The 112,381-nt window shown below is 72.8% G+C and carries 100 protein-coding genes and 3 pseudogenes (1 of these 103 running past the window's edge); 39 read left to right on the forward strand and 64 right to left on the reverse strand.

All coding sequences use genetic code 11. The features are described from left to right. Window positions 1-145: 145 nt before the first annotated feature. Together IE207_RS15805 and IE207_RS15810 are read right to left on the reverse strand one after the other, a co-directional pair. The gene (locus IE207_RS15805) at window positions 146-871 is read right to left on the reverse strand and encodes a hypothetical protein (protein ID WP_190184843.1); all 726 of its coding nucleotides are present in this window, start codon (window positions 869-871) and stop codon (window positions 146-148) included. Window positions 872-1,177: 306 nt separating this feature from the next. Further along, the gene (locus IE207_RS15810; protein WP_190184844.1) at window positions 1,178-2,143 is read right to left on the reverse strand and encodes a pirin family protein; all 966 of its coding nucleotides are present in this window, start codon (window positions 2,141-2,143) and stop codon (window positions 1,178-1,180) included. 107 nt (window positions 2,144-2,250) lie between these two features. On the opposite strand from IE207_RS15810, the gene IE207_RS15815 reads away from it, so the two are divergent. The 7 genes from IE207_RS15815 (at window position 2,251) to IE207_RS15845 (ending at window position 7,458) form a co-directional block, all read left to right on the forward strand. Then, window positions 2,251-2,652 carry a tetratricopeptide repeat protein gene (locus tag IE207_RS15815; protein ID WP_190184845.1) on the forward strand — a complete coding sequence of 134 codons (402 nt, stop codon included), beginning with the start codon at window positions 2,251-2,253 and terminating at the stop codon, window positions 2,650-2,652. 249 nt (window positions 2,653-2,901) lie between these two features. Beyond that, the gene (locus IE207_RS15820) at window positions 2,902-4,134 is read left to right on the forward strand and encodes a methyltransferase (RefSeq protein ID WP_190184846.1); all 1,233 of its coding nucleotides are present in this window, start codon (window positions 2,902-2,904) and stop codon (window positions 4,132-4,134) included. Between the two features lie 39 nt (window positions 4,135-4,173). After that, the gene (locus tag IE207_RS15825; RefSeq protein ID WP_229873762.1) at window positions 4,174-4,995 is read left to right on the forward strand and encodes a MerR family transcriptional regulator; all 822 of its coding nucleotides are present in this window, start codon (window positions 4,174-4,176) and stop codon (window positions 4,993-4,995) included. 108 nt (window positions 4,996-5,103) lie between these two features. After that, a complete protein-coding gene (locus IE207_RS15830) occupies window positions 5,104-5,766 on the forward strand; it encodes a DUF6230 family protein (RefSeq protein ID WP_229873763.1) in 663 nt (220 codons plus the stop codon). Next, window positions 5,757-6,284: a DUF6114 domain-containing protein gene (locus IE207_RS15835; protein WP_229873764.1), complete on the forward strand. Its 528-nt coding sequence runs from the start codon at window positions 5,757-5,759 to the stop codon at window positions 6,282-6,284. The genes IE207_RS15830 and IE207_RS15835 overlap by 10 nt, the downstream gene beginning before the upstream one ends. Beyond that, entirely contained in the window at window positions 6,281-6,931 is a 651-nt protein-coding gene (locus IE207_RS15840) for a hypothetical protein (RefSeq protein ID WP_190184847.1), read from the forward strand. The genes IE207_RS15835 and IE207_RS15840 overlap by 4 nt, the downstream gene beginning before the upstream one ends. A gap of 200 nt (window positions 6,932-7,131) precedes the next feature. Continuing rightward, complete coding sequence (locus IE207_RS15845; protein WP_190184848.1) at window positions 7,132-7,458, forward strand: DUF2087 domain-containing protein; 327 nt, start codon at window positions 7,132-7,134, stop codon at window positions 7,456-7,458. On the opposite strand, the gene IE207_RS15850 is transcribed toward IE207_RS15845, so the two are convergent. The 7 genes from IE207_RS15850 to IE207_RS15880 all read right to left on the reverse strand — a co-directional run bounded on the left by IE207_RS15850 (window position 7,431) and on the right by IE207_RS15880 (window position 14,883). Further along, window positions 7,431-8,192, reverse strand: a complete 762-nt coding sequence (locus tag IE207_RS15850; protein WP_229873765.1) for a metallophosphoesterase — start codon at window positions 8,190-8,192, stop codon at window positions 7,431-7,433. The genes IE207_RS15845 and IE207_RS15850 overlap by 28 nt on opposite strands. A gap of 106 nt (window positions 8,193-8,298) precedes the next feature. Continuing rightward, window positions 8,299-9,729, reverse strand: coding sequence for a dihydrolipoyl dehydrogenase family protein (locus IE207_RS15855; protein WP_190184850.1), 1,431 nt, complete (start codon window positions 9,727-9,729; stop codon window positions 8,299-8,301). 42 nt (window positions 9,730-9,771) lie between these two features. Further along, the gene (locus IE207_RS15860; protein ID WP_190184851.1) at window positions 9,772-10,182 is read right to left on the reverse strand and encodes a thioredoxin family protein; all 411 of its coding nucleotides are present in this window, start codon (window positions 10,180-10,182) and stop codon (window positions 9,772-9,774) included. A gap of 81 nt (window positions 10,183-10,263) precedes the next feature. Continuing rightward, complete coding sequence (locus tag IE207_RS15865; protein ID WP_190185110.1) at window positions 10,264-11,703, reverse strand: aldehyde dehydrogenase family protein; 1,440 nt, start codon at window positions 11,701-11,703, stop codon at window positions 10,264-10,266. 136 nt (window positions 11,704-11,839) lie between these two features. Then, window positions 11,840-13,039 carry a thiolase family protein gene (locus tag IE207_RS15870; RefSeq protein ID WP_190184852.1) on the reverse strand — a complete coding sequence of 400 codons (1,200 nt, stop codon included), beginning with the start codon at window positions 13,037-13,039 and terminating at the stop codon, window positions 11,840-11,842. Window positions 13,040-13,200: 161 nt separating this feature from the next. Beyond that, window positions 13,201-14,223, reverse strand: a complete 1,023-nt coding sequence (locus IE207_RS15875; protein WP_190184853.1) for a LacI family DNA-binding transcriptional regulator — start codon at window positions 14,221-14,223, stop codon at window positions 13,201-13,203. A 72-nt stretch (window positions 14,224-14,295) separates the two neighbouring features. After that, on the reverse strand, window positions 14,296-14,883 hold the full coding sequence (locus tag IE207_RS15880) for a PadR family transcriptional regulator (RefSeq protein ID WP_190184854.1): 588 nt from the start codon (window positions 14,881-14,883) through the stop codon (window positions 14,296-14,298). Window positions 14,884-14,971: 88 nt separating this feature from the next. Here IE207_RS15880 and IE207_RS15885 point away from each other — a divergent pair, with 88 nt between their 5' ends. Both IE207_RS15885 and IE207_RS15890 read left to right on the forward strand, forming a co-directional pair. Beyond that, a complete protein-coding gene (locus IE207_RS15885; protein WP_190184855.1) occupies window positions 14,972-15,409 on the forward strand; it encodes a nuclear transport factor 2 family protein in 438 nt (145 codons plus the stop codon). A 33-nt stretch (window positions 15,410-15,442) separates the two neighbouring features. After that, window positions 15,443-15,907 (forward strand): type II toxin-antitoxin system PemK/MazF family toxin, encoded by a 465-nt coding sequence (locus IE207_RS15890; protein ID WP_190184856.1) that lies wholly within the window; start codon window positions 15,443-15,445, stop codon window positions 15,905-15,907. A gap of 99 nt (window positions 15,908-16,006) precedes the next feature. Here the strand turns inward: IE207_RS15890 and IE207_RS15895 are convergent, their stop codons facing one another. After that, window positions 16,007-17,161, reverse strand: coding sequence for a hypothetical protein (locus IE207_RS15895; protein WP_190184857.1), 1,155 nt, complete (start codon window positions 17,159-17,161; stop codon window positions 16,007-16,009). Window positions 17,162-17,366: 205 nt separating this feature from the next. After that, a complete protein-coding gene (locus IE207_RS15900) occupies window positions 17,367-18,227 on the reverse strand; it encodes a TIGR02452 family protein (RefSeq protein ID WP_190184858.1) in 861 nt (286 codons plus the stop codon). A 125-nt stretch (window positions 18,228-18,352) separates the two neighbouring features. Between IE207_RS15900 and egtA the strand changes: the two genes are divergently transcribed. Genes egtA through egtD form a run of 4 tightly spaced genes read left to right on the forward strand, consistent with a single transcriptional unit; the run spans window position 18,353 to window position 22,687 of the window. Beyond that, the gene (gene egtA / locus IE207_RS15905) at window positions 18,353-19,645 is read left to right on the forward strand and encodes an ergothioneine biosynthesis glutamate--cysteine ligase EgtA (RefSeq protein WP_190184859.1); all 1,293 of its coding nucleotides are present in this window, start codon (window positions 18,353-18,355) and stop codon (window positions 19,643-19,645) included. Beyond that, window positions 19,642-20,958 carry an ergothioneine biosynthesis protein EgtB gene (gene egtB, locus IE207_RS15910; protein WP_190184860.1) on the forward strand — a complete coding sequence of 439 codons (1,317 nt, stop codon included), beginning with the start codon at window positions 19,642-19,644 and terminating at the stop codon, window positions 20,956-20,958. Before egtA ends, egtB begins: the two co-directional genes overlap by 4 nt. Continuing rightward, entirely contained in the window at window positions 20,958-21,716 is a 759-nt protein-coding gene (gene egtC / locus IE207_RS15915; protein WP_190184861.1) for an ergothioneine biosynthesis protein EgtC, read from the forward strand. Before egtB ends, egtC begins: the two co-directional genes overlap by 1 nt. Beyond that, window positions 21,713-22,687 (forward strand): L-histidine N(alpha)-methyltransferase, encoded by a 975-nt coding sequence (gene egtD, locus IE207_RS15920; protein WP_190184862.1) that lies wholly within the window; start codon window positions 21,713-21,715, stop codon window positions 22,685-22,687. Before egtC ends, egtD begins: the two co-directional genes overlap by 4 nt. Here the strand turns inward: egtD and IE207_RS15925 are convergent. Beyond that, window positions 22,570-23,514 (reverse strand): lysophospholipid acyltransferase family protein, encoded by a 945-nt coding sequence (locus IE207_RS15925; protein WP_190184863.1) that lies wholly within the window; start codon window positions 23,512-23,514, stop codon window positions 22,570-22,572. The two genes, egtD and IE207_RS15925, sit on opposite strands and share 118 nt — an antisense overlap. After that, window positions 23,511-24,314: a GNAT family N-acetyltransferase gene (locus IE207_RS15930; RefSeq protein ID WP_190184864.1), complete on the reverse strand. Its 804-nt coding sequence runs from the start codon at window positions 24,312-24,314 to the stop codon at window positions 23,511-23,513. The genes IE207_RS15925 and IE207_RS15930 overlap by 4 nt, the downstream gene beginning before the upstream one ends. 270 nt (window positions 24,315-24,584) lie before the next feature. Here IE207_RS15930 and IE207_RS15935 point away from each other — a divergent pair, with 270 nt between their 5' ends. Next, window positions 24,585-24,800 (forward strand): dodecin, encoded by a 216-nt coding sequence (locus tag IE207_RS15935; RefSeq protein WP_190184865.1) that lies wholly within the window; start codon window positions 24,585-24,587, stop codon window positions 24,798-24,800. Window positions 24,801-24,836: 36 nt separating this feature from the next. On the opposite strand, the gene IE207_RS15940 is transcribed toward IE207_RS15935, so the two are convergent. Further along, window positions 24,837-25,331, reverse strand: coding sequence for a phosphatase domain-containing protein (locus IE207_RS15940; RefSeq protein WP_190184866.1), 495 nt, complete (start codon window positions 25,329-25,331; stop codon window positions 24,837-24,839). A gap of 65 nt (window positions 25,332-25,396) precedes the next feature. Between IE207_RS15940 and IE207_RS15945 the strand changes: the two are divergent. Both IE207_RS15945 and IE207_RS15950 read left to right on the forward strand, forming a co-directional pair. Beyond that, a pseudogene (locus IE207_RS15945) lies at window positions 25,397-26,388 on the forward strand (LLM class flavin-dependent oxidoreductase). A gap of 10 nt (window positions 26,389-26,398) precedes the next feature. Continuing rightward, window positions 26,399-28,795 carry an excinuclease ABC subunit UvrA gene (locus IE207_RS15950; RefSeq protein WP_190184867.1) on the forward strand — a complete coding sequence of 799 codons (2,397 nt, stop codon included), beginning with the start codon at window positions 26,399-26,401 and terminating at the stop codon, window positions 28,793-28,795. Window positions 28,796-28,804: 9 nt separating this feature from the next. Here the strand turns inward: IE207_RS15950 and IE207_RS15955 are convergent, their stop codons facing one another. The 5 genes from IE207_RS15955 to IE207_RS15975 form a co-directional block, all read right to left on the reverse strand. Beyond that, a complete protein-coding gene (locus IE207_RS15955; protein WP_190184868.1) occupies window positions 28,805-31,102 on the reverse strand; it encodes a family 20 glycosylhydrolase in 2,298 nt (765 codons plus the stop codon). A 125-nt stretch (window positions 31,103-31,227) separates the two neighbouring features. Then, on the reverse strand, window positions 31,228-31,869 hold the full coding sequence (locus tag IE207_RS15960; protein ID WP_229873766.1) for a hypothetical protein: 642 nt from the start codon (window positions 31,867-31,869) through the stop codon (window positions 31,228-31,230). A 123-nt stretch (window positions 31,870-31,992) separates the two neighbouring features. Next, a complete protein-coding gene (locus IE207_RS15965; RefSeq protein ID WP_190184869.1) occupies window positions 31,993-32,733 on the reverse strand; it encodes a succinate dehydrogenase/fumarate reductase iron-sulfur subunit in 741 nt (246 codons plus the stop codon). After that, a complete protein-coding gene (locus tag IE207_RS15970) occupies window positions 32,730-34,703 on the reverse strand; it encodes a fumarate reductase/succinate dehydrogenase flavoprotein subunit (protein ID WP_190184870.1) in 1,974 nt (657 codons plus the stop codon). Before IE207_RS15970 ends, IE207_RS15965 begins: the two co-directional genes overlap by 4 nt. 1 nt (window position 34,704) lies before the next feature. Further along, a complete protein-coding gene (locus tag IE207_RS15975; protein ID WP_190184871.1) occupies window positions 34,705-35,409 on the reverse strand; it encodes a succinate dehydrogenase cytochrome b subunit in 705 nt (234 codons plus the stop codon). A 94-nt stretch (window positions 35,410-35,503) separates the two neighbouring features. Here IE207_RS15975 and IE207_RS15980 point away from each other — a divergent pair, with 94 nt between their 5' ends. Then, window positions 35,504-36,382 carry a LysR family transcriptional regulator gene (locus tag IE207_RS15980; RefSeq protein WP_190184872.1) on the forward strand — a complete coding sequence of 293 codons (879 nt, stop codon included), beginning with the start codon at window positions 35,504-35,506 and terminating at the stop codon, window positions 36,380-36,382. Between the two features lie 154 nt (window positions 36,383-36,536). On the opposite strand, the gene IE207_RS15985 is transcribed toward IE207_RS15980, so the two are convergent. Further along, window positions 36,537-37,199 (reverse strand): TetR/AcrR family transcriptional regulator, encoded by a 663-nt coding sequence (locus IE207_RS15985; protein WP_190184873.1) that lies wholly within the window; start codon window positions 37,197-37,199, stop codon window positions 36,537-36,539. Between the two features lie 104 nt (window positions 37,200-37,303). Between IE207_RS15985 and IE207_RS15990 the strand changes: the two genes are divergently transcribed. Further along, window positions 37,304-38,371: an FAD-dependent monooxygenase gene (locus tag IE207_RS15990; RefSeq protein ID WP_190184874.1), complete on the forward strand. Its 1,068-nt coding sequence runs from the start codon at window positions 37,304-37,306 to the stop codon at window positions 38,369-38,371. A 70-nt stretch (window positions 38,372-38,441) separates the two neighbouring features. On the opposite strand, the gene IE207_RS15995 is transcribed toward IE207_RS15990, so the two are convergent. Both IE207_RS15995 and IE207_RS16000 read right to left on the reverse strand, forming a co-directional pair. Beyond that, window positions 38,442-40,595: a putative bifunctional diguanylate cyclase/phosphodiesterase gene (locus IE207_RS15995; protein WP_190185112.1), complete on the reverse strand. Its 2,154-nt coding sequence runs from the start codon at window positions 40,593-40,595 to the stop codon at window positions 38,442-38,444. Between the two features lie 128 nt (window positions 40,596-40,723). Continuing rightward, window positions 40,724-41,554, reverse strand: a complete 831-nt coding sequence (locus tag IE207_RS16000; protein WP_190184875.1) for an SAM-dependent methyltransferase — start codon at window positions 41,552-41,554, stop codon at window positions 40,724-40,726. 1,076 nt (window positions 41,555-42,630) lie between these two features. Between IE207_RS16000 and IE207_RS16005 the strand changes: the two genes are divergently transcribed. Both IE207_RS16005 and IE207_RS16010 read left to right on the forward strand, forming a co-directional pair. Then, complete coding sequence (locus tag IE207_RS16005) at window positions 42,631-43,401, forward strand: bestrophin-like domain (RefSeq protein ID WP_190184876.1); 771 nt, start codon at window positions 42,631-42,633, stop codon at window positions 43,399-43,401. 213 nt (window positions 43,402-43,614) lie between these two features. After that, entirely contained in the window at window positions 43,615-44,211 is a 597-nt protein-coding gene (locus tag IE207_RS16010; protein WP_190184877.1) for a hypothetical protein, read from the forward strand. 107 nt (window positions 44,212-44,318) lie between these two features. Here IE207_RS16010 and IE207_RS16015 read toward each other — a convergent pair whose 3' ends face one another. Next, on the reverse strand, window positions 44,319-44,831 hold the full coding sequence (locus tag IE207_RS16015) for a hypothetical protein (RefSeq protein WP_190184878.1): 513 nt from the start codon (window positions 44,829-44,831) through the stop codon (window positions 44,319-44,321). A gap of 352 nt (window positions 44,832-45,183) precedes the next feature. Between IE207_RS16015 and IE207_RS16020 the strand changes: the two genes are divergently transcribed. After that, the gene (locus IE207_RS16020; protein ID WP_190184879.1) at window positions 45,184-45,849 is read left to right on the forward strand and encodes a class F sortase; all 666 of its coding nucleotides are present in this window, start codon (window positions 45,184-45,186) and stop codon (window positions 45,847-45,849) included. 31 nt (window positions 45,850-45,880) lie between these two features. On the opposite strand, the gene IE207_RS16025 is transcribed toward IE207_RS16020, so the two are convergent. Together IE207_RS16025 and lysX are read right to left on the reverse strand one after the other, a co-directional pair. After that, window positions 45,881-46,786, reverse strand: a complete 906-nt coding sequence (locus IE207_RS16025; protein WP_190184880.1) for a polysaccharide deacetylase family protein — start codon at window positions 46,784-46,786, stop codon at window positions 45,881-45,883. Window positions 46,787-46,901: 115 nt separating this feature from the next. Next, window positions 46,902-50,204: a bifunctional lysylphosphatidylglycerol synthetase/lysine--tRNA ligase LysX gene (gene lysX / locus IE207_RS16030; RefSeq protein WP_190184881.1), complete on the reverse strand. Its 3,303-nt coding sequence runs from the start codon at window positions 50,202-50,204 to the stop codon at window positions 46,902-46,904. Window positions 50,205-50,262: 58 nt separating this feature from the next. Between lysX and IE207_RS16035 the strand changes: the two genes are divergently transcribed. Next, the gene (locus IE207_RS16035) at window positions 50,263-50,724 is read left to right on the forward strand and encodes a universal stress protein (RefSeq protein WP_190184882.1); all 462 of its coding nucleotides are present in this window, start codon (window positions 50,263-50,265) and stop codon (window positions 50,722-50,724) included. A gap of 72 nt (window positions 50,725-50,796) precedes the next feature. Here the strand turns inward: IE207_RS16035 and IE207_RS16040 are convergent, their stop codons facing one another. Next, entirely contained in the window at window positions 50,797-52,002 is a 1,206-nt protein-coding gene (locus tag IE207_RS16040) for a CapA family protein (RefSeq protein ID WP_190184883.1), read from the reverse strand. 347 nt (window positions 52,003-52,349) lie between these two features. Between IE207_RS16040 and IE207_RS16045 the strand changes: the two genes are divergently transcribed. Beyond that, window positions 52,350-52,883 carry a sigma-70 family RNA polymerase sigma factor gene (locus IE207_RS16045; RefSeq protein ID WP_190184884.1) on the forward strand — a complete coding sequence of 178 codons (534 nt, stop codon included), beginning with the start codon at window positions 52,350-52,352 and terminating at the stop codon, window positions 52,881-52,883. A 208-nt stretch (window positions 52,884-53,091) separates the two neighbouring features. Further along, window positions 53,092-53,616, forward strand: a complete 525-nt coding sequence (locus tag IE207_RS16050) for a hypothetical protein (RefSeq protein WP_373304713.1) — start codon at window positions 53,092-53,094, stop codon at window positions 53,614-53,616. 9 nt (window positions 53,617-53,625) lie between these two features. Here the strand turns inward: IE207_RS16050 and IE207_RS16055 are convergent, their stop codons facing one another. From IE207_RS16055 to IE207_RS16070, 4 genes are all read right to left on the reverse strand, one after another. Next, window positions 53,626-54,030 (reverse strand): hypothetical protein, encoded by a 405-nt coding sequence (locus tag IE207_RS16055; protein WP_190184885.1) that lies wholly within the window; start codon window positions 54,028-54,030, stop codon window positions 53,626-53,628. A 112-nt stretch (window positions 54,031-54,142) separates the two neighbouring features. Continuing rightward, window positions 54,143-55,003 (reverse strand): Fpg/Nei family DNA glycosylase, encoded by an 861-nt coding sequence (locus IE207_RS16060; protein ID WP_190184886.1) that lies wholly within the window; start codon window positions 55,001-55,003, stop codon window positions 54,143-54,145. Window positions 55,004-55,061: 58 nt separating this feature from the next. Further along, window positions 55,062-57,125 carry a SpoIIE family protein phosphatase gene (locus IE207_RS16065; protein ID WP_190184887.1) on the reverse strand — a complete coding sequence of 688 codons (2,064 nt, stop codon included), beginning with the start codon at window positions 57,123-57,125 and terminating at the stop codon, window positions 55,062-55,064. 7 nt (window positions 57,126-57,132) lie between these two features. After that, on the reverse strand, window positions 57,133-58,431 hold the full coding sequence (locus IE207_RS16070) for a DUF6777 domain-containing protein (protein ID WP_190184888.1): 1,299 nt from the start codon (window positions 58,429-58,431) through the stop codon (window positions 57,133-57,135). A 169-nt stretch (window positions 58,432-58,600) separates the two neighbouring features. On the opposite strand from IE207_RS16070, the gene IE207_RS16075 reads away from it, so the two are divergent. Genes IE207_RS16075 through IE207_RS16085 form a run of 3 tightly spaced genes read left to right on the forward strand, consistent with a single transcriptional unit; the run spans window position 58,601 to window position 61,493 of the window. Then, the gene (locus tag IE207_RS16075; protein WP_190184889.1) at window positions 58,601-59,503 is read left to right on the forward strand and encodes a YndJ family protein; all 903 of its coding nucleotides are present in this window, start codon (window positions 58,601-58,603) and stop codon (window positions 59,501-59,503) included. Next, window positions 59,500-60,042: a DUF1990 domain-containing protein gene (locus tag IE207_RS16080; RefSeq protein ID WP_190184890.1), complete on the forward strand. Its 543-nt coding sequence runs from the start codon at window positions 59,500-59,502 to the stop codon at window positions 60,040-60,042. Before IE207_RS16075 ends, IE207_RS16080 begins: the two co-directional genes overlap by 4 nt. An 11-nt stretch (window positions 60,043-60,053) precedes the next feature. Further along, entirely contained in the window at window positions 60,054-61,493 is a 1,440-nt protein-coding gene (locus IE207_RS16085; RefSeq protein WP_190184891.1) for a lipase maturation factor family protein, read from the forward strand. On the opposite strand, the gene IE207_RS16090 is transcribed toward IE207_RS16085, so the two are convergent. Continuing rightward, entirely contained in the window at window positions 61,479-62,462 is a 984-nt protein-coding gene (locus IE207_RS16090; protein WP_190184892.1) for an NAD-dependent epimerase/dehydratase family protein, read from the reverse strand. The genes IE207_RS16085 and IE207_RS16090 overlap by 15 nt on opposite strands. A gap of 156 nt (window positions 62,463-62,618) precedes the next feature. Beyond that, entirely contained in the window at window positions 62,619-62,792 is a 174-nt protein-coding gene (locus IE207_RS16095; RefSeq protein WP_190185143.1) for a hypothetical protein, read from the reverse strand. Window positions 62,793-63,129: 337 nt separating this feature from the next. Here IE207_RS16095 and IE207_RS16100 point away from each other — a divergent pair, with 337 nt between their 5' ends. Then, on the forward strand, window positions 63,130-63,672 hold the full coding sequence (locus IE207_RS16100) for an inositol oxygenase family protein (RefSeq protein WP_190185114.1): 543 nt from the start codon (window positions 63,130-63,132) through the stop codon (window positions 63,670-63,672). A gap of 56 nt (window positions 63,673-63,728) precedes the next feature. Here the strand turns inward: IE207_RS16100 and IE207_RS16105 are convergent, their stop codons facing one another. Further along, window positions 63,729-65,210 carry an SDR family oxidoreductase gene (locus IE207_RS16105; protein WP_190184893.1) on the reverse strand — a complete coding sequence of 494 codons (1,482 nt, stop codon included), beginning with the start codon at window positions 65,208-65,210 and terminating at the stop codon, window positions 63,729-63,731. Window positions 65,211-65,424: 214 nt separating this feature from the next. Here IE207_RS16105 and IE207_RS16110 point away from each other — a divergent pair. Continuing rightward, a pseudogene (locus IE207_RS16110) lies at window positions 65,425-66,240 on the forward strand (DMT family transporter); the annotation flags it as partial. A 21-nt stretch (window positions 66,241-66,261) separates the two neighbouring features. Here IE207_RS16110 and IE207_RS16115 read toward each other — a convergent pair. From IE207_RS16115 to IE207_RS16170, 12 genes are all read right to left on the reverse strand, one after another. Further along, window positions 66,262-67,527, reverse strand: coding sequence for a transglycosylase family protein (locus tag IE207_RS16115; protein WP_190184894.1), 1,266 nt, complete (start codon window positions 67,525-67,527; stop codon window positions 66,262-66,264). Between the two features lie 402 nt (window positions 67,528-67,929). Beyond that, on the reverse strand, window positions 67,930-68,550 hold the full coding sequence (locus IE207_RS16120; RefSeq protein WP_373304714.1) for an aspartate/glutamate racemase family protein: 621 nt from the start codon (window positions 68,548-68,550) through the stop codon (window positions 67,930-67,932). Continuing rightward, on the reverse strand, window positions 68,547-68,900 hold the full coding sequence (locus IE207_RS16125; protein ID WP_190184895.1) for a GNAT family N-acetyltransferase: 354 nt from the start codon (window positions 68,898-68,900) through the stop codon (window positions 68,547-68,549). Before IE207_RS16125 ends, IE207_RS16120 begins: the two co-directional genes overlap by 4 nt. A gap of 15 nt (window positions 68,901-68,915) precedes the next feature. Next, window positions 68,916-69,335: an aspartate 1-decarboxylase gene (gene panD, locus IE207_RS16130; protein ID WP_190184896.1), complete on the reverse strand. Its 420-nt coding sequence runs from the start codon at window positions 69,333-69,335 to the stop codon at window positions 68,916-68,918. Window positions 69,336-69,543: 208 nt separating this feature from the next. Then, on the reverse strand, window positions 69,544-69,945 hold the full coding sequence (locus tag IE207_RS16135; RefSeq protein WP_190184897.1) for a nuclear transport factor 2 family protein: 402 nt from the start codon (window positions 69,943-69,945) through the stop codon (window positions 69,544-69,546). Between the two features lie 69 nt (window positions 69,946-70,014). Then, complete coding sequence (locus IE207_RS16140) at window positions 70,015-70,362, reverse strand: hypothetical protein (protein ID WP_190184898.1); 348 nt, start codon at window positions 70,360-70,362, stop codon at window positions 70,015-70,017. A 15-nt stretch (window positions 70,363-70,377) separates the two neighbouring features. Then, window positions 70,378-72,114, reverse strand: coding sequence for an aa3-type cytochrome oxidase subunit I (ctaD, locus tag IE207_RS16145; RefSeq protein ID WP_190184899.1), 1,737 nt, complete (start codon window positions 72,112-72,114; stop codon window positions 70,378-70,380). Window positions 72,115-72,268: 154 nt separating this feature from the next. Then, complete coding sequence (locus tag IE207_RS16150; RefSeq protein ID WP_190184900.1) at window positions 72,269-73,399, reverse strand: site-2 protease family protein; 1,131 nt, start codon at window positions 73,397-73,399, stop codon at window positions 72,269-72,271. Between the two features lie 113 nt (window positions 73,400-73,512). Beyond that, the gene (locus IE207_RS16155; protein ID WP_190184901.1) at window positions 73,513-74,142 is read right to left on the reverse strand and encodes a hypothetical protein; all 630 of its coding nucleotides are present in this window, start codon (window positions 74,140-74,142) and stop codon (window positions 73,513-73,515) included. A 40-nt stretch (window positions 74,143-74,182) separates the two neighbouring features. Continuing rightward, window positions 74,183-75,271, reverse strand: coding sequence for an SCO0930 family lipoprotein (locus tag IE207_RS16160; protein WP_229873767.1), 1,089 nt, complete (start codon window positions 75,269-75,271; stop codon window positions 74,183-74,185). A 150-nt stretch (window positions 75,272-75,421) separates the two neighbouring features. Further along, complete coding sequence (locus tag IE207_RS16165; RefSeq protein WP_308433606.1) at window positions 75,422-76,861, reverse strand: NADH-ubiquinone oxidoreductase-F iron-sulfur binding region domain-containing protein; 1,440 nt, start codon at window positions 76,859-76,861, stop codon at window positions 75,422-75,424. A 5-nt stretch (window positions 76,862-76,866) separates the two neighbouring features. Then, window positions 76,867-78,009 carry a hypothetical protein gene (locus IE207_RS16170; protein WP_190184902.1) on the reverse strand — a complete coding sequence of 381 codons (1,143 nt, stop codon included), beginning with the start codon at window positions 78,007-78,009 and terminating at the stop codon, window positions 76,867-76,869. 460 nt (window positions 78,010-78,469) lie between these two features. Here IE207_RS16170 and IE207_RS16175 point away from each other — a divergent pair, with 460 nt between their 5' ends. Beyond that, complete coding sequence (locus tag IE207_RS16175; protein ID WP_190184903.1) at window positions 78,470-79,609, forward strand: PucR family transcriptional regulator; 1,140 nt, start codon at window positions 78,470-78,472, stop codon at window positions 79,607-79,609. A gap of 31 nt (window positions 79,610-79,640) precedes the next feature. Here IE207_RS16175 and IE207_RS16180 read toward each other — a convergent pair whose 3' ends face one another. From IE207_RS16180 to IE207_RS16190, 3 genes are all read right to left on the reverse strand, one after another. Further along, window positions 79,641-80,498: an RNA polymerase sigma factor gene (locus IE207_RS16180; RefSeq protein ID WP_190184904.1), complete on the reverse strand. Its 858-nt coding sequence runs from the start codon at window positions 80,496-80,498 to the stop codon at window positions 79,641-79,643. A gap of 136 nt (window positions 80,499-80,634) precedes the next feature. Then, window positions 80,635-82,041, reverse strand: a complete 1,407-nt coding sequence (locus IE207_RS16185) for a DUF1996 domain-containing protein (RefSeq protein WP_190184905.1) — start codon at window positions 82,039-82,041, stop codon at window positions 80,635-80,637. 9 nt (window positions 82,042-82,050) lie between these two features. After that, a complete protein-coding gene (locus IE207_RS16190; protein ID WP_190184906.1) occupies window positions 82,051-82,716 on the reverse strand; it encodes a DUF4142 domain-containing protein in 666 nt (221 codons plus the stop codon). 396 nt (window positions 82,717-83,112) lie between these two features. Between IE207_RS16190 and IE207_RS16195 the strand changes: the two genes are divergently transcribed. After that, window positions 83,113-84,651 (forward strand): alpha/beta hydrolase, encoded by a 1,539-nt coding sequence (locus IE207_RS16195; RefSeq protein ID WP_190184907.1) that lies wholly within the window; start codon window positions 83,113-83,115, stop codon window positions 84,649-84,651. Window positions 84,652-84,739: 88 nt separating this feature from the next. Here the strand turns inward: IE207_RS16195 and IE207_RS16200 are convergent, their stop codons facing one another. Continuing rightward, on the reverse strand, window positions 84,740-85,429 hold the full coding sequence (locus IE207_RS16200; RefSeq protein WP_190185118.1) for a TetR/AcrR family transcriptional regulator: 690 nt from the start codon (window positions 85,427-85,429) through the stop codon (window positions 84,740-84,742). Between the two features lie 117 nt (window positions 85,430-85,546). Between IE207_RS16200 and IE207_RS16205 the strand changes: the two genes are divergently transcribed. After that, window positions 85,547-86,485: an SDR family oxidoreductase gene (locus IE207_RS16205; RefSeq protein WP_190184908.1), complete on the forward strand. Its 939-nt coding sequence runs from the start codon at window positions 85,547-85,549 to the stop codon at window positions 86,483-86,485. On the opposite strand, the gene IE207_RS16210 is transcribed toward IE207_RS16205, so the two are convergent. The 9 genes from IE207_RS16210 to IE207_RS16250 form a co-directional block, all read right to left on the reverse strand. Continuing rightward, complete coding sequence (locus IE207_RS16210) at window positions 86,445-87,728, reverse strand: MFS transporter (protein WP_190184909.1); 1,284 nt, start codon at window positions 87,726-87,728, stop codon at window positions 86,445-86,447. The genes IE207_RS16205 and IE207_RS16210 overlap by 41 nt on opposite strands. Continuing rightward, window positions 87,725-88,138 (reverse strand): PaaI family thioesterase, encoded by a 414-nt coding sequence (locus IE207_RS16215; RefSeq protein ID WP_190184910.1) that lies wholly within the window; start codon window positions 88,136-88,138, stop codon window positions 87,725-87,727. The genes IE207_RS16210 and IE207_RS16215 overlap by 4 nt, the downstream gene beginning before the upstream one ends. 54 nt (window positions 88,139-88,192) lie before the next feature. Further along, window positions 88,193-90,208: an NADPH-dependent 2,4-dienoyl-CoA reductase gene (locus IE207_RS16220; protein WP_190184911.1), complete on the reverse strand. Its 2,016-nt coding sequence runs from the start codon at window positions 90,206-90,208 to the stop codon at window positions 88,193-88,195. Window positions 90,209-90,353: 145 nt separating this feature from the next. Next, window positions 90,354-93,410: an alpha-mannosidase gene (locus IE207_RS16225; protein WP_190184912.1), complete on the reverse strand. Its 3,057-nt coding sequence runs from the start codon at window positions 93,408-93,410 to the stop codon at window positions 90,354-90,356. 44 nt (window positions 93,411-93,454) lie between these two features. Next, window positions 93,455-94,213: a carbohydrate ABC transporter permease gene (locus IE207_RS16230; RefSeq protein ID WP_373304719.1), complete on the reverse strand. Its 759-nt coding sequence runs from the start codon at window positions 94,211-94,213 to the stop codon at window positions 93,455-93,457. A gap of 56 nt (window positions 94,214-94,269) precedes the next feature. After that, window positions 94,270-95,190 (reverse strand): carbohydrate ABC transporter permease, encoded by a 921-nt coding sequence (locus IE207_RS16235; protein WP_190184914.1) that lies wholly within the window; start codon window positions 95,188-95,190, stop codon window positions 94,270-94,272. Beyond that, a complete protein-coding gene (locus IE207_RS16240; protein ID WP_229873769.1) occupies window positions 95,187-96,521 on the reverse strand; it encodes an ABC transporter substrate-binding protein in 1,335 nt (444 codons plus the stop codon). The genes IE207_RS16235 and IE207_RS16240 overlap by 4 nt, the downstream gene beginning before the upstream one ends. A gap of 306 nt (window positions 96,522-96,827) precedes the next feature. After that, on the reverse strand, window positions 96,828-97,763 hold the full coding sequence (locus tag IE207_RS16245) for a serine/threonine dehydratase (protein WP_190184915.1): 936 nt from the start codon (window positions 97,761-97,763) through the stop codon (window positions 96,828-96,830). A 15-nt stretch (window positions 97,764-97,778) separates the two neighbouring features. After that, the gene (locus tag IE207_RS16250; RefSeq protein WP_190184916.1) at window positions 97,779-98,423 is read right to left on the reverse strand and encodes a TetR/AcrR family transcriptional regulator; all 645 of its coding nucleotides are present in this window, start codon (window positions 98,421-98,423) and stop codon (window positions 97,779-97,781) included. A 191-nt stretch (window positions 98,424-98,614) separates the two neighbouring features. Here IE207_RS16250 and IE207_RS16255 point away from each other — a divergent pair, with 191 nt between their 5' ends. The 7 genes from IE207_RS16255 (at window position 98,615) to IE207_RS16285 (ending at window position 107,296) form a co-directional block, all read left to right on the forward strand. Further along, window positions 98,615-100,294 carry an alpha-galactosidase gene (locus IE207_RS16255; RefSeq protein ID WP_229873770.1) on the forward strand — a complete coding sequence of 560 codons (1,680 nt, stop codon included), beginning with the start codon at window positions 98,615-98,617 and terminating at the stop codon, window positions 100,292-100,294. Between the two features lie 64 nt (window positions 100,295-100,358). After that, the gene (locus IE207_RS16260) at window positions 100,359-102,635 is read left to right on the forward strand and encodes an alpha-N-acetylglucosaminidase (protein ID WP_190184917.1); all 2,277 of its coding nucleotides are present in this window, start codon (window positions 100,359-100,361) and stop codon (window positions 102,633-102,635) included. Between the two features lie 205 nt (window positions 102,636-102,840). Continuing rightward, on the forward strand, window positions 102,841-103,032 hold the full coding sequence (locus IE207_RS16265) for a hypothetical protein (protein WP_190184918.1): 192 nt from the start codon (window positions 102,841-102,843) through the stop codon (window positions 103,030-103,032). 142 nt (window positions 103,033-103,174) lie between these two features. After that, a complete protein-coding gene (locus IE207_RS16270) occupies window positions 103,175-104,812 on the forward strand; it encodes a molybdopterin-dependent oxidoreductase (protein ID WP_190184919.1) in 1,638 nt (545 codons plus the stop codon). A gap of 4 nt (window positions 104,813-104,816) precedes the next feature. Continuing rightward, complete coding sequence (locus tag IE207_RS16275; protein ID WP_190184920.1) at window positions 104,817-105,887, forward strand: alpha/beta hydrolase; 1,071 nt, start codon at window positions 104,817-104,819, stop codon at window positions 105,885-105,887. Between the two features lie 330 nt (window positions 105,888-106,217). Next, window positions 106,218-106,661: a MarR family winged helix-turn-helix transcriptional regulator gene (locus IE207_RS16280; protein ID WP_190184921.1), complete on the forward strand. Its 444-nt coding sequence runs from the start codon at window positions 106,218-106,220 to the stop codon at window positions 106,659-106,661. Window positions 106,662-106,687: 26 nt separating this feature from the next. Next, window positions 106,688-107,296 (forward strand): hydrolase, encoded by a 609-nt coding sequence (locus IE207_RS16285; protein WP_190184922.1) that lies wholly within the window; start codon window positions 106,688-106,690, stop codon window positions 107,294-107,296. Here IE207_RS16285 and IE207_RS16290 read toward each other — a convergent pair. The 6 genes and pseudogenes from IE207_RS16290 to IE207_RS16315 all read right to left on the reverse strand — a co-directional run. After that, window positions 107,283-107,681 (reverse strand): ATP-binding protein, encoded by a 399-nt coding sequence (locus IE207_RS16290; RefSeq protein ID WP_190184923.1) that lies wholly within the window; start codon window positions 107,679-107,681, stop codon window positions 107,283-107,285. The two genes, IE207_RS16285 and IE207_RS16290, sit on opposite strands and share 14 nt — an antisense overlap. 53 nt (window positions 107,682-107,734) lie before the next feature. Further along, the gene (locus IE207_RS16295; RefSeq protein WP_190184924.1) at window positions 107,735-108,097 is read right to left on the reverse strand and encodes an STAS domain-containing protein; all 363 of its coding nucleotides are present in this window, start codon (window positions 108,095-108,097) and stop codon (window positions 107,735-107,737) included. Between the two features lie 1,026 nt (window positions 108,098-109,123). After that, a pseudogene (locus tag IE207_RS16300) lies at window positions 109,124-109,459 on the reverse strand (acetyl-coenzyme A synthetase N-terminal domain-containing protein); the annotation flags it as partial. Beyond that, complete coding sequence (mhpA, locus tag IE207_RS16305) at window positions 109,456-111,072, reverse strand: bifunctional 3-(3-hydroxy-phenyl)propionate/3-hydroxycinnamic acid hydroxylase MhpA (RefSeq protein ID WP_229873771.1); 1,617 nt, start codon at window positions 111,070-111,072, stop codon at window positions 109,456-109,458. The gene mhpA and the pseudogene IE207_RS16300, both read right to left, overlap by 4 nt. After that, window positions 111,069-112,058, reverse strand: a complete 990-nt coding sequence (locus IE207_RS16310) for a fumarylacetoacetate hydrolase family protein (protein ID WP_190184925.1) — start codon at window positions 112,056-112,058, stop codon at window positions 111,069-111,071. Before IE207_RS16310 ends, mhpA begins: the two co-directional genes overlap by 4 nt. A 37-nt stretch (window positions 112,059-112,095) precedes the next feature. After that, window positions 112,096-112,381, reverse strand: partial view of a VOC family protein gene (locus tag IE207_RS16315; RefSeq protein WP_190184926.1) — the 3' portion only. 866 nt of this gene lie beyond the right edge of the window; 286 of the gene's 1,152 nt are visible here — the last part of the coding sequence; the start codon falls outside the window, past its right edge — the gene reads right to left on this strand; it ends in the stop codon at window positions 112,096-112,098.

The raw sequence follows: 112,381 nt of genomic DNA on the forward strand, positions 1-112,381 counted from the left end.
ACCAGCCTTCCGATGGTGTCCGGACACGGCTGTCCACGCCGGCGAAACGGCGCCTCTTTCCGACCCTACGCACCGTTCCCCGCCCCGTGCGCCACCACGAGATCATGCCAGTGGGACGCGGTGTATCCGACGGCACGACACACCCTCAGTCCGCCGCCGTCTCCCCCGTCGCCACCGCCGTCGCGTCCGCGGCCTCGCGGGTCTCCCGCGCCCGGTCCGCACGGGCCCGGCGGGCGATCGATTCGATGAGGTCCACGATCGGCTTGGCCGTCTCGTCGGGCACGTCGGCCAGGCATCGGGCCGCGCTCCCGACGAGCCCCGGCTCGCACATCTTGTCAATGGCCGGTCCGGCTGTCCTGGACCTCCGCACTTCGGCGTGCTGTTCCTCGACGACCTGCTCCAGGAGGTCCGAGTGAATGTGCTGGAGTACGCGATCCAGAGCCTCGGCGGGCGAGTCCACAAGAAGTTCGATCTGCTCCCCGAAGAACCTGGCGATCCCGTCTGCGTGGTCGAGGTTCGGGGCCTTGCCGGTCTTGATCATCTTGTCGAGACACTGCGCGCTTGCGCCCGCCCCGGCCGCGATCTCCGCCAGCGTGCAGACGCGGCGCTGCCCGTCGGGCCGGCGTCGCGGGCGCGTGGCCCGCAGGAAGAGGATCCGCTCGACTACCCGCCGACAGCGGGCCTCCTCCGAATCCACCTCGTCGGCGACCGCACCGGACGGGGTCCGGTCGCCGCGCATCAGGGCTTCGACGTCCTGGGCCGGTAACCCGGACGCGTACGACAGCCCGCCCTCGCCCTCGACCCGCAGCACGTCGTCACGATCACGGCCGACCCGGTCGAGGAGGGCGACGATGCGTCGTACGGTGCTCACCGGGTCAGGAACCGATCTGTCACTCACCGCACACTCCTGAGGACTCCCGGGCACTGATCATCCGAGCGTGACCGTAACCGCTCCTCTACCCCAATAGCAACCAGAGATGACTACACATCAGCCAGGGTTGCGTCACAGGTCCGTTGGCCTGCCCTGCCCCGACGCTGCCGGCTCCACCCCGTTCGGCAGAGCTCAATCAGCAGGGGCCGCAAGGCGCTGCCGACCACGGTCGGACGACGGCATCTGGGCACGACCCCTGCCGAAGCCGGGCGCCACCACCGCACCCTCGTCCACATAAACCGCAGGTCAGCGCACCCGTCCGCGCGGCTTCAGGTGCGTCGGCGGGAGTTCGGGAGCCGGAATCGGCGGCCCGTCGTAGCCCTTGACCTCGCCGAATCGGGACCCGTTCATCCAGTCTTCTCGGGCCTGCGCAATGTCATCGTGGGACCGTCCGATCCAGTTCCAGAACATGACGATCTCCTCCTCGAACGGTTCGCCGCCCAGGAGCATCACGCTCGCGTCCGAGGAAGCGCGCAGGGGGAGTTCCGTGCGGCCGCAGCCGAGGTAGAGCATCGAGCCCGGGAGGAGGGGGACGCCGTCCACGTCTGTTTCGCCTGACATCGACAGGACCGCGTACTCGAAGTCCGGGTCCAGCGGCAGCCGGGCTTCGGTGCCCGCCGTCAGGGCGAGGTCGGCGCCCACGATGGGGGTGTAGGCGGTGCCGGGCGAGGTGGCCTTGTCCAGGGTGCCCAGGATGACCGTCGCGGTCAGGCCCGGAGACGTGACGCGGGGCAGGTCCGCATGGTGCTGGAAGTGCGGGGCCACATCGCGGTGGGCGTCCGGGAGCGCCACCCACAGCTGGGCGCCGTGCAGGAAGCGGGCGTGCGGACGCGGGCTCTCCTCGGAGTGACTGATGCCGCGGCCCGAGGTCATCAGGCCCAGCTCGCGCGGGCGGATCGTCGCGAGGCTGCCCTCGCTGTCGCGGTGCAGGACCTCCCCCTCGTGCAGCCAGCTCACGGTCTGCAGACCGGAGTGCGGGTGCGGCGCCACCTGCATGCCCGGCTCATCGGCGATGTCGTCGGGGCCGTAGTGGTCGACGAAGCACCAGGCCCCCACCATCCGGCGGCCCAGGTTCGGCAGCAGCCGGCGCACCTCGGTGGACTCCCCGAGCTTGACGGTACGCGGGCTGAGGAGCTCGCGTACCGGCTCGGCGACGACGAAACCGCGGCCGCCGCAGACGGAGAGGGCGGGCTGGCGATCGAGATTGCTCATACCGCACAACTTAGTACCGCCGGGGCCGCCGCGTTCCATGGAATGCGCGGGGGTCCCACCGGGTTGGAGGGACCGGACCCACCACCTGAACGGCGGAAGGAACGCACATGGACGCCAAGGAGGCTCGTCAGCCCCAGCAGACCCGGGACGCCGCCGTGGACGACGCGCAGGCGGCGTACTACGGGCACGGGACGGCCGCCGAGCGCTGGGCGCGGGGCAGCCTCTTCTTCGACGCGAAGGAGTACGCGACCGCGGCCCGCGTCCTGGCCACGCTGACCGCCGAGGCCCCCGAGCAGCTCGCGCCCCGGCTGCTGCTGGCCCGCGCCTACTACCACTCCGCCCAGCTCTCGCGCGCCGAGCAGGAGCTGCGCGCCATCCTGGAGCGGTGGCCCGTGGAGGACTACGCGCAGCTGATGCTCGGCCGCACCCTGGAGCGCCAGGGCCGCGCCGCCGAGGCGGCCCCGCACCTGCGGATCGCGGCCGCCATGGCGGGCGAGCTGCCCGCCTAGGGCGTGTTTCGAAAGTAGCGCCGGCCGCCCGAAGGGCGGGCCCCGCGGCGTCCGGTGCGTGCGATCGCAAGGCGGAGGGTCGCCCTCGTACCGGGCCGTACGCGGGCGATCCCGACAACGCGGCGAGCGTGCGTGCCGGGCGTCGCGGGGCAGGCGGGACTTTCGAAACGCGCCCTAGGCCGGGCCTGCGGCCCGCCCGGCCCCGTCCGTGCGGGGCCGGGCGGCCGTCTCGGATAGCCTGGGGCCAATATGAACCGTCTGACCACGCCCTTCGGCTCCTACGAGCTCACCCGCTTCCCGCAGGACCCGCGCGACCGGCTCCGCGCCTGGGACGCTGCCGACGAGTACCTCCTGCACCACCTCGAATCCGGGACCGGGGACCGCGGACCGGTGGAACTCGGCGGCGGTCGGCAGATCACCGTGCTCGGCGACCGCTGGGGGGCGCTGACGACCGCCCTGGCCGCCTTCCACCCGACGCAGATCACCGACTCCTCGCTGACCCGCTCGGCCACCATGGCCAACCTGGACCGGGCCGGGATCGGCACCGCCAAGGACACGGTGACCCTGCTGACCACGCAGGACGAGCCGCCCGCGCGGATCGACGTGCTCCTGGTCCGGGTGCCCAAGAGCCTGGCGCTGCTGGAGGACCAGCTCCACCGGCTGGCGCCCCGGCTGCACGCGGACAGCGTCGTGGTCGGCACCGGCATGGTCAAGGAGATCCACACCTCCACGCTGCGCCTCTTCGAGCGGATCCTGGGACCGACCAAGACCTCGCTCGCCGAGAAGAAGGCCCGGCTGATCTTCTGCACGCCCGCGAACGCGACCGGCGCGACGGGTACGCCCCCGGCAGCCAAGAGGGACGGCGCGTCCGCCGACCCCTGGCCGGTGACCTACACCGTCGACGCCGACGGCGGCTCCGGTGCCGGCCTGACCGTGGTCAACCACGCGGGCATCTTCTGCGCGGACCGGCTCGACGTCGGCACCCGCTTCTTCCTGCAGTCCATCCCCACCAACACCGACGGCGCCCGCGTCGTGGACCTCGGCTGCGGCAACGGCGTCATCGGCACGGCGGTCGCGGTCGCCGACCCCCGGGCGGAGGTCGTGTTCACCGACGAGTCCTACCAGGCGATCGCCTCGGCGAAGGCCACGTTCCGCGCCAACGTGACGCGTGACCGCGACCGGGCCGACTTCCTCGTCGGTGACGGCGTGGCCATGCTCGACCCCGGTTCCGTGGACCTCGTCCTGTGCAACCCGCCGTTCCACTCCCACCAGGCCACCACGGACGCGACCGCGCTGCGGATGTTCGCCCAGTCCCGCAAGGTGCTGCGACCCGGCGGCGAGCTGTGGGTGGTCGCCAACCGCCACATGGGCTACCACACCCACCTCAAGCGGCTCTTCGGCAACAGCGAAGTCACCGCCAGCGAACCCAAGTTCGTGGTGCTGCGGGCGGTCAAGCGGATGGAACGGGAACAGCGCCCGTAGAGCCCAAGTGACCTGCCGGTACGTCCTACACTCGGCCGCGTGGGCAGCCAGGGGGAACAGGACGGGCACGGCGACGGCGACGGCGACGGCCGCAACACCGCCGGGCGCTACCGCCGCGATGACGTGGCGCGGGCGGCAGGCGTCAAGGTGCGCAACCTGCGCTACTACCAGGAGCGCGGGCTGCTGCCGCCGCCCCGCCGGGAGGGCCGGGTCGCCTGGTACTCGGACGACCACCTGACGCGGCTGCGGCTGATCAGCGACCTGCTGGGGCGCGGCTACTCCGTCAACGGCATCGCCGAGCTGCTGGACGCGTGGGAGCAGGGCGGCGGACTGTCGCAACTCCTGGGCCTGGAGCGGGCGATGACCGGTGGCTGGGAGCAGGAGGAGCCGGTCACGATGACGACGGCCGAGCTGGGTGGCCTGTTCGGCCCGGCGGCGACGGCCGAGGACACCCGGCGGGCGGTGGAGCTGGGTTACGTACGGGTCGAGGGCGACCGGGTCACGCACCGCAGCCGGCGCCTGCTGGAGGCGACGCTGGCCCTGGTGCGTCAGGGCGTGCCGCTCGCGGAGATCCTGGACGCGGGGGACTTCGTACAGGACCAGGCGGCGGCGCTCGCCGACCGGTTCGTGGGGTTGTTCCGGCGGCACGTGATCGGTCCGGACGGGTTCGTCGGCGCGGACGGGGTGGAGCGGCTTTCGGCCACCCAGCTGGATCACATATCCGACGCGGCCGCGGCGCTGCGGCCGGTGGCCGGCGAGGTCGTGGCCGCCGAGTTCGCCCGCGCGATGGCCCGGCGGGTGGAGGCGGAGGTCGCCGAACTGCTACGTAGGGAGGCCGGGGAGCGGCGTACGGGGCAGTAGGACTCGGCCGAAAAGGTACGTTCGAGCAACCTTGCCAACCTCCATTGGCACTCTTACATTCAACTCGTCGGTAACAAAGGTGCACAGCCGAGATACAGGGACGATCTCATGGCAAGCTCACCGAACTTATCCGAACCACCCGGTACCGGGGACACCACCGGCGAGGACGACCGAAGGGGCACCGGAGGGGTCCGGTGGCGGCGTTTCGCCCTCCTGACCGTTCCCGCCGTGGCCGTGACCGCCGGCCTCGGCATCGCCCTCGCGCAAGGCGCGCTCGCCGCCTCCTTCGCCGTCTCCGGACAGCAGTTCAAGGTGTCGGCGAAGAGCCTGGAGGGCGAGGGCTTCGCCCAGTACGGCAGTGTCGACGTCAATGCCCGCGAAGACCTCATACCCGTGGCCGTCACCGCCATCAAGGAAGCCAAGCTCCACAGCCTGTGCCAGTCGGTGGTGACGACCCTCCCGCTCATCGGGGACATCTCGCTCAACCTCACCGCGGGCGGGAAGGAGCCCGTGGAGGCGAGCAACCTGTTCGTCGACGCCACCCAGCTCTCCGGTGACGCCGTGTTCAGCAACATCGAGATCGGCCGGGACGCGTCGACCCTCGACAAGGGGCCGGCCGAAGCGGTGGGCATGCAGGACCTGTTCGCCCAGCAGGCCGACACCGTCGCCATCAGCAATCTGCACCAGACCGCGTGGGCCACCAACGCGGGCACCTTCAAACTCTCCGGGCTGAGCATGGGAATCAGCAAGGGGAAGAAGGAATGCTTCTGAGCGCTCGCCGGAACGGTCGCCGCCCGTCATGGCGGGGGCAGGGCCGCCGGCCGTCGTGGCGGCGCTGGCGGCGCGGCAGACCCTTCTGGGGCGGGCTGGCCGCCATCGCGGCCGGGGCCTGGATCTGCGTCCTGCCGCTGGCCCCGTTGAAGATCATGCTCCAGCAAGGGGTGGCGGGCATCCCGTCCGTCCTGATGGGCATCGTCATGATCGTCCTCGGGCTGACGGCGTGGTTCGCCCCGCAGCAGCGCACCCTCGCCGGCGTCCTCACCACCCTCATCGCGACCGCCGCCCTGGTGCTGTCGAACCTCGGCGGCTTCCTGATCGGCACCCTGCTCGGCATTCTCGGCGGCGGCCTGATCTTCGCCTGGCAGCCGTACGCCACCCCGCGCGCCCCGGACGCCACCGGAGCCGCGGACCCCACCGCTTCCCGGGACCCCATAGCCGCCCGGGGCGCGGCAGCGGACCCCACCCGCTCCCCCACCCCGCTCCACGATTCCCAAGGAGTACAGCCATGAGCCGTACGCGCACCGCGTTCGCCCTCGCAATGGCCGCCGCCGCGGCACTGACCGTGGCGTCCACCTCCGCGACCGCCGCGCCGTTACCGATGGCCGGGTCGACCACCGTCACCCCGGCCGGGCACGCCTTCCGGGCCACCCTCAGCGGCAAGGCCACCCTCAAGGCCGGGTCGGTGACCGTCACCTGCACGGTCTCCGTCTCCACCGGTACCGTGCCGGCCGCCCCCGGCAACCACAACGCGGCCGGGGCGGTCTCCTCGCCGATCTCCCCTCCCACGTACAGCTCCTGCACGTCGAGCATGCCGGGCGTGACCCCGACGGTCACCACCAGCGGCGCCTGGTCGGTGTCGATGCAGAACGGCTCGCCCGTCACCGCGACCATGACGGTGCCGACGGGCGGCCTGGTCGTCCACACCACCGGCCTGGCCAGCTGTACGGTCACGGCCGCCCCGACGGCCCCGGCGAGCGTCGGCGGCACGTGGGCCAACGGCGCCCCCTCCAGCCTGACCTTCACCAACGCCTCGGTGCCGGTCACGGTCACCGGTGGGTTCGGCTGCCCGACGAGCGCGACGTCCTCCACCTTCAACGCCGTCTACAAGGTGGCCGACACCACCGACCCGGCGCAGCAGATCACCGTCGCTCCCTGAGCCCCGCGCGCACGGGCGGGCCCGCCGGTCCGGAGGACGTCCGGGCCGGCGGCCCTGCCGCCCGTCAGGTGACGAACCGTCAGCCGATCGGCACGCGCCGTCAATGGCACCCGCGCCGTCAAACGCGCCCGCACCGTCAAACGCACCCGCGCCGTCAATTGCGTTGCATGACCGGCGCCGGCCGGGCGAAGCTGCACGGCATGTCAGAGAGCACCGAAGCACCGCAGAGCACCAGGCCCGAGGACCAGGGCGCGGAGCCCCGCCGCCCGCGAGGCGTCCACGACCTCTTCTCCCACGGCCGCCTCACCGCCATTCCGCGCAAGGCGGCCCGGCGCGAGCAGTTGCTGGCCCACCTCAGCGAGACCCTTTTCGTTCCCGGGCGCGCATACACGGAGCCCGAGGTGAACGACGCGCTGCGCACCGTCCACGAGGACTGCTCGGCGCTGCGCCGGTACCTGATCACCTCGGGCCACCTCACCCGTGCCCGCGACGGCAGCAGCTATCGGCGGTCCACGACCACGCGGTAGTGGGTCGTCAGCCGCCCGTCCTCACCCAGTACGTGGAAGGCGACGACCGGCGGCTCGTCGAGGTGGACGTGCTCGTCGGGGCCGCTCTGCGCCTCCCACGGCAGCCGCGTCGTGGACACCACGCCCGGCGCCACCAGCAGCGGCCGGCCAGCGAACGTCGTGACGGCCCCGGTGTGGGCGTGGCCGCAGAGGAACGCCTTGAGGTGCGGGTGCCGCTCGGCGAGCGCCGCGAGCCGCTCCTCGCCGAACTGCCGGATGCCGTCCACGTACGGGATGTGCAGGGTGACGGGCGGGTGGTGGAAGGCCACCAGGACGGGCACCTCGCGCGGCGTGCCGGCCAGTACCCCGTCCAGCCACGCCAGCGTCGACTCCGCCAGGAAACCCGGGTGTTCACCGGGCACGGAGGAGTCGCACACCGCGAGTACGAAGCCGTCGCCGCGCACCACCTGGTCCACCGGCTCCGCGGTCGGCTCGGCTTCCCCGAGCAGGCCCTTGCGGAACGCGAGCCGCTCGTCGTGGTTGCCCGGACAGATCACGAGCGGGTGGCGCGACCGCAGCACCTTGCGGCCCTCGTCGTACTCCTCGGGGGCGCCGTGATCGGCGATGTCACCGCTCACGAGCACCGCGTCGAGGTCGTACGGGAGGCCGTCGAGGTACTCCATGACGGCGCGGGCGCGGTCGGTGGCACGCGCGCCGCCGTCGAAGTGGACATCGCTGAGGTGTGCGATCACCATCACGGCGCCGGCTCCTTCGTTTCGTCGGTGCCGCCATTCAACCGGCCCGTCCGGGCGCCTTCCAGGGCCAATCGATCACCTGCGGCCTGCGCCGCCACCTCGGCCGCTACCCTCGGTACGCCTCCAGAAGCCTGAGCCAGATCTCGCTGACGGTCGGGAACGCCGGGACCGCGTGCCACAGCCGGCTGATCGGCACCTCCCCCGCGACGGCGATGGTGGCCGCGTGCAGGAGTTCGGCCGCGCCCGGCCCGACGAAGGTGGCGCCGAGCAGCACTTCCCGGTCCAGGTCGACGACCATCCGGGCCCGGCCCGGGTAGGGGTCGGCGTACAGGCCGGCGCCCGATACCTTGCCGAGGTCGTAGTCGACGGCGCGGACCCGGTGGCCCGCCTTCTGCGCCTCGGCCAGGGACAGGCCCACCGCAGCGGCCTCGGGGTCGGTGAACACCGCCTGCGGGAGCGCCGCGGTATCGGCGGTCGCGGTGTGCGCGCCCCAGCGGCCGGTGTCGGCCGGCTCCTCGCCCGCCGCACGAGCGGCGATGACGGCGCCGGCGATCCGGGCCTGGTACTTGCCCTGGTGGGTGAGCAGTGCGCGGTGGTTGACGTCACCGACTGCGTAGAGCCAGTCGTGGCCGGGGACCCGGCAGCTGTCGTCGACACCGATCCAGTCGCCGGGGGTGAGGCCGACGGTGTCGAGCCCGATGTCGTCGGTGCGCGGCGCGCGGCCGGTCGCCATCAGCAGTTCGTCGCCCTCGACGGTCTCGCCGCCTTCCAGCACGACGGTGACGGGCCCGGTCGCCCCGTCCCGTACGACCGCCTCCACCGCAACGTCCGTACGGATCTCGGCGCCGGCCTCGCGCAACGCCTCGGCGACCAGTTCCCCGGCGAACGGTTCCATCCTCGGCAGCAGCCCCGAGCCCCGTACGAGCACGGTGACGCGGGTGCCGAGGGCCTGCCAGGCCGTCGCCATCTCGGCGGCGACCACCGAACCGCCGACGATCAGCAGCCGCTCCGGCGCCTGGCGGGCGGAGGTCGCCTCCCGGCTGGTCCACGGGCGCGCCCCGGCGATCCCGGGCAGTTCCGGGATCACGGCCCGCGTGCCCGTCGCGATCACCACGGCGTGGCGGGCCGTGAGGACGTGGTGATCGCCCTCGGGGCTGGTGACGGCCACCTTGCGGGTGCCGTAGAGGCGGCCGTGGCCCCGGTACAGGTGGGCGCCGATGGAGTCCAGCCAGTCGATCTGGCCGTCGTCCTTCCAGTTGCCGGTCCAGTAGTCGCGGTGCGCGAACACCGCCTCCGCGTCGAGGGCTCCCCCGACGGCTCCCGCCAGGCCGGGGACCCTGCGCGCATCGGCCCGGGCCAGCACCGGGCGCAGCAGCGCCTTGCTCGGGATGCAGGCCCAGTACGAGCACTCCCCGCCCACGAGCTCGCTCTCCACCAGCGCGGTGGTGAGTCCGGCCGCCCGGGTCCGGTCCACGATGTTCTCGCCGGCCGGGCCGCCGCCGAGCACCACTACGTCATATTCCACTGCTTCGGTCATGCGGCCAGTGTCGCCGCGGGCCGGGGGCGGCGGCGGGCAATTTCAGACCTCCGGCGTGCCGGAAGTGCCCTGGTCGCCGCCGGTTCCCCCCGGCTGGGGCGAGGAGGCGATCTTCGCCCGGACCTCGTCCATGTCCAGCGCGCGGGCCTGCTCGATGAGGTCGGTCAGCGTCGCCTCGGGCAGGGCGCCGGGCTGAGCGAAGATCGCCACCTGGTCCCGGACGATCATCAGCGTCGGGATCGAGGTGATCTCGAAGGCCCCGGCCAGCTCCTGCTGCGCCTCGGTGTCCACCTTGGCGAAGAGCAGATCCGGATTGGCCTCGGAAACCTTGTCGTAGACCGGTGCGAACTGCAGGCAGGGCCGGCACCAGCCCGCCCAGAAATCGATCAGCACGAAGGGGTTGTCGCTGATCGTCCGGTCGAAATTCTCTTTGGTGAGCTCGACTGTCGCCACGGTGTCCGAACCTCCTGTGATAGCCGGTTGTCCTGCGTGAACGAACAATCCGCCCCGGGCATTCCTGGGCGCCGCCGCTGCCTAGAACGGGTGGGCGGGCGCGGTGGCGCGGACCGTGGTCCAGCGCAGTTCGGTGAAGGCGTCCAGGTTCGCTTCGCCGCCGAACCGGGCGCCCGTGCCGGACGCGCCGACTCCGCCGAAGGGGGCCACGGCCTCGTCGTTGACCGTCTGGTCGTTCACGTGGGCGATCCCGGTCGGGATGCGGCCGGCCAGGTCGAGTCCGTGCGCCGCGTCACGCGTGACGATACCGAGGGAGAGGCCGTACGGGCCCGCCGAGGCCAGCGCCACCGCCTCGTCCTCCGTCGCGAAGGACCGTACGGGCGCCACCGGACCGAAGACCTCCTCCGTGTAGGCGGGGCAGTCGTCGGACACGGCCGCCAGCACCGTCGGCCGGTAGAACAGGTCGCGGTGGGTGCCGCCCGCCACCAGCTTGGCACCCTGCACGGCGCTCGCCTCGACCAGCGCGTGGACCCGCTCCACCTGGCCCCGGTCGATGAGCGGTCCCAGGTGGACCCGCTCGCGGTACGGGTCGCCCACCGCCAGCGACTCCGCGCGCGCGGCCAGCCGCTCGACGTACTCGTCGTACAGGGAGGCGTGCACCAGGTGGCGCCCGGCCGTCATGCAGATCTGGCCCTGGTGGAAGAAGGAGCCCCAGGACGCTTGCGCGACGGCAGCCTCCACGTCGGCGTCCTCCAGCACGACCAGCGCCGAGTTGCCGCCCAACTCCAGGTGTGCGCGGGTCAGGTGACGACCCGCCAGTTCACCGACGGCCCGCCCGGCGGCGGTCGAGCCGGTGAACGACACCACCCGTACGCGCGGATCGGCGACGACCGCCGCCCCCGTGGCGGCCCCGCCGGGCAGCACGTGCAGCACCCCCGCGGGAAGCCCCGCCGCGGCGAACACCGCGGCCAGGGCGATGCCGCCGCAGACGGCGGTGCGCGGGTCGGGCTTGAGGAGGACGGCGTTGCCCAGCGCGAGGGCCGGGGCCACCGAGCGGACCGACAGGATCAGCGGCGCGTTGAACGGGGCGATGACCCCGACCACCCCGGCGGGCACGCGCCGGGTGAAGGAGAGCCGGGGCGCCTCGCTGGGCAGGACCTGCCCGGACGGGCGCGAGGCCAGCGCGGCCGCCTCGTAGCACTCCTGCGCGGCGACGTGCAGCTCGAAGTCCGCCTTGCCGGGTATCGACCCGGACTCCCGCACCAGCCAGTCCCGCAGCTCTTCGGCGTGGGCGGCGAACAGGTCCCCGGCGCGGCGCAGCACGGCCGCCCGCTCCAAGTGGGTGGCGCGGGCCCAGTCGTATTGCGCGGCCTGGGCCCGCACGGCGGCCTCGGCCACGTCCACGGGCGCGGCGAGGTCGAGGGTGGCGAGGGTACGCCCGGTCGCGGGTTCGACGACCGGGGCGGTGCCGCCGGTCAGGGTGGGTCCGTCCTGCCAGAGCGTCGGGTCGAGGAGCGGCATGGCGCGGGGCCTCCGGGTCTGGGTGGGGCGGGGGTGCGTCAGCACGCGCCATCGTGCCAGACCCGGGGCGGCACTTCTGTTCAGTTATTGGGCAGTTGGGGCGCTGGTTTGACCGGAAATGATCGACGGGTCGGGGTCAGCGCTCCAGGACCAGCGCGATGCCCTGCCCGACGCCGATGCACAGCGCCGCCATGCCCGTACCGGAGCCGGCCGCCGCGAGCTGGTGGGCGACCGACCCCGCCAGCCGGGCGCCCGAGGCGCCGAGCGGATGCCCGATGGCGATCGCGCCGCCGCGCGGGTTGACCACCGCCGGGTCCAGCTCCGGCCAGGCCGCCAGACAGCCCAACGCCTGGGCCGCGAAAGCCTCGTTGAGCTCCAGCACCGACAGGTCGGCCAGATTCCGGCCGGCCTTGGCGAGCGCCCGCTGGACGGCCTCCACCGGGCCGAGCCCGAACAGCTGCGGCTCGATCCCCGTGACTGCGCTCGCACTGATGCGGGCCAGCGGCTCCCGGCCGGTGGCGGCGAGTCCCGCCTCGTCCGTCAGCAGCAGCGCCGCCGCGCCGTCGTTCAGCGGCGAGGCGTTGCCCGCCGTGACGGTGCCGGAGCCGTCCGTCCGGAACGCGGGCTTGAGCCGGGCCATCGCCTCCGGGGTGGAACCCTCCCGGATCGACTCGTCCCGTACGAGGTCCGCGCCCGGGTACGGGACGACCTCGGTGTCGTAGAGCCCCTCGGCCCAGGCGGCGGCGGCCTTGCGGTGACTCTCCAGGGCGAACAGGTCCTGCGCCTCGCGCGTGACGGCGTACTTGTCCGCGACGAGTTCGGCGCCCTCGCCCAGCGAGCCCGTCCACTCCGCGGGCATGGCGGGGTTGGTCATCCGCCACCCCAGGGTGGTGGACCACATCTGCTGGTGCCCGGCCGGGAAGGCGCGCTCCGGCTTCTGCACCACCCACGGTGCGCGGGACATCGATTCCACTCCGCCCGCGATGGCCACGGAGGCGTCGCCGAGCGCGATGGCGCGGGCGGCCTGGATCACGGCCTCCAGGCCGGACCCGCAGAGCCGGTTCACGGTGACCCCGGGGACGGACACGGGCAGCCCCGCGAGCAGCACCGCCATGCGCGCGACGTCCCGGTTGTCCTCGCCCGCCCCGTTGGCGTCGCCGAAGACGACGTCGTCGATGCGGGCCGGGTCGAGGTCGGGCGTACGGTCCACCAGCGCGCGCACCACGTGGGCGGCCAGGTCGTCCGGGCGGACGCCGGCGAGCGCACCGCCGAACTTGCCGATCGGGGTGCGGACGGCGTCGACGACGTAGACGTCGCGGACGGTGCGGATGCTCATGGGGTCTCTCCTGGGCGGATCCGTACGGGCGGTGCCGGGACGGCGCCGGTGTCGGCGCAGGCGCGCGGCGCCGGGCACGCCCGGATGGGGCGCGCCCGCAGTCTCCGTCCGCCGATCACCGCCTGTCAACGGCCGCCCGGGCCCGCCGTGGGGCCACGGGCTCAGGTGGACTCGCGCCGGACCGCCACGGCCGTCATCAGGTCGTGCCGCTCGGTGAAGTGGGAAGGTTCCCGCACCGCGCGGTCCACGAGGGCGGCCAGGTGGTCCCCGGTGGGCATCTCGATCTGCACCGTGCTGAGCCGGGGGCGCAGCAGCCTTCCGATGAGCAGGTCGTCGGCGCCGATGACGGCCACGTCCTCGGGTACGCGCAGACCGGCGTCCTGGAGGGCCCGCATCAGCAGCATCGCGTACTCGTCGTTGTACGCGAAGACCCCGTCCAGCCCGAGCGAAGGCCAGCGGGCCGCGAGTGCGGCGGCCGATTCCTCGGTGTGGGCCAGGGGCAGCGGCTCCACCTCGGCCGACGCCACGGAGCGGGCACCCGCGAGCCGGGGCTCGGAGAAGAACCCCAGCCCCTCCTCCTGCGGGACGACGACCCCGATCCGGCGCCGGCCCCGCTCGACCAGGTGGGCGGCGGCCTTGGCGCCGACTGCCGCCTGGTCCATGACCAGCGCGTGCGCCCCGGGCACCCGTCCCGGCCCCAGCGTTATCACCGCGCGGGCACCGGCCCGTTTGAGCGTGGCGACGTTGCGCGCGCACAGGACGATGTCCCCGAGCGAGATCACGGCGACGGGGCGCAGCTCGGCCCACGCGCGGGCCGCCTCGTCCCCGGTGAGGCCGAGACTGCCGTACTGCACGACGGTGTAGTCGAGGCGGCGCAGGGCCCACTGGAGCTCGTTGAGGAAGGCGCCGTGGAGCGGGCCGGCGAGGACGTTGGAGGTGGGCAACAGCACGATCCGGGTGTGCCCGGCACGCAGGCTGCGCGCGGCGGCGTGCGGTACGTAACCCAGCTCCTCGGCGGCGTCGCGCACCTTGCGGCGGGTGGGCTCGCTGATGCGTACGGCTTCCGCGTTGTTCAGCACGTACGAGACCGTCGCGCGCGAGACCCCGGCGAGGCGGGCGACGTCGGCGCTGGTGGGGACGGGGGACGGGGCGTTGGTGGTCTGGGTGTTCGGTGTCTGAGGCATTGCCCTGGAATCTTCGCAGACCGCTCACGCGCGGGGAGTTGGCGGATGGCCTGAAACACATGCCGGGCAGGGTCACAGGCCTTCGTCGGCGGGCCGTCCCGGACTGGGCACCGCCCGCTCGCGCAGCACCCTCACCGTGCGCTCGTACCAGTCCCGGTTGGCCCGTTCGAACGACAGGCCGCGCAGGCAGGTCAGGTAGGGGCCGACGCGGTCGCCGCGGTGCAGGAAGTCCTCCTCCGCGAGGTCACCGCGCATCGTGCGCAGGAGGGCGTCGAACAGGTCGATCTTGGCTTGCGCGAAGGTGATCCGTTCCGTGAGCCGCGCGACCAGCACCTCGGTGTTCACATGGTCGGCGGCCTGGACCTTCACCAGCAGGTCGTCGCGGATGAAGGACGGCTTCGTCGCGGCCGCCGTGAACCGTTCGAGTTCGTCGAGCCCGGCCCCGGTGACCTTGAACAGGCGCTTGTTCGGCCGGGTCTCCTGGACCACCTCGCGGCCGGTGATCAGGCCCTCGTGTTCGAGTTTGGCCAGTTCGGCGTACAGCTGCTGCGGAAGCGCGTGCCAGAAGTTCGCCACGCCCATGTCGAACGCCTTGGCCAGCTGGTATCCGCTCAGCTCCTCGTCGAGCAGCGCCGCCAGGACGGCGTGGCGCAATGCCATCGGGCCGTCTCCTTCCTCTGGTCAGGGATCCCGGCCCCATGATAGTCAAGAAAATGACTAATCAAATTGAGGAGTGTGTGTGCCCCCGATGACCACCGCCGACCGCTTCCGCCGCGCCGTCGACAGCCATGACCTGGCCGCCATCGGAGAGCTGTTCACCGAGGACGTACGGCTGAACAGCCCCGTGAAGTTCAAGCCGTTCGAAGGCAAGCCGATGGTCCTCGGCCTGTTCGGCGTGCTCCTGCGCACCTTCGAGGACTTCCGCTACGTCGGCCGGCTCGACGGCGCCGCCGAAACCGGCGCCGCCCCGCCCGCCACCGACGACGCCGGCTCCCCCGCCGCCGTGCTGGTCTTCCGGGCCACCGTGAACGGGAAGCAGATCCACGGCATCGACCTGCTGCACTTCGCCGCGGACGGGCGGATCGAGGAGATCACGGTGATGGTCCGTCCCCAGTCCGCGGTACAGGCCCTGGGCGAGGCGGTGCTGGCCGGGCTGGTGGCCGACGGCCTGGTCCCGGGCGCGTAGGGCGGGCCGCTCGCAGGCAGTAACCTCACCCGCATGACGGCACTTTCGCAGCACGGCAACAGCCACGTCGAGCAGCCCGGGCGGGGCGGGGAGACGGCCACCACCGAGGCCGATCCGCACGCCATCGGGCCCGTGCGGACCTCCTACGCCCCCGACAAGGACGGCGATCCCGACCCCGGCGAGATCGTCTGGACCTGGGTCCCCTTCGAGGAGAACGACGGGCGCGGCAAGGACCGGCCCGTACTGGTGGTCGCGCGGGAAGCCGGACGGAACACGCTGCTCGCGGTGCAGCTCTCCAGCAAGCGGCACGACCACGACCGGGAGTGGGTGCCGATCGGCACCGGGCCGTGGGACGGCGCGGGCCGGGAGTCCTGGGTGGATGTGGACCGGGTGCTACGGGTGCACGAGTCGGGCATGCGCCGCGAGGCGTGCGCGCTGGACCGGGGCCGGTTCCAGCTGGTGGTGGACCGGCTGCGGGAGCGCTACGGCTGGCAGTAGCCGGACGGGGGCCATGGCACGCGGGCTTCGTGTCCAAGTGGCGCGGCGGCCCCGCCCGTTGCCCGGGCGGGGCCGCCGGTCATCCGGTCGGTGAGCCGGTCAGCCGACGCAGCGCGGGACGTTGCCCGCGCAGTTGGTGGGCAGGTTGTGGATGACCGTGTCGTCCCTGAGCTCCACGAGCCCGTTCACGCTGTTGTTGATGCCGCCGCCGCTCTCGGCCGCACGGTTTTGCACGACGAGGCTGCGGATGAGGGTCACCCGCGCGGAGGGCAGGCCCGTCACCTGGTTGTTGATGCCGCCGCCGTTGCGGCCGGAGGAGTTCTTTTCGATCTTGATCCGCTCCAGGAGCGCGGTGCCTTCGTTGTCGATGGCGCCGCCGTCGCGGCCGGCCTTGTTGAGGTCGAAGACGCTCTCTCGGGCCTCCAGCGCCGAACGCAGGCCGTTGAACACGGCGCCGCCGTCGAAGCCGGCCCAGTTCGCGGTGAAGTTGCTGCCGCTGATCGCGGTATGGGCGGTGGGGCCGGTGTTGCTGATGGCGCCGCCGTTGCCGTCATGCGCCTCGTTGTGGGTGAACACGCTGTGGTCCAGGACCCGGAGCGTGCCGATGTTCGCGACGCCGCCGCCGTTGAAGCTGGAGGTGTTGCCCGCGACGGTCGTCTTCTTCAGCGTGACGCTGCCGTTCGTCGTGTTGTAGACGGCGCCTCCGTCGACCGTGATGGCGATGTTGGTCAGGAGCTTGCTGTCGACCACCGTGACACGGCCGTTGTTGTTGAAGATGGCACCGCCACTCACGCCGGCCTGGTTCCCGGAGAGGGTGCTGTCCTCCACCAGCAGGGTGCCCTCGTTGTTGATGCCACCGCCGTTCGTGAGGGCGCGGCCGCCGTTGACCACGACGCCCTTCAACGTCAGTTCGCCGGTCGCGGCCACGCTCAGCAGCCGGAAGAGGGTGGTCGCCGCCGTGGAACGGATCAGGCTGGAGTCCAGGCCCTTGATGGTGACCCTGCTGGTGATGGGCGGCAGCGCGTTGCCGCCGGTGCCCGCCGTGAAGCGGTAGACGCAGCGGTGGGCCAGGTTGATCGTCGCGCCGTCGGGATTGCTGTTGGCCTGTGTGACGGCGGCGATGAGCCCGGCGATGTCGCCGCACCGCACGTTGAGGTTCAGGGGCTGGGCCACGGCCACAGCCGGAGCTGCCGCGACGGCCAGGCCCAGGCTTGCCACCACAGCGGATCCGGCGAGCACGAGACGCTTCTTCATTCGCTTGTGTTCCTCTCAGTACCCAGGTGGGCCCCCGCGCCGTCGTCCTGCGTCCAGCCGTGGTGGAGTGGAGTGGGGAGGGAAGTGAGGGGCGCCGTCATGACGTGACAGGGTTAGCCGATGGGTCCCGGCGTGTCCCCGTACCTGCGTACGGACTCTCCGGAAATTCATACGAATGGTGGCCGCTGCGGTCCGTGCCCTGCTCCTACGGGTGCGCGACCCCCTCCGCTCCTGCGCGGCCGAACCCCGCCAAGGCCCGCTCGAAGGCCTCCCGCGGCCCCGGATCGCGGTCCAGGACACCGAACACCACCTGCTCGAACACGCCCGCGAACCGCCCGGCGAGCAGCGCCCGGAAGGCCTCGGCGACCTCCCCCGGATCGTTGCGGAACACCCCGCACCCCCACGCGCCCAGCACCAGCCCCCGATAGCGGTGCAGTGCGGCGACCTCCAGTACCCGTTCGGCCCTCCGGGCGAGGGCGGCCGGGATCTCGTGCGCGCGCTCGGGCTCCTGGCGGCGGATCGCTCCCGCGTTCGGCGCCGGGGAAGTGAGGAATCCGGCCCGGTACGGGGTCTCCAGCAGTTCGCCCCGGTCGTCGCGGAAAACGGGCACCCCGGGCGAGTGAATCACCCGGTCGGTGTAGAAGGTGCTGCGGCCGGCGCGGTGCACCTCGTAGTACTCCGGCGCCTCCAGCAGGGTCTCGTAGAGCGCCGAGGCGCGGCACAGCGCTTCCTCCTGGGCTTTGGCCCCGCGGACGTAGCCGCCCCCGGGATTGCGGGCCGAGGCGAAGCACAGGACCGCGACCGGGAGCTCCTCTCCGGGGCCACCGGCGAGCCTGCGGGCCGCGGCCGTGCTGCTCTCCCCCGTGACCTCTACGACGGTCCGGCCGGAACCGGCCTTCGGCTCATCGCTTGAAATGACCCGGTTTGGCCCATATATCCTTGTTCCTGCCTTGGCTTCCGCCACGGCGGCGGCCAGGGAGACCCGGCGCCCGGAGCGCGTCCGGTAGCCACCGGCCGCCAAGATGATCGCGTTATGGCGCGCGATTTCACGGAATCTGCTGCTCACGCCGTGATCCTGCGGCGCGGGACGCGCCGACGGCAAGGGAATTTGTGCCGGGCAGGCGGGTAGGCACGGATGACATCCGAGCCGTCGACAGGTGACGGCCGACGACAGGAGATGAGGTTCCGGTCATGCACCAGGACTCACCCGCTCCGCCCTGCCAGCCCCCTCCCGACGCCCCCCTCTCCGAAGCCGCCGCCGAGGATCTGGTCCACGGCATCTGCTTCAAGACCGGCCCGCCGCGCCTGGTCGGCGCCGAACTCGAGTGGCTGGTGGTGGACGCCGACCGCCCTTGGATACCGCTGGACGCCGACCGGCTGACCGCGGCGCACGACGCCGCGGGCGCCCTGCCGCTGAGGTCCCGGTTCACCGTCGAGCCCGGCGGCCAGCTGGAGCTCAGCTCCGCACCCGCCGGCTCCCTCACCGCCTGCGTGGACGGCCTCCAGGCCGACCTCGCGGCCGTCCGCGGCGCCCTCGGCGAGCGGGGCCTGGCCCTGCGGGGCCTCGGCCTCGACCCGCGCCGGCCCTACCGCCGCCTCCTCGACAGCCCGCGCTACCGGGCCATGGAGAGCTACTTCGACCGTACCGGCCCGGCCGGCCGCGCCATGATGTGCGCCTCCGCCTCCGTGCAGGTGTGCGTGGACGCGGGCCTGGAGGAGCCCGGGCCGCTCGGGCACGGCCGGCGCTGGCGGCTGACGCACCTGCTGGGCGCGGTGCTGGTGGCCGCGTTCGCCAACTCCCCCGCGCACGAGGGCCCGTACGCCGGATGGCGGTGTGCGCGGCAGGGCATCTGGAGCGACATCGACTCGCGGCGCGCGCTCGCCCCGCCGCTGGACGAGGAGCCGCGCGCCGCCTGGACCCGGCACGCGCTGGACACCGAGGTGATGTGCGTGCGCTCCTCCGGGCCGTCCTGGCAGGTGCCGGGCGGCCTGACGTTCCGCGACTGGCTGCGTACCGGGGGTCCCCGGCCGCCGACCCGGGCGGATCTGGACTACCACCTGACGACCCTGTTCCCGCCGGTCCGCCCGCGCGGCCACCTGGAACTGCGGATGATCGACGCCCAGCCCGGTGAGGACGGCTGGCTGGTGCCGGTGGCGCTCACGCACGCGCTGTTCGACGACCCCGAGGCCGCCGAGACCGCCTACCGGGTGGTCAAGGCACTGGCCGACGCGTACGGGGGCCGGCGCGCCCCCCGCAACCGGCTGTGGGCGACCGCGGCCCGGGCGGGGCTGACCGACCCGGACCTGCGGGCGGCCGCCGTCGCCTGCTTCGCGGCGGCCGCGCAGGCGCTGCCCCGGCTCGGGGCGGGTACCCGCGTCTGCGACACGGTCGGCGCGTTCGCCGAGCGCTACGTACTGCGCGGCCGCTGCCCGGCCGACGACCACGACCAACGGCAGCCCGCCGGGAAGGGAACGCGACCGTGACCACCGAATCCCGCCCCACCGGCTCGCGTGAGCGCGCCGCCGCGGCGCTGACCGCCGCCCGGGCCCGCACAGCCGCGCTGACCGACGCCGTGACCGACGAGGACCTGACGGCGCAGCACTCACCGTTGATGTCTCCGCTGGTCTGGGACCTCGCGCACATCGGGAACCAGGAGGAGCTGTGGCTGCTGCGCCGGGTGGCCGGGCGTGAATCCATGCGGCCCGAGATCGACCCGCTCTACGACGCTTTCCAGCACCCCCGCTCCGAACGGCCGAAACTGCCGCTGCTGGGACCCGGCGAGGCCCGCCGGTACGCGGCCGAGGTGCGGGGGCGGGTCTTCGACCTGCTGGAGCGCACTCCCTTCGAGGGCACCCCGCTCCTGGACGGCGGTTTCGCCTTCGGGATGATCGCCCAGCACGAACAGCAGCACGACGAGACCATGTTGATCACCCATCAGCTGAGGCGCGGCGCACCCGTACTGGCGGCGCCCGACCCCGGTCCCCCGCAAGGGCCACCGCCCCCGGCGGCGGAAGTCCTCGTCCCCGGCGGCCCGTTCACGATGGGGACGTCCGCGGAGCCGTGGTCCCTGGACAACGAACGGCCCGCGCACACCCGGGACGTCGCCCCGTTCTGGATCGACACGACGCCGGTCACCAACGCCGCCTACCGGGCCTTCATGGCGGACGGCGGCTACCACGAGCCCCGCTGGTGGGCCGCGCAGGGCTGGGAGCAGATCCGGGCGCACGGGATCGAGGCCCCGCTGTTCTGGCACCGGGAGGGCGGGATCTGGCTGCGCCGCCGTTTCGGCGTCACCGAACCCGTCCCGGACGACGAGCCGGTGCTCCACGTCAGCTGGTACGAGGCCGACGCCTACGCCCGCTGGACCGGACGCCGACTGCCCACCGAGGCCGAGTGGGAGAAGGCGGCCCGCCACGACCCCCGCACCGGGCGCTCCACCCGCTACCCGTGGGGCGACGCCGACCCGACGCCGGCCCACGCCAACCTGGGCCAGCGCCACCTGCGCCCCGCCCCGGCGGGCAGCTATCCGGCCGGCGCCTCCCCGCTCGGCGTGCGCCAGCTGATCGGCGACGTGTGGGAGTGGACCGCCTCGGACTTCCTGCCGTACCCGGGGTTCAGGGCGTTCCCCTATCGGGAGTACTCGGAGGTGTTCTTCGGCCCGGAGCACAAGGTGCTGCGCGGCGGGTCCTTCGCCGTGGACCCGGTTGCCTGCCGGGGCACGTTCCGCAACTGGGACCTGCCGGTCCGCCGGCAGATCTTCGCCGGTTTCCGGACCGCGCGCGGGGGTGTCGCCTGATGTGCCGTCACCTCGCCTATGTGGGACCGCCGGTCTGCCTGGGACGGCTGCTCAGTGAACCCGAGTACTCCCTGGTCCGGCAGTCCTACGCGCCGCGCCGCCAGCGGTACGGCACGGTCAACGCCGACGGCTTCGGCGTCGGCTGGTACGCGGAGGGTGACCCGGTCCCGGCCCGCTACCGCCGCTCCGGCCCCGTCTGGGGCGATCTGACCTTCGCGGACCTGGCCCGGGTGGTGCGCAGCACCGCGGCGCTGGCCGCCGTCCGGGACGCCACGCTCGCAGGGGCGGACGGGGAGGCCGCCGCCTCGCCGTTCGCGTCGGGGCCCTGGCTGTTCAGCCACAACGGGGCGATACGCGACTGGCCGGACGCGGCGGGGCCCCTGGCGGCCGGGCTGCCGCCGCACGAGTTGCTCCAGCTGTCCGCGCGCACCGATTCGGCGCTGATCTGGGCGCTGGTGCTGCGCCGGCTCCGGGAGGGGGCCGGTCTCGGCGAGGCACTCGCGGGACCGGTGCAGGAGCTGGCGGCGGCTTCCCCCGGCTCCCGGCTGAACCTGCTACTGACGGACGGGAGGGGCATCGCCGCCACCGCCTGGGGCGACTCCCTCTGGTACCTGGCCGATCCGGGGGCAGGGCGCACGGTCGTGGCGTCCGAGCCGTACGACGACGACAGCCGCTGGACCGAAGTGGACGACCGCACCCTGTTGACCGCCACCCCCACCCGGGTCGATCTGACCCCGCTCAAGGAGAGCCTGTCGTGAGTGATTTCCAGTTGACCCGCACCCTCGACGAGCACTCCGCGGACACCGCGCTGCGGGCGGACGTGCGCGACGGCCTGACCCGCTCGCCGAAGGAGTTGCCGCCCAAGTGGTTCTACGACGCCCGGGGCAGTGAACTCTTCGAGGAGATCACCCGGTTGCCCGAGTACTATCCGACGCGCGCCGAGCGGGAGATCCTGCTGGGGCGGGCCGGGGAGATCGCGGCCGCGAGCGGTGCCCGCACGCTGGTGGAGCTGGGTTCCGGTTCCTCGGAGAAGACGCGGCACCTGATCGAGGCGCTGCCCGCGCTGGAGACGTACATCCCGGTGGACGTCAGCGAGAGCGCGCTGCGGGGGGCGGCTCAGACGCTGCTCGCAGAGCATCCGGGGCTGCGGGTGCACGCCCTGCTCGCCGACTTCACCCGGCCGCTGCGGCTGCCGGAGTCGGCCGGTCCGCGGCTGGTGGTGTTCCTGGGCGGCACGGTCGGGAACCTGCGGCCACCGGAGCGGGCCGCGTTCCTGGCGTCCGTGCGGGCGATGCTGTCGCCGGGTGACGCGCTGCTGTTGGGGACGGACCTGGTGAAGGACGAGGCGGTGCTGGTGGCCGCGTACGACGACTCCCGGGGGGTGACGGCGGAGTTCAACAAGAACGTACTGGCCGTCATCGACCGGGAGTTGGGCGCTGATTTCCACACCGCCGACTTCGAGCACGTGGCGGTGTGGAACCGGGAGCAGGAGTGGATCGAGATGCGGTTGCGGGCCCGGTCGGAGGTGCTGGTGAAGATCCGGGCCCTGGATCTGGTGGTGCCCTTCGAGGAGGGTGAGGAGATCCTGACGGAGGTCTCCGCGAAGTTCCGTCAGGAGGGCGTACGGCGCGAGCTGGCGGCGGCGGGGCTGCGGCTGACGCAGTGGTGGACGGATGCGGCGGACCGTTTCGCGCTGTCCCTGTCGGTGGCCGACGGCCCGGAGGGCTGAGCCGGTACGCCCGGTAGCGCCGGCGGGCGTCCCATGTCGCCGCGTACGGCTTCTTGAGCGGCCGCGGCGAGGTCCCGCCGGTCCGGGTGACGGCCCGGCGGGATCCTCGGCAGCAGCCGTACCTCGGCCCGGATACCGCGGGCGCGGGCGATGCGCCAAAGGGAAGCGGTCAGCGGATCGTCCCCGACGAAGGCGGGCGCCCCGGCGACGCCCCCGTCCGCCGCCAGCCGGTACGCGAGCCGCACCGGCTGCACGGGTACCCGCGCGTCGAGCGCCGCCTGGAACACGGCGCGCCGGAAGGGCCCCTGGGCGCGTCCGCACCAGGTGGAGCCTTCGGGGAACACGGTGACGCGGTCTCCGGCGAGCAGGGACCGGGTGACTGCGCCGACGGTGCGGGGCAGGGTCCTGATCCGGTCGCGTTCGATGAACAGGGTTCCGGCCCGGGCGGCGAGGCGGCCGAGTACGGGCCAGGCGCCGATCTCGCTCTTGGCCAGCATCCGGCAGGGCAGGGCGGCGGCGACGAGGGGGATGTCCAGCCAGGAGATGTGGTTGGCGACGACCAGGCGGCCGCCGTCCGGCCCGGGGCTGCCGTGCACGGTGATCCGTATCCCCAGGGCCCCCACCAGTGCGGCGGCCCAGGCCCGGACCAGGGCGTGGCGGGGGCGCTGCGGCAGGAGCCGCACCGGCGGCGCGGCCGCCACGGCGAGCAGCATCAGGGCGGCGGCGCAGGCGAGTCGCACCACCGCGTGCGGGATGCTCGCCGCCCGCCCCTCGTGGCCGGCGCAGGCCTCGGGGGTGCAGGGGGCGGTGGGCAGCCAGACGCTCATGCGCCCGGGGCGAGCGAGAGGAAGTGGTTCAGGTAGCGCGGGTTGGTCCGGCGCAGCGAGAGCAGGACGTACAGGTCGGCGCAGCCGAATCCGGCGTCGAGTGCGGGCTCGCCGCAGACCCAGGCGCCCAGGCGCAGGTAGCCGCGCAGCAGCGGGGGCAGCTCCGTGCGGTCGGGGAAGGCGATGCCCTCGGGGTTCCAGGGCAGGTGCGGGGTGACCCGGTACTCCTCGGGCGCGAGGTTGCGGGTCAGGACGTTCGCGCGGGTGGCGGCGGCCAGGACGCCGCCGTCGGCCAGCGGGATGGAGCAGCAGCCGGCCAGCCAGTTGTGTCCGGACCGGTCCATGTAGCGGGCGAGGCCGGCCCAGATGAGGGCGATGACGGCGCCGTTGCGGTGGTCGGGGTGGACGCACGAGCGGCCGACTTCGACGAGGTCGGGGCGGATGGGGGCGAGCGCCGTCAGGTCGAATTCGGTCTCGGAGTAGAGGCGGCCGGCGATGGCGGCGCGCTCGGGCGGCAGCAGCCGGTAGGTGCCGACGACCTGCCCGGTGTTCTCGTCCACCACCAGGAGGTGGTCGCAGTAGGCGTCGAAGGCGTCGGCGTCGATGCCCGGCTCGGGTCCGTCCAGGCGGGCGCCGAACTCCCCGGCGAAGACGAGGTGGCGCAGCCGCTGGGCGGCGCGTACCTCGTCCTCGTCGCGGGCGAGCCGGACGGCGTAGCGGGGGGCGGTGGCGGGGGAAGCCGGAGAGGCGGGGGAGGCCGGGGATGCGAGGGGGGACGGGGACAGGGGGGCGATGGTCATGGCTGCTCCTGATCCGGGCACGGAGGCCAGGCCGGCAGGTCGGCGGCCTGGCTCCCTTACTTCTTCCGTGACCGGCTGGATTCGACATGACCGCTCAGCGGCGGCGGGATGTGCGGACGCTGAACTCGGTGCTCGGACGGCCGGGGCGTGCTCGGCCGCGAGCCCCTGGGGCCCGCGTCCCGAGACCGACCGTGGGCGCAAAGTTCGCGGAAGCGGACTTACTGGGGCACCGTAGAAGCTGGCAATAGCGACCACTGTCGGGAGACGCCCATGTCCCACCACACCTACCGGGTGACCGAGATCGTCGGCACCTCACACGAGGGGATCGACCAGGCCGTCCGCAACGGGATCGCGCGGGCGGGCGCGACGCTGCGCAACCTGGACTGGTTCGAGGTCACGCAGGTGCGCGGGCACATCGAGAACGGCGAGGTCGCCCACTACCAGGTCGGCTTGAAGGTGGGCTTCCGGCTCGACGAAGAGGAGTGACCTGGCCCGCGCGGGCCACGGAGCGCGCGGCGTACGTCAGGTGCGGCCCTCGGTCTCCTGGGCGGTGGTGAGCTCCGGCGCGTCGGCGGCCCAGTCGGCGAGCACCACCCGGAAGCCGGCCTCCCGGGCGGCCTGGCAGACCAGTTCGTCGTCCACGAGCATCCGCACTTCCCGGGCCCGCGCGATCCGGCCGAGCACCTCCAGCTTGGTCGCCCGGGCGGGGCGGCGGTCCTGGTCGCCGCGCATCCACAGCCTGCCCTCGGGCAGCCCGTGCCGCGCCAGCCACTCGACGGTGTCCGCCCGGCAGCGCTCGGGCCGGCCGGTCAGGTAGACCACCTCGCAGTCGGCGGCGCTCTCCACGGCCAGGGCCACCCCGCGCGCGAGCGGCGGGTCGGCCGGGGCGGCCGCGAAGAAGCCGTCCCAGTCGCGCGGGCGGCGCTCCAGGAAGTGCTGGCGGTGGTCGGTGTCGGACAGGGTGTTGTCGATGTCGAAGACGGCCAGGGGCCGGCGGTCGGAGCTCTCACGGGACATGGGGGAAGCGTAGAGGGCGCCCGGTCCTTCGGGAATCCTTGTGGTCCCCGGGTGTTGAGGGGTGTGTGATCCCGAGAATCTCGATACTCGACCGGTCCCGCACGCGCCAGGGGCACCCGGCCCCGCAGGCCCTGCGGGACACCGTGGCGCTCGCCCGTGAGGCGGAGCGGCTCGGCTACCACCGCTTCTGGGTGTCCGAACACCACAGCGTGCCGGGCGTCGCCGGTTCCGCGCCCACCGTGCTGGCCGCCGCCGTGGCCGCCTCCACCCGGCGGATCCGCGTCGGTACGGGCGGGGTGATGCTGCCCAACCACCAGCCGATGGTCGTCGCCGAGCAGTTCGGGGTGCTGGAGGCGCTGTTCCCCGGCCGCATCGACATGGGCCTGGGCCGCTCGGTCGGCTTCACCGACGGGATCCGGCGGGCCCTGGGCCGTGGCACCGAGGACGCGGACCGGTTCGAGGAGCAGCTCGTCGAGCTGCTGGGCTGGCTCGACGGGACCCAGCGGGCCCACCCCGAGGTGCACGCCCGCCCGGCGGAGGGGCTGCGGATCCCGCCGTACGTACTGGCCACGGGCGAGGGCGCGCGGATCGCGGCCCGGGCGGGGCTGCCGGTGGTGGTGGGCGACCTGCGGGCCCGCGACCGGGTCGCCCGGGCGGTGGAGGCCTACCGCGAGGAGTTCCGGCCCTCCGCCTGGGGCGCGCGGCCGTACGTGGTGGTCTCGGGAACGGTGGCGGTCGCGGCCACCGGGGAGGCCGCCCGGCGGATCCTGGTCCCGGAGGCGTGGTCCGTGGCGTACTCCCGCACCCGGGGCAGTTTCCCGCCCCTGCGTCGATGACCCCGAAGGAGCGCGAGCTGTACGAGGGCGCGCTCCAGGGGCACGTGCACGGCACCGAGGAGCAGGTCGCGGCGGAGCTGACCGGGGCCGTCGGGGCGCTGGGCGCCGACGAGCTGCTGGTGACGACCTCCACCTACGACCGCACGGCACTGCTGGACTCGCTCTCCGGGCTGGCCCGGGTGGCGGGCCTGCGGACGGGGGCCGCCGACGACGCCCCCTAAACTGGGGCGAATGCACCCCCACACCGCTTCGGAGACCGACGCCCGCGACCCGTACGTACGGGTGCGGGGCGCCCGGGAGCACAACCTGCGCGGCGTCGACGTGGACATCCCGCGCGACGCCCTCACCGTCTTCACCGGCGTCTCCGGTTCCGGTAAGAGTTCGCTCGCGTTCGGCACCCTCTACGCGGAGGCGCAGCGCCGATACTTCGAGTCCGTGGCCCCGTACGCCCGGCGGCTCATCCACCAGGTCGGCGCTCCGCAGGTGGATTCCGTCACGGGTCTGCCGCCCGCGGTCTCGCTGGAGCAGCGGCGCTCGTCGCCCGGTTCCCGGTCCTCGGTCGGGACGGTGACGATGCTGTCCAACTCGCTGCGGATGCTGTACTCGCGGGCGGGCACCTATCCTCCCGGCGCGCAGCGGCTCGACTCCGACTCCTTCTCCCCCAACACCGCCGCCGGGGCCTGCCCTTCGTGCCACGGCATCGGCCGCATCCACCGCACCAGCGAGGAACTCCTCGTACCCGACCCGGACCTGTCGATCCGGCAGGGCGCCATCGCGGCCTGGCCGGGCGCCTGGCAGGGCAAGAACCTGAGGGACGTCCTGGAAGCGCTCGGCCACGACGTGGACGCACCCTGGCGGGAACTGCCCGCGGAGGACCGCGAGTGGATCCTGTTCACCGACGAGCAGCCGGTGGTCACCGTGCACCCGGTACGGGACGCCGACCGTATCCAACGGCCGTACCAGGGCACCTACATGAGCGCGCACCGCTATGTGATGCGGACCTTCGCCGACAGCAAGAGCGCCACGCTGCGCGCCCGCGCCGAGAAGTTCCTCACCGACTCGCCGTGCCCGAGCTGCCAGGGGCGAAGGCTGCGTCCCGAGGCCCTCGCCGTGACCTTCGCGGGGCGGACGATCGCGGAGCTGGCGGCGCTGGCGCTGACCGAGCTGGACGCCGTACTGGCTTCCACGCCCGCGGCCGGGGAGGCGGCGCGGGTCCTCGTCGAGGACCTGCGGGCGCGGATCGGGCCGGTCACCGAGCTCGGGCTCGGCTATTTGAGCCTGGACCGGAGCGCGCCGTCCCTGTCGGCGGGCGAGTTGCAGCGGCTGCGGCTGGCGACGCAGCTGCGGTCGGGGCTGTTCGGGGTGGTGTACGTACTGGACGAGCCGTCGGCGGGGCTGCACCCGGCCGACACCGAGGCGCTGCTGGGCGTACTGGACCGGCTCAAGGCGGCCGGGAACACGGTTTTCGTGGTGGAGCACGACATGGAGGTGGTGCGGCACGCGGACTGGCTGGTGGACGTCGGGCCGCTGGCCGGGGAGCACGGCGGGCAGGTGCTGCACAGCGGGCCGCCGGGCGCGCTGGCCGCGGTGGCGCGGTCGGCGACGGCCCGGCACCTCTTCGGGACGGGTGGGCCGGCCCCGGCCCGGGCGGCGCGCACCGCGACGGGCGCGGTGCGGCTCAGCGGGATCGAGCGGCACAACCTGCGGGGCGTGGACGCCGAGTTCCCGCTGGGGGTGTTCACGGCCGTCACCGGCGTGTCCGGGTCCGGGAAGTCCACGCTGGTCGGGCAGGCGCTGGCCGCGGAGGTCCGGGAGCGGCTGGCCGACGGGGCGTTCCCGGTTCGGCGGCTGGTGGAGGTGGACCAGAAGCCGATCGGCCGGACCCCGCGCTCCAACCTGGCGACGTACACGGGGTTGTTCGACGTGGTGCGCAGGCTCTTCACCGCGTCGCCTCAGGCGCGGGAGCGCGGCTGGAAGGCGGGACGGTTCTCCTTCAACGTGCCGGGCGGCCGTTGCGAGACCTGCCAGGGCGAGGGCTTCGTGTCGGTGGAGCTGCTGTTCCTGCCCAGTACGTACGCCCCGTGCCCCGAGTGCGGCGGCGCGCGGTACAACTGCGAGACGCTGGAGGCGCGGTACGAGGGGCTGAACATCGCGGAGGTGCTGGGTCTGACGGTGGAGTCGGCGGCGGCGTTCTTCGCGGGGGTCCCGGCGGCGGCGCGCAGCCTGCGGGCGCTGGAGGACATCGGGCTGGGCTACCTGCGGCTGGGACAGCCCGCGACGGAGTTGTCGGGCGGCGAGGCGCAGCGGATCAAGCTGGCGACGGAGCTGCAGAGGCTGCGCCGCGACCACACGCTGTACCTGCTGGACGAGCCGACGACGGGACTGCATCCGGCCGATGTGCGGGTACTGCTGCGGCAGTTGCACGGCCTGGTGGACGCCGGGCACTCGGTGGTGGTCGTGGAGCACGACATGGAGGTCGTCGCGGGCGCGGACTGGGTCATCGACCTGGGGCCGGGTGGCGGGGCGGAGGGCGGCCGCGTCGTGGCGGCCGGAACCCCGGCGTCGGTGGCCCGGGCGCCGGGCAGCGCCACCGCCCGCTACCTGGCCCGGGCCCTGGGGACGGCGTAACCGGCGGCCTCAGGTGATCTGCCACTGCTGGTAGGGCGAGTCCTGCGCCGGCTGCTGGGTGACGGGGGCTCCGTCCGCGGCGGACGCGGTGGTCAGCAGGAGCGCGCTCTTCTTGTTGGCCACCGAGTAGCCGCCGGCACCGAGGGCGGTGAGCTGCCAGCGCTGGCTGTCGCCGCCGGTGCAGGCCGCCTGGATGACGGCCGCTCCCGGCCCGCCGCCGGGGACGTCCGCGCACAGGGCGGAGGCGCCGTTGACGAGGGTGTAGCTGCCGTCGCCGTCGGGGTTCAGCTGCCACTGCTGGTTGGCACCGCCGTGGGGTGTCCAGGTGATGAGCCGGGTGCCGGAGGCGGTGGAGCTGCCCGGGTCGTCGAGGGCCTTGCCGGCCGCGGTGAGGGTCCGGGCGCCGCCCAGGGGGTCCCCGTACACCTCGAACTCGTAGAGGGAGTAGCCGTAGGCCGTGCCGCGCTGCGTGCCGTAGACGCGGATGTAGCGTCCGGTGCCGGTCAGGCCGGTCAGGTCCTGGACCGCACCCGCCCCGGTGGTGGTGGAGTAGACGGTGCGCCAGGTGGTGGCGTCGTCGGAGAGCTGGATCTGGAAGGACTTCCCGTAGGCCGCCTCCCAGCGCAGCACCACGCGGTTCACGCGGCGGCCGGCGCCGAGGTCGACCTGGAGCCACTGCGGGTCGCCGTAGGCGCTGGACCAGCGGGTTGCGGGGTCCGCGTCGGTGGCGGAGGCCGCGGGGAAGTTCGCCGTCTCGGTGCTGGAGGCGGTGGTCGGGCGGCCCAGGGCGAGGTTCTGCGGCCCGGCGGTGCCGGGCCAGGCGGGGTTGTGGCCCACGGCGGCGACGATGGGGGTGAAGGCGGCGTAGGCCGCGACCGGCTTGGGCGAGCCCCAGGTCTGCTGGGCCAGGGCGCGCAGCGGGTACATGATGCCCGCGGCGATCTGGTCCTCGCTCTCGGCGGTGGGGTTGTCGCACCAGACGTGGAGGAGGGAGCCGGGGTTCCTCGCCGGGTCGGAGAGGGTGGCGCCGCCTTCGAAGCGGTCCGCGGTCCAGCTCTCGTACATCCACTTGGTGTCCGGTTTGGCGCCGCCGAGTACGTAGTAGGTGGGCGTCCAGGAGTCGTTGGCGACGGTGTGCCCGGCGGCGGCGAGTTGCTGGGGGGTGAGGCCGTAGGTGTACCAGTACTCGACGACGATGCCGGCGTTCGGGCCGAGCGTTCCGTCGCCGGACTTGATTCCGTCGTTCCACATGCGGGTGGTCTTGCCGCCCGCCCGGACCAGGGCGTCGGCCCAGTTGACGAACCCGTAGAAGGTGTCCTTGGCGGTGGCGTTCGCGCCGTAGTGGGCGCGGGCGTAGTCCAGGAGCTGCGGGTACTTGGCGTAGTCGGTGACGTATTCGTCCGCGCCGATGTGCCAGTACGGTCCGGGGAACAGCGGCAGGTACTCGTTGATCAGGTCCTTGACCAGCGTGTACGAGGCGGGGAGCGAGAGGTCGATGAAGTCGGGGCTGAGGGCGCCGGAGCTGCTCTTGAGCCGCAGTTCGGGGTGCGCGGCCAGCACCGCGTTCATGTGCCCGGGTGTGTCTATCTCCGGGACGATGGTGACGTGGTACGTGCGGCCGAGGGCGACGAGGTCGGCGATGTCCTGCTTGGTGTAGTGGTCGGTGGAGACGATCTCCGGGTGGGCGGAGCTTTCGAGGCGGAAGCCGAAGGTGTCGGAGAGGTGGAAGTGGAAGGTGTTGAGCTTGAGGTAGGCCAGTTCCTTGATGTGCTGCTTGAGCCAGTCGACGGTGAAGAACTTCCGCCCCTGGTCGACCATGAGGCCGCGCTCCGCCTTGGCGGGCCAGTCGACCGCCGTTCCGGCGGGCAGGGACAGGGACCGGTGCAGGAGTTGCAGGACGGTGCGGGTGCCGTTGAAGGCGCCGGTGTCGGTGGCCGCCCGGATGGTGAGGGAGGTGGCGGCGGTCATCCGGTAGCCCTCGGCGGGCAGGGTGGGGTCCCCGAGGCTGAGCCCGATGTCCCCGGGGGCGGCGCTCCCGGTGATGACGGTGACGCCGCGTCCTGTCAGCGCGCGCAGGTCCTCCGCGAAGGTCGCCGCCTCGTCGGAGAGCTGGTCGGTGTAGGCGGGGTCGACGGCGATGCGGGTGGTTCCTGTGAAGGTGTAGCTGCCGGTGCCGGCCGTCCATTGTCTGAGCGCCGGTACGGTCTGCGGCGGGGCCGAGGCGGCCGCCCGGGAGGTGCCGGCGCCGGGCAGCGCCAGCGCGAACACCGTGCAGACGGCGGCGATCAGGAATCTGAGCAGACGCATGGCTGCCTCCAGCCGGCTGTGGCCGCAGAGCGGGACGGTGCCCAAGTGCAGCCCAGTGTCGAGAACATGTCAATACATGCTCGGAACCCGGCCGGATCGAGCACGGCCGCGCACCACGACGCTGCCTAGGCGTCGCCGGACAGCAGGTGCTGCGGGAGTTCGTGGAAGCTCCAGCGGCCCTGGTGGCGGGTGAACATCCAGACGAGGTCGTGGCGGTCGGGCCAGGCGGCGGGGACGCCCAGCACGCGGTGGGCGCCGAGGGCGCGGACCAGGCGGGGGATGCCGTGGTGCTCCCAGCACACGAGTACGGGCATCCGCGCGGCCAGCACCACCCGCGCCAGGGCCGGTTCCGCGCCGATCGCGAACTCGGTGCGGACCGGCAGGTGCAAGGACGCGGCCAGCGGCTCGACGGTCTGCTTGCAGCGGACGGGCGCGGACGGGCCGCCGGTCGCGAAGAGGGCGGCCGGGCGGGGCAGTGGCGCCCGGGCCGCCGGGGGGAACAGCCTCGGGATTTCCTCGGCGCGGCGCTCGCCCCGGCCGGCCAGGGCTCCGGGGTGTTCGTTGCCGTCGTCGTCCTCGCCGGTGTCCCCCGGGGGCGGCTGCTCGCCGTTCCGGATGATCATGATGAGCGCGTCCCCGGGGAGGGCTTTCGGGCCCGGGGTCGGGCGCGCGGACTGCGTGGTGCAGCCGGCCACCGCGAGCGGTGCGAGGGCGGCGGCCAGCACGGCTCGGCGGCGCGGTCCGGACCCGGCGGGGGCTTGTGCCATGGGGCCACTCTCCCCCATTTCCGGGAGCCGGCCCGGCCGCGGCGCGGCGTACGGCCTCCACGTGCCCCCCGGTCGGCGGATCGGGCCCCGCTCCCCACGGCCCCGAGGAGGCCCGGCCGGGTGCTACGCCTTGCGGACCGCGCGGAGCCACTCCTTGTTCATGGCGGCGATCGACGGCAGCGGGATGCCCTTGGGGCAGGCCGTGGCGCATTCGCCGGTGAGGGTGCAGCCGCCGAAGCCCTCGTCGTCCATCCGGGCCACCATGTCCAGTACCCGGGTCTCCCGCTCGGGCGAACCCTGCGGCAGCACGTTCAGGTGGTTGACCTTGGCGGAGGTGAACAGCATCGCCGAGCCGTTGGGACAGGCCGCCACGCAGGCCCCGCAGCCTATGCACTCGGCGTGTTCGAAGGCGTGGTCGGCGTCGGCCTTGGGCACGGCCGTGGCGTGCGCCTCGGGGGCGGAGCCGGTGGGAGCCGTGATGTACCCGCCGGCCTGGATGATCCGGTCGAAGGCGCTCCGGTCGACGACGAGGTCCTTGACCACCGGGAACGCCGAGGCGCGCCACGGCTCGATGTCGATGGTGTCGCCGTCTGCGAAGGCCCGCATGTGGAGCTGGCAGGTGGTGGTCCGCTCGGGGCCGTGGGCGTCGCCGTTGATGACGAGGCTGCACGCGCCGCAGATGCCTTCGCGGCAGTCGTGGTCGAAGGCGACCGGGTCCTCACCCCGCAGGATGAGGTCCTCGTTGAGGGTGTCGAGCATCTCCAGGAAGGACATGTCCTTCGAGATGCCGTCGACCTCGTACGAGGCCATCGCGCCGGGGGTTTCGGGGTTCCGCTGGCGCCAGACGCGCAGGGTGAGCTTCATGCGTAGCTCCGCTGGGTGGGGTGGACGTACTCGAAGACGAGGTCTTCCTTGTGCAGGACGGGCGCGATGCCCGTGCCCTGGTACTGCCAGGCCGCCGCGTAGCCGAACTCCTCGTCGCGGCGGGCGGCTTCGCCGTCCGGGGTCTGGGACTCCTCACGGAAGTGCCCGCCGCAGGACTCGGCGCGGTGCAGCGCGTCGAGGCACATCAGCTCGGCGAGCTCCAGGTAGTCGACGACGCGGTTGGCCTTCTCCAGTGACTGGTTGAACTCCTCGCCGCTGCCGGGGACCTTGATCCGCCGCCAGAACTCGTCCCGGATCTCCGGGATGCGGGCGAGGGCCTTGCGCAGTCCGGCGTCGGTGCGAGCCATTCCGCAGTACTCCCACATGAGTTCGCCGATCTCGCGGTGGAAGGAGTCGGGGGTGCGGTCGCCGTCGACGGCGAGCAGCTTCGCAAGGGTGTCGCGGGTCTCGCGGACCGCGGCCGCCGCCTCGGGGTGGGTGTCGTCGACGGTGTCGTGGTGCGGGTTGCGGGCGAGGTAGTCGTTGATGGTGGAGGGCAGGACGAAGTAGCCGTCGGCCAGGCCCTGCATCAGCGCGGACGCCCCGAGGCGGTTGGCGCCGTGGTCGGAGAAGTTGGCCTCGCCGATCGCGAACAGGCCCGGGACGGTGGTCTGGAGGTCGTAGTCGACCCAGAGTCCGCCCATCGTGTAGTGGACGGCCGGGTAGATCCGCATGGGGACTTCGTACGGGTTCTCCGCGGTGATCCGCTCGTACATGTCGAAGAGGTTGCCGTACTTCTCGGCGACCTTGTCCTTGCCCATGCGGCGGATGGCGTCGGCGAAGTCCAGGTAGACGCCCTGGCCGCCGGGGCCGACGCCGCGGCCCTCGTCGCAGACGTTCTTCGCGGCGCGGGAGGCGATGTCGCGGGGCACGAGGTTGCCGAAGGAGGGGTAGATCCGCTCCAGGTAGTAGTCGCGCTCCGCTTCGGGGATCTCGGCTGCGGGGCGGGTGTCGCCCTTGGCCTTGGGGACCCAGATGCGGCCGTCGTTGCGCAGGGATTCGCTCATCAGCGTGAGCTTCGACTGGTGGTCGCCGGTGCGCGGGATGCAGGTGGGGTGGATCTGGGTGAAGCAGGGGTTCGCGAAGTGGGCGCCGCGCCGGTGCGCCCGCCAGATGGCGGTCGCGTTGGAGTTCATGGCGTTGGTGGAGAGGTAGAAGACGTTGCCGTAACCGCCGCTGGCCAGCACCACGGCGTCGGCGTAGTACGTGCTGATCCTTCCGCTGATCAGGTCGCGGGCGACGATGCCGCGGGCGACTCCGTCGACGGTGATCAGGTCGAGCATCTCGGTGCGGGCGTGCATCTCGACGTTGCCCGCGGCGATCTGCCGGGACAGCGCCTGGTACGCGCCGAGGAGCAGTTGCTGGCCCGTCTGGCCGCGGGCATAGAAGGTGCGCGAGACCTGGACGCCGCCGAAGGAACGGGTGTCGAGCAGGCCGCCGTATTCGCGGGCGAAGGGGACGCCCTGGGCCACGCACTGGTCGATGATCTCGACGGAGATCTGGGCGAGGCGGTGGACGTTGGACTCGCGGGCGCGGAAGTCGCCGCCCTTGACGGTGTCGTAGAAGAGGCGGTGGACGGAGTCGCCGTCGTTGCGGTAGTTCTTGGCGGCGTTGATGCCGCCCTGGGCGGCGATGGAGTGGGCGCGGCGCGGGGAGTCGGAGTAGCAGAACTGGACGACGTGGTAGCCCTGCTCGGCGAGGGTCGCGCCGGCCGCGCCGCCGGCCAGGCCGGTGCCGACGACGATGACGGTGTGCTTGCGGCGGTTGGCGGGGTTGACCAGCTTCGCCTCGAAGCGCCGGCGGTCCCAGCGGTCGGCGATGGGGCCGGCGGGCGCCTTGGTGTCGGCGAGGGGCTCGCCGGTGGTGTAGGCGGTGTAAGCGGTGTATTCGCTGTTGTCGTTGCTGCTCATCTCAGCTCACCACTCCGGTCATGACGGCGACGGGCACGGACGCGAAGCCCGCGAAGAGGACGAGGGCCAGGGCGTTCGCCAGGAACCTCAGGGACCGCTCGCGCCGGGCGTTGCCGGCCCCGAGGGTCTGGGCGGCGCTCCAGAAGCCGTGCCGCACGTGCAGGCCGAGCGCGGCCATGGCCACGAGGTAGATCGTGTTGCCGTACCAGGTGGAGAAGGTGGCGAGGACGTTCTGGTAGGGGTGGCCGGCCCACGCGCGCTCGTTGACGGTGAGCGTGGTGAGGTCCAGGAGGTGCCAGACGATGAACAGGGCGAGGATGATCCCGCCCCAGCGCATCGTGCGGGTCGCGTAGCTCGCGCGGCGCCGCTTGTGGGTGTACTTGACCGGGCGCGCCTTGATGTCGCGGCGGCTGAGCTGGTAGGCGCAGACCCCGTGCGCGACGACGGCGGCGACGAGCACGACGCGGACGATCCACAGGGCCCACTCGTGGTGCAGGAACGGGGATCCGAGGGTGCGCAGCCAGTGCGCGTATCCGTTGAACTCCTCCGGCCCGAAGAAGATCTTCAGGTTGCCGAGCATGTGGACGACGAGGTAGCCGAGCATGATCAGGCCGGAGACGGCCATCACGGACTTCTTGCCGACGGTGGAGTCCCAGAGCGTGCGCGTGGTGGACGGCCGTCGATCCGTCCGCGGTGCCAGAGCCATGGGACGACGGTAGGGATGAAGGTCCTGAAAGGTCCAAGACATGATGGAGCTGCATTCGATAGGTATTACCTATGTACGGCGTTAGCCTGGGACGATGCAGTTCCAGCAGCTCCTCTATTTCGTGGCGGTCGCCGAGACCCGGCACTTCACCCGGGCGGCGGAGCGGGTCCATGTGGCCCAGCCGTCGCTCTCGCAGCAGATCAGGGCCCTGGAGCGGGAGCTGGGGGCGGAGCTGTTCAGCCGGGCGCGGGGCAACATCGCCCTCACGGATGCGGGAGAGGCGCTGTTGCCGCTGGCCCGGCGGATCCTGGCGGACGCGGACACGGCGCGGCTGGAGGTGCAGGAGCTGGCGCAGCTGCGGCGCGGGCGGGTGCGGCTGGGGGCCACGCCGAGCGTGTGTACGGGGTTGCTGCCGGACGTGCTGCGCGCCTTCCACAGCGCGCATCCGGGGATCGAGTTGCTGATCGAGGAGAGCGGTTCGCTGGACCTCGTACGGGAACTCGCGCGCGGGGTACTGGACCTGGCCCTGATCGCGCTGCCGCTTCCGCCGTCGGCGCCGGCGCTGACGACGGTGGAGCTGCTGACCGAGGATCTGGTGGTGGTCTCATCAGCGGACCGGCCGGCGCCGGGCGGGGGTGGGCCGCTGACGATCGCCGCGCTGCGTGACGAGCCGATGGTGATGTTCCGGCACGGCTACGACTTGCGCGACCTGACGGTTGCGGCCTGCCGGGCGGCGGGTTTCGAGCCGGTGTTCACGGTCGAGGGCGGCGAGATGGACGCGGTCCTCGGCTTCGTCCGGGCGGGGCTCGGTATCGCGGTGGTCCCGGCGATGGTCGTCGAGCACGGCGGGCCGGGCCTGCGCGCCACCCCGCTCGCCGGCTCCCCGTTGCGCCGCACGATCGCCCTGGCCCACCGCACGGACGTCGCTCCCCCGCGCGCGGCCCGGGAGCTCAAGCGCATGCTGCTGTCCTGACACCCGCGCGCACACCGGCACCCCGGTGTGCACCGGGCCGGCCGCGCGCCACCGGGGCGCCGGCCCGCACGGGAGCGCCGGCCCGCACGGGAGCGCCGGCCCGCACGGGAGCGCCGGCCCGCACGGGGGCGCCGGCTCCATGGCGCGGCGCGGGTCAGGACCGGCGTATGGGCAGGGCGCGGTCGAGGCCGTCGGCCAGCATCGCGAAGGCCTGCTCGGCGTCGGTGACGGCGGTGGGGTAGGCCTCGTCGGCGCTCTGTCCGGCGGCGAGTCGGCGCCAGTTGGCGCGGCCCAGTTCCTGGCGGACGGCCACGAGGTGCTGCGCCGCCAGCCGCGCGGCGAGCGGGGCGACCTGCTCCGCCTCCAGCACTGCGGCGAGCAGCTCGACCTCGCGGGCGGCGTAGTGGTTCAGCCGCGACTCCAGACTCGCGGTGGTGTAGAGCAGGCGCTGGAAGGCGAGCACGTTCGGATGGTCGCAGAGGCCGGTGATGGGATCGCGCTCGGCGAGCGCCTCCAGGAAGTGCGCCCGTACGGCCCCGACCGGACCCAGTCCCGCCTCGCGGTCGCGGACGACGCGGGCGGCCTCGTCCTGGTGGTCGGCGAACCGGTCGAGCAACAGGTCTTCCTTGGTCGGGAAGTAGCGGAACAGGGTGGGTTTGGAGACCTCCGCCGCGGCGGCGACATCGGCCACCGACACGGCGTCGAAGCCCCGTTCCATGAACAGTTCCATCGCCGTGGCCGCCAACTGCTGCCGCGTGCGCAGCTTCTTGCTCTCACGCAGGCCTGGCGCGCCCGCGCTCCTCGTCGTGTCTTCCATGCTCCCAGCGTACCACAGAAATTTGACTCGGTTATTTTTGTAACCGGGTTGCTTTTTCTGGCATCGGCGGCTTTCCTTGGATCAACGACGAGGAGAGGACCCCCATGACGGACGTACTGATCGCGGGCTCCGGCCCCACCGGACTGACCCTGGCCTGCGACCTCGCCCTGCGCGGTGTCGCGGTCCGCATCCTCGACCGGCGCACCGCGCCGCACCGCGAATCCCGCGGCAAGGGACTCCTTCCGAGCAGCCTGGAGGTCTTCGAGAGCCTCGGCGTGGCCGAGGCCGTGACGGCCGCAGGAAGCCAGGACCTGGTCCTGCGCAAGTACTTCGACGGCGAGCACATCACCGACACCCCCATGGGTGACGGCGTGCTGATCGGGCAGTGGCAGATCGAGCAGGCCCTGCGCGACCGGCTGGCCGGACTGGGCGTGCGCGTCGAATACGACTGCGCCCTGGCCGCGGTCACCCAGGACGCGGCCGGTGTCCGGGCGGAGCTGGCGGACGGCAGCGTCGTGCCGGCCCGTTACCTCGCGGGATGTGACGGCGGGGGCAGCACCACCCGGGGCCTTCTTGAAATCCCCTTCGAGGGAAGTACCCGGGAGGAGCCCGCGATGATCGTCGGGGATGTCCGGGCGCCGGGGCTCAGCCGGGACTTCTGGCATCAGTGGTTCACCTCGGAGGGCGGCGGGATACTGCTCTGCCCCATGCCGGGAACGGACAGCTTCCAGCTCCAGGCCGCACCCGAGCCGGACGGCATGGGCGGCTGTCTGCCGGCCTCGCTGGAGGGCTTCCAGCGGATCTTCGACCGGTGCGCCGGGGTGCCGGGGATCCGGCTCACCGACGCCACCTGGCTCTCCAGCTGGCGGATCAACGTCCGTGTCGCTGCACGCATGCGGGAGGGCCGGGCCTTCCTCGCCGGGGATGCGGCGCACGTCCATCCCATAGCCGGCGGCCTGGGCATGAACACCGGCATCCAGGATGCGGCCGCCCTCGCCCGGACCCTGGCCGCCGCACTCGCCGACCCGGCGCGGCCGGACCTACTCGACGCGTACGAGGCGGAGCGCCTGCCGGCGGCCGAGGAGGTCGTGGCCGACACCGAGCGACGGTGGGAGCGGGTCGTGGACGCCGTCCGCACGCCGGGCCGGGGGACGGAGGTGGGCCGGGACTGACCCCGCGCCCTCCCCCGCCCCTCGCACCACTCGGACGCGGCCGCGGCCCCGGGCCCGGGCTCGGGGGCTGTCAGGAAGGCGTGGGGACGGCGTCCGAGAGGGACAGCGCGTAGATCCGGTCCGGGGAGCCGGGGCGCGCATAGTACCAGCCCTGGGCGGTGTCGCAGCCGAGGTCGCGGAGCTGGGCCGCCTGGACGCCCGTCTCCACGCCCTCGACGGTGACCGCGAGTTCGAGGCTGTGGGCCAGCGCGACGATGCCTTCCACGATCTTCACGTCGACGGGGTTGGCCGGCTGCTGCTGCATCCCCTGCGTGAACGAGCGGTCCAGCTTGAGCACACTGACCGGCAGGCGGCGCAGGTTGGCCAGGTTGGAGTAGCCCGTACCGAAGTCGTCCAGTGCGATGTCCACGCCGAGGGCGGCGAGCCGGCGCAGCGGTTCGAGGAGTTCGTCGTCGGCGCCGATCAGCGCCGACTCGGTGACCTCCAGACACAGCGCGCCCGGGGCCAGGCCGGAGGCCTCCAGCACGCGGACGGTGTCGGCGACCAGCCCCGGGTGGTGCAGCTGCGTCGGCGAGAGGTTGACGTTGATGCGCAGGGCGGAGCCGGTGTGCTGGCGCTGCCAGTTGCAGGCCTGGCGCACCGACTCCTCCAGGACCCAGCGGCCGAGGGGCACGATCAGCCCCGTCCGTTCGGCGAGCGGGATGAAGCGGTCCGGGCCCAGTACCCCGTACTGCGGGTGCGACCAGCGCACCAGCGCCTCTGCCCCGTGCACGCTGCCGTCGTGCATGTGCACCAGCGGCTGGTACTCGATGAAGAACTCACCGCGTTCCAGGGCCGCGGGCAGGGCGTTGGTCAGGCCGTGCCGGGTGATGGCGCGCGCGTCGGCCTCCTCGTCGGCGAACTCGAACCGGTTGCCGCCCGCCGCCTTGGCCCGGTACATCGTGATGTCGGCGCTGCGCAGCACCTCCGCCGGGGTCCGCTCGCCCGCCCGGCCCTCGACGATGCCGATGCTGCCCCGGACCGTCAGCTCCCGGCCCTCCAGCCGGATCGGCGTGGACAGCGCGGAGAGGACCCTCACCGCCAGTTCGGTGACCTTCTCCTCCGTGTCGTCGCCGGTGGTCAGTGCCACGAACTCGTCGCCGCCGAGCCGCGCGACGACCTCGCCCGGTCCCGTCGCGCAGCTCTGGAGCCGGTCGGCGACCTCGACCAGCAGCCGGTCGCCCGCGGAGTGGCCCATGCTGTCGTTGACCGCCTTGAACCCGTCGAGGTCCAGGTAGCACAGGCCGTAGCGGGGGCCTCCGGCCCCGCTCATGGCCTTCTCCAGCCGCTCGAAGAACAGCGTCCGGTTCGGCAGGCCCGTCAGGGCGTCGTGGGTGGCCTCGTAGCGCAGCCGCAGGTTGAGCAGCCGGCGTTCGGTGGTGTCCTCCATCAGGGCCAGCTGGTACTGCGGGCGGCCTTCGGCGTCCCGCAGCAGCGACACCGTCAGGTTGGTCCACAGGACGGTGCCGTCGTTGCGGTAGTAGGGCTTCTCGACCCGGTAGTGCTCGCGCTCCCCGCGTACCAGTTCCCCGTACATCCGCCAGACGTGCGGGGTGTCGTCGGGGTGGCCCCACTCGCTGACGTTGCGGCTGCGGACGTGCCCTTCGAGGCCGCCGAACATCTGGAGCAGCGTGTCGTTGACCTCCAGGACGTTGCCTTCGAGGTCGGCGATGCCGATGCCGACGGCCGCGCCCTCGAAGACGGCCCGGAAGCGTTCCTCGCTGGCGTGCAGCGCCTGCTGGGCGTCGGCGCGGGCGGTCAGCGCGGAGCGGGCGATGGCCTCCTGCTCCTTGAGGGTGCGCTCGCGCAGGGCCCGGGCGAAGCCGGCCGCGATGCCGTGCTGGAGCCGCGCGCAGCGGGAGCGGTACTCCTCGGTGCTCTCCGCCCCGGCGCCGTCGGGGCCGCAGTACAGCACCAGGTAGGACTCGACGACCCCCAGGGTTCCGGCGAGGGCCTCGGGGTCGGTGCAGTGCACGGCGACGAGTTCGGCACCCACCCGCTGGGCGGGCGTGGCGTCGAACGGCCGGGCGTGCAGGGCCTCGGTGAGCGTACGGGTCAGCGGGACCAGGTGCCGTTCGAACTCGGGGCGGGTCAGCGAGGTCGCCGTGACGGGGAAGATGGCCCGCCCCCAAATGGTCGCGAACCGCGCGATCCGGTCCTCCAGCCCGCTGTGCTGGTCGCACACGGCCGCCCGGCCCGCATGCGGGCCGGGCGGCGTGTCACGGGCCGACGTGTCCTTCGGCGTCACCGTCCCGGCCTCCAGTGGACGGGCCGCGCTCGGGCTGACGGGCGGTGGGGTCGGGGCCGGGAGTCTCACGCCTTGCGTCCCACACCGGCGAAGCCCGAGAAGGCGTACGGGTCCTCCGGCGTGTCTCCGTCCGCCGGGGATTCGGTGCGGTCCGGGCGCCAGTCCGGCATCGACACCAGGCCGGGTTCGAGCAGTTCGAACCCGTCGAAGAAGCGGGTGATCTCTTCGCGCGTGCGCATGACGAGCGGGTTGCGGATGTCGCGGTAGACGCCGACGGCACCCACCGCGACGTCCTCGGAGAGCGGGATGCCCTCGTAGGAGGCGTGGGTGAGGATCAGCATGCTGCCCGGGGCCAGCGCGTCGCGCAGCTCGGCGACGGCGGCGTACGGGTCGTCGCTGTCCTCCAGGAAGTGCAGGACGGCGACGAGCAGCAGGGCGACGGGACGGCTCGGGTCCAGCAGCCGGGTGACCTCCGGGGAGCCCAGGACGTCCTGCGGCTTGCGCAGGTCGGCGGAGACGACGCCCGTGCGGTCGTCACCGGCGAGGACGGCCTGGCTGTGCGCGACGGCCACCGGGTCGTGGTCGACGTAGACGACGCGGGCCTCGGGGGAGGCCTGGCGGGCGACTTCGTGCACGTTGCCGAATGTCGGGATGCCGGAGCCGATGTCGAGGAACTGGGTGACGCCCTCGGCGACGGCGTGGTGCACGGCTCGGCGCATGAACGCCCGGTTGGCCTGCATGATCTTGGGAAGCCCCGGCAGGAATTCCATGGCGCGGCGGGCCGCCTGGCGGTCGACCTCGAAGTTGTGCGAGCCGCCCAGGTAGTAATCGTAGATGCGGGACACGCTCGGCACCGATATGTCGATGCCTGGCGGGGCCCAGGCGGGGCGCTCCATCGGGGTCTCCAAGCCGTAGTCGTGCCGTGGTCCGGTCCGGGGTCGGTCGGGAACCGGACTCCTGTCCGAGCCGAATGTACTGATCATTGGCCAACGGAGCGAGTAAAAGCGGAAATTGGCGATCCGTTCTTGGTCACACACCTAACCCGGGCACGGCTCCCGCTGCACCTCTTGACAGAAACCGATAAATACCTTTTAAGAATCGATCACACTGCCCCAGAAGGCGCTCAAAAGCTGGCTCAAACCACTATGGTCCGAACTCCGCCCGTTCAGGCGAACCCGGGCCGACCCCCGCGTGCGCAGGCGCGCGTGAGCCCATGCTCCCCGGGTGAACAGAGCATGTGCCCGGCGCCTGCTGGCGGTACCGGTCCTGGTGTGGGCGGCGATGTCCGCCACGCCGGCCGTGGCCGATAGCCGCGCCCACTCGTCGATCGACCCCGGCGTCGGCGCGGCACCCCCCGGGGTGTCCGCGTCCGTCCACAGCGGCCGGGCCGTGGCCGGACGGGGTGTCGGACATCACGGGGACGGCCACGGAAACGGTCCGGCAGACGGACACGGTGGAAACGACGGCCACGACGGCCACGACGGGCCCGGCTGGGGCCATGACGGCCACGGCTGGGGCCACCACGGCGGCCACCACTGCCCGCCGCCCCCTCCGCCGCCCTGCCCCCCGAAACCGACCCCGACTCCCACGCCGACACCCACCCCCACTCCCACCCCCACGCCGACTCCCACACCGCCACCCCCCTCCCCGAAACCCACGCCACCGCCACCACCCAAGCCCGCCCCGCCGCCGAAGCCCGCGCCGCCGGCGGCGCCCGTGGCCGCCGAGCCCCCCGCCCCGCCGCCACCCGAACCGGCCCCGGAACCGGAGCCCGCACCGACTCCCACACCGACGCCCCCGTCCGCCCCCAGGCCGGTGGCGCGCCCCTCGTACCACGCTCCGTCCCACAAACCGGCCGAACACCACATCTCGCCCGTCACCTTCACGCTCATGACCGCGGCCCCCGCGGTGCTCGCGATCGTCGCGCTGCGCCCCCGCTAGGCCCGCCCCCTACCGCTCGTTTGGAGTCATCGTGTCGGAATGGCTCGTCCTGTCCCTGGCCATGGCCGCGGCCTGCGCCGTGGTGTTGACCATCGCCTTCTTCAACCACCGCCGGATCAGCGAGGACGACGATCCCAACGAGACCCCGGACGTCATCGAGTACATGACGATGATGATCGGGGTGATCTACGCGATCGTGCTGGGCCTGGCGATCGCCGGCGTCTGGGAGGGCCGCGGGGCCGCCCAGGAGTACGTGCGCCAGGAATCCCAGGCCCTGCACGAGATCAGCGTCCGCTCCGAGGTCTACCCCGCCGACGTCCGCAAGACGATCCGCTCCGATGTCGACGCGTACGTGACGTACGTCGTGGACACGGAGTGGAAGGAAATGGCCGACCACGGCAAGCTCAACGACCGCAGCGGGCAACTGCTGGAACGCATCCGCCGGGACGTCACGGACTACGAGCCGAAGACCGACCACGAGGGGCAGGCCTACCAGCCGCTGGTCGACCAGGTCGCGGCGGTGGACGACGCCCGCAACGCCCGCGGCCAGAGCGCCCAGGCCACCATGCCCGGGGTGGTGTGGTTCGGCCTGATCGTGGGCGCACTGGTGACGGTCGGCCTGATCTTCACGCTCCAGATCCGGCGCTCGTTCCGCGAACTGCTGCTGGCCGGGCTGTTCAGCGCGCTGATCGCCTTCTTGCTGTTCCTGATCTGGGACTTCGACGCGCCCTTCGGACGGGGCGTCGCGGCCACGGCCGAGCCGTTCTTCGCGCAGTTCCCGCACCTGGGGCTGAGCGACTGAGTGCCTCGGCCGTCCAGGGAGGTCCGGCCGGCCACCCGGGCAAACCGGGGACGGGGCCCCCGTCCCCGGTTCGGCCTATCGATATGACCCGTTCGCCCGTTCCTGATCGCGGGCACCTGAGCCCGCGCCTAGCGTGACGGACATCGAGGCGCACGTCCCTCCACGTGCGGAAACCATTCCGCGGCTGCTCCTCGGGGATCCGGAGAATCACTCATGGGTGCGATACGCAGCTCCGCCACAGCCCTGCTGAGCGCCGGCGCCACGGGCGTCGTTCTCGCGCTCGGTCCGGCGGCCACCAGTGCCGCAGTCGCGGCCGGGGCCCAGCCCGTCACCTCGTTCGCCTTCGCCATCACCCCGTCGACGGTCGCCCCCGGCGGCCAGGTGGTGCTCTCCGTCAGCGGCTGCAACTCCGCGTTCGCCACGTCCTCCTCCGGTGTCTTCGACACCGTGAGCATCGCGCGCGGCCAGACCGCCCGGGTCACTGTCGACCGGGACGCCCGGCCCGGGGCGCTGTACTCCGTCACCTTCACCTGCAACGGACAGACCGGCTCGGCCGACTTGACCATCGCCGGCGGTACGAGCCGGCCCACCACGAGTTCCACCGTCGGTCCCCCGCGCCGCCTCCCGTCGCCGCCCACCGCGCCCGCCGCACCCACGTCGAGCGGCGCGACCCTCGGCGTCCGGGGCGGCCTCGGCGGCAGCGTCGCCGGGCTGGACCTCCTGGAGCTCGGCGTCGGCGCCGGCTTGGTGCTGGCCGCCGTGGCCGGTACCGGGTACGTGCTGCGCCGCCGCTCCTCGCGCGGCCACTGACCGTGACGGACGTCCCCGCCGGGCCGCGACGCGAACCGCACGCGCCCCGAGCCCTCGTCAGGACTCGGGGCGACCGCGGTGCCGGGCGGACCGGGGAGGTCGGCCGGTCAGGCCCGGCCACCGATCGGGCGGCGACGGCGCATCACGTGGATGCCGGCGCCGAGGGCCGCCGCGGCGACGAGACCGGAACCGATGGCGGTCTCGGTGGCGGACGGGCCGAAGGAGCCCCCGATACCGCCCTGGGCGCCGTTGCCGTCAAGGATCGTGAAGCGGTGCGTGGCGACGAGGCTGCTGTCGTTGCACCTGACGGACAGCGTCTGGTGGCCGGGAGAGGCGTGGTTGAAGATGCGTACGGTCGCAAATCCGATGGACCCGGCCGACAGTCTCGTCTCGGGAAAGTTGCCGTGCGACCAGACCGTGCCGCCGTGGGTGCACCCGGCGGCGCTGACCTGCATCGTGGAGCCCTGGTGCACGGAGTACGGGTTGACCGTGACGTTGCTGGGCCCGTTGCCTCCGCCCAGCGGCGGCCCGCCCGCCGGGTTCGCCGAGGCCAGGGGTGCGCTGAGGGCGACGGCGGCGCAGGCAGCCGCGGTCACGGTGAGTGCGCGCAAAACACGCATGGTGGAACCTCCAGCGGAAAGCGCCCCGGAGCGGTCGCCCGGGATGATCGACGAGAACGCCTCCCATCACGAACCCTCGGGGCGGCCCGCAACCAGCGCATTTCCGGCTTTGGGCCGCCCGGTTGAGCGACACGCCGAACACCCCGAGGCGTTTCTGACGGATCCGCAGGTCACGACCCGTCAGGCATTTATGTGACGATTACCTGGATGGGCGCACCCCTTCCGGCCGCACCACCCGTTCGCCCGTCCCCGATCGCCGTCCCGGCCGTACACCCTTAGCGTGCGTGAAGAAGGGCGTACTGGGGAGGGACTTGCACGCGGGTCGGGACCCCCGCGTCGGGAAGGGAGAGCCATGACCGAGGACGAGGGTGAGCAGCGGCGGAGGAGGCGCTCCCCATGGGGACCACTCGCACTGGTCCTCCTCACCGGCCTCGCCATGATGCGCAACGGCGTGAACCTGAACGACGGGCCGCCGCAGCCCGCCGCCGCGGCGGCCGTCGCGGTACGGCCCGACCAGGCTGCGGTGGCTCCGCCCGCCACACCGCCGGACCTGGAGGTGCTGGAGCACTCGTCGGTGCAGCGCATCCGGATCCCGGCGATCAAGGTGGACGCGCCGGTGATGACGGTCGGGCTGGACGCACAGGGCTTCATCGACGCGCCGCCCCCGCAGGACCCGAACCTGGCCGGCTGGTACCTCAACGGCATCTCCCCGGGCCAGCAGGGTTCGGCGGTGATCGTGGGCCACGTGGACAACGCGCAGGGCCCGGCGGTGTTCTACGGCCTGGGCTCGCTGAACAAGGGCCAGCACATCGAGGTGGAGCGGTACGACGGGCGCACGGCGGTGTTCGAGGTGTACGGCGTGGAGGTGTTCTCGAAGGAGACCTTCCCCGGAGCCCGGGTGTACGGGGACACCGGCCACCCGGAGCTGCGCGTGATCACCTGCGGCGGCGGCTACTCGAAGGGCCGGGGCTACGACGGCAACGTGGTCGTGTTCGCCCGGATGGTGGAGGCCCGCTGAGGGCCCCCGGGCGGGTCCGCGGCCCCCGCCCTCAGTGCGGCCGCGCGGCCGGGAAGGCGGGGAGCGTCATCCGATAGCCCCTGGCGAGCAGCTGGGGCAGGTACGTTCCGATCGCCTCGACGCTCTGGGAGCGGTTGCCGCCGGCGTCGTGGGACAGCACGATCACCCCGGGCGCCGCGCCTCCCAGTACCCGGGAGACGATGGTCGCGGTGCCCGGTTCCGTCCAGTCGAGGGTGTCCACGGTCCAGGCGAGGGGCTCCATGCCCAGCTCGGCGCCGATCTCGAAGGCGGCCCGGTTCCATGCCCCGTAAGGCGCCCGGAACCACCGGGGTGCCGTGCCGACCGTCTGCTCGACGACGTCGCTGGTGCGCCCGATCTCGGCGGCCAGGTCGGGGCGGCCCAGCGTGGGGATGAGCGGGTGTGTCCAGGTGTGGTTGCCGATGACGTGGCCCTCGGCGGCCATCCGGCGCAGCAGGTCCCGGTTGTCGGTGGCCATCTCCCCGCAGACGAAGAACACCGCGCGGACCCGGTACCGGGCGAGGGTGTCGAGGATGCCGGGGGTGTAGCGGGGGTCGGGGCCGTCGTCGAAGGTGAGGAGCATCTCACCGGACCGGCTCGTCCCGGCGGGCAGTTCCAGGATGGGCCGGGTGCGGACGGCGGGCTTCACCGCGGGGGGCCGGGCCGGGGCCTGCGCCGTCATCGGGGTCAGCCGGTAGCTGTTCGGCGGGAGCCCCCGGGCGCGCAGGGCGGGGGCTCCCGGGGCGCCCCGGCCGGCCGCGCCGCCGGGGCCGGGCGCCGGGCCGGTCCCGGCGCCGGTGGCGGGGGCGGGGGTGTCGCCCTCGCCGCCGGTGATGAGTGAGACGGCTGCCGCGGCTCCGAGGAAGGCGGCGGTGCGCAGGAGCACGCGCCGCCCGACTGTCGGCTCGTCATTTTTCATTCTCAACTGGTATCAACCACATCGGGTAAGAACCCCGCAGGCACGAAGGCGCCCGCGGCCCGTCACCCGCCCGGAGCAGACGGCAGGCCCGGCCGAGCCGATGGGGAGGGCCCGGTCAGCCGCGTCGTACGAGCGGGAACGGAAGCGTCTCGCGGATCGTCAGACCGGTGAGGAACATGACGAGCCGGTCGACGCCGATACCGAGCCCCCCGGTCGGCGGCATCGCGTACTCCAGTGCGTCCAGGAAGTCGTTGTCGAGTTCCATCGCCTCGGGGTCGCCGCCCGCCGCCAGCAGTGACTGCGCAGTCAGCCTGCGGCGCTGCTCGACGGGGTCGGTGAGCTCCGAGTAGGCGGTGCCGAGCTCGGTGCCGAAGGCGACCAGGTCCCAGCGTTCCGCCAGCCGCGGGTCCTTGCGGTGCTGCCGGGTCAGCGGGGAGACGTCGGTCGGGAAGTCCTTGTAGAAGGTGGGCAGCCCGGTCTTCTCCTCCACGAGCCGCTCGTACATTTCCAGGGCCACGTCGCCCCGGGTGTCGTCGGGCGAGTGGGGCACCCCGGCCCGGTCGCACAGCCGGCGCAGTGTCCGCTCGTCGGTGTCGGCGTCGACCTCTTCGCCCAGGGCCTCGCTGATGGCCCCGTACATCGTCTTGACCGGCCAGTACCCGGAGATGTCGTGGACGACGAGTCTGCCGTCGGCGTCGGCCTTGTGGGCGATGGGCGAGCCGAAGGCGGCGGTGGCGGCGCCCTGGATCAGCTCGCGGGTCAGGTCGAGCATCACGTCGTAGTCCGCGAACGCCTGGTAGGCCTCCAGCATGGTGAACTCGGGGTTGTGCTTGTAGGAGACGCCTTCGTTGCGGAAGGTGCGGCCCATCTCGAAGACCTTCTCCATGCCGCCGACGCAGAGCCGTTTCAGGTACAGCTCGGGGGCGATGCGCAGGTACAGGTCGAGGTCGTAGGCGTTGATGTGGGTGCGGAAGGGCCGGGCGTTCGCCCCGCCGTGGATCTGCTGGAGCATCGGGGTCTCGACCTCCAGGTAGCCGCGGTCCAGCAGTCCCTGCCGCAGGGCCTGTACGGCACTGGAGCGGGCCCGTACGACGTCGCGCGCGTCGGGGCTGGCGACCAGGTCGAGGTAGCGGCGCCGGACGCGGGCCTCGGGGTCGGCGAGGCCCTTGCGCTTGTCGGGGAGCGGGCGCAGGCACTTGCCGGTGAGCTGCCAGGAGTGGACGACGACGGACAGCCGTCCCGTGCGGCTGGCGCCGACCTCGCCGGTCGCCACGACGTGGTCGCCGAAGTCGACCTGTGAGGTGAAGGATTCCAGCACGTCCGGGCCCGCCTCGTCGCGGGTGAGCATCAGCTGGGTATCGCCGGTCCAGTCCCGCAGTACGGCGAACACGACCCCGCCGAGGTCCCGTACGACCATCACGCGGCCCGCCAGGGTGACCTGTTCCCCGGTCCGGGTGCCGGGCGGGTAACCGGGGTGGGCCTCCTTGAGGCGTGCGACGGTGTGGGTGCGCTGGGGGATGCCGACCGGGTAGGGGTCGGTGCCGGACGCCCTGATCCGCTCCAGTTTGGCGTGCCGCACCCGGACCTGCTCGGGCAGCCGCTCGGCCGTCGCACGCTCCCCGGCCTCCCCCACGAGGTCCAGGCCGAGGGAGTCGATGGAGGGCAGGCCTTCGGTGGTGGCGGGTGCGGTGAGCCCCTTGGGGTGGGCGTTGCCCCACAGCTTGCGCATGCTGGGTACGGAGACGAAGCCTTCGGCGATGCCGGAGGCCAGGCTGACCCGGGCGAGGGAGCCGGCGTCCTGGTAGCACAGGAACCGGGGGTACCACTCGGGGCCGTACTTGACGTTCGAGCGGTACAGCGCCTCCAGCTGCCACCAGCGGGAGAAGAACAGCAGCAGCCTGCGCCACAGCCTGAGGACCGGCCCCGCGCCGATCCGGCCGCCCTCCTCGAAGGCGGAGCGGAACACGGCGAAGTTGAGGGAGATCCGGCGCACGCCCAGCGCGGGCGCGGCGGCGCAGAGCTGGGCGACCATGAACTCCATGACGCCGTTGGGGGCGGTGCGGTCGCGGCGCATCAGGTCGAGGGAGATGCCGTCCTTGCCCCAGGGGACGAAGGACAGCAGGGCGATCAGCCGGCGCTCGGCGTCGAAGGCCTCGACGAGGAGGCAGTCGCCGTCGGCGGGGTCGCCGAGCCGGTCCAGGGCCATGGAGAAGCCGCGTTCGGTCTCCGTGTCGCGCCAGGTGTCGGCGCGTTCCACGATGGTGTGCATCTCCTCATCGGAGAGGGCGGAGTGGCGGCGGATGACGGTGGTGGCGCCGGTGCGCCGGACCCGGTTGACGGCTTGCCGGGTGACGCGCATGTCCCGGCCGTCGAGGTCGAACTGGGCCACGTGCAAGATGGCCTCGTCGCCGAGCTGGAGGGCCCCGAGCCCCGAGCGGGCGTACGCGGTCGCGCCGTCCTCGGAGGCGCCCATGACGGCGGGCTGCCAGCCGTAGCGGCGGGCCACGGCCAGCCAGGCGTTGATGGCGGGGGTCCAGGCGGCGGGGTCGCCGACCGGGTCGCCGCTGGCCAGGCAGACACCGGCTTCGACGCGGTAGGTGACGGCGGCCTTGCCGTTGGGGGCGAAGACGACGGCCTTGTCCCGCCGGGTCGCGAAGTAGCCGAGGGAGTCGCTGCGCCCGTAGGCGCCGAGGAGCGCGCGGATGCGGGGTTCCTCGTCCCCGTGCAGGGCGGCGGTCAGGCGCTGGGACCGGAAGAGGGCCGCGGCGGCGTTCAGCAGGGCGATCGCGCCGAAGAGGCCGAGTACGAAGGACAGCGGGCGGGGCGGGCGCCCGTCGAACCGACGGTCGGAGAAGAGGCCGCCGAAGACCTCCTTCGCGGCCCAGTCCAGCCACTGGCCCTTGGGCAGGGTCCCGGGGAACAGGGCGACCAGGCCCCATCCGGCGAGGACGGCGAGGAGCAGTCCGAGCCCGAGGACGATCATGGCCCGCCAGAAGGCGCCGGGCCGGGAGGCGGCGTAGAACTCCCGGCGGGCGGCGATCAGCAGGGCGAGCGCGGCGGCCGCGATGGCCAGGGAGACGCCGCCGACCCAGTACTCGTCGTCCGCGATGAACAGGACGTCGACGAGGATCAGCAAGGCCAGATAGGTGACGACGATCCACCAGGCGACCTTCTTGCGGGCGCCGAGGGCGGCGGCGAGCAGGAAGAGGAAGACGGCGTAGGCGAGGTTCGCGCTGACGGGGATCACGAAGTCGTCGAGGAAGCGCACGACGTGGCGCAGCAGGCGCCGCAGCCCCGGGGAGAACGACAGGAGGGCGCACAGCAGTCCGAGCGTTCCGAAGAACGCCCCGAAAGCGTCGGGGACCCGGTTCAGGAAGCGGTTGCGGGTCCCGCGGGTCTGCTCCGCGGTGGCACTCATGGTTCGCACTGTAGGGAGCGCCGGGCCGGTCCGCGCGCCGACGGGATAATCTCGGGGCGTGACGGAGCACGTGGGTACGGGATTCGAACGCGGTACGGACGGTCCGAAGGTGATCCTGGCCGGGGTCGACGGTTCGCAGTCCTCCCTGCGGGCCGCGGCTTACGCGGCCGGGCTGGCGAGGCGGCAGAACGCGCTGCTGGCGCTGGTGTACGTACAGCCGGTGATGACGGCGGGGGCATCGCTGGGCGCGCCGGTGGCGGATACGACGCAGGAGATCGCGCAAGGCCTCGTCGCGGAGATCCGTGCGGCGGCCGAGCGGCTGAAAGGCATCTTCGAGGTGCGCTGGGAGTTCCACACCTTCCGCGGCGACCCCTATTCCGGTCTGGTGGACGCGGCGGACGAGCTGCAGGCGGACGCGGTGGTGGTCGGGGCCTCCGAGCAGGCCGGGCACCGCATCGTCGGCTCGGTGGCGGTCAGGCTGGTCAAGGCGGGCCGGTGGCCCGTCACGGTGGTGCCGTAACGGGCCGAGCCGCAGGGGCCGGCGCCGCGCCCTGCCGTGGCGGACCGGCGTCGCCGCCGTGCGGAGCGGGCACTACTTGCCCATGGTGAGGCCGTCCTTCGCGGCTCCCCGGCTGAGGACCGCTTCACCGATGGCGTCCTGGGCGGTCTGCCAGTCGTCGTTGCCCGGGTGTTTCGCGAGGCCGTCGGGGAGGTTGACGACCCTCCAGGGGGACTCGTCGGTCATCTGCGGGATGAACTCGGCCTTGGTGACCTGCCAGCGCGCTCCGGCGGCGGCCGGCGGGGCGAAGGTGAAGCGGCCGATGGAACCGTAGTTCCCGCGGAGGTCCCGGGCGCCGGTGTAGTTGAACATCTCGCCGGCCACCTGGTCGCCCATGCCGTAGATGATCCAGGTCCCGTTGACCTTCTCGTAGGGCTGCGGGATGTGGGCGTGCGTGCCGAGGATCAGGTCGATGTCGGGGCGCCCCGCGGTCTGTGAGGCGGTCAGGGCCTTGCCGAGCGACAGCTGGGTCTCGTCGGGCTCGGTCTGCCACTCGGTGCCCCAGTGCACGCTGACGAGGACCACGTCCGCCCCCGCCTTCCGGGCGGCCCGCGCATCCGCGATGATCTTGTCCTGCTTCATCAGGTTGACGGCCCACGGCTGCCCGTCGGGCATCGGGTAGCCGTTGGTGTCGTACGTGTAGGCGAGGTGGGCCACTTTGGCGGAGCCGGCCTGGTAGCGGGTGACGGTCGCCGCTTCGGCCGCCGTCCGGGCCGAACCGGCGTGCTTGAGTCCGGCCCTGTCGAACTTGTCGAGCGTACGCCGCACGCCGTCGGCGCCGTCGTCCAGCGTGTGGTTGGAGGCGGTGGAGCAGCCTTCGTAGCCGGCGGACTTGAGTCCGTCGGCGATCTCGGGCGGGGACTTGAAGGCGGGGTAGCCGGTGAACGGGCCGCCGTCCTCGCCGTAGATGGTCTCCATGTGGCACAGGGCGAGGTCGGCGGCGGACACCACCGGCTTGACGCCGGCGAACATCGGCCGGAAGTCGTAGCCGTCGCCCTCGGAGTCTGTGGCGCCCTGCCGGATGATCGAGGTGTGCGGCAGTACGTCGCCGCTCGCGACCAGGGTGAAGCCCTTGGCCCCGCCCGCGGTGGCGGCGGAGCGGCCGGGGGAGCTCCCGGGGGCGTGGCCGCCGTTGAGCCGCGCGGGCGTGGACTTGCCCGTGCCGGAGCAGGCGGCGACCGTGGCGGACAGCAGGAGGGCCGACAGGAGGGCCGTGGCCTGGCGGGTGCGCTGGGTCATCTGTACCGGCTCTCGCTCGGGGGACGACTGGGTCCGGGGCACCTGGCCACCCAGACCCCGGATCATTAGTAGGACTACCTGATGAGCTGAATTCACAGAAGCCCATGCCGCAAGTCAAGGAGCGGCGCCGTCCCGGCGCCCCGGTTCACCCCCGCGGCCGTTCGCCGCGCCGTTCGACCGTTCACCGTGCGGCGCGGCCGCCCACCGGAGGACCGGGGTGCTTGGGCGCAACGGCCGTGCCGGACGGTTCCCGGGCGGCCCCGTGCAGGTCAGGGTGGATCCGTCGGACCCCACACGGGCGCCGGGGCGGTCCCCGGCAGACCCGGCGAACCGCGGAAGGAGCCACTGTGCCGCCCTCCTCAACCCTCCGGCGCACGGACCCCGAGGCGCTGGCCGAACTCCAGCGCGAGCACGGGCGGGCGCTGTTCGGTTTCCTGGTCGGCCTGACGGCGGGGGACGCCCAGCGGGCCGAGGACCTCGTCCAGGAGACCCTCGTACGGGTCTGGCAGCACCCGGAGGTGCTGGCCAGCGGGCACGACTCCATGCGGCCGTGGCTGTTCACGGTCGCCCGCCGCCTCGCGATCGACGCCCGCCGGGCCCGGCTCTCACGGCCGCAGGAGGTGGACCCCGACGGTCTGGAGCAGGCACCCGCGCCGCAGGACGCGGTCGCCGGTTCGGTGACCGCGATCGACGTCAGGCGGGCCGTGGGCAGCCTGGGGCCGGAGCACCGCGAGGTGCTGATGCAGGTCTACTTCCGCGACCGCTCGGTGGCCGAGGCCGCCGCGGAACTCGGCATACCGGCCGGAACCGTCAAGTCCCGTACGTACTACGCCCTGCGCGCCCTGCGCAAGGGCCTCCAGGGGTACGGACTCGGCGCCTGAGGTACCGTCAAGGCGGAGCGGGCGAACCGGGGCCACGCGTGGACAGCCGGTCCGGAGACCGCCTCGGATGGGCACGGACCGGACACAAGCCGCAACAAAACCGGTATCAGACCGGTCAAGTTGAGTAAACATCCTCCGCTCCGCGAGGCCGTCGGTGAAGGCTCGGGACCGACGGCGGGAAGCTCGACACGCGGGAGAAGGTGGAACGGTGCGGCCCGAGGGTACGAACGGCACCAGTGACGGGGGCGGTGGTGGGCTGGCGGTGCCCATGGCGTGGCTCTACGCGGAGTACATCGCCGACGAGCTGCTGCGCACGGGCCGGCTGATCCCGGTCGGCACGCTGGAGTTCCGGGCCGGCCGGGACACCCTCGCGCTGACCATCTACCTCTCTGACGCCGCCGGCGAGCTCTCCGGGATCCGGGTCGTCTCACAGCTCGACGAGTGGCTGTCGCTGACGGCCTACGGGCATCCCTGGCGCGACTGGGCGCAGACGCGTTTCCTCCAGCTCGGCGAGGAAGCCAGGGAGGACGGCCGCGAGGAGGACCCGGACCTGGAACTGGCCCGGGCGGCCTGGCGCTGGCTGGACCACACGGAGCTGTTCGCCACGAACCTCGACCCGGGCCGGCACGGCCACGCGGACACCCCGGCGGGCCTGGACGAGAACGCCCGCGTCTGGACACCGGCCTGGCAACTGGGGCTTCCGCTGGGCCACTTGGCGATGCACTTGTTCTGAGGCGGATCCTCAGGCGTCCGCGCGACGGGAACCGGGCGCCTCGGCGGGATCGGTGACGAGACCGGTGAAGTCGGCCTCGTTGCGCTCGGCCCGGGTCACGTAGCAGCGGGCGATGAGCCACATCACCGGGTACACGAGCAGGCCGAGCGCCACCCAGACCAGCGGTCCCGACGCGACCCGGGGCCCCAGGAACACCAGCGGCAGCGCGCCGACCAGCAGCGCGAGCGCGGCCAACGCCCCCAGCGCGGCCCGGAGCTGACTGCGCATCAACGCGCGGACGTAGGTGGCCCCGACGCTCGTCTGCTCGGAGATCTCCGAGCGCGCCGGCGTATGCGCGGCCACCCTCCGCCGCGCCCTCCGCGCCACGCCGGTCACCACCTCGCGCCGCCCCACCGCCTGCTGCTCCCCGGCCATGACGGGGAAGTCTAGGCCGGACGCGGTCCGCGAACCAGGAGTGCGGCCCGTGGCCCCGCTGCCCGGCAACACCGCCGAGGCGCCGGTCGCGGAGCCCCGGGGTGGTCCGAGGTCACTTGAGGAGTCGCGAGAGGCGGCGGTCCGCGAGGGGTTTGCCGCCGGTCTGGCAGGTGGGGCAGTACTCCAGCGAGGAGTCGGCGAAGGACACCGACCGGATGGTGTCCCCGCACACCGGGCACGGCTCGCCCGTGCGGCCGTGGACCCGTAGCCCGCTCTTCTTCTCGGCCTTGAGCCGCCCCGCCGCCACCCCGTGGGCCCGCTCGACGGCCGCGCGCAGGGTGTCCTGGACGGCGTCGTACAGGTGCGTCACCTGGCCCTCGTCGAAGGAGGCGGCGAGCTTGAACGGCGAGACCTTCGCGGCGTGCAGGATCTCGTCGCTGTAGGCGTTGCCGATGCCGGCGATGACGCTCTGGTCGCGGAGCACGCCCTTGATCTGCCGCCGCTCCCCCGCCAGCAGGGCGGCGAACGCGTCCCGGTCGAAGTCGTCGGCGAGCGGGTCGGGCCCGAGCCGGGCGATTCCCGGCACCTCCTGGGGGTCGCGGACCACGTACACCGCGAGCCGCTTCTGGGTGCCGGCCTCGGTGAGGTCGAAGCCCCCGCCGCCCTCCAGCGCGACGCGCAGCGCCAGCGGCCCCTTGCCGGGGCGCGGCGGCTGGGCGGGCAGGGTGTCCTGCCAGCGCAGCCAGCCGGCCCGGGCCAGGTGCGTGACGAGGTGGAGTTCGCCGATCCGCAGGGCGAGGAACTTCCCGTACCGGGTGGTGGACCCGGCAGGCTGCCCTTCGAGGGCGCTGAGCGGGGGGTCGTACGTCTTGAGCACGCTGACCGCGAGGGGGAGGACGTGCTCGACCACCCGCCCGCTCAGGTGCTCGTCGAGGAACTCCCTCAGGGCCTCGACTTCGGGCAGCTCCGGCATGCTCCCAGCCTGCCGCGACCTCGCGCGGAACGCGAGCCGTACACCGGGCCCGGCCGCCCTACGTCAGCACGAACTCGCACCACACGCACTTGCCGCTGCCCCTGGGCTCGACGCCCCACACGTCCGCGAGGCGGTCCACCAGCATCAGACCGCGGCCCGAGACGCCCGCCTCGCCCGCCTCGCGGCGTCGCGGCAGGGCGCTGGAGCGGTCCTCGACCTCCACCCGCAGCCGCCGCCGGTCGCCCGGCAGGATCCGGAGCGTCACGATCGCCGGGCCGTCCGTGTGCATGAGGGCGTTGACGATCAACTCGTCGGCGACCAGCTCGATCTCGTCGGCCCGCTCCCGCGCCCCCCACGCCCGCACCGCCGCGCCGATCATGTGCCGGGCCGCGACCAGGGCCTCCGGGTCCCCCGGGGCCACGTGCTGCTGGAGCCGGCTGCCGCCCTGCGGCGCGTCGGGTACCTGGCGGCGCAGCAGGAGCAGCGCCATGTCGTCGTCGCCGCCTCGCTCGTCGATGACGCCGCACAGCTGGTCCGCCAGCTCCTGGAGGTCCGCCGGGCCGCGGCACACCAGCTCCGTCAGGTGCCGGATCCCGTCGTCGAGGTCCGCGCCGGGCTGCTCGACCAGTCCGTCCGTGCACAGCAGAAGCGTCTCCCCCGGATCCAGTTCCAGCGTGGTGACGGCGTACTCCAGCCGGCCGAACTCCGCCGAGAGCCCCAGCGGCATCCCGCCCTCGACGGCGAGCCTGCGGCAGTCCCCGTCCCGGGTGCGCAGGAGCGGGTCGAGGTGCCCGGCCCGCACCAGTTGGAGCACTCCGGTCGCGAGGTCCGCCTCCACGTAGGTGCAGGTCGCGAAGCGGTCGGTGTCCAGCTCGTGCAGGAACACCGACGCCCGCGCCATGACGGTGGCGGGCGAGTGCCCTTCGGCGGCGTACGCGCGCAGCACGATGCGCAGCTGGCCCATCACGGCGGCCGCGTGGGTGTCGTGGCCCTGCACGTCGCCGATGACGGCCCCGACCCGGCCGCCCGGCAGGGGAATGACGTCGTACCAGTCGCCCCCGATGTCCTGGCCCATGCGTGCCGACCGGTAGCGGACCGCGATGTCCGCTCCGGGGACGGACGGGATCCTGCGCGGCAGCATCGCCTGTTGGAGGCCTTCGGCCAGGTCGTGTTCCTGCTCCAGCAGCATGGCCCGTTGCAGGCTCTGCGCGATGCTGCTGCCGAGGGCGACCAGCAGGTTCCGTTCCTCCTGCGTGAAGCCGTCCTTGTCCTGGTAGAGCAGTCCGATGGCGCCTATCGGCCGGGCCTGGGCGATCAGGGGCAGGTAGGCGGCGGCCGAGATGTCCATCGAGGAGATCTTCGCCCAGAGTCCGGGGTAGCCCTCTGCGAACTCCTTCGCGGAGTCGAGGAAGCGGGGCTGGAGCGAGCGGACGACCTCGCTCATCGGGTACTGCTCGTCGATGCGGGTGTAGCGGGTGCCGGGAACGAAACTTCCTTCCGGCCCCTCCGCCACCAGGTGGATCCGGCCGGCCTCGACCAGACCCATCACCATGCCCATCGAGCCGAGCCGCTCCAGGCCGTGCGCGTCCCCGAGTGCGTCGATGACGTCCTTGACGGTACGGGCGTGCGCGAGGGCGGCGGTGGTGCTTTCGACCACCGAGGTCTGGCGGCGGCGTTCCTCGTCAAGGCCGAGGCGCTCCGCCGAGTGGCCGAGTTCCTCGGTCGCGTCCCGCACGATGCCGATGATCCGGTACGGGCGCCCGTCGGGGTCGCGCATGACGCGGCCCTGTGTGTGGGTCCAGCGCAGGGCGCCGTCCCGGCAGCGGATGCGGAAGTAGGCGCCGTAGCTGTCCACGCCGCTCTTGAGAGCGCTGGAGACGAGGCCGTCGAGCCGGGCCGCCTCGGCGGGCGGTACGCGGTCGGCGAGGGACTCGGGGCGGCCGTCGTATTCGGTGACACCCGTGTCGAAGACTTCGAGGGCCGCCGCGTCCATGTGCATGAGACCGGTGAGCAGGTCCCAGTCAAAACTGCCCATCCGGTTCAGCGAGAGCGACCGGTCCGGGTGCGCGGGCCAGTCGTCCGGCAGCGATACGGCGGTCGGCACCGGTCCACCATGACACACCGGCCGGTCAGGCGCTCTCCATGGAGGGGGCCGGATCGTAGGGCTGCCGGGTTTCAGGCGTCAGATACGGGTCGTAGGGCTGCGGGGTGTCCGGCGGGAGGTACGGGTCGTAGGGGGCGGAGGGGACGGAGGGGTCGAATCCGTACGGGTCCGCCTGCTCCGGGGCCAGGCCGTCGGGTCCCGTCGGCAGCCCGGGGTCGAGGGGCGGCGGCACGTCCTGGGGGGCGTCTTGCGGGGCGTCTTGCGGGGCGTCTTGCGGGGCGTCTTGCGGGGCGTTCGGCGGGAGGCCGGGCGCGGCGCCGTCCGAGAGGTTCGGGGGCTGCGCGGCGGGCGGGTCGGAGCGCGGCGGGGACGGCGGCTTGGGCACCGGCAGGGACGGCTGCACCGGCCGGCTCTGGCCGCTCGGCGCCGTCGGTTCGGTGGGCCCGTCGGGGCCGGTCGGGGCGGCGGGGCCCTCGGGGGCGAGGGGACCGTTCGGGATGCTCTCCGCCGGGTCGTAGGGCGGCAGGCCCTGGGGCGTTCTGTCCTGGGCGCCGTCGTCACCGGTCTTGCGCTCCAGCCAGGTGTTGTCGGCGAGGTTCACGAGTACGAGGTGGTCCAGCTGCTGGACGGTCGGCTCGATGACGATGACCTGGTTGGCCTGGTAGCCGTTCCAGGGGTCGCCCTTGATCACCGGGTTCCCCTTGGGGGCACGCGGCGGGGAGAGGGGGTTGCCGGAGCCGCAGCGGACGCGCGGCATGCCGTGGTCGTCGACGAGGACGGCCGTCCCGGCCTGGAGCACGGACTGGAAGGCGGCGGCCCGGCCGCCCTCCTGGAAGCCGTGGCTGGTGACCCGCGTGTCGGCGCGCAGGACCACCGGGGTCAGCTGGCGCAGGAAGTCGCCGATCTTGTCCTGGGCGATGCCCGAGGCTGCGGCGAAGGCGCCCGTCTTGGCGCTGTCGGAGGTGATGAGGCTCGACTGGTGCTCCACGTCGCAGCTGCCGAGCCGCTGGATGCCGCCGTACAGGCCCGGGGTCGCGGCGTTGACGGTGCGGATGCCCTGGCCGCTCTGGTTGGGCAGCGGCGGCTGGGCGGGGGCCGATTCCCCGGTGGCGGTGGAGGTGGTGAAGGGGTCCGGTCCCGCTGAGCCGACGGGCTGGAGGTGGACCTCCTGGGTTTCCGGCCCGGGGGTGCTCGCGGGTTCCTCGGATCCGCCGCAGGCCGTGGCGAGCAGTCCGATCAGCCCGAGGGCCGTGAAGAGCGGTGTCCGGGCCGGGGTATGACGGCGCGGCGCCTGACGGTATGTCGGTGCGGGCACGTCGCTCACGAGATTCTCCCTTTTTGCCCCGATTGCTTTCTCTTGTCTGCCGCATCCGCGCCCACGGCGCAACCGGAGCGCCATTCAACTCCTTGAACATGTTCAAAGCATCGCGTAGGGTCACGATCGCGATTGAACGCGTTCAAGAACGTTCGGCGCACCGACTCCGGGAGTGGCCGTGACGGTACTCGTGAACCTGATCGTCACGCTGGGCATGCTCTACGTCGTCCCCACCGGTCTGCGCCTGATCGACCGGACCGGGTTCCGCCGCACCGCCCGGCTGTGGCCCCTGCTCGCCGCCCCCGGCGCCCTGTCCCTGTGGCTGCCGCGCGGCGCCCCCGCCGCGGTGGCGGCCGCACTCTACGCGGCGGCCACCTGGGGCCTGGCGGCCAGGGCGCCGGCCCGGCTGCTGCGCGCCCGCACGCGGACCGGGGCCCTCCTGCCCGCGCCGGCCGAGGCCGCCGTCCTCACCGCGCTCGTATCGCCCGCCGTCGCCGGCAGCGCCCTCGTCGCGGAACGCGCCGGGTACCGGCTCTTCGGCTTCGACCTCGACATCCTCGCGCTGACCGTGCCGCACTTCCACTTCGCCGGGTTCACCGCGGCGCTGGTCGCCGGCCTGGTGTGCCGGACGGCCGGAGCCGGTCCCCTGTGGCGGCCGGACGCCGGGGCCGCGGCCGGTGCCGGGACCGGCGCGCCCCTGGCCCGCTGGGCCGCGTACAGCGTTCCCGCCGGGACGTTCCTCGTCCTGATCGGCTACTTCGTCGGCGACCGGGCGGAGCTGGTGGGGGCGGTCGTACTGACCACCGGGATGTGGGCGGTGGCCCTGACCACCTGGCGCGGCATCCGGCCGGGCGCCCGCGACCGGACCACGCGCGCCCTGCTCGCCACCTCGGCCGGGGTCCTGGCGGCCACGATGCTGCTCGCCCTGTGGTGGGCGACCGGCGAGGCCACCGGACTCGTCCACCCCACCCTGACCTGGATGGCCGCGACCCACGGCCTCGGCAACGCCCTCGGTTTCGCGCTCTGCTCGCTGCTGGCCTGGCGCCGGCTCACCATGGACCGACAGGAGATGACCCGATGACCCGACTGCTCAGCACCGGCCACGACACCCTCAGCTACCCGGAACGGGGTGCGACGGAGCACCGCCCCCTGCCCGCCGGATACAACCACCTCCACCACCGGACCCGGATCGGCAGCGGCCGGGCCGTCTTCGAGGCCGCCGGGGTGGCGCTGACCACCTTCCGCGCGCACCGCGCCTCGGGCATGCGGATCCGGGCCGAGACGGGCGCCGTGCGGCCCGGTGCACGGGTGACCGTCGGGATCGGCTTCGGCCCCCTGCGCATCGACGCCCCCTGCCTGATCCTGCGGACCGCGTACGAGAGCGCCCGCGTCGGCTTCGCCTACGGGACCCTGGTGAGCCACCCCGAGTCGGGCGAGGAGTCCTTCATGGTGCTGATGGACCCCGACGGCACCGTGTGGTTCGAGGTGACCGCCTTCAGCCGCCCCGCCCGCTGGTACACCCGCCTCGCCGGCCCGGTGATCCCCTTCCTCCAGCTGGGTTACGCCCGCCTGCTCGGCCGCACCCTGCGCAAGCTGGCAGCCGGGGCCCCCGGCGCCTGATACTGGACGGGATGGACTGGTTCACGTCGCCCGGCTACTGGTTGGGCCGGCTGGTCTTCCAGCGGGCCCTCGCCGGCGTCTACCTGTGCGCCTTCACCGCCGCGGCACTCCAGTTCCGTGCCCTGATCGGTGCGCACGGCATGCTCCCCGTGCCGCGCTACGTGCGCCACGTCCCGTTCCGCCGCGCCCCGAGCCTGTTCCACTGGCGCTACTCGGACCGGCTCTTCGCCTGCTGCGCATGGGCGGGCGCGGCGGTGGCCGCGGCGCTCGCGGCGGGGGCCGGGGACGCCGTGCCGCTGGGGGCGGCGATGGCGATGTGGGCCGTGCTGTGGCTGCTCTACCTGTCGATCGTGAACGTGGGGCAGACCTGGTACTCCTTCGGCTGGGAGTCGCTGCTGCTGGAGGTGGGCTTCCTCGCCGTCTTCCTCGGCAACGCCCGGACCGGGCCGCCGGTGCTGGTGCTGTGGCTGCTGCGGTGGGTGGTGTTCCGGGTGGAGTTCGGGGCCGGGCTGATCAAGATGCGGGGCGACCCCTGCTGGCGGAAGCTGACCTGTCTCTACTTCCACCACGAGACGCAGCCGATGCCGGGCCCGCTGAGCTGGTTCTTCCACCACCTCCCGAAGCCGCTGCACCGGGTGGAGTGCGCCGCGAACCACGTGACCCAACTGGTCGTCCCCATCCTGCTGTTCACCCCGCAGCCGGTGGCCTCGTACGCCGCCGGGATCATCGTCGCGACGCAGCTCTGGCTGGTGCTGTCGGGGAACTTCGCCTGGCTGAACTGGATCACGATCGCGCCGGCGCTGTCCGCCGTCGACTTCACGGGGCTCGCCGGTCCTCCCCCGGCCGCGGCGTTCCGGCCGGCGCCGCTGTGGTACGTGGTGCTGGTGTGCGCGGCGACCGCGCTGGTGCTCGTCCTCAGTCGGCACCCGGTGGCCAACATGCTCTCCCGGCGCCAGGTGATGAACCGCTCCTTCGATTCCCTGCACCTGGTCAACACCTACGGGGCCTTCGGCACCGTGGGCCGGATCCGCGACGAGGTGGTGGTGGAGGGCACGGCCGAGCGGATGCCGCGGGAGGACGGCGACTGGCGCGAGTACGGCTTCAAGGGCAAGCCGGGCGATCCGCGGAGCCTGCCCCGCCAGTTCGCGCCCTACCACCTGCGGCTGGACTGGCTGATGTGGTTCGCGGCCCTCTCCCCCGGCTACGCGCGGGACTGGTTCGGGCCGTTCGTCGAGCGGCTGCTGGCGGGCGACCGGGACACCCTGCGGCTGCTGCGCCGCAACCCCTTCCCCGATGCGCCGCCGGTGTACGTGCGGGCGAGGCTGTACCGCTACCGGTTCACCACCTGGCGCGAGCTCCGCGCGACGGGCGCCTGGTGGCACCGCACGCTGCTGCGCGAGTACCTGCCGCCCACACGGCTCGCCGAGGCCGCCTGGTCAGAGCCCGAGTAGCGCCGCCTCCTGTTCCGGCGTGACGCCCTTCGCCGGCCGGTCGGGGCGTTGCGGGGCGATCCCGCCGAGGCTGCTCAGCCAGGCCCAGGTGTCGGCCACGGTCTCCTCGACCGGCCGGCAGTGCAGGCCCGTGGCGAGGGCTTTGGTGACGTCGCTGCCGAACATGTACTCCTGCAGTTCGCCCGGCGGGAGCCAGACCGGCAGATCGGTCCACGGCTCGATGCCGGCCTCCACGATCCTGTCCGGGTCGGTCCAACGGAGCTCCGCCCGGCCTCCGGTGACACTCACGCAGGCTTCCAGGAGACCGGCCATCGTGGTGTGCCCGGGCGGGGAGACCAGGTCGTACGCGCCGCCGTGCCCGGCCAGGGCGGCAGCCAGGGTCCACCGGGCCAGGTCGCGTACGTCGATGTACTGGATCGGAAGGTCGCACGGGCCCGGGGCCAGCATCGGCCCGCCCCGCGCGGCGCGGTTCAGCCACCAGGGCAGGCGGCCGACGTTCTCGTACGGGCCGAGGATCACCCCGGCGCGCACCAGCAGGGCGCGCCCGTCGAAGGCTTCGAGGACGGCGAGTTCACCGCCCCGCTTGTCTTCGGGGTAGGCGGTGGCCCCGGCGTCGGGCGAGCCGTCGACGAGCGGGCTGTCTTCGGCCAGGCGTGCGGGGGCGGGGTAGGCGTAGACCGAGCGGCTGGAGATGTACGCGTACCGCCCGGCCCGGTCCGCGAGCAGCCGGGCACTGTCGCGCACGGCGGTCGGCGCGCCGCTCCAGGTGTCGACGACGACGTCCCACTCCCCGTCGGCGAGGGCGGCCAGGCCGTCGGGGGCGGTGCGGTCTCCGTGCAGGGCGGAGGTTCCGGGCGGGGGCGCGTGGCGGCCCCGGTGGAAGACGGTGACGTCCCAGCCCAGGTCCACGGCCTCTTCGGTGATGGCGCGTCCGACGAATTCGGTGCCGCCCAGCATCAGCAGTCTCATGCCGGTCAGCCTGCCCGCGGGGGGTCCGGTCCGGAACCCTTGATCGCTTTCAGCGATGACGCCCAGGGCGTACGCGGTCCGGGAACCCGACGGGGACGTGCGGCGCCCCCGCAGCCGGGCCGGCGCGGGGGCGCTGTGTCACCAGGGCTGCCGGGGCTAGTCGATGCCGGGCAGGATGTGCGGCTCCGCCAGGTCGTCTTCGTAGCCCGCCAGCCGGATCGGCGCGGAGCGGGCCCACACCTCGAGGCTGCCGAGTTCGTCGGAGCGGGTCTTGCCCTGCCGCCCCGAACGTTCCAGCAGACCCTGGTCGGACTTCGTCAGTTCTGTCACCGCGCACTCCTTTGTGTCGCGTAACCCGGCGGGCGAACCCCGCGCCGGGCAGGAATAAAGGGATACCGGACGCGGTGGCGCCGTGATGGAGCGAGGGAGGGCCGTGGTGGGGCCCTGTCATGCGCTCAAGAGTACACATATGAGCGGGCCCCCGCTCGATGGAAAGGCAAAATTCACTCGAGTCCTCTTGTCTTCTCCTCTTCTTCCCGAGTTCAGGAAGTCGTGGCACGGCGCGTCGGCGGCGGATGCTCTGCTCGGCCCACAGGTGCGGTCGAGCGAAGGAGCGGTGGCGGTGACGGAGTCCGAGGTGCCGGAAGTGGACAGTGTCGAGCGACTGATGGATCGGCTGCACGCCTGCCGAGGGGCGTGGGACACGCCGGACCGTAGCGGCGACCCGGTGGACCTGCACGACCACGCGCTCCAGACGGCGGCGCTGCTGCGCCGGTCGCACCCCTGCGACAAGGAACTCCAAGTGGCCGGTCTGGTGCACGACCTGGGGCATCTCCTGGTCCCGGGGGACGACGCGGAACACGCCGGCCACGCGGCGGACGCGGTCCGGCCGCTGCTCGGCGACCGGGTGGCCCGGCTGGTACGGCTGCACGTGCCGGCCAAGCGCTATCTGGCCACCGTCGAGCCCGGGCGGGCGCTGTCCCCGCAGAGCGCGCTGACACTGGGCGAGCAGGGCGGCCTGATGGGCGCGGCGGAGGTACGGGCCTTCGAGGCCGACCCCCACGCGGCGGCCGCGGTGGTCCTGCGGCAGGCCGATGACGCCGGGAAGGTGGCCGGCCTGGACGCGGGCGTCATGGAGGACTGGCGGGCCGTCCTGGAACGGGTGGCGGCGGGGGCGTTCGCGCGTACGGCCGCCCGCCGGACCGGCTGAGACGACCGCGCCCCGGCCTCCTCAGGGGGCCGGGGCGCGCGAGTGGCTCGGACGGCCTACCAGTTGGCGGGCGCGTAGTCCTTGAGGAAGACGCCGTACAGGTCCTCGCCCGCCTCGCCGCGGACGATCGGGTCGTAGACCCGGGCCGCACCGTCCACCAGGTCCAGCGGGGCGTGGAAGCCCTCCTCGGCGAGACGGATCTTGTCCGGGTGGGGACGCTCGTCGGTGATCCAGCCGGTGTCCACGGCGGTCATCAGGATCTGGTCCTTCTGGAACATCTCCTGCGCGCTGGTCCGCGTCAGCATGTTGAGGGCGGCCTTCGCCATGTTGGTGTGCGGGTGCCCGGCGCCCTTGTAGCCGCGGCTGAACACGCCTTCCATCGCGGAGACGTTGACGACGTAGCGGCGGCCGGCCTCGGCCGCGGCCATCGCCGGACGCAGCTTGCTGATCAGGATGAAGGGCGCGGTGGAGTTGCACAGCTGCACTTCGAGGAGTTCGATCGGGTCCACCTCGGACACCGTCTGGATCCAGCTGTTGGTGTCGTGCAGGTCCGGGACCAGGCCGCCGGCGTCGATGGCGGTACCCGCCGCGATCCGCTCCAGCGAGGCGGAGCCGGAGACCAGCGCGAGTTCGGTGATGTCCTGCGCGCTGAGCTTCTCGCCCTTGCCGGTGGGCAGCGCCGCGACCCGGTCGACGGTGCCGCTGCCGAAGGTGCCGATCACCTCGGCGGAGGGCAGCTCGCCGGCCGGGAGCGGGGCGCTCTCGGCGGCGACCAGCTCGCTGTAGGCACCCGGCGACCGGCGCACGGTCTGGGCGGCGTTGTTGATCAGGATGTCGAGCGGGCCCTCGGCGGCGACCGAGTCGGCGAGCGCGACGACCTGCGCGGGGTCGCGGAGGTCGATACCGACGATCTTGAGGCGGTGCAGCCACTCGGAGCTGTCGGGCATCGCCTTGAAGCGGCGGATCGCGTCGTTGGGGAAGCGGGTCGTGATGGTGGTGTGGGCACCGTCGCGCAGCAGTCGCAGCGCGATGTACATGCCGATCTTGGCGCGGCCGCCGGTGAGCAGGGCGCGGCGGCCGCTCAGGTCGGTACGGGCGTCACGGCGGGCCCGGTTGAAGGCGGCGCAGTCCTGGCACAGCTGGTGGTAGAACGCGTCGACCTCGACGTAGCGCGTCTTGCAGACGTAGCAGGAGCGCGGGCGCTGGAGTATCCCGGCGATCGGGCCCTTGGTGGCGGCGGTCAGTGCGTTGCCCTGGGTCTCGTCGTCGATGCGCTCGGCGGAGCCGGTCGCGGTCGCCTCGGTCACGGCCTTGTCGTTGGCGGTCTTGGCGGCGCGGCGCTCCTGGCGGCGGCGCTGCTTGACCGTGCGGTACAGGCCCGCGGTGGCGCGGCGTACGGTGACGGCGTCCGGGTGGTCGACGTCGAGCTTGTCCAGCTCGTCGAGGACGCTGAGGCAGAGGGCCAGCCGGTCGGGGTCGATGCCCGGGCCGTACGCGTGGTCGTCCCCGGTCACAGGGTTGTCTTCGGTCACCGTCATGGCCGCTGCCGTTCCTTGCTCACTCGTCCGCATCCGCCTGCTGCGGAGGTCCCAAAACCGCAACTGTACGACAGGGCGCGCACCCGGCACCAAACCCGCGCACCGGCCCTTCACGGAGCGCGAGGGACCGTCACGGTACGGAGGGTCGCCCGGGGCCGGCCCGGGAGGCGGCGGGGCCAGGAATAGGCCGACCGGGTGGGGCATTGTGGACATCATGAGTGCCTTGGCGCTGTCGGTCCTGCTCTGCCTCGCGTCGGCCGTGGCGTACGCCGCGGGCGCGATCGTCCAGGAGCGGGTGGCCGACGGCTCGCCGGACCGTCTCTCCGCCCCGCTCCACCGGCCCGTCTGGTGGTTGGCGGTGGCTCTGAACGGCCTCGGCGCGGCGCTGCACGTCCTCGCGCTGGCCTACGGGCCGCTGAGCCTGGTGCAGCCGCTCGGGGCGCTGACCATCGTCTTCGCGCTCCCGATGGCGGCCGTGTTCGTGCGGCGCCGGGCGGGCGCGGCGGCCTGGCGCGGGGCACTGCTGGCGACGGCCGGTCTGGCCGGGCTGCTGGCGCTGACCGGCGGGGACCGGGACCCCGGGCGGACGTTGACGGGCGGTGAGCAGGGTCTGCTGATGATCGTGACGGGGACGGGTGTGGCGGCGCTGTTCCTGGTGGCGCGCCGGGTGCGCCGGGCGGTGCTGCGCGGTGTGCTGCTGGCGGCCGCCGCGGGCACGGCCTTCGGCATGGCGTCGGTGTTCACGAAGTCCGTGGCCGACGGCTTCTCCTTGGACGCGCCGTTCGCCCGCTGGCCCGAACTGCTCGCCATCGCCGTGCTGGCAGCCGGTGGTCTGCTGCTGTCGCAGGCGGCCTACCGGGGTGCCGGGCTGGCGGCGCCACTGGCGACCCTGACGGTGGTGGACCCGGTGGTGGCCGCGGCGGTCGGCCTGTCCTTGTTCGACGAGGGCTTCCGGTACGGGTCCGCGGGGACGGCGGCGGCGCTGGTGAGCGCCGTGGCGGCGGCGGCCGGCCTGATCCTGCTCACGACCGTGCCGCCGCCCGCGCGGCGGTCAGATGTCGACGCCCCGGCCGCGGAGGTACTTGAGGGGGTCGATGTCGGTGCCGTACCCGGGCCCGGTGCGCATCTCGAAGTGGAGGTGCGGTCCGGTGGTGTTGCCGGTCGAACCGGAGCGGCCGATGCGCTGGCCGCCGGAGACCTGCTGCCCGGCCTTGACGCCGAGGGCGGAGAGGTGGGCGTACTGGGAGTACCGGCCGTCGGCGTGCCGGATGACGACCTGGTAGCCGTACGCCCCGGCCCAGCCGGCGGAGAGGACGGTGCCGGGGCCGACGGCCTTGATGCTGGTACCGGTGGGGACGGGGAAGTCGACCCCGGTGTGGTAGCCGCTGGACCAGGAGGAACCGGCGACGTGGTACGCCGTGCCGAGGGCGGCGTCGACGGGCGCCGTAAAGCCCGCAGACGCCGTCTGCTGCTTCGCTGAAGCGGACTCGGCGGGCTTGGCCTGTTCGGGCTTCGTCTGCTCGGGCTGCGTCTTCTGCGGCTGCGTCTTCTGCGGTTGCGTCTTCTGCGGTTGGGGGGCGGCCGGCTGTGCGGGCTTGACCGGCTCGGCGACCCGCGGCGGCTTCTCCGGCTGCTGGGAGGGCGGCGCGGGCGGGGCGGTGGTGATGCGCAGCGTGAGCCGCTGACCGGGGAAGATCAGGTCCGGGTTGCCGCCGATGGTGTCCCGGTTGGTCTCGTACAGCGCCTGCCAGCCGCCTTCGACGTGCTGGCCGGTGGCGATCGCCGAGAGCGAGTCCCCGGGGGCGACGACGTACGGGTTCGGCAGGACCGTGGTGTCGGTCGGGCGGGTCGCGCTCTGGGCCTGTACCCGAGCGGCGGCCGCGGGCGCCGCCTGCTTCTGGCGCGGGATCACGGCCGGCGCCGGAGCAGGGGCGGGGCCGCTGCGGCTGAGCCCGGCCTGCGGCCCGCAGGCCGGCCAGGCGCCGGGCCCCTGCCCCCCGAGCACCTTCTCGGCCACCGCGATCTGCTGGTCCTTGGTGGCCAGGTCGGCGCGGGCCGCGAAGGCGGTGCCGCCGAAGGCGCGCCAGGTGCTCTGGCTGAACTGGAGGCCGCCGTAGTAGCCGTTGCCGGTGTTGATGTGCCAGTTGTTGGTCGACTCGCAGGCGGCCACCTTGTCCCAGGTGCCGATCGAGGCCGCGTGGGCGGCCCCGGCGCCGATGAGCGGGAGCGCGATGCCGGCGCCGCCCGCGGTGACGGCGAGCGAGGCGCGGTTGATGCTGCTCGGCTGGTACCGGCGGTGCCGGCCCCGTACACCCATGGGAGCCCCCTTGAAGACGTGCCGGACCGCACAAGCTAACGGCGCCGGTGGAGGCTGACAATAGCGACAACCGGCTGTCTTCGATGGGGAATTGACGGTTTGCCCGCTGACCTGCGCCCTATGCGCGACCGAGCGGACCGGGCTGCGGGAGCGGGGCCGGCCCCGGGGGCGGCGGCACCGGATCGGGCTCCGGTACGGGCCCCGGGACCGGGGGCGCGGGCCGGGGCACCGGGTCGGGCTCCGGGAAGGGTCCGGGCCCCGGCGGGGGCGCGGGCACCGGATCGGGCTCCGGGGCGGGTGGCTGCGTCTGGTCTTCGTCGAGCACCACGAGGTTGAGCACCATACGCACCGCCTTCCCCGGATCCGGGCGGGTACGCCCGCCGGCGTCTTCGCGTGGGCGGTCTACGGGCGCAGGGCCGCGGCCAGCCCGGTCGAGGGGCTGCTGAGGACGGGGACCGCCGTCCGCACCAGGTCCGCCGCGTCGGCCATCGAGGCCTGGGCGAGGACGATGACGTCCGCGTCGGCGACCTCGTCCGCCGCGCGGGCCACCAGGCTCAGGTATCCGCCGTTGTCCCCGGCCTCGAAGCGTTCCCACGCCCCCGCCACCAGCTGCGTGCGTACGGTGACGGGCCGACCGGCGGCCTCCTGCTCCAGCAGCTCCAGCGTCGGCGCGAGGGTGGATCCGACGGCGGCGAGCACGACGATCCGGGGGCCGGTGCGCACGGCCGCGGCCGCCATGGGCCGGTCCACCCTGAGCACGGGCCGCCCCAGGGCCGACGCGAGGGACTCGGCGACGGCCCCGATGGTCGAGCAGGTCACCAGTACCGGCCCGGCCGCCCCGCCGAGCACCTGCCGCAGCCCGGGAGCCACCGCCGCGGGCCCGTGCGTACGGGCCCGCTCCAGCAGCTCCGGAACCACGAGGTGCCGCAGCCCGGCCTCCGGGTGGTCCCGGTCCCGTAGCGCGTCGAAGACCGGGACGTGCACCGGCGAGGTGTGCAGCAGGGTCAGGGCGGGGCCGGTCACCAGCGGTCGGAGTCCGCGATCAGCTGCTCCTTCGCCGCCTCGACCACCTCGGCGGGGGCCGCGGGAGCCTCGTCGGGGTGTTTGGCCGCCCAACTCGCCGCGTACGGGCACAGCGGCACCACGGGAACCCCTTCGGCGGCGGCGATCCCGTAGAAGGTCCTCACCAGCTGCCCGCCGATCCCGCGGCCCTCGTGCCCCGGCTCGACGACGGTGTGCACGGCGACCAGCGCGCCGGGCTCCCGGGCGAGTACGAAGTACGCGATGAACCCGACCACCGCCCCGCCCTCGACGGCGAGCAGCCGCCCCGCCTTGCGGTCGTCCTCGAACTCGATCGCCTGGTTCTCGGCCATGCTCCCCCGCTCTCCTCAGACAGCCACCGCGTGGGGGCTGCGCTCCTGGTCCGTCCCGGGAACCGGGGCGGAGGGGTCCGCCCCGAGTCCGATGATGCGGTTGTCCGCGTCCACGTGCACGACCCGAGGCCTCAGCACCCGTGCCTCGGCGTCCTCGACCTGCGCGTAGCTGATGAGGATGACCAGGTCCCCGGGATGCACGAGGTGCGCGGCGGCACCGTTGATCCCGATGACCCCGGACCCCCGCTCCCCCTCGATGACGTACGTCTCCAACCGCGCCCCGTTGGTGATGTCCACGATGTGGACGAGCTCCCCGGGCAGCAGATCGGCCGCATCCAACAGATCGGCATCGACCGTCACGGACCCGACGTAATGCAGATCGGCCTGCGTGACGGTGGCGCGATGGATCTTGGACTTGAACATGGTGCGCATCATCGAGGTACTCCTGGATCTATGCTCCCTGCCTGCGTTTTTGCAGGTCAAGTGCGGTTCCTTACCATACAACGAGTCGCGGACCGCCCGCTTTGCGGACGACGACGACGTCAGCCTACGCAACGGGCCTCGACGGCCGCCCGGAGCCGGCGCCACTGTGACCGGAGCCACGCCGACGGTGCGCCCGCCGCTCCCCTGCCCCGAGGGGATGTCAGGGGTGGTCGTGCCAGGAGACGGCCGCGATGCGCCAGCCTTCGGGGGTGCGGACGAACTGGAGGGTTTTGGTGCCGGCGGCCTCGAAGGGGACGCCGTCCAGGATTCCGGACTTGCGGTAGCCGCCGAAGCGGGAGGCGATGTCCCCCTGGATCTCGGTGCGTTCGGAGGTCTCCCACTCCCGGAAGCCGGCCAGTCCGCCCTCGGACAGCAGCCGTTGGCGGGGCTCGATGAATTCCTCGACCGTGTAGACGGTGAAGTCGGGGCCCGTCTTGACGATGGTGGCGCCCGGGAGGAGCAGTCGGCGGAGCCTGCCCACGTCGGCCGTCCTGCCGTCCCGGTTGTCGAAGGCGCCGAAGAAGTCGGCGGTCAGCGCATCGAGTTCGGACTTGTCTGACATGGCTTGCTCCCCCGGGACGGATCGCCGGCCGCCTTCCGCGGGCCGGGCGCCGCCCCATTGTCCACCGTCCTACCGCAGGAGGATCAGCAGGCCGAGGAGCAGGGCGGGCAGTACGGGGACGGCTGCCACCACCGTCGCCGTCAGGCGTCGGCGGAGCAGGCCGTAGCGGTGTTCATAGGCGGTCGCGAGTTCCTCGCCCCGGGCCACGACGGCGGCCAGCATCTGCCGCTTGAGGCGCAGGTGGTGCTCCGCGAAGAGACCCGCGATCTCCTGCCGTTCGCCCGGGCCGAGCCAGGTCAGGCGCCCGGCGAACGCCTGCGCCTCCGTGTGGGCCTCGTGGAGGGCCGCCTGGCTGATCAGGTAGCCCTCCAGGCGCGCGAGGCCTGCCGCGGCCTCTGCCCGGGCCTTGTCGTCCATCGTCGCCGCGTCCCGCTATCCGGCCGTCGGCCCGGCGGAGTCGTCCCGGGGCGGCGAGACGGCCCTGTCCTGGTCGATCACGTCGCGCTGGCCCTCGTTCTCCCTGCGCTCCAGTTCGGAGACCTCGAAGTGGTGCAGGTCGAAGGCGGGCGACTCGGAGCGCACGCGCGGCAGGGTGACGAAGTTGTGGCGCGGCGGCGGGCAGGAGGTGGCCCATTCCAGGGAACGGCCGTATCCCCACGGGTCGTCGACGGTGACGCGCGGCGCGTACTTCGCGGTCTTCCACAGGTTGTAGAGGAAGGGGAGCGTCGAGCCGCCGAGCAGGAACGCGCCGATGGAGGAGACGGTGTTCAAGGTGGTGAATCCGTCGGCGGCGAGGTAGTCGGCGTAGCGGCGCGGCATGCCTTCGGCGCCCAGCCAGTGCTGGACGAGGAAGGTGAGGTGGAAGCCGATGAACAGGGTCCAGAAGTGGATCTTGCCGAGGCGTTCGTCGAGCATGGTGCCGGTCATCTTCGGCCACCAGAAGTAGAAGCCGGCGAACGTCGCGAACACCACCGTGCCGAACACCACGTAGTGGAAGTGGGCGACGACGAAGTAGGTGTCGGTGACGTGGAAGTCCATCGGCGGCGAGGCCAGGATGATGCCGGTCAGACCGCCGAAGAGGAACGTCACCAGGAACCCGATGGACCACAGCATCGGCGTCTCGAAGGAGATCGAGCCCTTCCACATCGTGCCGATCCAGTTGAAGAACTTCACTCCCGTCGGCACGGCGATCAGGAACGTCATGAAGGAGAAGAAGGGCAGCAGCACGGCCTGCGTGGCGAACATGTGGTGCGCCCACACCGTCACCGACAGCCCCGCGATCGCGATGGTCGCCCCGACCAGGCCGAGGTAGCCGAACACCGGCTTGCGGGAGAAGACGGGGAGGATCTCGGTGATGATCCCGAAGAACGGCAGGGCGATGATGTAGACCTCGGGATGCCCGAAGAACCAGAACAGGTGCTGCCACAGGATGGGCCCGCCGTTGGACGGGTCGAAGACGTGCGCGCCGAACTTCCGGTCCGCCTCCAGCACCAGCAGAGCCGCCGCCAGGACCGGGAAGGCGAAGAGGACGAGCACCGAGGTCAGCAGGATGTTCCAGGTGAAGATCGGCATCCGGAACATCGTCATCCCGGGCGAGCGCATGCAGATGATCGTGGTGACGAAGTTGACGGCGCCGAGGATCGTCCCGAAGCCCGACATGGCCAGCCCCATGATCCACATGTCGCCGCCGATGTACGGGGTCCGCTCCACGCTGCTGAGCGGCGTGTAGGCGGTCCAGCCGAAGTCGGCGCTGCCCTGGGGGGTGAGCAGGCTCGCCACGACGATGATGCCGCCGAAGAGGAACAGCCAGAACGAGAGCATGTTCAGGCGCGGGAAGGCGACGTCCGGCGCGCCGATCTGCAGGGGCATGATCGCGTTGGCGAACCCGGCGAAGGTAGGCGTCGCGAAGAACAACAGCATGATCGTGCCGTGCAACGTGAAGATCTGGTTGTACTGCTCCTGCGACACGATCTGCATACCCGGCCGGGCCAGCTCCGCCCTCAGCAGGAGGGCGAGCACGCCACCGATGACGAAGAAGACGAACGAGGCGATCAGGTAGAGGTGCCCGATCTTCTTGTGGTCCGTCGTCGACAGCCAGGCCACCACTACCTGTCCCACGGTTCTGCCCCGCGTGGGAACGGGAGCGATCGGCTCGGTGACAGTGGTCATACGGATCCCCTGGGCATCGTCGGACGGCGACGGGTGCGGTCTCGCGGGGGCAGCCGGCTCCGGCTGCCCGCACACGTCCTTCCTGTCTACTGCCACGACCGGCACGAAGCCCGGCGGCGTGCACGCGCGTACGGGTGAAGGTGGGGCCGCGGTGTCAGCCCGGCTTCCCGCCGCCCAGCAGGTTGTGGCGCATCAGGCGGGTGATGTCCTTCGCCGTGACGATGCCGACGAGACGGCCGTCGTCGACGACGAGCACACGCGTACCGGTGGCCGTGCTGAGGCGGTCGAGGGCCTCGGTCAGGAGCTCACCGGAAGAGGCGACCGCACACCGTGCGAGCGGGGTCGCCACGTCGCGCACCTGGGTGGTGTCCCGCAGCGGGCCCTGGACCGCGCCCAGCCTGCGCAGTTCCACGACGCCGCTGGGGTGCCCGTCGAAGTCGAGCAGCGGCACGGCGGAGTGGCGCGACGGGAGCGCCACCTCCTCGATGAAGCGGCGCACGGTCAGCCAGTCGGCGCCGGTGGCCACCGGGCTGCTCATGGCGTCGGCGACCCGGACGCCCTGCAGGGCCGTGCCGATGACGGCGCGCTGGCGTTCCGCGCCCGCGACCACCATGACGAACAGGCCGGTGAAGACCAGCCACAGCCCGCCCGAGGACCCGCGCAGCAGCGAGACCCAGCCGGCGCCCATGAGCAGGACTCCCAGCACCTGGCCGCTACGGGATGCCGCTCGGTCGGCGCGGTCCCGGTCCCCGGTGCGCCACCACAGCAGGGCCTGGACGACTCGGCCGCCGTCCAGCGGTGCGGCGGGCAGCAGGTTGAACACCCCGAGGGCCAGGTTCACCCAGCCGAGCCAGCCGAGGACGGCTCCCGGCACGGCCCAGCCCGGCAGCGTGTTCAGGCCGATGCCCGCTCCGAGGGCCGCGCCGCCGATGACCAGGCTGGTCAGCGGGCCGCTGACGGCGACCGCGAAGGCCGCCGCCGCGCTCTGGGGGCGGCCCATGCGGGTCATGCCGCCCAGGGCCCACAGTGTCACGTCCTGTACGGAGATCTTCTTGCGGCGGGCCATCGCGGCGTGCGCCGCCTCGTGCAGCAGCAGGCTCGCCATCAGCAACAGGGCCCCGATGGCGCTGGCGAGGGTGTACACGGCGTTCGAATGGCCCGGCGTCCAGAGGGGGAGGGTCCGGCGGCCGAGGCCGTACGCGAGGAAGACCGCCAGCAGGGGCACGCTCCAGTGCATGCGCAGCGGTACGCCGACCACGCGTCCCACGGGGACCGAGCCGTTCATGGCCTCTCCAGCCGGCCCGGCGTGTCCGGTCCACCCGGGCCGCACCGCGCGACCCGTACCCCGTGGACCGGACGGCCGGGGCCTCACCTCCAGTGTCCCTCGCGGCCACAGCACTAGCCGGGTGACGGACTGTGCCCGGGGGCGTGGAAAGCGTCACCGCCGGAGGCCTCTCCAGGGCCGGCGTCGTGGCCCGCCTCCCCGTGACCGGCGTCCCCGGGCCGGGCGTCGTGACCGGCGTCCCCGGGCCGGGCGTCGTGACCGGCGTCCCCGGGCCGGGCGTCGTGACCGGCGTCCCCGGGCTGGGCGTCCTCGTGCCCGGGGCCGTGCGCGTCGCCGGTCTCCACCTTGCCGCCCAGGCGCTCCCGCAGGGGCGCCAGGGCCTCGGCGGAAGCGGCGGTGACCACCCACCGGTCGCCGACGAGGTAGGTCCCGCCGTACACGCGGGACTCCGCCAGCCACGCGCGCTGGCCCTCATCGGCGGTGAAGGTCGCGATCCGGTAGCCGGCGGCCCCCGCCCCGCACGCCCCTTCCCGCAGCTCCTCGGCGTCGACGGTGATCTCGGCGGTGCAGCCGAGGGCCGCCGCCAGGTCCTGGACGCTGACGTGGCTCGCCTGCGGGGAGGCGACGGCGGCCGGGCGGGTCTTCGCGTGCCCGGTGCCGCACCCGCCGCACAGCAGTGAGGTGAGCAGCACGGCGACGCAGGGCGCCAGGTGGCGGGCGGTGACACGGGGTGGTTCCGGCATGTCCGGCTCTCCCTCGCAGAGATGGGTGGGGGGCTACCGGCTAGCGCTCGGCGGGCACCTTCTTGCCGGCGTCGTCCACGGCGAACCAGAGGCCCTGCTTGTTGTGTCCGTTGGTCTGGCCGGGCTGGGTGTCGCCGGTGAACAGGTAGACGGGCCAGCAGTCGATCGTCAATTGCTGTGTCCCGTCCGGCCGCTTCACCGATCCGACGAGGCCTGCCGCAATTCCGGACACCTTCGTCTTGTCCACCGGCGCGGCGGGCTTCCAGGTGTCCAGGCAGGCGTCGAGGCAGCCGAATTTCATCGGCCAGGCACTGTCCTTGTTGAACCGGTACAGGGTGCGCCCCTGTCCGTCCACGAGGATCTTCCCGAGTTTCGCGTCGGTGGCGACGGAGAGTTCCGTACCGGCCCGGGCGTTCATATCGCCCATACCGCTTCCCGTGCCGCTTCCCATTCCGCTGCCCATTCCCGCACCCATGGCCCCGGTGGCGGGCGTCCCGGGTTTTTGGCCGCCCTTCTGGTCGACGGCCTTCTTGCCGTCGGCAGCCAGTGCGTGCCAGGTACCGCCGACACCTTCACCCTTGGCCTCCCCGGCCTGGGTGTCCTTGGCGTAGCGGTACACGGGCCAGCCGCCGAGGGTGAGCTGCTTGCTGCCGTCGGCCCGGGTGACCTCGCCGAGCTGGGAGGCGTCGATGCCCTGGGCGGCCGAGGCGTCCGCCGCGGGTACGGGCGGCCAGGCGGTGGCGCAGTCGCCGGAGCAGTTCGACGTGGGGGGCTTGGCGGTGTCCTTGTCGAAACGGTAGAGGGTGAGGCCGGCGCTGTCGGTGACCACGCTGCCCACGTTCGCGATGTCCCGTACGGCGAGCTGGCCGGCCCGCACGGAGGTCGCGGGCTCCACGCCCCCGTAGCCGGATCCGGCCGCTTGGGCCGCTCCGGCCGCGGGATCCGCTCCCGAGCCGCCGGAGCCGTAACCGCTGCCGTACCCGTTCCCGATGGCTTTGCTGTCCCCGACCGGCTGTACGGAATTTCCCGAGCGGCCGGCGTTGGTCCCACCGCTCCCGCATCCGGCCGCCAGTACCAGTACCGCCATCACCGATCCGGCGGCGGCTGCCCCACGACGCTTGTTGTTCACGGTTGCTCACTCCCTGCGTTTCCATTCGGTGTTTCCTCTTCCTGGGTCATTCATAAAGCCTGGGAAGCCCTCCGAATTCGAATGGACTGGAATTTGTCAGATCGCGCCAAATGCTGAACTGGGCCCGGCCGCAGCCGTTCACGGCCGCGCTCATTCCTGGATGCGCAGGGCCAGCGCCGGGCAGCGGCGGACCGCCCGCAGCGCCTTCGGCCGCAGCCGCCCCGGCACGGGCATGACCCCTTGGGCCGGGTAGCCGTCGGCGTCCAGCCGGACGATGTCGGGCAGCAGGTCCACGCAGAGCCCGTGGCCCTTGCACAGCGTCCAGTCCACGACGAGCCGTTCGGGGTTCTCGTCGGCCGGCAGGGGCAGGGCGCCCAGGACGCGCCGCCCGCAGCCGCTGCCCAGCGCGTGGTCGCGGAACTCGTCGGGGAACACGGCGAGCGCGGAGGCCACGAAGGCGGAGGTGCCGTCGGGGTGACTGCACGCCCCGCGGCCGAGCACCGAGCGCATCCGCGCCTGGACGGCTTCCAGTGCGGGCCGGCCGCCACCGCCGACGAGGGCGTCCACCGCGTCGGCGAGCGAGGGCAGTCCCCGCGCGCACGGCCCGCACTGCCCGGCGGACTCGTCCGCCATCCAGCGGGTGACGCGGGCGACTTCCCCGGCCGGGCAGGTGTCGTGGGGCAGCGGCAGCACGGCGCCCGCTCCCAGGACGGCGTCGTACGAGGCGAGCGAGTTGCGCGAGAGCGCGGCGGAGCGGGCGGCGGGCGGGGCCAGCCAGCGACCGTGGTAGCCGCCGACCAGGACGCCCTGGCCCGGTTCCGATCCGCAGAGGTCCAGGACGTACGCCAGGGACGTCCCGGTCGGCACTTCGACGACCGTGGCTCCCCCGACGGTCAGCAGGACGGTGCCCGGCTCGTCGTCGAGGCCCGCCACGCGGTACTCGGCCGCTCCCAGCCGTGCGGCGACGGCGAGTTGGGCGTAGGTCTCGGTGTTGGACAGCAGGGTCGGCAGGCCGCCGAGTCCCCGCTCGCTGGTCCGCACCTTCTGCCCGGACGGCAGTGCGGGTCCGCCCTCGATCCCGTTGATCAGGGCGGTGCCCTCCCCCGTGACGAAGCGTTCGGGGAGCCGGGCCACCCGGACCCGGCGGTCCGCCGCGGCGCGTTCGGCCACGGCGGCGCGCAGCGAGCCCTCCACGTCGTCGCGGGTGACGCCGATGACCACCTCCTCGGCGCCGAGCGCGTCGGCGGCCAGCAGTGCCCCGTCGAGCACCAGGTGCGGGACGTGCAGCAGCAGGGCGGTGTCCTTGAGGCAACTGGGCTCGCCCTCGCTGCCGTTGACGACGACGGCGGTGCGGCCGTCGCGGGCCCGGGCGGAGCGGGTGACGGCGCGCAGTTTGCGGGCGAAGGGGAAGCCCGCTCCGCCGCGCCCCTTGAGCTCCACGCTCTCGGCGAGCCGCACCAGTTCCTCGGCGGGGTAGCGGGACAGCGTCCCGTGCACGGTGAGGTGCCCGGCGAGGTCGAGACGCGGCGCGGCGTCGAGCCCCGCCAGCAGCCGGGGCATGCCCACGCAGCCGAGGGCGGGGCGGGACACGCCGGTCACTGGCGCCCCCGCGCCCCGCCGAGCGGTTCACCGGGGCGGTCGGCCACGCCGAGCCGGCTCGGTATGAACACGGCGGGGTACGGCGGCGCGCCGTACGGGGGCGCGGGGTACGGCGGCGGATACGGCGGCGGGGCCGGCCTGGACGCAGCCGCCGGAGCGGCCGCAGCCCGGGCGACGAGCAGCGGATCACCGGGCAGCGGACCGCCGGGCAGCGGATCACCCGGCAGCGGACCGGGGCCCGTCCCGCCCGCGGCGGCCGGCTGTGTCTGGCGGGCAAGCCGGGCGGTGAGCCGGGCCGCCGCCCATTCGGCGGGTTTGCGCAGGAACGGCCTCGGCGTACGCGGCGGGCCCTGCCCGGGCGTACGCGGCGGGGGCGGCGGCGCGACGGGCGGACGGGCCGGAAGTGCGCGCAGCCGCGCCCGCAGCCGCACGACGAGGACGGCGGCGACGCCGGCCAGGCAGAGCCCGTACGCCACGGTCACCCAACTCGCGGCGGGGCGACCGGCTTTGAGGCCGTGCACCAGTGACGCGCCCCAGGCGGGGTACGCGCCCATGTGCAGGGCCCGCCACCACAGCGAGCGGCCCTTGGTGGCGAAGGCGCTGCGGGCCGCGCCCGAGACGGCCACGGCGACGAAGAGGTACCCGGCCAGTGTGCCGAGTCCGATCAGTACGGGCCGGTCGGGGTCGGCGAACGGCAGGACGGCGGATGCGGCGCCGGTCTGCGACTGCGCGACCTTGACCCATATGTGCAGGGCGAGGAAGGCCAGTCCCGCGACGCCGAGTCCGCGGTGCACTCCTTGGGCGACGAGCCGGTGGCCGGACGCCAGGAGCGTGCGGTCGGTGGCGGCCAGGCCCCAGAGGACCGTGGAGGTGAGCGAGACGAGCGACAGGACGCCCGCGCCGTAGTCCAGGAATTCCCACAGCCGGGTCAGTGCGCCGGCCCGGACCGCCACCGTCAGCGAGACGAGGCCGGCGAGGGCGGCGGCGGACAGTGCGGCGGGGTGCAGCCCCCCGGCGGCGGACAGCAGCGGCGGCCGGCGCACGGCGCGCCGTCCCGCCGCCGCGGTGACCGTACCGGCGTGGCGTCTGGTGCGGCGGGCCCTGTGAGAGCGTGGCGTACGGGGCTGGGGCAAGGGCATCTGGTTCTCCCATACGCCCGGGCCCGAGCACTCCACCTCGCGCTCGGCGCCCGGGGGTAGTCGTCGGAACTGATCCGCGGCGGGCGGGAGATGAGGCCTCGCCCGGCCGGGGAGCGGGGGCCGGAGTGCAGAAGCATCGTGGAGCTTCGCAGCACCTCCACGGGATTTATCGAAACGTGATAATTTCTGGCGCCCGCGCAGTCATCGCATCGAACATCCCCGGAAGATTCCCTTCCAGTGGTGCGGTTGCGACGAGGTTGACGCCTTGTCCGCCGCCACACCTCCCCGACGGCAAAATCTAGGCAAGGTCGCGGGACTGCAAGTGGATGGCACGCTCCTGGAGGGAGTACGAGGCGCCCGAATCACTGCCGGCACTGACGCCGGCGGGGAGCCGGGCGGCCCCGACAGGCCTGTCACCCTCCCACGGGGCAGGCCATACCCCGGCACGAACGAGGTAACGATGTGCGAACTGCTGAACCGCATCTGGTCCCGCCCGCGCGGCGAATGGACCCGGGTCCTGCGGAGGGAACTGCCCGCGCTGGCCGCTGGGATCGTGGAGGAGCTCGAGGAGAGCATCCCGGGATTTCGCGAACTGATCGCCGACTCCGACGAAGAGGTGGTCAGGCAGCGGGTGGAGACGGCGCTGCTCACCGCTCTGGGGTACCGGGAGCCTTCCTGCCAGCCTGAGGGCGTGCGGCCGGAAGCCGCCGCGCGGCCCGAACGGGAGCCTTCCGCGAGCGGGCAGCTGGTGCCCCTCAAGGCCGTTCCCTCACAGCGTTCCCCCGAGGCGGGCGTGACCGCTGCCGAACGCGCTCGGCGGGAGCTCTTCACCGGCCTTACGAGTGACATGCCCATGTCTGAAATTGCCCTCTCGGAACTGGCCGCCACGGCCGGATGGCCCCTGCCGGCCACCGTACGCGCCGTCGCCCCGGCCACCCCCGGAGAGATGCAGCAGCTGGCGGGCGTACTGGACGACGCCCTCACCGGCATGGTCGGCGGGCAGCCGTGCCTGCTGGTCCCCGCCCCGGATCCGGAAGCCCGCGGACCCTTGGAGTGCGCGCTGCGCGGGCGGTTCGCCGCCGTCGGGCACCCCGTCGCCCTGCGGGACACCGCCTCCTCGCTGCGCTGGGCACTGCGCCTGCTCAACCTGACCCCGGCCCGGCCCGGCGCCGAGGCCCGCGCCGTCTTCGTGGACGACCACCTCTCGACCCTGCTGCTGCTCCAGGACGAGCCCCTGGCCCACGCGCTGGCCGCGCGGTGGCTGCGGCCGCTGGCGGACTTGACCCCGCGCCAGAGCGAGCGGCTGGAAGTGACCCTGCTCGCCTGGCTGGAGGGGGGCGGTGCACCGGAGGCCGCCAAGGCGCTGAGCGTGCACCCCCAGACGGTGCGCTACCGGATGCGCCAGCTGGAGAAGCTTTTCGGAACGGGCCTGCGTGACCCGCGGACCCGCTTCGAACTGGAGATGGCCCTGCGCACCCGTCGTCTGATGGCGCAAGTACGGCGCCAGCACTCCAGGGTGAGCCGCCGGGCCCGAGTGGTGACCGCCGAGTTCCGGCCTCCGCTGGGCGCCGGCCGCATGGCCCGCGTCAACGGACTGTAGACCCAGCCGTCCGGCCCCGGCCGCTCCCCCGTCAGCGCGGGGAGGGGCCGGGGCCGGACGCGTGTGCGGCCAACGCCGCGTTGAGGTCGCGCAGTTCGGCGTACGCCCGGGAGCAGGAGCGGCATCCGGCCAGGTGCCGGCGGAGCCCGCCGTTCCTGGGTGCGCCCCTGCGCCGGACGGCCGCGCCGAGCAGTGGGGCGTAGGGCCGGCACCGCTCGTCACCGGCCGCGGCCGGGCCGAGCTGGGCGCACAGGTAGGCCTCGCGCAGCCCTTCGCGGGCCCGGAAGGCCAGCGAGGTCACGGCGCTGGGTGTGATCCCGAACAGCGCCGGCATGTGGTGGGGGCAGTCGTCCTCGACGAGCGTGTGCCACAGGACCGCCTTCCAGCGCCCGGGCAGGGAGTGGAAGGAGCGGGCGGCCAGCCGGCGGTCCTCTTCGGACAGCAGCCGCTGCTGCGGGTCCTGGCCGGACGGTCCCGGGCCGCACCAGGATTCGACGTCGGGGGTCAAGACGGTCCGGCCGTCTCCCGTGCGCCACTCGATGGCGGTGTGACGCACCACCGCCAGTAGGTACGGACGCCAGTGATCCCGCGGCCCGGCGCCGGAGCGGACGGCCTGGAGGGTGCGGACGAAGGCCTCCGAGACGAGGTCTTCGGCGTCCTGCGGGGCCCGGCACCAACCCCGCGCGCAGGCCAGCAGGGCGCCCAGGTGGCGCCGGTACAACAGGTCGCAGACATCGGCGTCCACGGCGCCCCGGGCGTAGGAGCTCCTGAGTCGCCGGATGAGTTCCCGGTCGCCGGGTGGCACCGCGACGCCGGACCGTGCCTCGTCCTCGGGCGGTGCGGCGTCGCCGGAAGGCGCACCGGCCGTGGTGCGGTCGGAGCCGGACATGACGATCGCTCCTTGCTCGCGTCGGGGCCGGCCGCCGCGGGGCGACGGCACGGCGCGGTGCCGGCCCGAAGTCGCTCGGACCGGCACCGCTCTCGGGGCGACGCGGGGAGTGGGAGGGAGCGTCACCCCGAGGGTCTCAGCGGCAGGCCCGCCCGCCGTTGATGCAGCGCACGGCGCCGGCCATCAGCCCGTCCGACATGACGTTGATGAAGTCCCCGTGGTCGGTCACCGGCTTGTGCAGTTGCTCGGGGAAGCTGTCCACGGCGAACCGGGCGCCGGGGGCCACCGCGTAGGTGATCCGCTGTACGAGCTGCGGGATGGCCTTGAACCCGCGCGGGCAGGAGCCGTCGCCGCGGGCGAAGGCCACGTGGGTGCGGTGGTTGGCGCTGTCGGCGTTCTTCCCGTCCCAGCAGCTCTGGAAGCTGAACGTCCGTACGACGTCACTGCCCTTGGGGCAGATCGGGTACTTGTCCTTCAACTGGCGGTTCTCGAACCCGGTGCAGCTCCAGGAAGCGTTCGCGTTGGCCGTGCCGTTGGTGAGGGCCTTCGCGTCACCGGTGATGATCCGCAGGAAGCGCGGCATGGCGGTGACCGGTCCCGTGGCGCTGCCCTTGAAGTCGATCGTCACCTGCTTCGGCTGGAGGATGGTGCCGACGTTGGCGTCCTGGCCGCCGCCCGGTGCCTTCGCGTCCTTCTCCGCCCGGCCGTCGCGCAGCCGCAGCACCGGCCAGTAGTAGGTGGACTGGTCCCCGTTCGTGCAGGTGGTGCCGGAGGCGGCGAGGCTGTTGTTCGTGGAGAACCCGTCGGTCGTCTTGTTGCCCACGTAGTCGTGCATGTGGTGCGCGCCGTTGCCCACGCCCGGCGCGACGATCACGTTGTCCGGGTTGAGGTGGCGGTTCTCGTTGCGCCCGCACTGGACGGAGAAGGACCCCTTGGACGCCGCCGCCTGGGGGGCGGGGGTGCGTACGTTCGGCTTCACCGTGCTGATGACGACGAAGTCGGAGCGCGCCGGACCGCTGCCGTTGCCACTGCCCTTGCCACTGCCCTTGTCCTGGGCGAGTCCTTGCGCGTCGGCCGCGGCGCCCGCCTCGGCGGCGGTATCGGCGGCGTCGGCGGCCGGGGCCTGCTTCATCGAGCAGCCGCTGAGCGCCTCCAGCCCCTGGGGGCGGGCGGTGGAGCGGCCGATGGCGTCGGCCATGCCGGTGATGGTCTTCTGCCGCTTGCCCTTCAACTCGCCGAGCAGCGCGTCACCCTGGGCCCGCCCGGTGGCCAGGCGCTGGTAGGAGTCGGCTATCTGGGTGTCCAACTGCGCCAGGTCCTGGTCGACTTCGGCCCGTACGGGTTCCGGCACCTCACGGAGCCGGTCGCCCACGTCGGGACAGTCGATGGTGGCGGTCACCGGCGCCGAGCGCGCGGAGTCCTGTCCCGCGGAGGCCGCCTGTTCGACGACTACGACTGCGCCGCCGCCCAGGACCAGGGCGGACACGAGGGCGAGGGCCTTGTGGGACGGCCTCAGTCGGCGCTTGTGGCCTTTGGGGCTCATTCGATCACTTCACTTCGTCGGTCGGGGAACGGTGGAAGGGGCGGGCGAGACGTCCGCCAGGCCGTCGAAATCGACGAGGCCGCTGGCTTCGAGGACCGAGATGTGGTCCAGGACGGTGTTGTTGGCGTCCGTGGCCAGGTCCCGCACCATCGAGTTGCGCGTCTGCGCGCGGATCTGGGCGACCAGGGTGAACACCTTGCCGTGCGCCCGGCGCAGCAGCTGGACGAACAGGCGCTCGTACTCGTTGCCCTGGGCCTTGTCGAGCTGGTCGAGCCAGCCCTGCTGCTGGACGCTGGGCCGGTCCGGCAGTTCCATTCCGAGCGCTTGGCCCACGTCCCGGACGTGGCGGTCGAGTGCGGTGTGGCCTTCGATGAGGTGTTCGCCTGCGGTGCGGACGGCGGGCCGCACAGCCCGCTGTTGCGCCTGCCGTCCCGCGGGGAGCTCCCACAGTCCGGCGAGCCGCACCTTGCGGACGAAGTCCCGGTCCTGGGGCGTCAGCGGCCCGAAGGCGGTGCTCAGCGTGCCTGCGCCGTCGTCGTCGGCGGAGGGGGCGGCGGCGGCCGCGGCCGTGGTGCCGCCGAACTTCTGCACGGGGACCAGCAGCGCGACCAGCGTGAACGCGAGGGCGCCGATGACGATGAGCGTCCCCATCACGTGCCGCGAGGCAACCGACATGGCGGCGACGTTCGACCGGCGGAATGACAGCACTGTGCCTCCTTGCTGCGTGGGCAGGGAGGGGCGGCGTGGCCGGAGTGTCCGGCAGCCACGCCGTGTGCACCCGAGCTCCCTGGGTGCCAAGGGACGCTAGCGCCAGTCGGGGCGCCCGTTCGGAAGGACCATCACGAACGGACAAAGATCCGGGCAACACCTCGTACGGCTGGTACGGTGCCGCGTTCGGCCCGTGCGCGCCGAGGCGCCCGATCCCCTTGGCGTGTCGGCCAGTTGTCCGGAATTGCCATCATTCGCGGGGAGTAGGGCGACCAGCTCTTCCGGAGGATTCGGCGCCGGGCGCACGTGCCACAGGGTGGACGGGACCACAGCCCCGTCGAAAGGAACGGCCTTCCTGTGCACATGAAACGCCTCACGCCGCTGCTCGCCGCAGCGGGCCTGGTCGCCACCGCACTTCCGCTGCTCACGGCCCCCCACGCCTCCGCCGCGCCGGTCGCCGAATTCGTCGCGCGCGCACCCGCTTGGCAGCGGTGCGCTCCCGAGCAGCCGGCCGCGTACGAGTGCGCGACCATCAAGGTACCGCTGGACTACCGGCGCCCCTACGGGCGCACGATCGACCTCGCCATATCCAGGATGAAGAGCGAGAACCCGGCGAAGCGGCACGGTGTGATGCTGCTGAATCCGGGCGGTCCGGGCGGCCCGGGACTCGACCTGCCGCTCATGATGAACGAGCGGATGCCCAAGGAGGTCCGCGACCAGTACGACCTGATCGGATTCGACCCGCGCGGAGTCGGTGCCAGCAGTCCGGTCAGCTGCGGACTGCAGCCGGACGAGGAGAACATCCTGCGGCCGTACCGGCCGGAGAACTTCCCCTCCGACGTGGCCTGGGCGCGGACCGTGGCCGACAAGTGCCGTGAGAAGGCGGGGACGGTGCTGCCCTTCATCACCACGCGCAACACCGCACGGGACATGGACGCGATCCGTTCGGCACTGGGCGAGCGGAGGATCTCCTACCTGGGCTACTCCTACGGGACCTACCTGGGCGCGGTCTATACGCAGATGTTCCCGGCCCGCACGGACCGCTTCGTACTGGACAGCGGCGTGGACCCGCAGCGGATCTGGCGCGGGATGTTCCAGGTGTGGGCGAGCGAGGCGGAGCCCGCTTTCGCGCGCTGGACGCGGTGGACGGCGCAGCGTTCGGCCGAGTACGGGCTCGGCGGCACCCCGCAGGCGGTGTCGGACACGTTCTGGGCGCTGGTGGCCCGGGCCGACAAGGACCCGATCCCGCTGGACGGAATGAAGCTGACGGGGGATGACATCCGGGCGCGACGGGCGCTCTTCTTCTACCCCGCCCAGGCGGCCCCCGCCGTCAAGGCGCTCAAGGACGCGGCCGACGGCAAGCCGGCGACGCTGTCCCCGGCGCAGCGGAAGCTGCTGGTTCCGGCCTCTGGGCCGGCCTCGGACAACGGGACGGCCGTGTTGCTGGCCGTGGTGTGCGGGGACACGGAGTGGCCGCGCTATCCGGAGCAGTACGAGCGGGAGACGGTGCGGGACAAGGCTCGGTACCCGCTGTACGGGGACTTCACGTCCGGGGTGAAGCCGTGCGCCTTCTGGCCGAGGCCGATCGAGGCCGCCACGCCGATGAGGACCGGGGCCCCGGTCCTGACCGTGCAGAACGAGTCGGACTCGCAGACCCCGCTGGTCAGCGGGCAGGGTCTGCACCGCGCGCTGGTCGGCTCGCGGATGGTGCTGGCGGAGGGCGGCGAGGGCCACGGCGTGTACCTGATCGATCCCGCCTCGTGCGTCAGCGCACCGGTCGGTGCGTACCTCACCACGGGCCGGCTGCCCTCGCGGGACGTGACCTGCCGTAGCGTCCCCGGCTCGGCCGAGCGGCGCGCCGCCTCGCCGGGCCCGTCGCTGCCGTCGCCGTTCCTGTTCTGACCCTTCCCGTACCGCATGCTCGGTGCCCGCGCGACGCCCCCGACGCCTCGAAACGGCGCGGGGGCGTTCGTGTGCGCACGGGGGCGCTTCAGGCCGGTCGGGAGTCCCGCGCCCGCGCCAGCAGCCCCGACAGCAGGACCTCCAGCGTCTCGCGCAGCGTGGGGGCGAAGTCGACGCACAGCGCGGCCAGCGACGGGTCGGCTTCGTAGGCCGCCCGCATGGCGGCGGAGGGGTGGGCGTGGGCCCAGACCGCGCCGCTGACCATGGTCGCGGACAGCACGAAGCGGAACGCGTCCTGTTCACCCAGCTCCGGGAGGTGACGGGTGATCTGTCCGGCCAGGGCGGTGGCGTTGGCCATGGCGGCCCGCTTGTAGGCGGCGGCGACCTGCGGGGAGACGTTCCGCTCCAGTACGGCGGCCTGGGCGCCGATCAGGTCGCACAGCACCGGGCGGTCGACGAGGGCCTGCGCCAGGCAGGCCGCTATCCGGTCGGCCCGCTCGGCGGCCGGGGCACCTTCCACCGCCCGGGCGAGCGCGCCGTCGAGGTGGGCGACGAGCTCGTGGGAGGCGTCGTCGAGGAGTTCCAGCAGGACGGCCTCACGGGACTCGAAGTAGCGCAGCACGTTCGACTTGGCGAGGCAGACCCTGCGCGCGAGTTCGTTCAGCGTCACCTGGGCGACCGGCATCTGCGTGAGCATGGCGGCCGCCGCCTCCAGGATCGCCTGGCGGCGGGCGGCGCGCTGCTCCTCGCTGCGGGCGCGCTGGAACTTCGTAGGCAAGGTCACGCCACCAGCGTACAGACCTGCGGTCTGTTGTTATCAGACCAGCGGTCTGCTAGCTTCGAAGGAGCATCAGACCGCCGGTCTGTTATTGCGCTTCCCATCGAGGAGTACGTCATGTACGCCGTTCCCGACCAGTCCGGAAAGCTCGCCGTCGTCACCGGCTCCAACAGCGGCACGGGCAAGGAGGCCGCCCGCCGGCTCGCCGAGGCGGGCGCTCACGTCGTGCTCGCGGTGCGTACGCCCGCCAAGGGGGAGCAGGCCCGCGCCGAGATCCTGGCCCGGCACCCGCACGCCCGGCTGGAGGTGCGCCGGATCGACCTGGCCGACCTCGCCTCGGTCGCCGCCTTCGCCGACGCGTTCCTCGCCGACGGCGTCCCGCTCGACCTGCTGGTCAACAACGCCGGGGTGATGGCGCCGCCGGCCCGGATGACCACCGCCGACGGTTTCGAGCTCCAGTTCGGCAGCAACTTCCTCGGCCCGCTGGCGCTGACGGTGCGGCTGCTGCCGGCCCTCCTGAGCGCGCCCGCCCCGCGCGTCACGACGATGAGCAGCGCCACCGCCAACTTCGGCAGGGTCGACTTCACCGACCTCCAGTGGGAGCGGCGGCGCTACGTCCCGATGCTCACCTACGCCCAGTCCAAGCTGGCCGACCTGATGATGGCCCGCCACCTGGCCGTCCTCGCCGAAGAGCAGAAGTGGCCCCTGCGCAGCACCGCCGCCCACCCCGGCTACACGAAGACCAACCTCCAGACCGCCGGTGCCAGCCTCGGCCGGGGCAGGCCCTCGCGGCTCCACGGCCTGGTCAGCGCGGTGGACTTCCTCCCGAAGCAGGAGGTCGGCCCGGGCACGGAACCGCTGCTGTACGCCGCCACGAGCCCCGAGGCGAGCGCCGGCGGCTACTACGGCCCGACCGGGACGTTCGGCATGGTCGGCCCGACGGGCGAGTCCCGCATCACCCGGCGCGCCCTGGACCCCGCCGCCAACGCCCGGCTCTGGGCCGAAGCGGAGCGCCTCACCGGCGTCGGCCCCGCAGTGGCCGCCGCAGCCGGCTGACCGGCGCGGGCGGGGGCGGGCCGGAGGCGCCGGCGCGGGAGCCCCGCAGCGGGGTGAGCAGTCCCGCGCCCACGAGCAGCAGGCAGAACACCCCGCCCGCCAGGCTGACGGCGGGGACCCCGTGGCGCGCGGCCAGCGCGGTGACCGCGGCGGCCCCCGCCGGGCCCGAGGCGTTGTGCACCGTCCAGAAGGCGGCCGTGACCCGGCCCAACAGGTGCTGCGGAGTCACCTCCTGACGCAGGGTCATGGAGCAGACGCCGCCCACGGTCAGCCCGAACATGAACAGGGCGGCGAGTACGGCGATGACCGGCACGCTGCGGCTGACGCCGATTCCGGCGAACCCCACCGCGGTCGCCGCGACCGAGCCCAGCCAGCAGACCCCGAATCCGAGCCTGCGGCGCAGGGCCGCGGCGGTGACGGCGCCGACGAGCGTGCCCAGCCCGCTCACCGCCATCACGTAGCCGAGGATGGCGGAGCTCTGGTGCAGGTCCTCCTCGACCCGGTAGATCAGCAGGTCGGTCGCGCCGACGGTGAGAAAGGTCAGCAGCGTGAGCAGGACGGTCAGCGGACGCAGCAGCGGATGCGCCCACAGGAACCGGAACCCCGCCACGAACACCTCGCGCAGCACCCCGGCGCCGCGCGGTCCGGGCCGCTCGCCCGCTTCGCCGGGCCGCGGCGTGAACCGGACCCGGAGCAGGCTGGCGGCGGACACCAGGAACGTCGCGCCGTCCAGCCCCAGGGCCCAGGCCGCCCCCACCCCGCCGGTGAGGAGCCCGGCGACCACCGGCCCGAGCAGCGTCCCCAGGGCGAAGGTCCCCATCAGCCGCCCGTTGGCCCGGATCAGGTCCTCGGGCGGCACCAGGCTCGGCACCGCCGTCACGTAGGCCACGTCGAAGAGGCTTTTCAGCACACCGACCGGCGCGGTCAGCAGGTACAGCAGCCAGATCCGGGGCCCGGCGAGCCACAGGAAGGGCACCGCGCCCAGCAGCAGGCCCCGCGCCAGGTCGCAGACGATCATCAGCCGACGGCGGTCCACCCGGTCGACCACGTAGCCGGCGAAGGTTCCGCTCACCACCGCGGTGGCCGCGCCGACCACCGTGACGAGGCCCATCTGGAAGACGGAGCCCGTGGCGGCCAGTACCAGCATCGGCAGCGCGACCGCGGAGGCGGATCCGCCGAGGACGGACAGGGCCTGGCCGAGCCAGAAGACGTTGAAGTCCCGGTTGTGGGAGAGGGACTTCACCCGAGGAGGGCGTACACCGTGGAGGCCGTCGCGGCGGGTTCGGAGGAGCCCTCGGGGGTCATGGTGATGTCGGCGAAGGCCATGCGCTTGCCGAGCTTGGTGATCCGTACGTGGATCAGCACATCGGCGTCGGTCACGGGCCGTTGGAAGCTCGTGGACTGCTGGACGGTGGTCATCGGACCGTAGCCCCCGCGGGCAGCGCAGACGGCGATGACGGTGGCGGTGTCGGCGGCCGCCATCAGCGCCTGGCCCGAGAGCCCGCCGCCGTCGCGGGCCAGACCCTTCGACCACGGAAGCCGCAGGACGGCGTGCCGCTCGCCGGTCTCCTGGACGGTGAGGCCGAGGGCGAGCACCCAGGGGGCGAAGTTCTCGGCGAGGATCTGTTCCGCGTCAGCCGGTGTGAAGGTCATCAGAGGATTGTGGCGGCCCGGCCGGGCCGCCACAACACCCCTTCCGCTACCGGTTCACAGGCTCGCCGCGAGCTCCGTGCCCTGCCGGATGGCCCGCTTGGCGTCCAGTTCGGCGGCCACGTCGGCGCCGCCGATCAGGTGGGCGTCGACACCGGCCGCGCGCAGCGCCTCGTACAGGTCACGGCGCGGCTCCTGCCCGGTGCACAGGACCACGGTGTCGGCGGGGACCAGGCGCTGCTCGCCGTCGACGGTGATGTGCAGGCCCTCGTCGTCGATGCGGTCGTACGTCGCCCCGGCGACCGAGACGACGCCACGGTGCTTGAGCTCGGCTCGGTGGATCCAGCCGGTGGTGGTGCCGAGACCGGCGCCGACCTTGGTGGTCTTGCGCTGGAGCAGGTGGACGCGGCGCGGCGGCGCGGGGCGCTCGGGCGCGACGAGCCCGCCGGGGCCGGTGTAGGCGGTGTCGACGCCCCAGTGGCGGAAGTAGACGGCCGGGTCCTGGGAGGCCCCCTCGCCGCTGTCCGTGAGGAACTCGGCCACGTCGAAGCCGATGCCTCCGGCGCCGACGACGGCGACGCGCTCGCCGACCGGGGCTCCGTCGCGCAGGACGTCGAGGTAGGTCACCACGTTCGGGTGGTCGACGCCCTCGATGTCGGGGGTGCGGGGGGTGACGCCGGTGGCGACGACGACCTCGTCGTAGCCCTGGAGGGTCTCGACGTCGGCGCGGGTGTCGAGCCGGACCTCCACACCACGCTCCACGAGCTGGTTGCCGTAGTAGCGGATGGTCTCCTCGAACTCCTCCTTGCCGGGGATGCGGCGGGCGATGTCGAGCTGGCCGCCGATGTGACCGGAGGCCTCGAAGAGGGTGACGGCGTGACCGCGTTCGGCGGCGGAGACGGCGCAGGCGAGACCGGCCGGCCCCGCGCCGACGACGGCGACGCGCTTCTTCGACTGCGTGGGCGACAGGACCAGTTCGGTCTCGTGGCAGGCGCGCGGGTTGACCAGGCAGCTGGTGATCTTGCCGCTGAAGGTGTGGTCGAGGCAGGCCTGGTTGCAGCCGATGCAGGTGTTGATGGTCTCGGAGGCGCCGGCGCGGGCCTTGTTGACGAAGTCGGCGTCGGCGAGGAAGGGGCGGGCCAGCGACACCAGGTCGGCGCGCCCGTCGGCCAGCAACTCCTCGGCGATCTCGGGGGTGTTGATGCGGTTGCTGGTGACGAGGGGGACGGACACCGCGCCCATGATCCGCTTGGTGACCCAGGTGTAGGCGCCGCGCGGGACGGAGGTGGCGATGGTGGGGATGCGGGCCTCGTGCCAGCCGATGCCGGTGTTGATGATGGTGGCGCCGGCCGCCTCGATCTCCTTGGCGAGGCGGACGACCTCTTCCAGGGTGGATCCGCCGGGGATCAGGTCGAGCATCGAGAGGCGGTAGATGAGGATGAACTCCTCGCCCACGGCCTCGCGGGTGCGCCGCACGATCTCCAGCGGGAAGCGGACGCGGTTCTCGTACGCGCCGCCCCAGCGGTCGGTCCGCCGGTTCGTGGCGGCGGCGATGAACTCGTTGATCAGGTAACCCTCGGAGCCCATGATCTCGACGCCGTCGTAGCCGGCCAGCTTGGCGAGGCGGGCGGCGCGGACGAAGTCCTCGACGGTCCGCTCGACCTCGATGTCGCTGAGCTCGTTGGGAACGAACGGACTGATGGGGGCCTGGAGGGCGGAGGGGGCGACGAGGTCCTTGTGGTAGGCGTAGCGGCCGAAGTGGAGGATCTGCATCGCGATCTTCCCGCCTTCGGCGTGCACCGCCCGGGTGATCACCCGGTGCTCGGCGGCCTCGTCCTCGGTGGTCAGGCGGGATCCGCCCTCGAAGGGGCGGCCGGCGTCGTTGGGGGCGATGCCGCCGGTGACGATCAGGCCGGCGCCGCCACGGGCGCGTTCGGCGTAGAAGGCGGCGAGGCGCTCGAAGCCGCCCTCGTGCTCTTCGAGGCCGGTGTGCATCGATCCCATGATCACGCGGTTCGGCAGCGTGGTGAAGCCGAGGTCCAGGGGGCTCAGCAGGTGCGGGTACCGGGTCATGGGGGATGTGCCTCCTCGCGCGGGGTGATGAACCTGTTCTAGCGAGGGACACCGCATTTTGCAACTAGGTGCATAACCGGTCGGGGCGCCGGGTCCCGCCATTCCCGGGCCCGGCGCCCGCGCCCGGCCGGCCCTGTGGCGCAGTTCACGCACGCGGGCGGACCGGAGCGGCTACGGGTCTGGCCCGGTGCAGGCGGACCGTGACGAGCTGGAACGGGCGCAAGGTCAGGGGAAGCGCGCCGTCGGGGGTGAGGGCGCCGAGCGCGGTACGTGGCAGGGGCCGCTCCAGCAGGTCGCACTCGGCGGCCCCCGTCGGCGCGAAATCCGTGGTCAGGGTGGCCGTAGCCCGGCCGCCCAGGGACTCGTACACCCGCACCACGACGTCCCCGCTGCGGTCCTCGGCCAGCTTCACCGCCTCCACCACCACCGCGTCGTTGTCCACCGCCACCAGCGGAGCCACCGGACCCGCCCCGGACACCACCCGCTCCGGCAGGTTCAGCGCGTGCCCTTCGCGTACGGCGTCGGCGATCGACGCGCCGGGCGCGAGCGAGAAGGCCACGGTGTGGGTGCCCTGGTCGGCCTCCGGGTCGGGATAGCGCGGGGCGCGCAGGAGGGAGAGCCGGATGGTGGTGGTCTGCCCGCCGTCGGGGCGCACGTCCCGGGTGACGTCGTGGCCGTACGTGGAGTCGTTGAGGAGGGCGGCGCCCCAGCCGGGTTCCTCGGCGTGGATCCACCGGTGGGCGCAGATCTCGAACTTGGCCGCCTCCCAGGAGGTGTTGGTGTGGGTGGCCCGGTACACGTGCCCGAACTGGGTCTCGGAGGCGGAGCGGTCGGCCTTCACGTCGAGCGGGAAGGCAGCCTTGAGGATCTTCTCCGTCTCGTACCAGTCCACCTCGGTACGGATGTCGACCGTCTTGGCGCCCGCCCGCAGCGCGATCGACTGCACCACCCCGGAGGAGCCGAAGGAGCGCACGGCCCGGACCGTCGCAGACCGCGTTCCGGCTCCGGTCACGTGCAGTGAGTCCAGGTCCACCAGGTCGGTCACCCGGTGGCGGTAGGAGGCGTCCAGGTCCCAGGCGTCCCACATGTTCGGGAAGTCGGGGTGGATCTGCAGGAGGTTGGCGGCGGCGCCCGGGGCGACGGACTCCCGGCCGGCCTCCAGGTCGTACGCGGACACGATGAGCCCGCGCCCGTCGATCTCCACCCGCAGCCGCCCGTTGGCGAGGACGTACCCGCCGCCCGCCCGCTCCGCGACGGTGACCGGCTCCCCGGCGGGTTCCGGTGTACCGGCTCCGCCGGCCGGGACACCGCGCCGGGCGTGCGGGGCGCAGTTGAAGACGAGTTCCCGCGTCCCCTTGCCCGCCAGGGCGAGCTGCGCTGCCAGGGTGATCGCGCCGAGCTCCTCCCGTACCCGGGCGTACGTCTCGCGCGCCTCGCGGTGCACCCACGCGATGGAGGACCCGGGCAGGATGTCGTGGAACTGGTGGAGCAGCACGGTCTTCCAGATCCGCTCCAGGTCCTCGTACGGGTAGGCGTAGCCCGAGACCCGCACGGCGGCGGTCGCCGCCCACAACTCCGCCTCGCGCAGCAGGGATTCGGCGCGCCGGTTGCCCTGCTTGGTCTTGGCCTGCGAGGTGTACGTGCCCCGGTGCAGCTCCAGGTACAGCTCCCCGGCCCACACCGGTGCGTCCGGGTACTCCGCGTGCGCCTTCTCGAAGAAGGCGTCGGGCCGTTCGATCTCCACGCGCGGCGAGCCCTCCAGGTCCCGCTGGCGCCCGGCCCGCGCCAGGTGCTCCCGGGTGGGGCCGCCACCCCCGTCACCCCAGCCGAACGGCACCAGCGAGCGCGAACCGCGCCCCTTCTCGCGGTAGTTTCGTGCCGCGTGGGCCAGCTGTGCGCCCCCGAGATCGCTGTTGTAGGTGTCGACGGGCGGGAAGTGCGTGAAGACGCGCGTGCCGTCGATGCCCTCCCACCAGAAGGTGTGGTGGGGGAACGCGTTGACCTGGGACCAGCAGATCTTCTGGGTCAGGAACCACGTGGAACCGGAGAGCTTGACGATCTGTGGCAGGGCGGCGGTGTAGCCGAAGGAGTCGGGCAGCCAGACGTTGCGGGTCTCGATCCCGAACTCGTCCAGGAAGAACTTCTTGCCGTAGAGGAACTGGCGGACCATGGCCTCGCCGCCCACCATGTTGGTGTCGGACTCCACCCACATGCCGCCGACCGGCACGAACTGCCCGTCGGCGATCTTCTTCTTGATCCGCTGGAAGAGCTCGGGCCGGTGGGTCTTGATCCAGTCGAGCTGCTGGGCCTGCGACATGGCGAAGACGAACTCGGGGTGCTCGTCCATCAGGTTCACCATGTTCGACGTCGTCCGCGCCACCTTGCGGACCGTCTCGCGCAGCGGCCACAGCCACGCGGAGTCGATGTGCGCGTGGCCGACCGCGCTGATCCGGTGCGCGGAGGCGTGGGCGGGGGCGGCGAGCACCGCGGTCAGCCGGGCCCGGGCGTCGGCCGCAGTGCCGGGGACGTCGTCGAGGTCCAGGGCGTCCAGCGCGGCGTCGACGGCGCGCAGGACCGCGTAGCGCCGGGCGTCGCCCTCGTCGAGCTGCGTCATGAGGGCGTGCAGGACGTCCAGGTCCTGTACGAGTTCCCACACCTCGCCCTCGAAGACGGTGAGGTCCATCCGGGCGAGCCGGTAGAGGGGCCGGTCCCCGCTGGTCTGCCGGTCCCCCTCGTACGTGGGCCGGTGGTCGACCAGTACGGGGTTGGCGGCGGCTTCGACGTACCACTCGATCCGCTCGCCGCCCTCGGCGCGGTCGGTGACGCGCACCCAGTCGTTGTACGGGTTGAGCGCCTTGATCTCGGCGCCGTCGGGGCCGTGGACCAGGCCCTCGCACTGGAAGCCTGGCATCATGCGGTCGAAGCCGAGGTCGAGGACGGCTTCGACGGTGCGGCCCGCCCAGTCGGCCGGGACGGTGCCGGTGACCTTGAACCAGGTGGTGTCCCAGGCCGGGCCCCACGGGTCCCCGACCGCGCAGGGCTCGTAGCGGGCCGCCAGCCCCTGCGCCACCGGGACGGGCTCGCCCGGCGCGTCCCAGCGTTCGACGGTCAGCGGGAGGGAGCGGGAGTGGACGGCGGGCGCGACGCGCTCCTTGAGGACCCGGCGGAGGCGGAGTTCGGCAACGCTGCGGTCGTCGTGCATGACGGCTGCTCCAGGAGAGGGAGGGGCGGGTGACGGGCGGTGGCTCAGAGCTTGACGGCTCCCTCGCCCACGCCCTTGAAGAAGAAACGCTGGAGGGCGAAGAAGAGGAGCATCATCGGGATGAGCGCGGCCATCGCTCCGGCGGCGATGATCCGCTGGTCGTTGACGGTGGTGGCGCCCGCCAGGGTCTTCAACCCGAGTTGAAGGGTGTAGTGCTCGCTGTCGGTGAGGACCAGCAGGGGCCACAGGAAGTCGTCCCAGGCGCCCATGAAACTGGTGATGCAGACGACGGCCAGGGCGCCCTTGGCGGACGGCAGGAACACCCGGGTGAACCGGGTCCACTCGCCCGCCCCGTCCAGCAGTGCGGCCTCCTCGATCTCCCGGGGGACGGCGAGGAAGGCCGCCCGCATGACCATGATGTTGAGTACGGAGACGGCGCCCGGCAGCCACACCCCGACGAGCGTGTCGACCAGGCCCATCCCGCGCACGGTGAGGAACATGGAGATCATGACGGACTCGAAGGGGAACATCAGGGTGGCCACCAGGACGGTGAAGACGCTCCGGCGGCCCTTCCAGCCGGTGCGGGAGAGCGCGTAGCCCGCCATCGAGCCGAAGGCGAGGTTCGAGGTGACGGCGAGGGCCGCCACCACCAGCGTATTGCCGGTGTACTGCAGCATCGGGAACGATTCGGCGACCCGGACGTAGTTGTCGAGGGTGGGCCGCGACGGCAGGACGCCGTCGTACACGTTCTCCGTACGGCCGCGCAGCGAGGTCAGGAACTGCCAGACGATCGGCCCGAGCATGACGACCAGCACCAGGCTCAAAGTGGCGTACCGGCCGGCCCGGGCGGCCCGCGTGCTCAACTCTCGTCCCCCCTCGACAGGCGGCGGCCCAGCAGGCTGAACACCAGCGTCAGGAGGAACAGCAGGAGGGACACGGCGGAGGCGTAACCGGTCTCGCCGGAGAACCCGAGGCCGACCTGCCGGATCAGGAACGGCAGGGTACGGGCTCCCCCGCCGGGGCCGCCGCTCTCGCCGCCCAGGATGTAGATCTCGGTGAACACGCGCAGCGCGGAGATCGCCGAGAGGGTTCCGACGAGCAGCATCATCGGTTTCACCTGGGGGACGGTGACGCTGAAGAAGCGCCGGACGGCGCCCGCGCCGTCGAGGGCGGCAGCCTCGTAGAGCGAGACGGGGACGTTCCCGAGGGCCGCCAGGTAGAAGACCATGTAGTAGCCGAGGCCCTTCCACACGGTCACGACCATCGCGGAGACCAGCAGCATCGTGCTGTCCGTCAGGAAGGGGACCGGCTCCGAGACGACACGGAGCGCTCGCAGGACGGTGTTGACCAGGCCGTCGCTGCGCAGTACCCACTGCCACATCAGGCCGACGACCACCGCGGAGGCGATCACGGGGGTGTAGAAGGCCGAACGGAAGAACCCGATGCCGGGGATCTTCGTACGCACCAGGACGGCGAGGGCCAGCGGGAGCAGGACCAGGCAGGGCACGACGACCAGCAGGTACAGGACGCTGTTGCCGGTCGCGAGCCAGAAGTCGGGATCTGCGAAGGCACGGCGGTAGTTGGCGAAGCCGGTGAAGCGGCCCGCGCGCAGGATCTGTGCGTCCGTGAAGGAGAGGATCACGGTGTTCAGGAACGGCCAGATGCTGAACACGAGCACCAGCAGCAGCCCGGGCGCGAGGAAGAGGTACGGGGCCCAGCGTGCGGGCCCGGGCGGCCGGTCGTGAAACCCGGCCGCGGCCGGGCCGGGCGCCGCCGTCATTTCCGGGCCGCGTTGGCGAGCAGCCTGTTCGCCTCCTCCTGCGCCTTCCTCACCGCCGTCCTGGCGTCCTGTTGGCCCTGGATGGCCTTCTGCACCTCGCGGACGACGGCGTCGCCGACCTGGCTGGTCCACTGGACGGGGGTGTTCGCGTCGAGCTGGGCGCTCCTCAGCTCCTCGGCGCCCACCGCGCGCGCCAGCGTCTCGGCGTCCGTGCCGTCGCCCCTGTCGGAGAAGTAGGGGTCCGCCAGGCCCGCGGCGTTGGAGGGGTAGATGGTGGCCTTCTTGGAGAAGGCCACCTGGTTGGGGCCGTTGGTGACCCATTTGGCGAATTCCGCCGCAGCGTCCGGGTGCGGGGTGTCCTTGCGGATGCCGAGCGACTGGGCGTAGATGCCGATGTGGCCGAGCCGTCCGGTGACGGCGCCCGCGACGCGGGTGGTGGCGTAGACCTGGGGGGCGTTCTGCTTGATGTCCTTGACGAAGCCCGGTGAGCCGGGGCCGAAGACGAGTTTGCCCGCGCCGTAGAGCTGGTTGATGTCGTCGGACTTGAGGAGGGATTCCTTGGGCATGGCGCCCTTGGCGTAGAGGGACTTCATCCGCTCGACCCACTCGACGGCCTTGGGGGTGTCGAAGGCGAAGGCGTCCTTCGTGCCGTTCAGGACCGGGACGCCCATCTTCTGCCAGTCCCCGGGGAGCCGTCCCTTGGGGTCGGCCATGAAGGCGGAGTACCGGCCGCCGGACCGTGCGGCGATCTGCTCGGCGTAGTCGAAGAACTGCTCCACGCCGGCCGGCGGCTTGGCGGGGTCCAGACCCGCCTCCCGGAAGAGGTCGGTGTTGTACGTGAGGATCTCGGGGGTCACGTACCAGGGGTAGGCGTACACGCTGTCGCCCTTGCCGGGCAATTTGAACTGCTCCCAGGCTCCGGGGACGTACTCCTCGGCGATCTGCGGGTCGAGTCTGGCGACGTCGGCGAGCATGCCGCGGTCGCCGAGGAGTTGGAAGGAGTCGGTGGAGAGGTTGACGACGTCGGGGAGGGCTCCGGCCTGGGCGTCGGCGACGAGTTTCTCGTTGTAGCCGTCGCCCGGCACGTCCTCCCACTTCACCTTCACCTCGGGATGTTTCCGCTGGAAGGCGTCGATGACTCCCTGGACGTACGTGGTGAACACGGGTTTCAGCTGGAGCGTGCGGAAGGTGATCTCGCCGGCCACCTTGCCGGTCTTCGCCGCTTCCCGCGCCGGTCCCGGGCCGCCGCCGACCCCGCATGCGGCGCTCGACAAGAAGGTGCCCGTCGCGAGGGCGGCGAGGACGGTGCGGGTCATGGGGGAACGGGGCATCGTCGGGGCCTCCAGGGGGATTCCGGCAGCGCTGCCGGAGAGCGGTGACCACGCTCGCCCGGATCCGGGGGCCCGTCAACGTGGCCGGGGAGCCGCTGGCCGGGCCGCTGCGGGTACCGCGTCCCCACGGCCGGCTCCAGGCAGAGGAAGGCCTTTTCGTCAACACCGCGGCCACCTGCACTAATTCGCTTTAGTCAGCCGTCCTCGCGCCGGTGCACCAATTCGATGGCGCATGCCCTTTACCGGCGGAGGTTGGCTCCTTGTGGACGTTTTCCCGCCGGGCTCCGGACGGGAGACTAATGCGCTTTACCGCGCGGCCGGTGAAAGGTCGGCGGGATCCGTGTTGGCGCCGCAGAGGATGACGGCGACCCGCTCGCCCGGTGCCCGCCGGATCCGGCCGAGCGCCGCCAGGGCCGTGGCGGCGCCGGGCTCGACCACGATCCGGTGGTCCTCCCAGAGCCCGCGGCGGGCGGCTGTGATCTCCGCGTCCGGTACGAGCACCGAGTCCACGCCCTCGCGCCGGGCGGCGTCCAGCGCGTCGGCGCCAACCCTCGTCGCCCCGAGCGAGTCGGCGGCCACGGAGTCCACCGGCACGTCGACCGGCCGGCCCGCCTCCAGGGCCGCGTTGAGTGCCCGGCAGTGCTCCGGTTCGGCGGCGACGACCCGTACGCCGTGTTCGCGGGCGGCGGTGGCGACGCCCGCGAAGAGCCCTCCCCCGCCGACCGCCACGACGACCGTGTCCAGGCCGGGCAGAGCGGCCCGGATCTCGTCCAGCAGGGTCCCCGCGCCCGCCGCGATCAGCGGATGGTCGTAGGCATGGCTGCTCAGGGCGCCGCTGTCGGCGGCGAACTCCCGGCAGGCGGCCTGGGCTTCGGAGTACCGGACGCCGACGAGGCGTACGTCGGCCCCGTAGCCGCTCAGCCGTTCCACCTTCACGCGGGGCGCGTTGGCGGGCAGGAACACGGTGGCGGGCACCGCCTGGGCGCGCGCCGCCCAGGCGCAGGCGAGGCCGGCGTTGCCGCCGGAGGCGATGGTGACGCCGGCGGGCGGGAGGGCGCCGGCGGCGCGGTGGGCGGCGAGGAAGTTGTGGGCGCCGCGGGCCTTGAAGGAGCCGGTGTGCTGGAGGTACTCCAGCGCGTACCAGACGCCGTCGCCGCCGGGCACGACGGCGGCGGGCCGGGTCACCCCGGCTATCCGTTCGGCGGCGGCGCGTACGGCGGCGTAGTCGAGCTGCTGTTCCATGGGCGTCGGCCCCTTTCAGGAGGCGGCGGGACGGGCTGCTTCGATGAGTTGGCGCAGGGCGCCGTAGTAGACCTCGTGGTCGGTCAGGGCGGGCAGCACGTCGGCGATCCCGGCGGAGAGCACCGGGAACCCGGCAGGGTCCAGTGCGGCCAGCGCGGCGCGCGAGGCGGCGGTGGCGCCCGCCGGATCGCGGTGGTCCACGAAGGCGGCGCTGCCGAGGGTGAGGAGGTACATCCGGCGGTAGGCGGTCATCGCCTCGGCGGCGCTCATGCCGGCGGCGACGCTGTCGGCGAGGGCCGGCTCGACGAGCCGGGCGAGCAGTTGCCGGCCCAGCCAGGGCCGGCCGCCGCGCAGCACGAGCAGCCCGGGATGGGCGACGAGCAGCCGGTAGAAGGCCGAGAAGCGCAATTCGGTGGCCTCGGCCCAGTCGGCGGTGGGCGGGATGTCGGGCAGTCTGGCGGCCAGGTGCTCGGTACAGAGGTCGAGCAGCCCCGCGAGGTCGACGCAGCGCCGCTGGACGGTGGCGTGCGAGACGTCGAGCCGTTCGGCGAGGGCGCGGAAACTCAGGGCGCCGGGGCCTTCCTCGTCCAGGATCCACAGGGCGGCTTCGGCGATCGCTCCGGGCGTGGCCCGGTCGAGGGCGGGTGATCTGCGCGGCATTGATACACCGTAACAGACGGCGTCACATACGGCGTCACAAAAAGTCGGGCGGCCTCGATCGTGTGACGCGACTGCGCCCATATTGCTGGTGATCGGGACGAAAGCACCGGCAGGCGTTGACAGCTGGTAGTCGCACCGCTGCACTGAGCGCTCGACAGCCCGTCGGTGCTCCCCCCACTCAAGGAGATCCCGTGCCGCCTCGCCCGCGTGCGTTGCTCCCCTGTCTGACCGCCGCCGCCCTGCTGGCGCTCGCCCTCGGCGCCGCACCGGCGACGGCCGGGCCCACCGCCACCTCCGACACCCCGCTCGCGCTCACCCCTCCGATGGGCTGGAACAACTGGGCGCACTACATGTGCGACATCGACGAGGCCAAGGTGCTCGCGAACGCCGACGCGCTCGTGTCCACCGGGCTCGCCGCCAAGGGTTACGACACGGTGACCGTCGACGACTGCTGGATGACGAAGTCCCGCGACGCGGACGGCGATCTGGTCACCGACACCCGGAAGTTCCCGCACGGCATGGCGTGGCTCGGGGACCACCTCCACGCGAAGGGACTGAGGTTCGGCATCTACCAGGACGCCGGCTCCCTCACCTGCGAGGGCTATCCCGGCAGCGGCGCCCCCGCGGGCGGCGGCGCGGACCACTACGCCCGCGACGCCCGGCTGTTCGCGTCCTGGAACGTGGACTACGTCAAGATGGACGGCTGCAACCTCTACGTGCCGCCCGGCACCACGAAGGAACGGGCCTACCGCGACGCCTACCACGCCGTCGCCGGGGCCCTGCGCGACAGCGGACGGGACATGGTGCTGTCCGCGTCCGCGCCCGCCTACTTCCAGCAGGGCGAATGGGGCGGATCCGACTGGCACAAGGTGCTCCACTGGGTCGGCGAGACGGGCCAACTGTGGCGCGAGGGAAGGGACATCAAGGTCTACAACGCCAAGGCCCCGAACACCTCCCGCTGGAGTTCGGTCCTCGGCAACTACGGCTACAACCGCTGGCTCGGCCGGTACGCGGGTCCCGGCAACTGGAACGACCCGGACTTCCTGATCGCGGGCGCGCCCGGACTGAGCGCGGCGGAGAGCCGCAGCCAGGTCGGCCTGTGGGCCATGATGGCGGCCCCCTTCATCCTCTCCTCCCAGGTCTCCCAGCTGAGCCCGGCCGGGCTCGCCGCCCTCGGCAACACCGATCTGATCGCACTCGACCAGGACCCGATGGGCCGTCAGGGCGCCGTCGTCTCCTCCAACGCCACCTTCGACATCCTGGTGCGGCCGCTCGCGAACGGGGACCGCGCGGTGGCCGTCCTCAACCGCTCGGGCGCCGCCCGCGACATCGACGTCCCGCTCGGGGAGGTCGGCCTGCCCGGGTGCACCGCCGACGCCAAGGACCTCTGGAACGGTCGCCGCGCTCTGGTCGGCGGCTCGCTGACCGGGCGGGTGGCCGCCCACGACACCGGCGTCTGGCGCCTCTCCCCGCGCGGGTGCGCCGGGGCGGTGCCCACCGGGCAGATCGCCGGTGCCGGCGCCACGTGCGCCGACGGGGCCAACACCACCGCGGCCGGCGCCGTCGTGATGGCGGCCTGCACCGGCGCCCCCGACCAGAGGTGGAGCCTCGGGGACGGGGCGACGCTGCGACTGGCCGGCGCCTGCCTGTCGGCGGGCGACCAGGGCTTGGTGGAGCTTGCCCGCTGCGCGCCGGGCCGGCCGGGACAGAGCTGGGAACACGACCGCAGCGGCACCCTGACCGAGACCGTGAGCGGGCTGTGCCTGACCGCGCCCGCCGCGACGAGCGCCGCGCACGCCCCCGCCGAGCGGCTCCGGCTCGCCCCTTGCGGTGACCACCGCGTCGACCAGACCTGGGCCCTGCCGGTCTGACGGCCGCCACCCCCTCAGCCCCACCCGTCACGGCACCCGAACACCAGAGGACGACGCACACCCCATGCCACGCGTTCCGCGCCCCCGCAGGCGCCGATCCGTCGCGCTCGCGACGCTGCCCACCGCACTGCTCACCCTGATCCTCGCCGCCACCGTCCCCGGGACGGCCGCCCCCGCCGCGGCCTCACCCGCGCGAGCGGACCTGCGCGAGGGCCCGCGCCCCGCGGCCCGGCCCCGCACCTTCGACACCGGCCCGGCGAGGGACGCCCTCCGGCGGCTGCTGCCCCGCCAGGCCGGCCAGTTCACCCTGGTACCCGACACCTCCGCCGAGGCCGACACCTTCACCGTCTCCGGCACCCCGGGTGCGATCACCGTACGCGGCTCCACCGGGGCGACCCTGCTCACCGGCGTCGGCTGGTACCTCCAGCACGTCGCCGGCGCCGACATCGGCTGGCCCGGCGACAGCATCGGCATGCTGCCCGCCACCCTGCCCGGCGTACCCGCCCCGGTCACCCGCAGCGCGCGGGTCCCGCACCGGTACGCGCTCAACGACACCGACGACGGCTACTCGGGCCCGTACCGCACCTTCGAGGAACACCAGCGGCAGATCGACCTGCTCGCCCTGCACGGCGTCAACGAGGTGTTCGTACAGACCGGCGCCGAGTACCCCTACTACCGGGCCCTCCAGCGGTTCGGCTACTCCGCCGCGGAACTGCGCACGTGGATCCCCGCCCCCGGCCACCAGAGCTGGTGGCTGCTGCAGAACCTGAGCGGCTTCGGCGGCCCGGTCACGGAACGGCTGATGCGCGAGCGGGCCGACCTGGGCGCCCGGATCGCGGACCAGCTGCGCGGCCTCGGCATGACACCGGTGCTGCCCGGCTACTTCGGCACCGTCCCGCCCGGCTTCGCCTCCCGCCACCAGGGCGCGACCACCGTGGCGCAGGGCGACTGGGCCGGCTTCGACCGGCCGGACTGGCTCGACCCGGCCTCCCCGGCGTTCGGGGAGCTGGCGGCCGCGTACTACGAGGAGCAGCGGGAGGTCTTCGGCGACAGCGCGATGTACCGGATGAGCCCCTTGCACGAGGGCGGCCGCACGGGCTCGGTGGACGTCCGGGCCGCCGCGGGGGCCATCCAGCGGGCGCTGTGGGCGGCCCACCCGGGCGCCCTGTGGGCGGTGCTGGGCTGGCAGGACGACCCCACGAAGGAACTGCTGGCCGGGGTGGACACCTCCAAGCTCCTGATCCTGGACGGCCTGTCCGACCGGTACAACCGCCTGGACCGGGAGGCCCGCTGGGGTGGCACCCCGTACGCGATGGGCACCATCTACAACTTCGGCGGCCACACCACGATCGGCGCCAACACCTCGGTGTGGATCGACCGGTTCGGCGCCTGGCGCGCCAAGCCGGACAGCGCGCTCAAGGGCACCGCGTACCTGCCGGAGGCCACCGGCACCAACCCGGCCGCCTTCGACCTCTTCACCGATCTGGCCTGGGAGCCGGGGCCGGTCGACCAGCGCAAGTGGTTCGCCGACTTCGCGGCCCGCCGCTACGGACGCCCGGACGCCCATGCCGCCGCGGCCTGGGAGGAGTTGCGCAAGGGCCCGTACAGCACCTCCTCGGGGCTGTGGTCGGAGTCGCAGGACAGCCTGTTCACCGCCCGGCCGAGCCTGACGGCCGCCGGCGCGGCGCACTGGAGCCCCAAGTCCATGCGCTACCAGGCCGATTCGGTCCGACGGGCCCTTGACCAGCTCCTGGCGGTGCCCCCGGCGCTCAGGTCCACCAGCGCCTACCGCTTCGACCTGGTGGACACCGCCCGCCAGGCCCTCGCCAATCACTCCCGGGTGCTGCTGCCGAAGATCCGGGCCGCCTACGAGGCCAAGGACCTGACGCGGCTGCGGCAGCTGACCGCCCAATGGCGGGACGGGGAGCGGAAGCTGGACGCCGTGACCGGCTCCGACCCCCATTTCCTGCTCGGCCACTGGCTGGCCGAGGCCCGCTCGCGCGGCGCGGACCGCGCCGAGCAGGACCGCTACGAGTACGACGCGCGCTCGATCCTGAGCGTGTGGGGACGGCGCAGCACCAGCGAGGGCGGCTTCCTGCACGACTACGCGAACCGCGAATGGAGCGGTCTGGTCTCGGAGTTGTACGCCGCCCGCTGGGACCGGTACTTCGCCTCGCTGGAGGAGGCGCTGGTCAAGCACGCCTCACCGAAGGCGATCGACTGGCACGCCTTCGAGGAGGCGTGGGCGCGGCGCACCACCCGCCACCCGGCGGCCCCGAGCGGGGACCCGCACGCACTGGCGGCCGCCGTGGCGGCGGCCCTGCCGAAGGCCGGCACCTGAGCCGTACCGGCGCAGGGGAGGCACGCCGGCGGAGGGCGAGCGTCACCCTCCCGTGGGAAATTCGGCACTCGTGCGAGGGAGAGGGCGCGCAGCGCGGCGGCGCGCGGTACGGGTCGTCGGTTCACTGACCCGGACCCGACAGGGGCGGCCACCCGGAGTGCTCCGGGTGGCCGCCCCTTCCGACGCCGTCAGGAGTGCATGGGGCATGTCCGAGACCGAACGGGAGCGGCCCTCCGCGACCCCGGAGCTGCTGGCGCTGCTCGCGGCCGCCGAGGGGGTGGTGGAGCTGCGCAAGCGCGGCGAGCTGGCCGCCGGCCGGACCGCCGCCGGCTGCGAGGACTGCCTGGAGACACTGGCCCGGCGGGCCGCGGAGCGGGCCGGTCATCCGCTCGCTTGACCGGGGCGGCCGCGGGCCCCGGGGGCTCGTACAGTCGTAGGGGACAGTCGCAGAGGGACAGCAGTGGGGGGACAGTCGAGGGGGAACGGCCGTAGGGGCCGGCGCGAGCCCGGGCGGTGACCCTGATGAGCGGTGTGCAGTGATGAGCGGTGTGCAGTCGGCATCGGGGCGCCTCCGGCCCCGGACGGCTCTCGGCGCGGTCTGTGGGCTGCTCGCGGCCTTCGCCGGGCTGGCGGCGGCGCAGGTGGCCGCCGCAGTCATCCGCCCCGAGGCGTCCCCGGTGACCGCGGTCGGCGGGGCCGCGGTGGACCGTACGCCGACCGCCGTCAAGGAGTGGGCGGTGCGCAGCTTCGGCACCGCGGACAAGACGGTCCTGACCCTCGGCATCGTCGTGGTGCTCGCTCTGGTCGCCGCGGGCGCCGGGGTGCTCGCCGTGCGCCGGACGCGCGCCGGGATGGCGGTGGCCGCGTGCTTCGGGCTCGTCGGCGCATCGGCCGCGCTCAGCCGGCCCGGGGCGGCCTGGCAGGACGCGCTGCCCTCGGTGCTGGGCGGGCTGGTCGCCGCCGGAGTGCTGTACCTGCTGGTCAGGGCCTTGAACCGGCCGCTTCCGGTGGGCGCGTCGCCCGGCGGGGCCGGCTTGATGGACCGGCGGGGCTTCGGACGGCTGGTGCTGGGCACCGCGGCCGTCTCGGCGGGCGCCTGGTACGCCGGCCGGCGCCTGGGCGCGTACGGGTCGGCGGGGGCGACGGCCTCCCGGGCCGGCCTCGTGCTGCCGGCTCCCGCGGTGCCCGCCCCGCCGGTGCCGGCCGGGGCGCAGGCGCGTGCGCCGGGGGTGTCGCCCTTCCTCACGCCCGCCCGTGACTTCTACCGGGTGGACACCGCCCTGGTCGTGCCGCGCGTGGACGCCGGTGACTGGCGGCTGCGGATCCACGGCGACGGGGTGACGAGGCCGGTGACGCTCGACCTGCGGGAGCTGCTCGCGAGACCCCTCGTCGAGCACGACATCACCCTCACCTGCGTGTCGAACGAGGTGGGCGGCCCGTACGCGGGCAACGCCCGCTGGCTCGGCGTCCGGCTCGCCGACCTCCTCAGGGAGGTGGGGGTGCGGCCGCCTTCGCAGGGCGGCCGGGCCGACCAGTTGGTGGCGCGGTCAGTGGACGGGATGACGATCGGCACGCCGGTCGAGGCCGTGATGGACGGCCGGGAGGCGCTGCTGGCGGTGGGGATGAACGGCGAGCCGCTGCCCTTCGCCCACGGCTTCCCGGTGCGGATGGTGGTGCCGGGCCTGTACGGGTACGTGTCGGCCTGCAAGTGGCTGAACGAGCTGCGCCTGACCACTTTCGCCGCGTACGACGCGTACTGGGTGCGCCGGTCCTGGGCGCGGCAGGGGCCGGTCAAGACGCAGTCGCGGATCGACACGCCGCGCGCGGGGGCGGAACCCGCGGCGGGCCGGGTGGTGGTGGCCGGGGTGGCCTGGGCCCAGCACCGGGGCATCGCCCGGGTGGAGGTCAGGGTCGACGGCGGCCCGTGGCACGGGGCCCGGCTGGCGGACTCCGACGGCGACGACACCTGGCGCCAGTGGCTGTGGCCGTGGGAGGCCGCGCCCGGGCGGCACACCGTCGAGGTCCGGGCCACGGACCGGACCGGCGCCGTGCAGACGGGCGAGCGCAGGGGGACGGTCCCGGACGGGGCCACGGGATGGCACGCGGTGACGGTGCACGTGCGGGCCGCCGACACGGTGCGTTCCGCCGCCGAGCCGGGCGGGCGCGCCGTACATTGAGGCCGTGGAGCTGACCAGTACGTCGTTCCTGGTGACCCTGGTCGTGGTCACCGCGCTCGCCATGCTCGCGGCGCTGCTGCTGTGGAACCGGCTGCCCGGGCCCGGCTGGCTGCGCTGGACCGCGCGGGTGCTGATGATCGCGCTGTGCCAGCTGACCGCCATCTGTGTCGTGGCGGCCTGGATCAACGGGAGCTTCGGGCTCTACGCCTCCTGGGACGACCTGTTGGGCACCCCGGCCGGCAACGACTCCACGATGACCGGGCCCCCGGTGGGGCGGGCCACCTTCACGCTGGGCGAGGACGGCACCCGCAGCACGTACTTCCGGGGCTCGCACTCGAAGCTGGCCGGGCAGGTGATCGTCTGGACTCCCCCGGAGTACAACGCGGCGGGCGCAGCGAAGACCCGCTTCCCGGTGCTGATGCTGCTGCACGGGTACCCGGGCTCGCCGCGCTCGTGGCTGGAGCTGGGCGACATGCCGGGGGCGCTGGAGGACCTGGTCAGGCTGGGCGCGACGCACCCCTTCATCCTGGTGATCCCGGAGATCTACCCGGGCGGCGTGAACACCGCCTGTAGTGACGTGCCGGGGCACAAGGTGGCCACCTGGCTGGCGGACGACGTGCCCGGGCTGGTCGCACGGCACTTCCGTACGCTGCCCCAGCCCAAGGGGTGGGCGGTGATGGGCATCTCGACGGGGGCGTTCTGCGCGGCGAAGCTGCCGCTGCAGTACCCGAAGGCGTTCGGCGCCGGGGCGGCACTGGACCCCGACGCGCTGACGGGGGATCCGGGGGTGCTGGCCGACCCGAGCCTGCGCGAGCGCAACAGCCCGATGTGGCTGGTCACGCACGCGAAGAAGGCGGACGTCGGCCTGTTCCTGGCCACGTCCGCGCAGGACAAGGACAGCCCGCCGCGACAGCTGGAGGCCTTCGCCAAGGCCGCGGCGGGGACGGGGGTGCGGGTCAAGACGCTGGTACGCCCGGCCGGCGGCCACAACTTCCAGACGTGGACGGGGATGTACCCCGACGCATTGGGCTGGCTGAGCTCCGAGATCCCGGCCCCTTCCGCCCCGCCCCGCTGACCGGGCCGCACGGCGACCGGTGAGCGGCGTGACCGGCCACCGACGCCGACCCGGGCGCGAGCGGCCCGGTGGCGGAGTTCGCCGGGACGTGCGGATCTGCCGAAGTACGTCTGCTCGCGCCCCCGAGCCGAGCCGACTGGAACGCGACGGCCGTGCGCAACGTGGTCGGGGCCCGCAAGGCCGCGCCGACCACGTTGCGCACAGCCGCCGTGGGCGCGTACCGGATCTACGTGCCCCGGCGCGCATCGGCTGCGGCCGGCCGCTCTCGGGTCCCACCGGAGACCGTAAGGCAGACTTGTAAGTCTGCCTGTGCATCTATAGCCTCGGCGCATGACCGACGCACGGCCCGCCGACGCCACGCCCCGCGGCATCGCCGAGGAGCTGCAACTGGCCGTCGCCCTGCTGGTCCGGCAGTGGCGCGCCGCAGCCGGGGACGGGGTGAGCCTGTCGCAGATGTCCGTCCTCAAGCGGCTGGACCGGCTCGGACCGTCCACGGCGTCCGAGCTGGCGCGGGCCGAGAAGATCCGGCCGCAGTCGCTCATCGCCACCGTGAACTCCCTCCAGGCCGAGGGTCACGTCGCCCGCAGCCCGCACCCCACCGACCGGCGCCGGCAGCTGATCGCGCTGACGCCGCAGGGCCGAGCCCTCGTAGGACTGCGCCGCGAGGCGGGGCACGGGCGGATCGCCGAACTCATCGCCGAGCGGCTGGCCCCGGCGGAGCAGCGGCTGCTGGCCGAAGCCGTTCCGCTGCTGCGGCGCCTGGCCGAGGACTGAACGCCCACCGAACCGAGGAGCCCCTCATGACCGCACCGACGCCCGCCCTCACCCTGGACCGCGGCACCGCGCTGGTCCTCATCGACCTCCAGCAGGGCATCCTGGCCCTGCCCACCGCGACGCCCGCGGCGCGGATCCTGGAGAACGGCATCGCCCTCGCCGAAGCCTTCCGGGCCCACCGGCTGCCGGTGGTGCTGGTCAAGGTGGCCTGGTCCCCCGACGGCGGCGACCTGCCCACCGCCAACGTCGACCGGCCCGGCCCCGCTTCGGCTCCGCCCGCCGCCTTCTCCGAGCTCCCCGCGGAGCTCGCCGCGCTCGGGGACGTCGTCGTCACCAAGCGGCACTGGGGCGCCTTCACCGGTACGGAACTCGACCTCCAGCTGCGCCGTCGCGGCATCCACCGGATCGTCCTGGGCGGCATCTCCACCAGCATCGGCGTCGAGTCCACCGCGCGCACGGCCTGGGAACACAGCTACGAGCTGGTCTTCGCCGAGGACGCCACCACCGACATGGACACCGGCTCCCACGACCACAGCTTCGGCAAGATCTTCCCGCGCCTGGGCAAGGTCAGCGCGACGGCGGACATCGTCATGGCTCTGAAAGCGCTGGACGACGAGCCGGTCAGCCGGGACTGACCTCCAGCCAGACGCACTTGCCGCCGTTCCCGGGGTGCGAGCCCCAACTGCGGGACAGGCGGTCCACGATGAGCAGCCCGTGCCCGCCCGGCTGCCCCGGGTCGGTGGCCGGGGCGCGTAGCGGCGGTGCCGGGTTGCCGTCGGTCACCTCGATCCGCAGCCGCTCCGGGGTCCAGTGCAGCAGCAGCGTTCCGGGCCCCCCGCCGTGCAGGCACGCGTTGGAGACGAGCTCGGACACCAGGAGCAGGACGTCCTCGGCGGCCTCCGGGAGCCACTTCCAGGAAGCGAGCGCCCTGCGCGCGAAGTCACGGCTGCGGGATACCGGGTCGGCCGCGCCCTCCAGCAGCAGGACCCGCGCCCGGCCGGGGGACCCTCGCTGCGGCATGGTTCATCTCCTCGTGTCGCCTCGGCCCCACGGGCCTCCGTACGCCCGAGCGGCTAGCCGGGCTGTCGTTCCAGTGCTTGCGCCACGTCCGCGTACACCGGGAACACACCGTCCGCGCCGGTGATGCGGAACATCCGGGCGACGGGTCCGCTCAGACCGGCCAGCTCCAGCGTGCCGCCGGCTTCCTGGACCGCGATCCTGCCGTGCAGCAGCACGTTGAGTCCGGTGGAGTCGCAGAAGCCCAGCCCGGACACGTCGACCAACAACCGGCCACCAGGGGTGACCGTCGCGTCCAGGGCGTCCCGCAAGGGCTGGGCCGTGTCATGGTCCAGCTCTCCGGTCAGCGCGAGGACCACGGTCCCGTCCACGGCCCGCACATCGACAGTGAACCGCTCATTGCCCGCTCCCGGCACCATCCGGCACCACCTTCCGTCCAGCTGTGGGTGCGCCTGCCCGGATCCCGCCGGGATACGCGTCCGGAGCCGCGAAGATCCGGATCACCGCGCCACGCGGCGCCGAAACGGCCGGGGGCTGTTCCAGATCTCCCTGAAGCGGCCCCTGAACCGCGACTTCGCAAAGTCGGGACGACAGGATCTGAACCTGCGCCCCCTTGACCCCGAGAAGCCGAGACCCAGTCCGTACCGTCCACGTGAGTCCGTGGAGTCCGGCAACCGTCCAGGTCCGGGACCTCCGCCCCACCCGCGCAGCGCTGACGAGCCAGGTCGACGGCGACGCCATGCCGGCCGGGGCCAAAGCGGCTGTGGCGGAGCTTCGCCGCTGGACGGCCGAGCAAAGGAAGTCTTGGCCTTCAGGCCTTCGGGAAAGCCGGCAAAGAATTACTGTCCCCCCCCCCCCCGAAGTTTATCCCTGGTGCGCTTGACGCGAGGTCGCCCGCGACTTTGAATGGCCCACCAGCGTTTGGAATCCGAAGAAATTCGTGCTTCCCTCCCTTGAGGATCTCCAGCTCCGGTGTGACTTCATAGACTTCGCCAGGAGATGCGACTCCAAGCATCAGGCTGACCTCAAGAGCATCCCCCTTGGCCAGATTCGCTGTGAAGCTCTTGAGCTGCTTGTCATTCTCGCCGTTATAACGCTTTTGGAGGGCTGAACGTCTACGCTCTGGTAAATGTTCCTGACATACACCACGCCACCTCCACCCCGCTCGCAAGAGATCACGTCCGTGAGCATGCCTGGTGTGTCATTTATTCTTTTCGCATTGTTGCGGACCCCCAGTACGACAACGGACTCATCGCGTTCCGTCGTAAGCACGAACCTGACGGTGATGGACTTCGAAACGCTGCCCTTTGACTCCAGCCACGAGTTCAACTCCGGGGTGCATGCCCCCTTGACGCTCGGCGGAGTTTTCGTGATCGCCGCTACTGAATTTGGCGTTACCCACGAAAACCCGTCTTCCCGTGACACAACGGAAACCTTGGGCTCTGGCCCTTGCCGACGCCCAGGTCGCGCAGGGTGGCGGCGACCGAGGCGACCTGGGCGCGCAGCCGGTTGCCTGTCACCTCGTGGCTGGAGCCGGTCTCGTCGAGGGCGATGATCGCCACGGTGTCGTCGGTGAGGTGGCGCAGGGCGTGGTGGGTGTAGTTGAGGGTGGCGCCGGGGAACCAGCGGGCGCCCGGCATCCGCTCCTCCGCGAGCACCTGCTCGTACGGGGAGTCCGCGTCGATGTCGAAGTAGTCCCACGCCGCGCCCCAGAAGCCTTCCAGGTCGGCGACGGCCCGCGGATCGGGCGTCGTGAAGGGTTCCGGGTACGGCCTGGTCATCGTGTGGCGCTCCTCAGCGGGCTCTTCTCGACGGTCCGTGGGGAAGGGTGGGGGCTGCGCGTGGTGTGCAGGAGGGACGCCCAGGCGGCGGTGTCCGTGAAGTCGTGCCTCCCGGCCGGGACGACGTCCATGACGACGCGGTCGGGGCGCAGCAGGACGGCGTCCGCCCGGCCGGCGCGCAGCCAGGCGGTGAGGGTGCCGTCGTCACGGAGGTCGGTCACGGGGATCGCCGGGACGCCGAGCCCGTGGGCGAGGGCGCGCAGCGAGGGCCAGGGATCGGCGGCGGTCAGGACGGTGAAGCTGTCGCCGAGCAGTTCGTCGAGGCGGCTGCGCCGGCCGTCGAGCGCCACCCATGGCTGCGGGCAGTGGGTGCCCACGAGGCTCCTGCGCATACGGCGCCGCACGAGGGGCCCGGCGGTCAGGGGCGGGCTGAGGTCACGGCCCGCCGTCGCGGTGAGGCCGGGTACGCGGCAGGCGGCGGCCAGGAGCGTGCGGCGCAGTGCGGCGGCGCCGTCCTGGCCGCCGGTCATGGCCCAGCCCATGGCGACCGCGAGCCGGATCACATGCCGTGCGTGCGGCTTGCGCTCGCTCTCGTAGGTGTCCAGCAGCCGTTCGTCGCCGCCCTGCCGGAGGACTCGGGCGAGCTTCCAGGTGAGGTTGTAGGCATCACGCAGGCCCGAGCACAGGCCCTGCCCTATGAACGGCGGGGTGAGGTGGGCGGCGTCGCCGAGGAGGAAGACCCGTCCGCTGCGCCACCGGTCGGCCACCCGAGCCCGGAAGGTGTACTGCGTCTCCCGTACGACGTCGAAGTCCCCGTCGTACGAGGGCGACAGCCACGGGGCGATCAGTTCGCGGACCGGTTGCTGCCCTTCTTGCAGCCGGAACTCCCAGCGGTAGCGGTCCTCACCGACGCGCATGAACGTCGCCGGCCGGTGCGGGTCGCAGACCTGGTCGACGCCTTCCCAGCAGCGGACGTCGGCCTTCGTGCGGACGTCGATGACGGTCCAGCGTTCCTCGAAGCGCAGGTCCTCCCATTCGGCACCGATGGCTTCGCGGGTGAGGCTGCCCGCGCCGTCGCAGCCGAGGACCGCCTCGGCCCACAGATGATGCTCGCCGTCGTCGTCGCGGTAGGTCACGCGCACGGGGCCGGCCGGGTCCGGGAGGACGCCGGTGACCTCGACACCGCCCCGCAGCTCGCACCCCGGGCGCCGGGCGAGGGCGTCGCGCAGCAGTCGTTCCAGGTCGGGCTGGTCGAACATGCTGGTCTGCGGGTAGCCGTGGTGGCCGTGCTCGGAGCGCCGGAACTCGGCCATGACCCGATGGCGGGCGTCCAGCAGCCGAAGTCCGTTCGCGGGGCGGGCGATCGCGGCGAACTCCTCGCCCACGCCCGCGGCCTGGAGGATGCGGCGCACCTCGTCGTCGGTGGCGACGGCGCGCGGGAGCGGGTAGAGGTCCTGGTGGCGTTCCAGGACGACGGTGCGGATACCGCGCCGGGCGAGGAGGAGGGCGGCGGTCACGCCCACCGGCCCGGCGCCGATGATCACGACGGGTGCGGGGTCTGTCTGTGCCGGCCCGGGTGCGGTGTCCCGGGGCCCGGGCTGGTCGGCGGTCATGTGCGGCTCACCTCGGGTCCTTCCCCCAAGCCCTTCGAGCAGGGGGCACCCCCAGCGTCCGTGACGGGCGTGCGCTGCTCGCCGAGGTCGATCCGCCCGTCCGCGGTCGAGATCGTCGCCGTGATCACGTCACCCGTGTGCAGGTAGTGAGGGTTGCGGGCCTGGCTCTTGAAGAACGCCTTCCACTTCACGGCGGGCGGCAGCAGCGCGCCGATCTTCTCGACCGCCTTGGGCGGGGCCTTGAGGGCCGTGCCCCCGGGGGTCCCGGTGAGCAGCAGGTCGCCGGGGTCGAGGGTCTGGAAACGGGCCAGCAAGGTCAGCGCCTGTGCCGGGCGGACGATCATGTCGGCGAGGGTGCGGTCCTGGCGCAGCTCGCCGTTGACCGACAGCCTCAGCCTCAGATCGAGGAGACGGGCGAAGTGCTCGGGCTCCAGCAGCGCCAGGTAGGGGCCGGTCGGTGTGAAGGTCGGGTACGACTTGCTCTCGTAGAACTGCGTCTTGGTCAGCTGCACCTCACGGGCGCTGACGTCGTTCGTGATCACCAGCCCGGCGACGTACGACGGCAGGTCACGCTCCTCGACCACGGTGCCGATGGGCAGGGGTGCGCCCATGACGAGCCCGAGCTCGATCTCGTAGTCGAGGAACTTCACGTGTGACGGCCGGACGATCGCCTCGCCCGGGCCGCTCACCGACCCGGACGCCTTGCGGAAGAAGGCGGACGGGATGTCGCCGGTGAAACCCGAATCGCGGGCGTGGCTGCGGTAGTTGACCATCTGTGCGACCACCCGGCAGGGGGTGGTGACCGGCGAGAGGGCCACTAGATCGGCGGCGGGCGTGCCCGCGTCGGCCGAGAGCGCCGCCTCCCGTACGGCGTCACGGTCGGCGATCAGTTCGGCGGTGGTGGCGGCCTTGGTGTCAACGGGGACGGCCCGGTCGCCGCGGAGAACCCACCAGCCGTCGGCGGTGCGCAGGACGTTCGTACTCATGTCAGTGCCTTTGTGAGGGGGTTGGGCGTGCGGAGGTTCAGGACTTGGCGGCTTTGAGCAGGCCCAGCAGGCGTGCCGGGTCCATCTCGTTGTCGCCCCGCAGGGCTTCGATGACGTCACGGACCCGCTGCGGGGAGGGGCTCGCGCCGAGGAAGTCACGGGTGGCAGGAGGTCCCCACTGGGCGAGGCCGGTGGTCGACATGGGTGCCCAGCCGGGCTCCAGGTCGCAGGAGAACAGGTCGCCGTCGGCGAAGTGCTCCAGCATGAAGCGGTCGGGGTCGCGCCAGTAGTCGAAGAGCTGGCTGCCCTGGACGTGCCGGCCG

It is taken from the genome of Streptomyces cirratus (assembly GCF_014650775.1).
Classification (GTDB): domain Bacteria; phylum Actinomycetota; class Actinomycetes; order Streptomycetales; family Streptomycetaceae; genus Streptomyces; species Streptomyces cirratus.

What these genes read in the sequence shown, in the direction of transcription:
- IE207_RS15845 (WP_190184848.1), top strand. Translation starts at nt 7,132, where the DNA reads ATGTCAGAGAGCACCGAAGCACCGCAGAGCACCAGGCCCGAGGACCAG.
- lysX (WP_190184881.1), bottom strand. Translation starts at nt 50,204, where the DNA reads ATGAGTGCCACCGCGGAGCAGACCCGCGGGACCCGCAACCGCTTCCTG.
- IE207_RS16225 (WP_190184912.1), bottom strand. Translation starts at nt 93,410, where the DNA reads ATGCACGACGACCGCAGCGTTGCCGAACTCCGCCTCCGCCGGGTCCTC.
- IE207_RS15815 (WP_190184845.1), top strand. Translation starts at nt 2,251, where the DNA reads ATGGACGCCAAGGAGGCTCGTCAGCCCCAGCAGACCCGGGACGCCGCC.
- panD (WP_190184896.1), bottom strand. Translation starts at nt 69,335, where the DNA reads ATGATGCGCACCATGTTCAAGTCCAAGATCCATCGCGCCACCGTCACG.
- IE207_RS15950 (WP_190184867.1), top strand. Translation starts at nt 26,399, where the DNA reads ATGCACCCCCACACCGCTTCGGAGACCGACGCCCGCGACCCGTACGTA.
- IE207_RS16010 (WP_190184877.1), top strand. Translation starts at nt 43,615, where the DNA reads ATGGGTGCGATACGCAGCTCCGCCACAGCCCTGCTGAGCGCCGGCGCC.
- IE207_RS16195 (WP_190184907.1), top strand. Translation starts at nt 83,113, where the DNA reads ATGAAACGCCTCACGCCGCTGCTCGCCGCAGCGGGCCTGGTCGCCACC.
- IE207_RS15975 (WP_190184871.1), bottom strand. Translation starts at nt 35,409, where the DNA reads ATGGCTCTGGCACCGCGGACGGATCGACGGCCGTCCACCACGCGCACG.
- IE207_RS16240 (WP_229873769.1), bottom strand. Translation starts at nt 96,521, where the DNA reads ATGCCCCGTTCCCCCATGACCCGCACCGTCCTCGCCGCCCTCGCGACG.
- IE207_RS16185 (WP_190184905.1), bottom strand. Translation starts at nt 82,041, where the DNA reads ATGAGCCCCAAAGGCCACAAGCGCCGACTGAGGCCGTCCCACAAGGCC.
- IE207_RS15830 (WP_229873763.1), top strand. Translation starts at nt 5,104, where the DNA reads ATGGCAAGCTCACCGAACTTATCCGAACCACCCGGTACCGGGGACACC.
- IE207_RS16180 (WP_190184904.1), bottom strand. Translation starts at nt 80,498, where the DNA reads ATGTCCGGCTCCGACCGCACCACGGCCGGTGCGCCTTCCGGCGACGCC.
- egtA (WP_190184859.1), top strand. Translation starts at nt 18,353, where the DNA reads ATGCACCAGGACTCACCCGCTCCGCCCTGCCAGCCCCCTCCCGACGCC.
- IE207_RS16060 (WP_190184886.1), bottom strand. Translation starts at nt 55,003, where the DNA reads ATGCCGGAGCTGCCCGAAGTCGAGGCCCTGAGGGAGTTCCTCGACGAG.
- IE207_RS15810 (WP_190184844.1), bottom strand. Translation starts at nt 2,143, where the DNA reads ATGAGCAATCTCGATCGCCAGCCCGCCCTCTCCGTCTGCGGCGGCCGC.
- IE207_RS16125 (WP_190184895.1), bottom strand. Translation starts at nt 68,900, where the DNA reads ATGGCCGAGAACCAGGCGATCGAGTTCGAGGACGACCGCAAGGCGGGG.
- IE207_RS16000 (WP_190184875.1), bottom strand. Translation starts at nt 41,554, where the DNA reads ATGGAGCGCCCCGCCTGGGCCCCGCCAGGCATCGACATATCGGTGCCG.
- IE207_RS15960 (WP_229873766.1), bottom strand. Translation starts at nt 31,869, where the DNA reads ATGGCACAAGCCCCCGCCGGGTCCGGACCGCGCCGCCGAGCCGTGCTG.
- IE207_RS16290 (WP_190184923.1), bottom strand. Translation starts at nt 107,681, where the DNA reads ATGCCGCAGCGAGGGTCCCCCGGCCGGGCGCGGGTCCTGCTGCTGGAG.
- IE207_RS15880 (WP_190184854.1), bottom strand. Translation starts at nt 14,883, where the DNA reads ATGGCATTGCGCCACGCCGTCCTGGCGGCGCTGCTCGACGAGGAGCTG.
- IE207_RS16245 (WP_190184915.1), bottom strand. Translation starts at nt 97,763, where the DNA reads ATGGAACAGCAGCTCGACTACGCCGCCGTACGCGCCGCCGCCGAACGG.
- IE207_RS16135 (WP_190184897.1), bottom strand. Translation starts at nt 69,945, where the DNA reads ATGTCAGACAAGTCCGAACTCGATGCGCTGACCGCCGACTTCTTCGGC.
- IE207_RS16175 (WP_190184903.1), top strand. Translation starts at nt 78,470, where the DNA reads ATGTGCGAACTGCTGAACCGCATCTGGTCCCGCCCGCGCGGCGAATGG.
- ctaD (WP_190184899.1), bottom strand. Translation starts at nt 72,114, where the DNA reads ATGACCACTGTCACCGAGCCGATCGCTCCCGTTCCCACGCGGGGCAGA.
- IE207_RS16250 (WP_190184916.1), bottom strand. Translation starts at nt 98,423, where the DNA reads ATGCCGCGCAGATCACCCGCCCTCGACCGGGCCACGCCCGGAGCGATC.
- IE207_RS16215 (WP_190184910.1), bottom strand. Translation starts at nt 88,138, where the DNA reads ATGACCTTCACACCGGCTGACGCGGAACAGATCCTCGCCGAGAACTTC.
- IE207_RS15895 (WP_190184857.1), bottom strand. Translation starts at nt 17,161, where the DNA reads ATGAAGAAGCGTCTCGTGCTCGCCGGATCCGCTGTGGTGGCAAGCCTG.
- IE207_RS15980 (WP_190184872.1), top strand. Translation starts at nt 35,504, where the DNA reads ATGCAGTTCCAGCAGCTCCTCTATTTCGTGGCGGTCGCCGAGACCCGG.
- IE207_RS16115 (WP_190184894.1), bottom strand. Translation starts at nt 67,527, where the DNA reads ATGGGTGTACGGGGCCGGCACCGCCGGTACCAGCCGAGCAGCATCAAC.
- IE207_RS16260 (WP_190184917.1), top strand. Translation starts at nt 100,359, where the DNA reads ATGCCACGCGTTCCGCGCCCCCGCAGGCGCCGATCCGTCGCGCTCGCG.
- IE207_RS16100 (WP_190185114.1), top strand. Translation starts at nt 63,130, where the DNA reads ATGGATCGGCTGCACGCCTGCCGAGGGGCGTGGGACACGCCGGACCGT.
- IE207_RS16155 (WP_190184901.1), bottom strand. Translation starts at nt 74,142, where the DNA reads ATGCCGGAACCACCCCGTGTCACCGCCCGCCACCTGGCGCCCTGCGTC.
- IE207_RS16055 (WP_190184885.1), bottom strand. Translation starts at nt 54,030, where the DNA reads ATGGCCGGGGAGCAGCAGGCGGTGGGGCGGCGCGAGGTGGTGACCGGC.
- IE207_RS16020 (WP_190184879.1), top strand. Translation starts at nt 45,184, where the DNA reads ATGACCGAGGACGAGGGTGAGCAGCGGCGGAGGAGGCGCTCCCCATGG.
- mhpA (WP_229873771.1), bottom strand. Translation starts at nt 111,072, where the DNA reads ATGACCGCCGACCAGCCCGGGCCCCGGGACACCGCACCCGGGCCGGCA.
- IE207_RS15850 (WP_229873765.1), bottom strand. Translation starts at nt 8,192, where the DNA reads ATGGTGATCGCACACCTCAGCGATGTCCACTTCGACGGCGGCGCGCGT.
- IE207_RS15875 (WP_190184853.1), bottom strand. Translation starts at nt 14,223, where the DNA reads ATGCCTCAGACACCGAACACCCAGACCACCAACGCCCCGTCCCCCGTC.
- IE207_RS16235 (WP_190184914.1), bottom strand. Translation starts at nt 95,190, where the DNA reads ATGACGGCGGCGCCCGGCCCGGCCGCGGCCGGGTTTCACGACCGGCCG.
- IE207_RS15885 (WP_190184855.1), top strand. Translation starts at nt 14,972, where the DNA reads ATGACCACCGCCGACCGCTTCCGCCGCGCCGTCGACAGCCATGACCTG.
- IE207_RS16230 (WP_373304719.1), bottom strand. Translation starts at nt 94,213, where the DNA reads ATGCTCGGGCCGATCGTCTGGCAGTTCCTGACCTCGCTGCGCGGCCGT.
- IE207_RS16220 (WP_190184911.1), bottom strand. Translation starts at nt 90,208, where the DNA reads ATGACCCGGTACCCGCACCTGCTGAGCCCCCTGGACCTCGGCTTCACC.
- IE207_RS15870 (WP_190184852.1), bottom strand. Translation starts at nt 13,039, where the DNA reads ATGAGCATCCGCACCGTCCGCGACGTCTACGTCGTCGACGCCGTCCGC.
- IE207_RS16080 (WP_190184890.1), top strand. Translation starts at nt 59,500, where the DNA reads ATGACCCGACTGCTCAGCACCGGCCACGACACCCTCAGCTACCCGGAA.
- IE207_RS16040 (WP_190184883.1), bottom strand. Translation starts at nt 52,002, where the DNA reads ATGACCCAGCGCACCCGCCAGGCCACGGCCCTCCTGTCGGCCCTCCTG.
- IE207_RS15935 (WP_190184865.1), top strand. Translation starts at nt 24,585, where the DNA reads ATGTCCCACCACACCTACCGGGTGACCGAGATCGTCGGCACCTCACAC.
- IE207_RS15855 (WP_190184850.1), bottom strand. Translation starts at nt 9,729, where the DNA reads ATGACCGAAGCAGTGGAATATGACGTAGTGGTGCTCGGCGGCGGCCCG.
- IE207_RS16190 (WP_190184906.1), bottom strand. Translation starts at nt 82,716, where the DNA reads ATGTCGGTTGCCTCGCGGCACGTGATGGGGACGCTCATCGTCATCGGC.
- IE207_RS16150 (WP_190184900.1), bottom strand. Translation starts at nt 73,399, where the DNA reads ATGAACGGCTCGGTCCCCGTGGGACGCGTGGTCGGCGTACCGCTGCGC.
- IE207_RS16285 (WP_190184922.1), top strand. Translation starts at nt 106,688, where the DNA reads ATGACCGCACCGACGCCCGCCCTCACCCTGGACCGCGGCACCGCGCTG.
- IE207_RS15840 (WP_190184847.1), top strand. Translation starts at nt 6,281, where the DNA reads ATGAGCCGTACGCGCACCGCGTTCGCCCTCGCAATGGCCGCCGCCGCG.
- IE207_RS16025 (WP_190184880.1), bottom strand. Translation starts at nt 46,786, where the DNA reads ATGAAAAATGACGAGCCGACAGTCGGGCGGCGCGTGCTCCTGCGCACC.
- IE207_RS16015 (WP_190184878.1), bottom strand. Translation starts at nt 44,831, where the DNA reads ATGCGTGTTTTGCGCGCACTCACCGTGACCGCGGCTGCCTGCGCCGCC.
- IE207_RS15990 (WP_190184874.1), top strand. Translation starts at nt 37,304, where the DNA reads ATGACGGACGTACTGATCGCGGGCTCCGGCCCCACCGGACTGACCCTG.
- IE207_RS15890 (WP_190184856.1), top strand. Translation starts at nt 15,443, where the DNA reads ATGACGGCACTTTCGCAGCACGGCAACAGCCACGTCGAGCAGCCCGGG.
- IE207_RS15955 (WP_190184868.1), bottom strand. Translation starts at nt 31,102, where the DNA reads ATGCGTCTGCTCAGATTCCTGATCGCCGCCGTCTGCACGGTGTTCGCG.
- IE207_RS15835 (WP_229873764.1), top strand. Translation starts at nt 5,757, where the DNA reads ATGCTTCTGAGCGCTCGCCGGAACGGTCGCCGCCCGTCATGGCGGGGG.
- IE207_RS16280 (WP_190184921.1), top strand. Translation starts at nt 106,218, where the DNA reads ATGACCGACGCACGGCCCGCCGACGCCACGCCCCGCGGCATCGCCGAG.
- IE207_RS16270 (WP_190184919.1), top strand. Translation starts at nt 103,175, where the DNA reads ATGAGCGGTGTGCAGTCGGCATCGGGGCGCCTCCGGCCCCGGACGGCT.
- IE207_RS16085 (WP_190184891.1), top strand. Translation starts at nt 60,054, where the DNA reads ATGGACTGGTTCACGTCGCCCGGCTACTGGTTGGGCCGGCTGGTCTTC.
- IE207_RS15965 (WP_190184869.1), bottom strand. Translation starts at nt 32,733, where the DNA reads ATGAAGCTCACCCTGCGCGTCTGGCGCCAGCGGAACCCCGAAACCCCC.
- IE207_RS16295 (WP_190184924.1), bottom strand. Translation starts at nt 108,097, where the DNA reads ATGGTGCCGGGAGCGGGCAATGAGCGGTTCACTGTCGATGTGCGGGCC.
- IE207_RS15820 (WP_190184846.1), top strand. Translation starts at nt 2,902, where the DNA reads ATGAACCGTCTGACCACGCCCTTCGGCTCCTACGAGCTCACCCGCTTC.
- egtC (WP_190184861.1), top strand. Translation starts at nt 20,958, where the DNA reads ATGTGCCGTCACCTCGCCTATGTGGGACCGCCGGTCTGCCTGGGACGG.
- IE207_RS16140 (WP_190184898.1), bottom strand. Translation starts at nt 70,362, where the DNA reads ATGGACGACAAGGCCCGGGCAGAGGCCGCGGCAGGCCTCGCGCGCCTG.
- IE207_RS15865 (WP_190185110.1), bottom strand. Translation starts at nt 11,703, where the DNA reads ATGCCGCTCCTCGACCCGACGCTCTGGCAGGACGGACCCACCCTGACC.
- IE207_RS15930 (WP_190184864.1), bottom strand. Translation starts at nt 24,314, where the DNA reads ATGACCATCGCCCCCCTGTCCCCGTCCCCCCTCGCATCCCCGGCCTCC.
- IE207_RS15940 (WP_190184866.1), bottom strand. Translation starts at nt 25,331, where the DNA reads ATGTCCCGTGAGAGCTCCGACCGCCGGCCCCTGGCCGTCTTCGACATC.
- IE207_RS16105 (WP_190184893.1), bottom strand. Translation starts at nt 65,210, where the DNA reads ATGACGGTGACCGAAGACAACCCTGTGACCGGGGACGACCACGCGTAC.
- IE207_RS16265 (WP_190184918.1), top strand. Translation starts at nt 102,841, where the DNA reads ATGTCCGAGACCGAACGGGAGCGGCCCTCCGCGACCCCGGAGCTGCTG.
- IE207_RS15925 (WP_190184863.1), bottom strand. Translation starts at nt 23,514, where the DNA reads ATGAGCGTCTGGCTGCCCACCGCCCCCTGCACCCCCGAGGCCTGCGCC.
- IE207_RS16170 (WP_190184902.1), bottom strand. Translation starts at nt 78,009, where the DNA reads ATGCCCTTGCCCCAGCCCCGTACGCCACGCTCTCACAGGGCCCGCCGC.
- IE207_RS16310 (WP_190184925.1), bottom strand. Translation starts at nt 112,058, where the DNA reads ATGAGTACGAACGTCCTGCGCACCGCCGACGGCTGGTGGGTTCTCCGC.
- IE207_RS15970 (WP_190184870.1), bottom strand. Translation starts at nt 34,703, where the DNA reads ATGAGCAGCAACGACAACAGCGAATACACCGCTTACACCGCCTACACC.
- IE207_RS15985 (WP_190184873.1), bottom strand. Translation starts at nt 37,199, where the DNA reads ATGGAAGACACGACGAGGAGCGCGGGCGCGCCAGGCCTGCGTGAGAGC.
- IE207_RS16090 (WP_190184892.1), bottom strand. Translation starts at nt 62,462, where the DNA reads ATGAGACTGCTGATGCTGGGCGGCACCGAATTCGTCGGACGCGCCATC.
- IE207_RS16205 (WP_190184908.1), top strand. Translation starts at nt 85,547, where the DNA reads ATGTACGCCGTTCCCGACCAGTCCGGAAAGCTCGCCGTCGTCACCGGC.